Source organism: Streptomyces sp. NPDC052773 (assembly GCF_044547145.1).
Classification (GTDB): Bacteria; Actinomycetota; Actinomycetes; order Streptomycetales; family Streptomycetaceae; genus Streptomyces.
On the sequence record NZ_JBITZX010000015.1, the window covers coordinates 115,343 to 200,725 of the forward strand.

Annotated in this window: 78 protein-coding genes, 3 pseudogenes and 1 riboswitch (1 of these 82 running past the window's edge); of the genes and pseudogenes, 59 read left to right on the plus strand and 22 right to left on the minus strand. The window is 71.4% G+C overall.

The annotated features are described in order from the left end of the window. A protein-coding gene (locus ACIG0D_RS28320) for a DNA topoisomerase (ATP-hydrolyzing) subunit A (protein ID WP_399806259.1) crosses the window boundary here: on the minus strand, positions 1-295 show its beginning. The gene continues 2,162 nt to the left of window position 1, outside the view; only the first 295 of its 2,457 coding nucleotides appear in the window; it begins with the start codon at positions 293-295; its stop codon lies off the left edge, out of view. A 379-nt stretch (positions 296-674) separates the two neighbouring features. On the opposite strand from ACIG0D_RS28320, the gene ACIG0D_RS28325 reads away from it, so the two are divergent. The 4 genes from ACIG0D_RS28325 (at position 675) to ACIG0D_RS28340 (ending at position 5,545) form a co-directional block, all read left to right on the plus strand. Continuing rightward, on the plus strand, positions 675-2,069 hold the full coding sequence (locus tag ACIG0D_RS28325) for a M16 family metallopeptidase (protein WP_399806261.1): 1,395 nt from the start codon (positions 675-677) through the stop codon (positions 2,067-2,069). After that, complete coding sequence (locus tag ACIG0D_RS28330; RefSeq protein ID WP_399806263.1) at positions 2,066-3,454, plus strand: M16 family metallopeptidase; 1,389 nt, start codon at positions 2,066-2,068, stop codon at positions 3,452-3,454. Before ACIG0D_RS28325 ends, ACIG0D_RS28330 begins: the two co-directional genes overlap by 4 nt. Positions 3,455-3,679: 225 nt before the next feature. Beyond that, positions 3,680-3,847, plus strand: a riboswitch (cyclic di-AMP (ydaO/yuaA leader). Positions 3,848-3,859: 12 nt separating this feature from the next. Beyond that, entirely contained in the window at positions 3,860-4,624 is a 765-nt protein-coding gene (locus ACIG0D_RS28335; RefSeq protein ID WP_399806265.1) for a M23 family metallopeptidase, read from the plus strand. Between the two features lie 225 nt (positions 4,625-4,849). Next, the gene (locus ACIG0D_RS28340) at positions 4,850-5,545 is read left to right on the plus strand and encodes a GntR family transcriptional regulator (RefSeq protein WP_399806267.1); all 696 of its coding nucleotides are present in this window, start codon (positions 4,850-4,852) and stop codon (positions 5,543-5,545) included. A 208-nt stretch (positions 5,546-5,753) separates the two neighbouring features. Here the strand turns inward: ACIG0D_RS28340 and ACIG0D_RS28345 are convergent, their stop codons facing one another. After that, positions 5,754-6,035, minus strand: a complete 282-nt coding sequence (locus ACIG0D_RS28345) for an HPr family phosphocarrier protein (protein WP_365763238.1) — start codon at positions 6,033-6,035, stop codon at positions 5,754-5,756. 178 nt (positions 6,036-6,213) lie between these two features. Here ACIG0D_RS28345 and ACIG0D_RS28350 point away from each other — a divergent pair, with 178 nt between their 5' ends. From ACIG0D_RS28350 to ACIG0D_RS28365, 4 genes are all read left to right on the plus strand, one after another. Then, the gene (locus ACIG0D_RS28350) at positions 6,214-9,024 is read left to right on the plus strand and encodes a GNAT family N-acetyltransferase (protein ID WP_399806270.1); all 2,811 of its coding nucleotides are present in this window, start codon (positions 6,214-6,216) and stop codon (positions 9,022-9,024) included. Positions 9,025-9,168: 144 nt separating this feature from the next. Further along, the gene (locus ACIG0D_RS28355; protein ID WP_365763280.1) at positions 9,169-9,765 is read left to right on the plus strand and encodes a DUF5998 family protein; all 597 of its coding nucleotides are present in this window, start codon (positions 9,169-9,171) and stop codon (positions 9,763-9,765) included. Continuing rightward, positions 9,765-10,961 (plus strand): alkaline phosphatase family protein, encoded by a 1,197-nt coding sequence (locus ACIG0D_RS28360; protein ID WP_399806272.1) that lies wholly within the window; start codon positions 9,765-9,767, stop codon positions 10,959-10,961. The genes ACIG0D_RS28355 and ACIG0D_RS28360 overlap by 1 nt, the downstream gene beginning before the upstream one ends. A 50-nt stretch (positions 10,962-11,011) precedes the next feature. After that, complete coding sequence (locus ACIG0D_RS28365; RefSeq protein ID WP_399806274.1) at positions 11,012-11,659, plus strand: thymidine kinase; 648 nt, start codon at positions 11,012-11,014, stop codon at positions 11,657-11,659. 20 nt (positions 11,660-11,679) lie between these two features. Here ACIG0D_RS28365 and ACIG0D_RS28370 read toward each other — a convergent pair whose 3' ends face one another. Further along, positions 11,680-12,480, minus strand: coding sequence for a VOC family protein (locus ACIG0D_RS28370; protein ID WP_399806276.1), 801 nt, complete (start codon positions 12,478-12,480; stop codon positions 11,680-11,682). Positions 12,481-12,788: 308 nt separating this feature from the next. Here ACIG0D_RS28370 and ACIG0D_RS28375 point away from each other — a divergent pair, with 308 nt between their 5' ends. Beyond that, positions 12,789-13,637: a sulfurtransferase gene (locus ACIG0D_RS28375; protein ID WP_399806278.1), complete on the plus strand. Its 849-nt coding sequence runs from the start codon at positions 12,789-12,791 to the stop codon at positions 13,635-13,637. A gap of 300 nt (positions 13,638-13,937) precedes the next feature. Here ACIG0D_RS28375 and sepH read toward each other — a convergent pair whose 3' ends face one another. The 3 genes from sepH to ACIG0D_RS28390 all read right to left on the minus strand — a co-directional run bounded on the left by sepH (position 13,938) and on the right by ACIG0D_RS28390 (position 18,128). Continuing rightward, a complete protein-coding gene (gene sepH, locus ACIG0D_RS28380; protein WP_399806280.1) occupies positions 13,938-14,981 on the minus strand; it encodes a septation protein SepH in 1,044 nt (347 codons plus the stop codon). A gap of 626 nt (positions 14,982-15,607) precedes the next feature. Then, positions 15,608-16,927, minus strand: a complete 1,320-nt coding sequence (locus ACIG0D_RS28385; protein WP_399806282.1) for a D-arabinono-1,4-lactone oxidase — start codon at positions 16,925-16,927, stop codon at positions 15,608-15,610. Further along, positions 16,887-18,128, minus strand: a complete 1,242-nt coding sequence (locus ACIG0D_RS28390; protein WP_399806284.1) for an MFS transporter — start codon at positions 18,126-18,128, stop codon at positions 16,887-16,889. Before ACIG0D_RS28390 ends, ACIG0D_RS28385 begins: the two co-directional genes overlap by 41 nt. Positions 18,129-18,352: 224 nt before the next feature. On the opposite strand from ACIG0D_RS28390, the gene ACIG0D_RS28395 reads away from it, so the two are divergent. Then, complete coding sequence (locus ACIG0D_RS28395) at positions 18,353-19,480, plus strand: ferrochelatase (RefSeq protein WP_399806286.1); 1,128 nt, start codon at positions 18,353-18,355, stop codon at positions 19,478-19,480. A gap of 8 nt (positions 19,481-19,488) precedes the next feature. Further along, entirely contained in the window at positions 19,489-20,304 is an 816-nt protein-coding gene (locus ACIG0D_RS28400; protein WP_399806288.1) for an inositol monophosphatase family protein, read from the plus strand. Positions 20,305-20,375: 71 nt separating this feature from the next. Here ACIG0D_RS28400 and ACIG0D_RS28405 read toward each other — a convergent pair whose 3' ends face one another. Further along, entirely contained in the window at positions 20,376-20,549 is a 174-nt protein-coding gene (locus tag ACIG0D_RS28405; protein ID WP_015657365.1) for a hypothetical protein, read from the minus strand. Positions 20,550-21,021: 472 nt separating this feature from the next. Here ACIG0D_RS28405 and ACIG0D_RS28410 point away from each other — a divergent pair, with 472 nt between their 5' ends. From ACIG0D_RS28410 to ACIG0D_RS28425, 4 genes are all read left to right on the plus strand, one after another. Continuing rightward, on the plus strand, positions 21,022-21,675 hold the full coding sequence (locus tag ACIG0D_RS28410; RefSeq protein WP_365763260.1) for a response regulator transcription factor: 654 nt from the start codon (positions 21,022-21,024) through the stop codon (positions 21,673-21,675). Positions 21,676-21,681: 6 nt separating this feature from the next. Next, complete coding sequence (locus tag ACIG0D_RS28415; RefSeq protein ID WP_399806290.1) at positions 21,682-22,929, plus strand: sensor histidine kinase; 1,248 nt, start codon at positions 21,682-21,684, stop codon at positions 22,927-22,929. A 396-nt stretch (positions 22,930-23,325) separates the two neighbouring features. Further along, the gene (locus ACIG0D_RS28420; protein ID WP_043504706.1) at positions 23,326-23,622 is read left to right on the plus strand and encodes a DUF4193 domain-containing protein; all 297 of its coding nucleotides are present in this window, start codon (positions 23,326-23,328) and stop codon (positions 23,620-23,622) included. A gap of 13 nt (positions 23,623-23,635) precedes the next feature. Then, entirely contained in the window at positions 23,636-24,628 is a 993-nt protein-coding gene (locus ACIG0D_RS28425; protein ID WP_399806293.1) for a hypothetical protein, read from the plus strand. A gap of 34 nt (positions 24,629-24,662) precedes the next feature. Here ACIG0D_RS28425 and ACIG0D_RS28430 read toward each other — a convergent pair whose 3' ends face one another. Further along, positions 24,663-25,130 carry a DUF3093 domain-containing protein gene (locus ACIG0D_RS28430; protein ID WP_365763266.1) on the minus strand — a complete coding sequence of 156 codons (468 nt, stop codon included), beginning with the start codon at positions 25,128-25,130 and terminating at the stop codon, positions 24,663-24,665. A 58-nt stretch (positions 25,131-25,188) separates the two neighbouring features. Here ACIG0D_RS28430 and ACIG0D_RS28435 point away from each other — a divergent pair, with 58 nt between their 5' ends. From ACIG0D_RS28435 to ACIG0D_RS28465, 7 genes are all read left to right on the plus strand, one after another. Then, positions 25,189-25,773 (plus strand): PaaI family thioesterase, encoded by a 585-nt coding sequence (locus ACIG0D_RS28435; RefSeq protein ID WP_399806295.1) that lies wholly within the window; start codon positions 25,189-25,191, stop codon positions 25,771-25,773. Then, the gene (dut, locus tag ACIG0D_RS28440) at positions 25,770-26,321 is read left to right on the plus strand and encodes a dUTP diphosphatase (RefSeq protein WP_399806297.1); all 552 of its coding nucleotides are present in this window, start codon (positions 25,770-25,772) and stop codon (positions 26,319-26,321) included. Before ACIG0D_RS28435 ends, dut begins: the two co-directional genes overlap by 4 nt. Before the next feature lies 1 nt (position 26,322). Continuing rightward, positions 26,323-27,084 (plus strand): DUF3710 domain-containing protein, encoded by a 762-nt coding sequence (locus ACIG0D_RS28445; protein WP_399806299.1) that lies wholly within the window; start codon positions 26,323-26,325, stop codon positions 27,082-27,084. Positions 27,085-27,284: 200 nt separating this feature from the next. Beyond that, positions 27,285-29,825, plus strand: coding sequence for an ATP-binding protein (locus tag ACIG0D_RS28450; RefSeq protein ID WP_399806301.1), 2,541 nt, complete (start codon positions 27,285-27,287; stop codon positions 29,823-29,825). Beyond that, on the plus strand, positions 29,819-30,535 hold the full coding sequence (locus tag ACIG0D_RS28455) for a response regulator (RefSeq protein WP_399806303.1): 717 nt from the start codon (positions 29,819-29,821) through the stop codon (positions 30,533-30,535). The genes ACIG0D_RS28450 and ACIG0D_RS28455 overlap by 7 nt, the downstream gene beginning before the upstream one ends. A 44-nt stretch (positions 30,536-30,579) precedes the next feature. Further along, on the plus strand, positions 30,580-30,978 hold the full coding sequence (locus ACIG0D_RS28460) for an OB-fold nucleic acid binding domain-containing protein (protein WP_086741644.1): 399 nt from the start codon (positions 30,580-30,582) through the stop codon (positions 30,976-30,978). A 3-nt stretch (positions 30,979-30,981) separates the two neighbouring features. Next, positions 30,982-31,716, plus strand: a complete 735-nt coding sequence (locus ACIG0D_RS28465; RefSeq protein ID WP_399806306.1) for a DUF3159 domain-containing protein — start codon at positions 30,982-30,984, stop codon at positions 31,714-31,716. A 220-nt stretch (positions 31,717-31,936) separates the two neighbouring features. Here the strand turns inward: ACIG0D_RS28465 and ACIG0D_RS28470 are convergent, their stop codons facing one another. Together ACIG0D_RS28470 and ACIG0D_RS28475 are read right to left on the minus strand one after the other, a co-directional pair. Continuing rightward, a complete protein-coding gene (locus ACIG0D_RS28470; RefSeq protein ID WP_365765280.1) occupies positions 31,937-32,614 on the minus strand; it encodes a TrkA family potassium uptake protein in 678 nt (225 codons plus the stop codon). After that, on the minus strand, positions 32,614-33,285 hold the full coding sequence (locus tag ACIG0D_RS28475; RefSeq protein WP_399806309.1) for an NAD-binding protein: 672 nt from the start codon (positions 33,283-33,285) through the stop codon (positions 32,614-32,616). The genes ACIG0D_RS28470 and ACIG0D_RS28475 overlap by 1 nt, the downstream gene beginning before the upstream one ends. A gap of 414 nt (positions 33,286-33,699) precedes the next feature. Here ACIG0D_RS28475 and ACIG0D_RS28480 point away from each other — a divergent pair, with 414 nt between their 5' ends. The 29 genes and pseudogenes from ACIG0D_RS28480 to ACIG0D_RS28620 all read left to right on the plus strand — a co-directional run bounded on the left by ACIG0D_RS28480 (position 33,700) and on the right by ACIG0D_RS28620 (position 67,356). Next, positions 33,700-35,751, plus strand: a complete 2,052-nt coding sequence (locus tag ACIG0D_RS28480) for an APC family permease (RefSeq protein ID WP_399806311.1) — start codon at positions 33,700-33,702, stop codon at positions 35,749-35,751. A gap of 296 nt (positions 35,752-36,047) precedes the next feature. After that, on the plus strand, positions 36,048-37,388 hold the full coding sequence (locus tag ACIG0D_RS28485) for a class I SAM-dependent RNA methyltransferase (RefSeq protein WP_399806313.1): 1,341 nt from the start codon (positions 36,048-36,050) through the stop codon (positions 37,386-37,388). Positions 37,389-38,300: 912 nt separating this feature from the next. Next, positions 38,301-38,963 (plus strand): hydrolase, encoded by a 663-nt coding sequence (locus tag ACIG0D_RS28490; RefSeq protein WP_399806315.1) that lies wholly within the window; start codon positions 38,301-38,303, stop codon positions 38,961-38,963. 5 nt (positions 38,964-38,968) lie between these two features. After that, complete coding sequence (locus tag ACIG0D_RS28495) at positions 38,969-39,475, plus strand: DoxX family membrane protein (RefSeq protein WP_399806318.1); 507 nt, start codon at positions 38,969-38,971, stop codon at positions 39,473-39,475. A 97-nt stretch (positions 39,476-39,572) separates the two neighbouring features. Further along, positions 39,573-40,151, plus strand: a complete 579-nt coding sequence (locus tag ACIG0D_RS28500; protein WP_399806320.1) for a Dps family protein — start codon at positions 39,573-39,575, stop codon at positions 40,149-40,151. Next, complete coding sequence (locus ACIG0D_RS28505; protein ID WP_399806322.1) at positions 40,151-41,578, plus strand: dihydrolipoyl dehydrogenase family protein; 1,428 nt, start codon at positions 40,151-40,153, stop codon at positions 41,576-41,578. Before ACIG0D_RS28500 ends, ACIG0D_RS28505 begins: the two co-directional genes overlap by 1 nt. A gap of 106 nt (positions 41,579-41,684) precedes the next feature. Beyond that, positions 41,685-42,512, plus strand: coding sequence for an alpha/beta fold hydrolase (locus ACIG0D_RS28510; RefSeq protein WP_399806324.1), 828 nt, complete (start codon positions 41,685-41,687; stop codon positions 42,510-42,512). A 44-nt stretch (positions 42,513-42,556) separates the two neighbouring features. Beyond that, the gene (locus tag ACIG0D_RS28515; RefSeq protein ID WP_399806326.1) at positions 42,557-43,510 is read left to right on the plus strand and encodes an alpha/beta hydrolase; all 954 of its coding nucleotides are present in this window, start codon (positions 42,557-42,559) and stop codon (positions 43,508-43,510) included. A gap of 23 nt (positions 43,511-43,533) precedes the next feature. Beyond that, entirely contained in the window at positions 43,534-45,408 is a 1,875-nt protein-coding gene (locus ACIG0D_RS28520; protein ID WP_399806404.1) for an amidohydrolase, read from the plus strand. Between the two features lie 14 nt (positions 45,409-45,422). After that, entirely contained in the window at positions 45,423-46,151 is a 729-nt protein-coding gene (locus tag ACIG0D_RS28525; protein ID WP_399806328.1) for a GPR1/FUN34/YaaH family transporter, read from the plus strand. Between the two features lie 45 nt (positions 46,152-46,196). Next, a complete protein-coding gene (locus tag ACIG0D_RS28530; RefSeq protein WP_399806330.1) occupies positions 46,197-46,517 on the plus strand; it encodes a GNAT family N-acetyltransferase in 321 nt (106 codons plus the stop codon). 47 nt (positions 46,518-46,564) lie between these two features. Continuing rightward, positions 46,565-47,290: an alpha/beta fold hydrolase gene (locus ACIG0D_RS28535; protein WP_399806332.1), complete on the plus strand. Its 726-nt coding sequence runs from the start codon at positions 46,565-46,567 to the stop codon at positions 47,288-47,290. Positions 47,291-47,394: 104 nt separating this feature from the next. After that, the gene (locus tag ACIG0D_RS28540; protein WP_399806334.1) at positions 47,395-48,726 is read left to right on the plus strand and encodes an ABC transporter substrate-binding protein; all 1,332 of its coding nucleotides are present in this window, start codon (positions 47,395-47,397) and stop codon (positions 48,724-48,726) included. After that, a complete protein-coding gene (locus tag ACIG0D_RS28545) occupies positions 48,726-49,691 on the plus strand; it encodes a carbohydrate ABC transporter permease (RefSeq protein WP_399806336.1) in 966 nt (321 codons plus the stop codon). The genes ACIG0D_RS28540 and ACIG0D_RS28545 overlap by 1 nt, the downstream gene beginning before the upstream one ends. Then, entirely contained in the window at positions 49,688-50,575 is an 888-nt protein-coding gene (locus ACIG0D_RS28550) for a carbohydrate ABC transporter permease (protein WP_399806338.1), read from the plus strand. Before ACIG0D_RS28545 ends, ACIG0D_RS28550 begins: the two co-directional genes overlap by 4 nt. Beyond that, positions 50,572-53,328: an ATP-binding protein gene (locus ACIG0D_RS28555; RefSeq protein ID WP_399806340.1), complete on the plus strand. Its 2,757-nt coding sequence runs from the start codon at positions 50,572-50,574 to the stop codon at positions 53,326-53,328. Before ACIG0D_RS28550 ends, ACIG0D_RS28555 begins: the two co-directional genes overlap by 4 nt. A gap of 135 nt (positions 53,329-53,463) precedes the next feature. Further along, entirely contained in the window at positions 53,464-54,300 is an 837-nt protein-coding gene (locus tag ACIG0D_RS28560) for an alpha/beta fold hydrolase (RefSeq protein ID WP_399806342.1), read from the plus strand. 103 nt (positions 54,301-54,403) lie between these two features. Next, on the plus strand, positions 54,404-55,489 hold the full coding sequence (locus tag ACIG0D_RS28565) for an LLM class flavin-dependent oxidoreductase (RefSeq protein ID WP_399806344.1): 1,086 nt from the start codon (positions 54,404-54,406) through the stop codon (positions 55,487-55,489). Next, on the plus strand, positions 55,486-56,100 hold the full coding sequence (locus ACIG0D_RS28570) for an FMN reductase (RefSeq protein WP_399806346.1): 615 nt from the start codon (positions 55,486-55,488) through the stop codon (positions 56,098-56,100). The genes ACIG0D_RS28565 and ACIG0D_RS28570 overlap by 4 nt, the downstream gene beginning before the upstream one ends. A gap of 60 nt (positions 56,101-56,160) precedes the next feature. Then, entirely contained in the window at positions 56,161-58,992 is a 2,832-nt protein-coding gene (locus ACIG0D_RS28575) for an ATP-binding protein (protein WP_399806348.1), read from the plus strand. A gap of 135 nt (positions 58,993-59,127) precedes the next feature. After that, positions 59,128-60,375, plus strand: coding sequence for a PucR family transcriptional regulator (locus tag ACIG0D_RS28580; protein WP_399806350.1), 1,248 nt, complete (start codon positions 59,128-59,130; stop codon positions 60,373-60,375). Between the two features lie 137 nt (positions 60,376-60,512). Next, positions 60,513-61,364 (plus strand): alpha/beta fold hydrolase, encoded by an 852-nt coding sequence (locus ACIG0D_RS28585; RefSeq protein ID WP_399806352.1) that lies wholly within the window; start codon positions 60,513-60,515, stop codon positions 61,362-61,364. A 43-nt stretch (positions 61,365-61,407) separates the two neighbouring features. Then, on the plus strand, positions 61,408-62,316 hold the full coding sequence (locus ACIG0D_RS28590; RefSeq protein WP_399806354.1) for a helix-turn-helix domain-containing protein: 909 nt from the start codon (positions 61,408-61,410) through the stop codon (positions 62,314-62,316). Positions 62,317-62,486: 170 nt separating this feature from the next. Continuing rightward, complete coding sequence (locus ACIG0D_RS28595) at positions 62,487-63,200, plus strand: alpha/beta fold hydrolase (protein ID WP_399806356.1); 714 nt, start codon at positions 62,487-62,489, stop codon at positions 63,198-63,200. An 838-nt stretch (positions 63,201-64,038) separates the two neighbouring features. Beyond that, positions 64,039-64,716, plus strand: coding sequence for a hypothetical protein (locus tag ACIG0D_RS28600; protein ID WP_399806357.1), 678 nt, complete (start codon positions 64,039-64,041; stop codon positions 64,714-64,716). Position 64,717: 1 nt separating this feature from the next. Beyond that, positions 64,718-65,125: a phage holin family protein gene (locus ACIG0D_RS28605; RefSeq protein WP_399806359.1), complete on the plus strand. Its 408-nt coding sequence runs from the start codon at positions 64,718-64,720 to the stop codon at positions 65,123-65,125. After that, positions 65,101-65,781, plus strand: a complete 681-nt coding sequence (locus ACIG0D_RS28610; RefSeq protein ID WP_399806361.1) for a DUF3618 domain-containing protein — start codon at positions 65,101-65,103, stop codon at positions 65,779-65,781. The genes ACIG0D_RS28605 and ACIG0D_RS28610 overlap by 25 nt, the downstream gene beginning before the upstream one ends. Positions 65,782-65,953: 172 nt before the next feature. Next, positions 65,954-66,310, plus strand: a pseudogene (locus ACIG0D_RS28615) (YhjD/YihY/BrkB family envelope integrity protein); the annotation flags it as partial. Then, positions 66,307-67,356, plus strand: a complete 1,050-nt coding sequence (locus tag ACIG0D_RS28620; RefSeq protein ID WP_399806363.1) for a fatty acid desaturase family protein — start codon at positions 66,307-66,309, stop codon at positions 67,354-67,356. The pseudogene ACIG0D_RS28615 and the gene ACIG0D_RS28620, both read left to right, overlap by 4 nt. A 301-nt stretch (positions 67,357-67,657) precedes the next feature. Here ACIG0D_RS28620 and ACIG0D_RS28625 read toward each other — a convergent pair whose 3' ends face one another. The 6 genes and pseudogenes from ACIG0D_RS28625 to ACIG0D_RS28650 form a co-directional block, all read right to left on the minus strand. Next, positions 67,658-67,927, minus strand: a complete 270-nt coding sequence (locus ACIG0D_RS28625; RefSeq protein ID WP_399806406.1) for a DUF4235 domain-containing protein — start codon at positions 67,925-67,927, stop codon at positions 67,658-67,660. A gap of 1 nt (position 67,928) precedes the next feature. After that, the gene (locus tag ACIG0D_RS28630) at positions 67,929-68,396 is read right to left on the minus strand and encodes a DUF3618 domain-containing protein (RefSeq protein WP_399806365.1); all 468 of its coding nucleotides are present in this window, start codon (positions 68,394-68,396) and stop codon (positions 67,929-67,931) included. Then, on the minus strand, positions 68,393-68,830 hold the full coding sequence (locus tag ACIG0D_RS28635; RefSeq protein ID WP_399806367.1) for a phage holin family protein: 438 nt from the start codon (positions 68,828-68,830) through the stop codon (positions 68,393-68,395). Before ACIG0D_RS28635 ends, ACIG0D_RS28630 begins: the two co-directional genes overlap by 4 nt. A 24-nt stretch (positions 68,831-68,854) precedes the next feature. Next, positions 68,855-69,043: a YegP family protein gene (locus ACIG0D_RS28640; RefSeq protein WP_399806369.1), complete on the minus strand. Its 189-nt coding sequence runs from the start codon at positions 69,041-69,043 to the stop codon at positions 68,855-68,857. Positions 69,044-69,191: 148 nt separating this feature from the next. Then, positions 69,192-69,713, minus strand: a pseudogene (locus ACIG0D_RS28645) (ribonuclease BN); the annotation flags it as partial. Then, on the minus strand, positions 69,710-69,880 hold the full coding sequence (locus ACIG0D_RS28650) for a hypothetical protein (protein ID WP_399806371.1): 171 nt from the start codon (positions 69,878-69,880) through the stop codon (positions 69,710-69,712). The pseudogene ACIG0D_RS28645 and the gene ACIG0D_RS28650, both read right to left, overlap by 4 nt. A 908-nt stretch (positions 69,881-70,788) precedes the next feature. Here ACIG0D_RS28650 and ACIG0D_RS28655 point away from each other — a divergent pair. Next, positions 70,789-71,220, plus strand: coding sequence for an NfeD family protein (locus ACIG0D_RS28655; RefSeq protein ID WP_399806373.1), 432 nt, complete (start codon positions 70,789-70,791; stop codon positions 71,218-71,220). A 3-nt stretch (positions 71,221-71,223) separates the two neighbouring features. Then, on the plus strand, positions 71,224-72,270 hold the full coding sequence (locus tag ACIG0D_RS28660) for an SPFH domain-containing protein (RefSeq protein WP_399806375.1): 1,047 nt from the start codon (positions 71,224-71,226) through the stop codon (positions 72,268-72,270). A 321-nt stretch (positions 72,271-72,591) separates the two neighbouring features. Here ACIG0D_RS28660 and ACIG0D_RS28665 read toward each other — a convergent pair whose 3' ends face one another. Beyond that, entirely contained in the window at positions 72,592-73,488 is an 897-nt protein-coding gene (locus ACIG0D_RS28665; protein WP_399806408.1) for a UbiA family prenyltransferase, read from the minus strand. A 7-nt stretch (positions 73,489-73,495) separates the two neighbouring features. Here ACIG0D_RS28665 and ACIG0D_RS28670 point away from each other — a divergent pair, with 7 nt between their 5' ends. From ACIG0D_RS28670 to ACIG0D_RS28685, 4 genes and pseudogenes are all read left to right on the plus strand, one after another. Beyond that, positions 73,496-74,668: a type III polyketide synthase gene (locus ACIG0D_RS28670; RefSeq protein ID WP_399806377.1), complete on the plus strand. Its 1,173-nt coding sequence runs from the start codon at positions 73,496-73,498 to the stop codon at positions 74,666-74,668. 13 nt (positions 74,669-74,681) lie between these two features. Next, the gene (locus ACIG0D_RS28675) at positions 74,682-75,197 is read left to right on the plus strand and encodes an isoprenylcysteine carboxyl methyltransferase family protein (RefSeq protein WP_399806379.1); all 516 of its coding nucleotides are present in this window, start codon (positions 74,682-74,684) and stop codon (positions 75,195-75,197) included. Then, positions 75,194-76,231 carry an NAD(P)/FAD-dependent oxidoreductase gene (locus tag ACIG0D_RS28680; protein ID WP_399806381.1) on the plus strand — a complete coding sequence of 346 codons (1,038 nt, stop codon included), beginning with the start codon at positions 75,194-75,196 and terminating at the stop codon, positions 76,229-76,231. Before ACIG0D_RS28675 ends, ACIG0D_RS28680 begins: the two co-directional genes overlap by 4 nt. A 316-nt stretch (positions 76,232-76,547) precedes the next feature. Next, positions 76,548-76,673: pseudogene (locus ACIG0D_RS28685) on the plus strand (IS5/IS1182 family transposase); the annotation flags it as partial. A gap of 37 nt (positions 76,674-76,710) precedes the next feature. Here ACIG0D_RS28685 and ACIG0D_RS28690 read toward each other — a convergent pair. From ACIG0D_RS28690 to ACIG0D_RS28700, 3 genes are all read right to left on the minus strand, one after another. Further along, positions 76,711-76,938 (minus strand): DUF5133 domain-containing protein, encoded by a 228-nt coding sequence (locus ACIG0D_RS28690; RefSeq protein WP_399806383.1) that lies wholly within the window; start codon positions 76,936-76,938, stop codon positions 76,711-76,713. A gap of 654 nt (positions 76,939-77,592) precedes the next feature. Continuing rightward, positions 77,593-78,891 (minus strand): RICIN domain-containing protein, encoded by a 1,299-nt coding sequence (locus ACIG0D_RS28695; RefSeq protein WP_399806410.1) that lies wholly within the window; start codon positions 78,889-78,891, stop codon positions 77,593-77,595. 100 nt (positions 78,892-78,991) lie between these two features. Next, positions 78,992-80,422 carry an endo-1,4-beta-xylanase gene (locus ACIG0D_RS28700; RefSeq protein WP_399806385.1) on the minus strand — a complete coding sequence of 477 codons (1,431 nt, stop codon included), beginning with the start codon at positions 80,420-80,422 and terminating at the stop codon, positions 78,992-78,994. A gap of 534 nt (positions 80,423-80,956) precedes the next feature. Between ACIG0D_RS28700 and ACIG0D_RS28705 the strand changes: the two genes are divergently transcribed. Together ACIG0D_RS28705 and ACIG0D_RS28710 are read left to right on the plus strand one after the other, a co-directional pair. Further along, positions 80,957-82,384, plus strand: coding sequence for a non-reducing end alpha-L-arabinofuranosidase family hydrolase (locus ACIG0D_RS28705; protein WP_399806387.1), 1,428 nt, complete (start codon positions 80,957-80,959; stop codon positions 82,382-82,384). A 159-nt stretch (positions 82,385-82,543) separates the two neighbouring features. After that, positions 82,544-83,377 (plus strand): SDR family NAD(P)-dependent oxidoreductase, encoded by an 834-nt coding sequence (locus ACIG0D_RS28710; protein WP_399806412.1) that lies wholly within the window; start codon positions 82,544-82,546, stop codon positions 83,375-83,377. 18 nt (positions 83,378-83,395) lie between these two features. On the opposite strand, the gene ACIG0D_RS28715 is transcribed toward ACIG0D_RS28710, so the two are convergent. Next, complete coding sequence (locus tag ACIG0D_RS28715) at positions 83,396-84,550, minus strand: MAB_1171c family putative transporter (RefSeq protein WP_399806389.1); 1,155 nt, start codon at positions 84,548-84,550, stop codon at positions 83,396-83,398. Then, complete coding sequence (locus tag ACIG0D_RS28720; protein ID WP_399806391.1) at positions 84,537-85,079, minus strand: regulator component; 543 nt, start codon at positions 85,077-85,079, stop codon at positions 84,537-84,539. Before ACIG0D_RS28720 ends, ACIG0D_RS28715 begins: the two co-directional genes overlap by 14 nt. Positions 85,080-85,383 lie beyond the last annotated feature (304 nt).

Here is an 85,383-nt window from a genome sequence, read left to right on the forward strand (position 1 = left end):
CGTCGTAGATCGACGCGTCGCCGTGCGGGTGCAGCTTGCCCATGACCTCGCCGACCACGCGGGCGCACTTCACATAGCCGCGCTCCGGGCGCAGGCCCATCTCGTTCATCTGGTAGACGATCCGGCGGTGCACCGGCTTCAGGCCGTCGCGGGCGTCCGGCAGGGCTCGGGAGTAGATGACCGAGTACGCGTACTCGAGGAAGGAGCCCTGCATCTCGTCGACGACGTCGATGTCGAGGATCCGCTCCTCGTACGAGTCGTCGGGCGGCGGGGTCTTCGTGCTGCGGCGGGCCATCGCTGCCTGGCTCCTTGCTGAAGCGTGGTGAACGGGATCTGACGCGGACCATTGTGGACCGCGGCACTGACAACGCGGAGCGGGACCCGGCGTCGGCCGCCCGGCCCCCCGCTGCGCGCAGGTTACGCCCCGCCTGCCGCCCGGCCTGCTGGGCGCAGGTTACGCCCGTCCCCCGCCTGACCCGCTGCGCGCAGGCTACGCCCGTCGGCCGCCCGGCCCGCTGCCCGCAGGCTACGCCCTCGCGCCGGGTAACCCCGTTCTCGCTCTCGGCGTACGGCGTCCGGGAACTTCGCGGACCGTCCGCACGCTTGCATACAGTGGCAGGACCGGCACGAACAGAGCGGTCTCAGCCACCGCATCCGCGATCGAAGGGACGTACATGCCCATGGGTCACACGGCCACAGCCGAGGCAGGCTCCGGCGGCCTGAAAGCGACCGAGCACCGCCTGGCCAACGGCCTGCGCGTGGTGCTCTCCGAGGACCACCTGACCCCGGTCGCGGCGGTGTGCCTCTGGTACGACGTCGGCTCCCGCCACGAGGTCAAGGGACGTACGGGCCTGGCTCACCTTTTCGAGCACCTGATGTTCCAGGGTTCCGCCCAGGTGAAGGGCAATGGCCACTTCGAGCTGGTGCAGGGCGCCGGCGGTTCGCTCAACGGCACCACCAGCTTCGAGCGCACCAACTACTTCGAGACCATGCCCGCCCACCAGCTGGAGCTCGCCCTCTGGCTGGAAGCCGACCGCATGGGCTCCCTGCTGGCCGCCCTGGACGAGGAGTCCATGGAGAACCAGCGGGACGTCGTCAAGAACGAGCGCCGCCAGCGCTACGACAACGTCCCCTACGGCACCGCCTTCGAGAAGCTGACCGCCCTCGCCTACCCGGAGGGCCACCCCTACCACCACACGCCGATCGGCTCGATGGCCGACCTGGACGCGGCGACCCTGGAGGACGCGCGGGAGTTCTTCCGCACCTACTACGCGCCGAACAACGCGGTCCTCTCGGTGGTCGGCGACATCGACCCCGAGCAGACCCTCGCGTGGATCGAGAAGTACTTCGGCTCCATCCCGTCCCACGACGGCAAGCCCGCCCCGCGCGACGGAACGCTGCCCGACATCATCGGCGAGCAGCTGCGCGAGGTCGTCGAGGAGGAGGTCCCCGCGCGCGCCCTGATGGCCGCCTACCGCCTCCCGCACGACGGCACGCGCGCGTGCGACGCGGCCGACCTGGCGCTGACCATTCTCGGCGGCGGCGAGTCCTCCCGCCTGTACAACCGGCTGGTCCGCCGGGACCGTACGGCCGTCGCGGCCGGCTTCGGGCTGCTGCGGCTGGCCGGGGCGCCCTCCCTGGGCTGGTTGGACGTGAAGACCTCCGGCGACGTGGAGGTGCCGGTCATCGAGACCGCCATCGACGAGGAGCTGGCCCGGTTCGCCGAGGAGGGCCCCACGGCCGAGGAGATGGAGCGCGCCCAGGCCCAGTTGGAGCGCGAGTGGCTGGACCGGCTCGGCACGGTAGCGGGCCGCGCCGACGAACTGTGCCGGTACGCCGTGCTGTTCGGCGACCCGCAGCTCGCCCTCACCGCCGTGCAGCGTGTGCTGGAGGTGACGCCCGAGGAGGTCCAGGAGATCGCCAAGGCCCGCCTGCGGCCCGACAACCGCGCGGTGCTCGTCTACGAGCCGATCACCCCCGAGCAGCCCGAGCAAGTCGAGGGCACCGAGGACCCGGAATCCGCGGCGACCGTGGAAGCCGCCGACGCCCACGAGGAGGCGGCGAAGTGACCGAGCTGACCACCATGGAGTTCCACCCCCAGCCGCAGCCGGGCGAGGCCAGGCCGTGGGCGTTCCCGGCCCCCACGCGCGGGACCCTCGACAACGGCCTGACGGTGCTGCGCTGCCACCGCCCCGGCCAGAAGGTCGTCGCCGTCGAGGTCCTGCTCGACGCGCCGCTGGATGCCGAGCCCGCCGGCCTGGACGGCGTCGCCACGATCATGGCGCGTGCCTTCTCCGAGGGCACCGACAAGCACTCCGCGGAGGAGTTCGCCGCCGAGCTGGAGCGCTGCGGCGCCACCCTCGACGCGCACGCCGACCACCCGGGCGTACGGCTCAGCCTCGAGGTCCCGGCCTCCCGCCTGGAGAAGGGCCTCGGGCTGGTCGCCGACGCCCTGCGGGCTCCCGCCTTCGCGGACAGCGAGGTCGAGCGGCTGGTGCGCAACCGCCTGGACGAGATCCCGCACGAGCTGGCCAACCCGTCCCGGCGGGCCGCCAAGGAGCTGTCCCGGCAGCTGTTCCCGGCGACCTCGCGCATGTCGCGTCCGCGCCAGGGCACCGAGGAGACGGTCGCGAAGATCGACTCGGCGGCCGTGCGCTCCTTCTACGAGCGGCACGTCCGTCCGGGCACGGCCACCGCCGTGGTGGTCGGCGACCTCACCGGCATCGACCTGGACGCCCTCCTCGGCGACACCCTCGGCTCCTGGACCGGTTCCCCGGCCCAGCCCCGCCCCGTGCCGCCGGTCACCGCCGACGACACCGGGCGCGTGGTCATCGTCGACCGCCCCGGCGCCGTCCAGACGCAGCTGCTCATCGGCCGTATCGGTCCCGACCGGCACGACCGCGTGTGGCCCGCCCAGGTGCTCGGCACCTACTGCCTCGGCGGCACCCTCACCTCCCGCCTGGACCGCGTCCTGCGCGAGGAGAAGGGCTACACGTACGGCGTGCGGGCGTTCGGCCAGGTCCTGCGGTCCGCCCCGGACGGCACGGGCGCCTCGATGCTCGCCATCAGCGGCTCGGTGGACACCCCGAACACCGGCCCCGCCCTGAAGGACCTGTGGACGGTGCTGCGCACGCTCGCCGCGGAGGGCCTGACCGACGCCGAGCGGGACGTCGCCGTGCAGAACCTGGTCGGCGTGGCACCGCTGAAGTACGAGACGGCGGCGGCCGTCGCGAGCACGCTGGCCGACCAGGTCGAGCAGCACCTGCCCGACGACTACCAGGCGACGCTGTACCGGCAGCTGGCCGCGACCGGCACGGTCGAGGCCACCGCCGCGGTGGTCAACGCCTTCCCGGTGGACCGTCTCGTGACCGTCCTCGTCGGTGACGCGGCGCAGATCAAGGAGCCCGTGGAGGCTCTGGGCATCGGCGAAGTCACCGTCGTGGCCGCCGAGTAGACGCCCGGGCGGCACACCCACGCCGAGCGCTGCGGCACATCCGCGCGGAGGGGCCCTGGTGACCGATGCGTCGCCAGGGCCCCTTCATGTCCGAATTGGGGCGGAGGTTGCCTGTCTGACCTGTGGGATGCGCTACAAAAACCCGCATCCGTTTGGGCTTTGAAAGCCGGTCGTCTTAGCGTCGTCCGGGCTGTTCGTCAGGCAGTGCGCCGCACCCGCGGCACCGGACAGCCATCGCCGAGTCCCCGTACGGCGCGAGCCAGGGGAGCCGGGGACCCAACCATCAAGTCCCTGGGGTGAATCGGACGCCCGCGCAGCCCGCGAGGGGGTCCGTAGGAGACCTTCCTGCTCCGAACCCGTCAGCTAACCCGGTAGGCGAGAGGGAAGGAAAGGACCAGCCACTTCATGGCGTTCACGCGCGCCACCGGGAAGCATCGTCGTCCCAGCCGGATGCAGCGCTCCACCGCCCGCGCGGCGGGTGTCGCGGCACTCACCACCACCGGCGTCATCGGCACCCTGGCGAGCCCCGCGCTCGCCGCGGAGGCCGCCGCCGAGCAGACCGGCCTGCTGCCGGTCCTCACCATCGGCGACGAGGTCGCCGACCAGATCGACGCCCAGGCCGCCGCACAGCAGCAGGCCGCCGAGCGGGCCGCCGCCGAGGAGAAGGCCGTGGCCGCCGCGAAGAAGCGCGCCGAGGAGGAGGCCCGCAAGGCCCGCGAGGAGCAGGAGCGCGCCGCCCGCGAGGCCGAGCGCAAGCGCCTGAACACCTTCGTGATGCCGATCACCGGCTCCTACGTCTCCACCGGCTACCAGGCCGGCAGCTCCCTGTGGTCCTCCGGCAGCCACACCGGTGTCGACTTCCACGCCGCGACCGGCACCTCCGTCCACGCGGTCGGCGCCGGCACGGTCGTCGAGGCCGGCTGGGGCGGGGCGTACGGCAACCAGGTGGTCATCCGGATGCACGACGGCACGTACACCCAGTACGGCCACCTGTCCTCCATCGGTGTCTCCGTCGGCCAGACGGTGACCCCGGGCCAGCAGATCGGCCTGTCCGGCGCCACCGGCAACGTCACCGGCCCGCACCTGCACTTCGAGGCCCGCACGAGCCAGGAGTACGGCTCCGACATCGACCCGGTCGCATACCTGCGCGCGCACGGCGTGAACATCTGACCCAGCCCCCGCGGGACGTCTCCGAGCCCCGCAGGACGTCTCCCAGCCCCTCAGGAGTCTCCGAGCCCCGGCCCGCGCCGGGGCTTTCGGCGTTTCGGCCGCCCCCTTGTCCAAAAAATATCCATGGATTCCGGCCCGCCATCGGAAATTCCGCCCCATTGCAATAGAGTCGCTGAACACACGTCAATCGTCGACGTTTCACGGGGATTAAGGCGGAGGTCGGTCATGCGTATTCCGGCGCACTCGGTGTGTACGGCGATCCGGGACGACATCGTCGCGGGTGTCTACGAGCGCGGCAGCCGGCTCACCGAGGAACTGCTCGCCCGCCGCTACGGCGTCTCGCGCGTCCCCGTCCGGGAGGCCCTGCGCACGCTGGAGGCCGAGGGCTTCGTCGTGACCCGGCGCCACGCGGGCGCGTGCGTCGCCGAACCGACCGAGCAGGAGGCCGCCGACCTGCTGGAGATGCGGCTGTTGCTGGAGCCGCTGGGCGCCTCCCGTGCGGCGCAGCGGCGCACCGAGGCCCACCTGAAGGTGCTGCGCGGCCTGGTAAGGCTGGGCCAGGAGCGCGCCCGCCGCGGCCACAGCGACGACCTGCGCTCCCTGGGCGGCTGGTTCCACGAGACGCTGGCGCAGGCCTCCGGCAGCCCCGCGCTCACCTCGACGCTGACCCAGCTGCGGCACAAGATCGCCTGGATGTACACGGTCGAGGCGCCGGCCGGCCCGGTGGAGGCCTGGGCGGAGCACGGGGCGATCGTCGACGCCGTCGCGCGCGGCGACAGCGAACGCGCGCGGGCGATCACCGCGCTGCACACCGAGCGCGCGAGCGCGGCGCACCGGCTGCGGTTCGGCCCGGGCGGGGAGCGCCCGGAGCGTGTGAGGAATTCGCAACACGCCGTAAACATCTCGGGCCTGCGGCATTAACACGGGCACCGTATACAAAGAACGGTTATTCGATGGGCGGCGGATTTTCCCTGCCCTTTTTCGGCGTGCCGGTAATTGACCGTGCGCGCGCCGGACGCCTGCCCGGAATTCACCAGAGGGCCCTCGCATTCATCCCGGGAAAAGCGAAACCGCGCCGCCCCGAAAGGGCGACGCGGTGACGCGTTTCCACGTGACTGCCGCGCGAGCGTCAGACGGTCTCGGGGAGCTCCTCGAGACCCTCGGCGACCAGCTTGGCCAGGCGGTCGAGAGCGGCGTCCGCGCCCTCGGCGTCGGAGGCGAGGACGATCTCCTCGCCGCCCTGGGCGCCCAGGCCGAGAACGGCCAGCATGGAGGCCGCGTTGACCGGGTTGCCACCGGCCTTGGAGATCGTCACCGGGACGCCTGCGGCCGTGGCGGCTCGGACGAAGATGGAGGCGGGGCGGGCGTGAAGGCCCTCGGCCCAGCCGACGTTGACGCGGCGCTCAGCCATGTGTTGCTGCCCTTCGGTGTTCAGGGTTGTCTAGACCAGTTTCCCATATCGCGAAGCATGCTCCCGGAGCGGACGTGTCCCCTCCACCGGGTGACGCCGGACCGCGGCCTCGGTCCGTGCTTCCGTCCTCACAGACTGCCCCGCGCCGTTGTCGGACGCGAGCCGTACTCTGGGGCCCATGCAGACCTCGTCGGACCGGCACGAGTACCCCGCCCACTGGGAAGCCGACGTGGTGCTGCGCGACGGCGGCACCGCGCGCATCCGCCCCATCACCGTTGACGACGCCGAGCGCCTGGTCAGCTTCTACGAGCAGGTCTCGGACGAGTCGAAGTACTACCGCTTCTTCGCGCCCTACCCGCGCCTGTCCACGAAGGACGTCCACCGCTTCACGCACCACGACTTTGTGGACCGGGTGGGACTCGCGGCCACGATCGGCGGCGAGTTCATCGCCACCGTACGCTACGACCGCATCGGCGCCAACGGACTGCCCGCCTCCGCACCCGCCGACGAGGCCGAGGTCGCCTTCCTGGTGCAGGACGCCCACCAGGGCCGCGGTGTCGCCTCCGCCCTCCTCGAACACATCGCCGCCGTCGCCCGCGAGCGCGGCATCCGCCGCTTCGCCGCCGAGGTGCTCCCCGCCAACACCAAGATGATCAAGGTGTTCACGGACGCCGGGTACACCCAGAAGCGCAGCTTCGAGGACGGCGTCGTCCGCTTGGAGCTGGACCTCGAACCCACCGATCGCTCCCTGGCCGTGCAGTACGCGCGCGAACAGCGCGCCGAGGCCCGGTCCGTGCAGCGGCTGCTCGCCCCCGGCTCGGTCGCCGTCGTCGGCGCGGGCCGCACCCCCGGCGGGGTGGGCCGCTCCGTGCTCGGCAACATCCGCGACGCGGGCTTCACCGGCCGCCTCTACGCGGTGAACCGCGCCCTGCCCGACGGGCAGAAGGAACTGGACGGGGTGCCGGCGTACCGCTCGGTGCGCGACATCGACGGGCCCGTCGACCTCGCGGTCGTCGCCGTCCCCGCCGAGCACGTCCCCGAGGTCGTCACCGAGTGCGGCGAGCACGGCGTCCAGGGGCTCGTCGTGATCTCCGCCGGATACGCCGAGAGCGGCCCCGAGGGACGCGAGCGCCAGCGCGCCCTCGTCCGGCACGCGCGCGCGTACGGCATGCGGATCATCGGGCCGAACGCCTTCGGCATCGTCAACAACTCCCAGGACGTCCGGCTCAACGCCTCCCTCGCCCCCGAACCGCCCCGGCCCGGACGCATCGGCCTGTTCGCCCAGTCCGGCGCCATCGGCATCGCCCTGCTCTCCCGCCTCCACCGGCGCGGCGGCGGGGTCACGGGGGTCACCGGCGTGTCCACCTTCGTCTCGTCCGGCAACCGCGCGGACGTCTCCGGCAACGACGTCCTCCAGTACTGGTACGACGACCCGGACACCGACGTCGTCCTCATGTACCTGGAGTCCATCGGCAACCCCCGCAAGTTCACCCGCCTGGCACGCCGCACGGCGGCGGCCAAGCCCCTCGTCGTGGTCCAGAGCGCCGGATCCGCCCCCCAAGGGCACGCGGTCCGCGCCACCCGGCTGCCGCACGCCACCGTGTCCGCGCTGCTGCGCCAGGCCGGCGTGATCCGCGTGAACACCATCACCGAGTTGGTCGACACCGGGCTCCTGCTCGCCCGCCAGCCGCTGCCGCGCGGCCCGCGCGTGGCGATCCTCGGCAACTCCGAGTCCCTGGGCGTGCTCACCTACGACGCGTGCCTCTCCGAGGGCCTGCGGCCCACACCGCCCCTGGACCTGACGACCGAGGCCGGCCCGGAGGACTTCCGCGCGGCGCTCTCCCGCGCGCTGGCCGACGACACCTGCGACGCCGTCGTGGTCACGGCGATACCGGCGATCGGCGAGGAGTCCGCCGGGGACGCCGCGCTGGCCGAGGCACTGCGCTCCGCCGCCGAGCGGGCGCCGTCCAAGCCGGTGCTGGTCGTGCACGTGGAACTCGGCGGCCTCGCGGAGGCCCTGTCGGCCGCCACCAGCACGGCCCCCCGCGCGCGTACCGCCACACCCGGCACCACCGCACCGGACGCCGCCCCGGAACCGGGGCCGGCCGCCCAGGCCCCCGGCGCCACCCGCCTCATCCCCGCGTACCCCGCCGCCGAACGCGCCGTCCGCGCCCTCGCCGAGGTGGTCAAGTACGCGCGGTGGCGCCGCGAGGCCGCCGACCCCGGCAAGGTGCCCGAGTACGAGGACATCGACGAGAAGGGCGCCGCCCGGCAGATCGACTCCCTCCTCACGCGCGGACAGGGCCTCACCCTCGGCACCGAGGAGACCTGCGAGCTGCTCGGCCGCTACGGCATCCAGGTCCGCCGCGCCCTGCCCGCCCCCACCCCCGAGGACGCCGTCGCCGCCGCCCGCGCCCTCGGCTACCCGGTCGCCCTCAAGGCCACCGCCCCGCACCTGCGGCACCGCGCGGACCTGGGCGGCGTACGCCTCGACCTCGCCGACGAGGAGCAACTGCGACGGGCGTACGCCGAGTTGACCGGGCTGTTCGGGACGCCCGAGGAGCTGCGCCCGGTGGTGCAGGGCATGGCACCGCGCGGGGTGGACACCGTCGTCCGGGCCGTGATCGACCCCGCCGCCGGAGCGGTGCTCTCCTTCGGCCTCGCCGGGGCGGCCTCGCAGCTGCTCGGCGACATGGCGCACCGGCTCATTCCGGTCACCGACCGCGAGGCGACCTCCCTGGTCCGCTCCATCCGGACGGCCCCGCTCCTGTTCGGCTGGCGCGGCTCGGCGCCGGTCGACACCCCGGCCCTGGAGGAGCTGCTGCTGCGGGTCTCCCGGCTGGTCGACGACCATCCCGAGGTGGTCGCCGTCACGCTGGAACCGGTCGTCGTCGCCACCGAGGGCCTGAGCGTGCTGGGCGCCTCCGTACGGTTGGCCCCGCCCCCCGCCCGCGACGACCTGGGCCCCCGGACCCTGCCCGCTTACTGAGACGCCGTACCGGGACCGGCACAGACGCCGCACCGGGACCTGCCGGGACGCCGCACCGGGACCTGCCGGGACGCTGAACCGAGACGTTTCCGACCGCCCCGGAGCCCGCCGAGCGGTGCCTCGCAGTCAGTGCGCCACCGTAGGATGGACGGCATGGCCAAGACCAGTACGACGACCCAGGGGCTGCGTGCGGCGATCGAGCGCAGCGGCTACTACCCGGCCCTCGTGGCCGAGGCGGTGGAGGCCGCCGTGGGCGGCGAGCCCATCCGGTCGTACCTGGTCCACCAGGAGACGACGTTCGACCAGAACGAGGTCCGCCGCCACGTCACCGTGCTCGTGCTCACCGATACCCGCTTCATCGTCAGCCACACCGACGAGCAGGCCGCCGACAACACCTCCCCGACGCCGTACGCCACCACCTCCACGGAGTCGGTGAAGCTCGGCCGGATCTCGTCCGTCGTGGTCAGCCGCGTGGTGTCCAACCCGGAGGCGTACACGCCGGGCACCCTCCCGCGCGAGGTGGTGCTCACCATCGGCTGGGGCGCCGTCTCCCGGATCGACCTGGAGCCCGCCGCCTGCGGCGACCCGAACTGCGACGCCGACCACGGCTACACCGGCAGCTCGACGGCGGACGACCTCAGCCTGCGCGTCAGCGAGGCCGGGGACGGCCCGGAGACCGTGCGCCAGGCGCTCGCCTTCGCGCAGGCCATCTCCGAGGCGACCGCGGACCCGACGCGCTGATGGTGCAGCCGCCCGCCGCCTGGGACCCTCATCCGGAACCCCTCGCCGTCGACTCCGCCCCCCTGCCCGAGTACGGCAAGGGCTCCCTCGCCGACCTGCTGCCCACGCTGGCCGCGGGCATGGGCGTGCCCGGGACGACCGCCGCCATCCCCGAGCTGACCCCCGCCGACCGGAACTGCGTCTTCCTGATCGACGGGCTCGGCTGGGAGCAGCTGAAGGCCCACCCGGACGAGGCGCCGTTCCTCACCTCTCTCCTCGCCACGTCCCGCGGCGGCACCGGCCGCCCGCTGACCACCGGCTACCCGGCGACCACGGCCACCTCGCTGGCCTCCGTCGGCACCGGGCTGCCGCCGGGCGCCCACGGCCTGCCCGGCTACACCGTCCGCGACCCGGCCACCGGCGCGCTGATGAACCAGCTGCGCTGGCAGCCGTGGACCGAGCCGGGCGCCTGGCAGCCGTACCCCACCGTCTTCGACCTCGCCGACCGCGCGGGGGTGCACGCCGCGCAGGTCTCCTCCCCGGCCTTCGCGAACACCCCGCTGACCCGGGTCGCGCTCAGCGGCGGCACCTTCCACGGCCGGCTCTCCGGCGAGGAGCGCATGGACCTCGCCGCCGAGCAGCTGGCCGCCGGGGACCGCAGCCTGGTCTACACGTACTACTCCGAGGTCGACGGCGCCGGCCACCGCTTCGGCGTCGACTCCGACACCTGGCGCGGCCAGCTCATGTACGTCGACCGCCTGGTCCAGCGCCTGGCCGAGCAGCTTCCGCCGCGCAGCGCGCTGTACGTCACGGCCGACCACGGCATGGTCGACGTGCCCTTCGACGAGCAGCACCGCATCGACTTCGACGAGGACTGGGAGCTGCGCGCCGGCGTCGCCCTGCTGGGCGGCGAGGGCCGCGCCCGGCACGTCTACGCGGTCCCTGGCGCCGAGAACGACGTCCTGACCTGCTGGCGGGAAGTGCTCGGCGAGCAGTTCTGGGTGGCCTCGCGCGACGAGGCGATCGCCGCCGGCTGGTTCGGGCCGCGGGTCGACGAACGGGTGTACGCACGTATCGGCGACGTCGTCGCCGCCGCGCGGGACGACGTTCTGATCATCGCCTCCGAGCGGGAACCCAACGAGTCGGCGATGGTCGGCAATCACGGCTCGCTGACCCCGGCCGAGCAGCTGGTCCCGCTGCTCGAAGTACGTTCCTGACGCGCTGAGGCCCCACCATGACGATTTCGCCGAAAGGTGCTCACCCTCCCATGCCCGAGCTGGTCTTCTTCTCCGGAACGATGGACTGCGGGAAGTCGACCCTGGCTCTCCAGATCGAGCACAACCGCTCCGCGCGCGGCCTCCAGGGCATGATCTTCACGCGCAACGACCGCGCGGGCGAGGGCAAGCTGTCCTCCCGGCTCGGCCTGGTCACCGACGCGGTCGAGGTCGAGGACGGCATGGACCTCTACGCCTACCTCGTCGACCACCTCTCGCACGGCCGCCGCGCGGACTACGTGATCGCCGACGAGGCGCAGTTCCTCACGCCGGAGCAGGTCGACCAACTCGCGCGCGTGGTCGACGATCTGGGGCTCGACGTCTACGCCTTCGGCATCACCACCGACTTCCGCACCAAGCTCTTCCCGGGCTCGCAGCGCCTGGTCGAGCTGGCGGACCGCGTGGAGGTGCTCCAGGTGGAGGCCCTGTGCTGGTGCGGCGCCCGCGCGACCCACAACGCCCGCACGATAGGCGGCGAGATGGTCGTCGAGGGCGCCCAGGTCGTCGTCGGCGACGTGAACCAGTCGGAGGCCGTCGGCTACGAGGTGCTGTGCCGCCGCCACCACCGCCGCCGCATGACGGCGGCGACGGCCCGCGCTGCGGCGCTGTCCCCGGACGTCCTGCCGGTGCCGAACGCCTAGCGTCCGGGCGGGCCGGGGTGTCAGCGAGGCCGCTGGAGCAGGCAGAAGCGGGCGCCCTCCGGGTCGGTCACCGTGGCGACGCGGCCCCGTTCGCCGTCCTCGGCCGCTCTGAGGACGTGCCCGCCCAGCTCGGCCACATGCTGCACGGCCTCGTCGGCGTCCGCGACCTCGAAGTACGTCAGCCAGTGCGGGCCCCGGTCGCGGGGCAGTGCGTGGCCCATGCCCTGGATGCCGGCGACCGCCCGGCCACGGATGGAGAGCGTCACGTAGTCGAAGTCGGCGGAGACCACCGGCTCCTCCTCGTAGCCGAAGACACTCTCGTAGAACTTGGCGACGGTCGCCGACTCGTACGTCAGCAGCTCGTTCCAGGCGGGGGTGCCCGGCACCCCGGACAGGGCCGTGCCCAGGTGCGCCGCCGCCTGCCAGATCCCGAACACGGCGCCCGAGGGATCGGAGCCGATCGCCAGCCGTCCGGCCTCCCCGGCGTCGAGCGGACCCACGCCGATCGTGCCGCCGCACAGCCGCGCGGTCTCCGCGGTCCGGCCCGCGTCGTCGGAGGCGAGATACGGCGTCCAGGCGATCGGGAGGTGCCGGTCCGGCGGCAACTGCCCGATGCCCGCCACCTCACGGCCGTCGAGCAGGGCCCGCACATAGGGGCCGAGCTGCCCGGGTCCGGGGCGGAACTCCCAGCCGAACAGGGCTCCGTAGAACTCCTGGGTCGCCGCCATCCCGTGCACCATCAGGCTCACCCAGCAGGGTGTGCCGGGCGCGTACCGGGCGTGATCGCCGGCCCGGCCGGCCGGCCCCCGTGCCTCGGTCATCGTCACTCTCTCCTCGGCCCCTCGCGGCGCCGCGTCGCTTCCGCTCTCCGGACCCACGTGCCGATGCTCGCACCACCCTCGGTGCCACGCGCTCCGGGCGCGCCGCCGCATCTCGTCCGGTCACCGGAGAATGCCCGATCTGCGGTTTCCTGCCCGTTTCGGGAGGGTGGCCCACGGATGTCGATCGGTGGTATCCGGGGCGGCACTGCACGTGCCCGATCCCGTACTCCTCGTGATCGGGGCTGCTTGGCGGAGCAGAGTAGCCGGACATGGACGCCGCGGCCACCCCGTAGGCCAGGATGGTCGCCATGAACGCCATCATTTCCGCATCCGCCCTGGCCGGTGAACTGGCGGGGGAGCGCCCGCCCGTCCTGCTCGACGTCCGCTGGCAGCTCAGTCTGGCCAAGGCGGCCGGCGAGCCGCCCTTCGACGGCCGGGCCGCCTACGAGGCCGGGCACATCCCCGGCGCCGTGTTCGTCGATCTGGACCGGGAGTTGGCCGGGGAGCCGGGGGAGCGGGGTCGTCATCCGCTGCCCGGCCTCGCGGATTTCGGCGCGGTGATGCGCCGTGCGGGTGTCTCGTCCGGGCGGCCGGTCGTCGTCTACGACGGCGGACAGGGCTGGGCCGCGGCCCGCGCCTGGTGGATGCTGCGCTGGACGGGTCACCCGGACGTGCGGGTCCTGGACGGCGGGTTGCCGTCCTGGCAGGGCCCGTTGTCCCAGGAGGTTCCTCACCCCGAGGAGGGCGATTTCCGGCCGGTTCCGGGCCCCGGCCTGCTGGACGCCGACGGCGCCGCCGCGCTCGCCCGCTCCGGAGTGCTGTTCGACGCCCGCGCGGCGGAGCGGTACCGCGGTGACGTCGAGCCCATCGACCGGGTCGGCGGCCACATCCCGGGCGCGGTGTCGGCGCCCACGACGGAGAACGTGACTGCCGACGGACACTTCCTGCCCGCCGAGGAGCTGCGGGCGCGGTTCGAGGCGCTGGGCGCCTCCGAGGACACCGAGGTCGGCGTGTACTGCGGCTCCGGCGTCTCCGGCGCCCACGAGGTCCTGGCCCTCGCCGTGGCGGGCATCCCGGCCGCCCTGTACGTGGGTTCGTGGTCGGAGTGGTCGTCGGATCCGGAGCGGCCGGTGGCGGTGGGGCCGGACCCGCAGTAGCGCGGCGGCGCGCGGGGCGGGTGCGAGGCAGCGCGAGGGGGGCGCGTGGTTCTCCCTGCGCGCCTCGGGCGGCGCCCTGTGCGCCGAGCCGTGCTTCGCGCGCCAGGCGGTGCGTCAGGCTCCGCCGCTCCGGGCAGCGCGTCAGGTTCGGGGCGGCGGGCTCCACGCGCGCGTGCGGCGGATGATTCCGCACGACTCCCGGCCCCTACGGGCCTCTTGAGGCCCGCGCCGCCGTGGGCCCCCCGCAACGCGGCCAGGCCCGCGCCGTTCCCGGCGCGGGCCTGAATCCTCGTACGGCGGCTACTCCTGCTTCTTGCGCCGCGTGCCGAAGACGATCTCGTCCCAGCTCGGGACGGCCGCCCGGCGGCCCGGGCGGACGCCGTCGGCCTCGGCCTGGCGGTCGGTGGCGCCGATGAGCCGGTCCCGGTGGCTGCCCACGGAGCGGGGCATGAGGACGTCGGCGTAGGCGGAACCGGCCGAGGCGGCGGGCGCCGGCGGCTCCTCCGCCGCGGGCTCGTCGTCGGGCTCCTCGGTGGACTCGGCGGACCGCTCGGGCACCACCAGGTCGCCTCTGAAGCTCGGCACCGCCTCCAGCAGGCTCGTCAGCGAATCCCGCTCGCTCGCGGTCTCCTCCGCCGGTTCGGGCACCGGCGCGGGCAGACTCGGCCGCTCCCGGTCACGGTCCCGGTCGAGGGACCCGGCCAGCGTGCGGTCGCGCGGCAGCCGGGCGATCCGCGGCACGAACGGCAGGCTCGGCTCGGGCGCCCCGAGGTCGTCGGACTCCCCGATCAGCGAGCGCGCCTCGTCGTCGACGGCCTGCACGAGCCGCCGGGGCGGGTCGTACGTCCAGCTCGCCGAGTGCGGTTCGCCCGCGACGCGGTAGACCAGCAGCACTTCCCAGGTGCCGTCGTCGCGGCGCCAGGAGTCCCACTGGACGGTGTCCTTCTCGGCGCCGCGCAGCAGCAGCCGCTCCTGGACTGCCTCACCGAGCAACGGGCCGGAGTTCTCGCCGGGGCGGCGGACCGGGGTCTTGCGGGCCCGCTCGGCCATGAAGGCGCGCTCGGCCAGCACGGGACCCTCGAAGCGGCGCACGCGGTCGACCGGGATGCCGGCCATCTGGGCGACCTCTTCCGCGGTCGCACCCGCGCGTATACGCGCCTGGATGTCACGGGGGCGGAGATGGCTCTCCACCTCGATCTCGATCTGGCCGAGGCGGGGACGGTCGCCGCGCACGGCGGCGCGGAGCCGTTCGTCGATCGGAAGCGTGTACTCCGTGCTGTCCGCAGCCTTCAGCACCAGCCGTGTGCCGTCATTGGAGACGGCCACGACACGCAGTTCGGGCATGGGGACCTCCCGGGTGGTGCCTGCCGACGTCACGTGCGTCGCTGCTTCCGCTAGTCGAGTGTGGCCTGCCCGGGTGCAGCCTGCCACAACCTTGCCGAGTTGCCCGGCGTGTCGGGCACGGGCCCTGGATCGCCGTTATGGCACGGTAACCTATTCGCAACGCTAAGTGACCAACTCCGTCACCCTGTGCAACAAGCCCCCTCCCGGCGGTCCTTGACGGCCCCGGACACCCTGGCGGGAGACCGGACCCAGGGCTCGCAACAGTACTCCATTTGGGCCACGTGCGTGGATTGGCGCGCCGTCCAACTTCGCGTCGAAGGCGGGACTTGGCCATCCCTGGCCGATTTTCTTGATCGAAAACGTGGCGTACTTCACGGAATCGCCGGAAACGGAGCTAGCGGTTTCGACCGTACGTCCCCTTCTCGTGCAACATGCCGAGCTGGTACGGGAAAGGCAGGCAGGGCCCGGGAATGCGCGAAAGGCCCGATGTCGCCCGGGAGTCGGGCTCCCGGGAGCCGGGGCGCGACGGCCGTCGCAAAAACCGCGCGGGGTGAGGAAGCGGAGAGGGGCGCGCGAGCAAGCGCCGCCCGCCCCCGGCGAGTTCACCGAGGGAACCGTCCACCCCGCTACGCCCCCAGAACCCGGCGCAAGTAGTCGTTCTGAAAGCGCCGTTCCGGATCCAGCCGGTCCCGCAGCGCCGTGAACTCGGCGAAGCGGGGGTAGACACCGGAGAGGTAATCGGCGTCGCGCGTGTGCACCTTGCCCCAGTGGGGCCGCCCCTCGTGCGCGGTGAAGATCCGCTCGGCGGCGGTGAAGTACCGCTGGTAGGGCGTCCCCCGGAACATGTGGACGGCGACGTACGCGGTGTCCCGGCCGGACGCGGTGGACAGCGTGATGTCGTCGGCTGGGGCGGTGCGCACCTCCACGGGGAAGCTGATCCGCAGCGGGGAGCGGTCGACCATCGCCTTCAGCTCGCGCAGGACGTCGACCGCGGCGTCGCGCGGGACGGCGTACTCCATCTCCACGAAGCGCACCCGGCGCGGGGAGGTGAAGACCTTGTAGGGGATGTCGGTGTAGCTCCGCGCGGACAGTGCCTTGCTGGAGATCCGGGCGATGGCGGGGATGGTGGCCGGTGCCGCGCGGCCGACCCAGTTGGCCGCCTGGAAGACGCCGTTGGACAGGAACTCGTCCTCGAACCAGCCCTTGACCCGGCTCACCGGACGCTCGGGGCCGGCGCTGCGGTTGTTGCGCTTGATGTTGGTGTTGCCGGTGTGGGGGAACCAGTAGAACTCGAAGTGCTCGTTCTCGGCCCAGAGTTCGTCGAACTCGGCGAGGACCCGGGCCAGCGGCATCGGCTCCTCGCGCGCGTGGAGCAGGAAAACGGGTTCCACGGCGAAGGTGATCGCGGTGACGATGCCGAGGGCGCCCAGGCCGATGCGGGCCGCCGCGAAGACGTCCGGGTTCTCCTTCTCGGAGCAGGTGAGCACCGAGCCGTCGGCCGTGACCAGCTCGAGGGCCTTGATCTGGGCGGCGATCGAGCCGGAGTCGCGGCCGGTTCCGTGCGTGCCGGTGCTGGTGGCGCCGGAGACGGTCTGCTCCATGATGTCGCCCATGTTGGTCAGCGACAGCCCCTCGCGGGCCAGGGCCAGGTTGAGCCGCTTGAGCGGGGTGCCGGCCTCGACCGTGACGGTGCCGGCCGCGCGGTCGATCTCGCGTATCCCGGCCAGCAGCCGGGGCCGTATCAGCACGCCGTCGGTGGCGGCTATCGACGTGAAGGAGTGCCCGGTGCCGACGGCCTTCACCCGCAGGCCGTCCTCCGCCGCCGCGCGCACCGCCGCCGCCAGCTCGTCCACGGACGCCGGAGTGACCTCCCGCGCGGGGCGCGCGACGACGTTGCCGCCCCAGTTACGCCACGTGCCGTTCTTCCCGCTCGCTGTGCTGCTCAACGGTGCCTCCCCGACCCGGAGCCGGCCGCTTGAGCCGGCGGTAACCGAGGAAACCGACCGCGACCGCGACGGCCCCGGACACGGCCGGAACCCCGTACCCGGCGCGCGCGCCGGCCGTGTCGATCACCCAGCCGGCCACCGAGGAGCCGAGTGCGACCCCCACCGCGAGACCGGTGCTCACCCAGGTCATGCCCTCGGTCAACTGCGCGCGTGGTACGTGCTCTTCGATGAGGGACATCGTCGTGATCATCGTGGGAGCGATGGACAGGCCCGCGACGAAGAGCGCCACGGCCAGAAACGGCAGGTTTCCGACCAGTAGGAGGGGGATCATACTCACGGCCATCGCACAGACGCCCAGCAGCCAGCGAGGTTCGGGCGCTCCCTTGAAGCGCAGCAGCCCGAACACGGCACCCGCCGCACAGGAGCCCGCCGCGTACAGCGCGAGGACGACGCTCGCCGCGCCCTTGTGGCCCTGCTCGTCGGCGAACGCCACGGTGACCACGTCGACGGCCCCGAAGATCGCGCCGGTCGCGACGAAGGTCGTCACCAGGACCTGGAGCCCGGGGGAGCGCAGCGCGCTGCGACCGCCGCCGTGCTCCGCGCGCGGATGCGGCTCGGGCTCGGTGGCGCGCTGCGCGGTCAGCCAGAACACGCCCACCGCGAGGAAGCAGCCGGCCAGCAGCGGGCCGGCCTCCGGGAACCAGGCGGTGGACAGCCCGATGGAGATGATCGGGCCGAAGATGAAGCAGATCTCGTCCACCACGGACTCGAACGAGTACGCGGTGTGCAGCTGCGGGGTGCCCCGGTAGACGGCCGCCCACCGGGCCCGGATCATCGCGCCGACGCTCGGCACGCAGCCGATGCCCACACAGGCGACGAACAGCACCCAGTCCGGCCACCGGTAGTGCGCGGCGAACAGCAGCAGGGCGCCCGCGGCCAGCGACAGCAGCGTCGCCGGACGCAGCACCCGCCGCTGCCCGTACTGGTCCACCAGCCGTGAGACCTGCGGGCCCACCACGGCCGCGGCCAGCGCGATCGTGGCCGACAGCGCGCCGGCCAGGCCGTACCGCCCGGTGAGCTGGGAGATCATGGTCACCACGCCGATGCCCATCATCGACAGCGGCATCCGGCCGAGGAGACCGGCGGCGGAGAACGCCTTGGAGCCGGGTGCGGCGAACAGGGCGCGGTAGGGGCTGGGCACGGGCTCTCCGGCGGCTCGGTCGGTCGGGCGGGGCGGACGCGGACGTACGCCGGCGCACGTCGACGTATCACGGCGTACGGCACGGACGCGCCCGTAAGGCATGAAGATGGTCGATACAGCTTACGAGTTAGGTCACCCTAACGCACCCCTTCCGGGTGGCCCCCGCCCGCGTGCGCCACCCCGGCGTTGCCGCACTGTCAGTGGCGGGTGGCAGGATCGACCTCATGCCAGACGCGCTCGATGCCACCCCCTACGACGCCCTGCTCCTGCTCTCCTTCGGCGGCCCCGAAGGACCGGACGACGTGGTTCCGTTCCTGGAGAACGTGACGCGTGGGCGCGGCATCCCCAAGGAACGCCTGAAGGAAGTCGGTCAGCACTACTTCCTGTTCGGCGGGGTCAGCCCGATCAACGACCAGAACCGCGCCCTGCTGGACGCCCTGCGCGAGGACTTCGCCGACCACGGCCTGAACCTGCCGGTCTACTGGGGCAACCGCAACTGGGCGCCGTACCTCACGGACACCCTGCGCGAGATGGTCCGTGACGGCCGCCGCCGCATCCTCGTCCTCGCCACCAGCGCCTACGCCTCCTACTCCGGCTGCCGGCAGTACCGCGAGAACCTCGCCGACGCGCTCGCCACCCTCCAGGCCGAGGGCCTGGACCTGCCGAAGATCGACAAGCTGCGGCACTACTTCAACCACCCCGGCTTCGTGGAGCCCATGATCGACGGCGTCCTGCGCTCCCTCGCCGACCTCCCCGAGGACGTCCGCGACGGCGCCCACATCGCCTTCACCACCCACTCCATCCCGACCTCCGCGGCCGACACCTCCGGCCCGGCCGAGGAGCACGGCGACGGCGGCGCGTACGTCAGGCAGCATCTCGACGTCGCCCAGCTGATCGCCGACGCCGTCCGCGAGCGCACCGGCGTCGACCACCCCTGGCAGCTCGTCTACCAGTCCCGCTCCGGCGCCCCGCACATCCCGTGGCTGGAGCCCGACATCTGCGACCACCTGGAGGAGCGGCACGCCGCCGGCGCCCCGGCCGTCGTGATGGCCCCCATCGGCTTCGTCTCCGACCACATGGAGGTCCTGTACGACCTCGACACCGAGGCCACGGCCAAGGCCGAGGAGCTCGGCCTGCCGGTGCGCCGCTCCGCCACCGTCGGCGCAGACCCGCGGTTCGCCGCCGCGGTCCGCGACCTGATCGTGGAGCGGGCCGCCGTCGAGCGCGGACAGCAGGTGGCACCCTGCGCCCTCGGGGCGCTCGGCCCCAGCCACCACCTCTGCCCGGCCGGCTGCTGCCCCGCCCGCGCCCCCCGCCCCGCCGCCGCGGGCGCCGACAGCCCCTACGCCTGAGGAGCGCCGTGACCGACCCCCTGCACACGGACCTGCTCGCGCTCGCCCGGGAGGCCGCCCGCCGGGCCGGCGAGCTGCTGCGCGACGGCCGCCCGGCGGACCTCGGCGTGGCCGCCACCAAGTCGAGCCCCATCGACGTGGTGACGGAGATGGACATCGCCGCCGAGAAGCTGATCACCGGCTTCCTCGCCGAGCACCGACCCGACGACGGCTTCCTCGGCGAGGAGGGCGCCTCCACGGACGGCACCAGCGGCATCCGCTGGGTGATCGACCCCCTCGACGGCACCGTGAACTACCTCTACGGGCTGCCCACCTGGGCCGTCTCCATCGCCGCCGAGCAGGACGGCGAGACCGTCGTCGGCGTCGTCGCGGCGCCGATGCGCGGCGAGACCTACAGCGCGGTGCGCGGGCGCGGCGCCCACGCCACCGGGGCCTGGGACGGCGAGCGGGAGCTGCGCTGCCGCCCGGCGCCGCCGCTGGACCAGGCGCTGGTCTCCACCGGCTTCAACTACGTCGCCGACGTCCGCGCCCACCAGGCCGACATCGCCCAGCGGCTGATCCCGCGGCTGCGCGACATCCGGCGCAGCGGCTCCGCCGCGGTCGACCTGTGCGACGTGGCCGCGGGCCGCCTCGACGGGTACTACGAGCGCGGGCTGCACCCCTGGGACCTCGCCGCCGGTGACCTGATCGCCCGGGAGGCGGGCGCCCTGACCGGTGGCAGGCCCGGAGAGCGCCCGTCGAGGGAACTCACTGTCGCCGCCACCCCCGGCGTCTTCGAGCCCCTCCAGCGGCTCCTGGAGGACTTCGGCGCCTGGCACGACTGAGGCTCGCGTAAAAGCGCGAGGCGGGCCCCGGCGATGGGTTCGCCGGGGCCCGCCTCGTACGTGTGGCCCGTTCAGACGCTGTACGCGCCGACTTCCACGCCATGCTCGGCGGCGAGGCGGCGCAGGTCGTCGAGCTCGCCCTGCTCCACCTCGACGAGGAAGTCGTCGCCCTCGTCACGAGCCCGCGTCAGGTCGGACTCGGTCGCCCTTATGCGCTGCAGAAGTCCTGCCGTGAATGCGTCCATGCTGCGCCCCCTCGTCCAGGGTCGTGGGTCGGTGGCACGGGGGTGTGCCGTTCGGAAGGGGCGATCACGTCTCCCATGAGTGCCCAGCGCTGCCCTGCTGGGCGGCGACGGCGCCGGACACCCACGCCCACTCTGCGTGAAGCGGACCGCGGCGTACCGCATGGTGCTGCGGCACAAGCAGAGCGTGATCGCGGGGTGTAAACCGTCCTCCCCCCGCTCCCTTCCGCGGAAACCTCAACCACCGGAGAAATTCCGGCATTCCCGGGGCGGGCGGCGTGATCTCACCGGCCCGCCCACAGCCGTTCGCCAAGGTTTCGCCCCGGCGTTCCCCGGGCCCCCGCGCGGTCCCCGCCACACCGGCTTACCGCCGACTTATGGCGGAAAAGGGCAGGATGGAGGTCACACACCCACCCAGACCCTGCCCGCGCACGCCCATGGCGCTACGCGGGTGGACACAGGAAGGACAAGCGACGTGCGCGTACTCGTCGTCGAGGACGAGCAGCTGCTCGCCGATGCCGTGGCCACCGGACTGCGCCGGGAGGCCATGGCCGTCGACGTCGTGTACGACGGTGCGGCCGCCCTGGAACGCATCGGCGTCAACGACTACGACGTGGTCGTCCTCGACCGCGACCTCCCGCTCGTGCACGGCGACGACGTCTGCCGCAAGATCGTCGAACTCGGCATGCCCACGCGCGTGCTGATGCTCACGGCCTCCGGTGACGTCAGCGACCGTGTCGAGGGCCTGGAGCTCGGCGCCGACGACTATCTGCCCAAGCCCTTCGCGTTCAGCGAGCTGATCGCCCGCGTGCGCGCCCTCGGCCGGCGTACCAGCCTGCCGCTGCCGCCGGTCCTGGAACGCGCCGGCATCAAGCTCGACCCCAACCGCCGCGAGGTCTTCCGCGACGGCCGGGAGGTGCAGCTCGCGCCCAAGGAGTTCGCCGTCCTGGAGGTGCTGATGCGCAGCGAGGGCGCGGTCGTCTCCGCCGAGCAGCTGCTGGAGAAGGCCTGGGACGAGAACACCGACCCGTTCACCAACGTGGTCCGGGTGACCGTCATGACCCTGCGCCGCAAGCTGGGGGAGCCGCCCGTCATCGTGACCGTGCCCGGCTCCGGCTACCGGATCTGATCCGCCGTGGCAACGACCCCGGCGCCTCCCCAGGCGCCCCCGAAACCCACCTGGGACCCGCGCAGGCCGGAGCCGCCGTTCCCCTGGCTGCGCCCGACCATCCGGATAAGGCTCACGCTGCTGTACGGCGGGATGTTCCTGATCGCCGGCATCCTGCTGCTGTCGATCATCTACCTGCTGGCGGCACAGGCCCTCAACACCGGCAATGAGCCGCTCTTCAAGATCGTGGACGGCACCGAGATCAAGGTCGCAAGCGAGAACTGTCCACCGGTCAACTCCAGCAGCCTGACGCTCGCCGAGTTCAACGCCGCGATCAGCGAGTGCATCGACCACCAGCGCCGGGTCGCCCTGGACAACCTCCTCAGCCGCTCCCTCCTCGCCCTCCTCGGCCTCGCCGTGATCGCCTTCGCGTTCGGCTACGCCATGGCAGGGCGCGTGCTCTCGCCGCTCGGCCGGATCACCCGCACCGCGCGCGCGGTGGCCGGCTCGGACCTGTCCCGCCGGATCGAGCTGGACGGCCCGGACGACGAGCTGAAGGAGCTGGCGGACACCTTCGACGACATGCTGGAGCGCCTCCAGCGCGCGTTCACCGCCCAGCAGCGCTTCGTCGGCAACGCCTCGCACGAGCTGCGCACCCCGCTGGCGATCAACCGCACGCTGCTGGAGGTGCACCTGTCGGACCCGAACGCGCCGGTGGAGCTCCAGCAGCTCGGCAAGACCCTGCTGGCCACCAACGAACGCAGCGAACAGCTGGTGGAGGGCCTGCTGCTGCTCGCCCGCAGCGACAACCAGATCGTCGAGCGCAAGCCGGTGGACCTCGCCGAGGTGGCCTCGCAGGCCATCGACCAGGTGCACGCCGAGGCCGAGGCCAAGGGCGTGGAGATCCGCGGCAAGCGCGAGCCCGCGGTGGTCCAGGGCAACGGCGTCCTGCTGGAGCGGATCGCGCTGAACCTGGTGCAGAACGCGGTGAGGTACAACGTCCCGGAGGACGGCTGGGTCGAGGTCACCACCGAGATCCAGCACGGTCAGGCGGTCCTGGTGGTCTCCAACACCGGCCCGGTGGTACCGGCGTACGAGATCGACAACCTCTTCGAGCCGTTCCGGCGGCTGCGCACCGAGCGCACGGGCAGCGACAAGGGCGTCGGTCTCGGCCTGTCCATCGCGCGGTCCGTGGCGCGGGCGCACGGCGGGCACATCGCGGCCCAGCCGCGCGAGGGCGGAGGGCTCGTGATGCGGGTCACCCTGCCTCTCTGAGAGCATGTGCCGACACACCCGGGGAATGTTCGCTTTGCGCTGAATTTTCTGGGCACCCGTCCAGGTGCCCCGTGTGTGATCGATCACAAGGGCGATTTTCAGGCCATCTACTCTCCGTGATCCCTCGGACCGCCGGAAAGCCGGGAAAATCCGGGTTTTCTGGCGGCTTGATCACGGGAAGTACACGGTGAGACGCCTTTGAAGAGCAACATTCGGACCGTGTACGGTCCCGATCGCCGTCCAACCCGATCACTCGTGAGGGGTCCGGTTGGGTGTCGATTGAGTAACAGACCTTGATGTGAGGCAAAATCTCCGCCTCGGGTCGGGCACAAGTCCGGCCTCTCACGCGTTACGTGCGCTGGAGACACCGCAGACACCCGGAGGGGGAGAGCGACCATGGCAACCGATTACGACACTCCACGCAAGACCGACGACGACGTGGACTCGGACAGCCTCGAAGAACTGAAGGCCCGGCGGAACGACAAGTCCGCGTCGTCCGTCGACGTCGACGAGTTCGAGGCCGCCGAAGGCCTCGAGCTGCCCGGCGCAGACCTCTCGAACGAGGAGCTGGCCGTCCGTGTGCTGCCGAAGCAGCAGGACGAGTTCACCTGCATGAGCTGCTTCCTGGTACACCACCGCAGCCAGCTGGCCCGGGAGAAGAACGGTCAGCCGATCTGCCGCGACTGCGACTGAGGAGGGGTCGGCCGTGACTGGCTCGACCCCACCCTGGAAGCGCCGCTTCCCCGGCCGGGGAGCGGACACGGGGCCGTCCGACGGCCCCCAAGGCGCGCGTGACGACGAGCGAGGCTCATCCACGACGGGACCGGTCCCCACGGGGTCGGCCTCGCTCGAACCGGCCGGCGACCGGGACACCCGCCCGGTGCCGGCGCAGAGCCCCGCGCCCGTCGCCAGGCGCCGCGCCGCGGCGTTCCGGGCGAGGGCCGGGGAACTGGCCAGAGAGGGTGCTCGCAAGGGCGGAGAGCGCGCCCGCGCGGGTCTCGGCCATCTCGCCGACCGGATCATCGACCTGGCGCCGCGGATCCCCGTGCGGGACCTGACGACGCTGCGCGGACAGTTCCCGGGCCTCGGGCCCGAAGAACTCGCCGACAAGCTCGTGGCGGGCGCCGCCAAGGCCTCCGCGACCGTCGGGGCGGGCGTCGGTGCCGCCGCGATGCTGCCCGTACCGCCGGCGATGCCGGCGGAGATGGCCGCCGAGATCACCGGCGTCGCGGCGATCGAGCTGAAGCTGATCGCCGAGCTGCACGAGGTGTACGGCGTGCGCCCGCCCGGCACCCTCAAGGAGCGCAGCAGCGCCTATCTGAGGTCCTGGACCGACGAGCGCGGGATCGATCCGCGCAAGCCGGCCTCGCTCAACGCCGCGTTCGGCAGCCCGATGAAGAAGCAGCTGCGCCAGCAGATCATGAAGCGCATGGTCCGCAACCTGCCGAACCTGATGCCGTTCATGGTGGGCGCGGCGGTCGGCGCGGTCATGAACCGGCGCGACACCCGCAACCTCGCCGCGCGGATCCGGGCCGACCTGCGCAAGGTGCAGGTCCCGTGGGACGCGCTGACCGAGCTGCCGCCGCTGGAGCAGCCGGCCCACCCGCTGCCGGTGGGCGACGACCCCTACAAGCCGGACGATCCTCACGGGCCGGGCGACGACCACGGGCCGGACGGCCGCAAGGAGCTCGGCCGCTGACGACCGGGCGGCGGCTGAGGGCCGGGCCCGCCCGTCAGGAGGCCGCGGCCGTCCTGGCCGCCTCGATGGCCGCCGCCAGCCGCTCCGGCTCCCGCGTCGACAGGTACAGATACGGCGTCGGGTCCTCGGGGTCGGTGACCTCCACCCGCAGCGCAGTCGGGATGTAGGCCCGCAGCAGCAGGAAGGCGCGGGTGTCGGCCTTGTACGTACGCCAGGCCCGGGCCTCCTCCGGGTCCAGCACATGGGCCTCGCCCAGCGCGGTCACCGGGATCTTCGCCTCGCCCGCGATCAGCGAGCCGTTCACCACGCGGATGCGCAGCGAGCCGTAGCTGCTGGCCGCCACCGCCGCGACCGCCGTGCCGCCGACCAGGCCGCCCAGCATGGGCAGGGTGCCGAACGGCAGCAGGATGAGGGCCATCGAGAGCCCCACCAGGAAGCTGATCAGCCACCAGGAGCGGGGGGCGGTGAGGCGTTCGTCGTACGAGGTGGCGGAGAGCTGCATGAAACCAAGCTTGGCACGGTGTCGGCGGGGGGCCGACGCGCGGGTAAGGTCTGCGCCTGTGAGTGGTACATCCGCAGCTCTGCAGCCTCCCCTGGACGCCGTCAAGCCGGTGCGGCACCCCGACGCCCCCGCGCCCGGGGAGCTTCTCGGCGCGCACTACGGCCGGTGTTTCGGCTGTGGCGGCGAGCAGCCGCACGGCCTGCACCTCCAGGCGCGGGCCGGCGAGGGCGTGTCGATCACCGCCGAGTTCACGGTCCGCCCCGAGCACCAGGGCGCCCCGGGCCTCGCGCACGGCGGGATCCTCGCGACCGCGCTGGACGAGACGCTGGGCTCGCTGAACTGGCTGCTGCGGACCATCGCCGTCACCGGCCGGCTGGAGACCGACTTCGTACGGCCCGTGCCGGTCGGCACCACGCTCCATCTGGAGGCCGAGGTGACCGCGGTGGCCGGGCGGAAGATCTACTGCACCGCCACCGGACGCGTCGGCGGCCCCGACGGGCCGGTCGCCGTCCGCGCGGACGCGCTCTTCATCGAGGTCAAGGTCGACCACTTCGTCAACCACGGCCGGGAGGAAGAGATCCAGGCCGCCATGAACGACCCGGACCAGATCCGCCGGGCCCGCGCCTTCGAGGTGAACCCGTGAGCCGCGAACCGCTGAACGTGCTGATCCGTCGCGTCGACCCCGACGTACCGCTGCCGGCGTACGCGCACCCCGGGGACGCGGGCGCGGATCTGCGCACCACCGAGGCCTGCGAGCTGGCGCCCGGCGAGCGGGCCGTACTGCCCACGGGGGTGTCGATCGCGCTTCCCGAGGGGTACGCGGCCTTCGTGCACCCGCGTTCCGGGCTGGCCGCCCGGTGCGGTGTCGCCCTCGTGAATGCCCCGGGGACGGTTGATGCCGGGTACCGTGGGGAGATCAAGGTGATCGTGGTGAATCTCGACCCGCGCGAGTCCGTGCGGTTCGAGCGCTTCGACCGGATTGCCCAACTGGTCGTCCAGCAGGTCGAGAAGGTCCGCTTCCAGGAGGTGGCGGAGCTTCCCGACTCGGTGCGGGCCGAGGGGGGCTTCGGTTCCACCGGCGGCCATGCCGCGGTGGACGGCGGGAGCGGCACAAGCGGTCAGGCCGCCATGGGCGGCACGACGGGTGGGAATCGATACGCTTCGGTCGTATCCGACCGGGAAGGACAGTGACGTGTTCGGACGTCGCAAGAAGAAGGGTGCCGCCGAGGACGCGGCCGGCGAGGCCGAGCAGGTCGTCGACAGCGTCGACACTGAGGCGGACGAGGGCACGCGGGAGCGGGTGCGGCTGGAGCCGGGGCCCCGGCCCGACGGCCCCTGGGACAGCAGTGAGGTCCGCGACCCGGCCGAGGGCCGGGTGGACCTGGGTGGACTGTTCGTGCCGGGCGTCGACGGCATGGAGCTGCGGGTCGAGGTCGCGGGTGACGCGATCGTCGCGGCGACCGTCGTGCTGCGCGACAGCGCCATCCAGCTGCAGGCCTTCGCGGCTCCCAAGCGTGAGGGCATCTGGGGCGAGGTCCGCGAGGAGATCGCGGCCGGCATCACCCAGCAGGGTGGCATCGTCGACGAGGTCGAGGGTCCGCTGGGCTGGGAGCTGCGCGCCCAGGTGCCGGTGCAGCTGCCGGACGGCACCGGCGGCTATCAGGTGGTGCGGTTCGTCGGTGTGGACGGTCCCCGCTGGTTCCTGCGCGGTGTGATCTCCGGGCAGGGCGCGGTGCAGCCGCAGGCCGCCGGGCTGCTGGAGCAGATCTTCCGGGACACGGTCGTGGTCCGCGGCGAGGGCCCGATGGCACCCCGCGACCCGATCGTCCTGAAGCTGCCGAACGACGCGCAGATGGTCCCCGAGGGCGTCCAGCAGGACGAGCAGGGCGGCTCCCGCTTCTCCGGCGGCATGGGTCAGCTCCAGCGCGGCCCGGAGATCACCGAGGTCCGCTGACGCGCGTACCGCGACGAAGAGGCGAGTTCGAGGGCCGTATCCCGGGCGGATGCGGCCCTTCGCCGTGCCCGGGGCACGGCCGCCCGCGTCAGGGTTGCGTCCAAGACCGGCCGGATGCCCGCACCCCGGCCGCTCCGCCGGGACCGCCGGCCGTAAGGTCGACGCTGCGTAGGCGGAAATGACCGGAAGACAATGAGGCCATGGCACGCGGCAGGCTGCGGATCCATCTCGGTGCGGCACCGGGCGTCGGCAAGACGTACGCGATGCTGTCCGAGGCGCACCGCCGCGTGGAGCGGGGCACGGACTGCGTCGTGGCCTTCGCGGAGCATTACGACCGGCCGCGCACCAAGGCCCTGCTGCACGGCCTGGAGCAGGTACCGCGCCGGCCGCTGGAGTACCGCGGCACGGTGTTCGCCGAGATGGACGTGGACGCCGTGCTGGCCCGCCGCCCGCGCGTGGCCCTGGTGGACGAGCTGGCGCACACCAACGTGCCCGGCTCGCGCAACGCCAAGCGGTGGCAGGACGTCGAGGAACTGCTGGCGGCCGGGATCGACGTGATCTCCACCGTCAACATCCAGCACCTGGAGTCACTGGGCGACGTCGTCGAGTCGATCACCGGCGTACGGCAGCGGGAGACCGTGCCCGACGAGGTGGTGCGCCGGGCCGACCAGATCGAGCTGGTCGACATGTCGCCCGAGGCACTGCGCCGGCGGATGGCGCACGGGAACATCTACCAGCCGGACAAGGTCGACGCGGCGCTGTCGAACTACTTCCGCCCCGGCAACCTCACCGCCCTGCGCGAGCTGGCCCTGCTGTGGGTCGCGGACCGGGTGGACGAGCATCTGCAGCGGTACCGCAGCGAGCACCGGGTGTCGGCGATCTGGGGCTCGCGGGAGCGGATCGTGGTCGGGCTGACCGGCGGCCCGGAGGGGCGGACGCTGATCCGGCGGGCCGCCCGGCTCGCGGAGAAGGGCGCCGGCGGAGAGGTGCTGGCCGTCTACATAGCGCGCAGCGACGGGCTGACCTCGGCCTCGCCGAAGGAGCTGGCGCTCCAGCGGACCCTGGTCGAGGACCTGGGCGGAACGTTCCACCACGTGGTCGGCGACGACATACCGGCGGCGCTGCTCGACTTCGCGCGCGGCGTGAACGCCACCCAGATCGTGCTGGGCTCCTCGCGCCGCAAACGCTGGCAGTACGTCCTCGGACCCGGCGTCGGCGCCACGGTCGCCCGGGACTCCGGACCCGACCTCGACGTGCACATCGTCACCCACGAGGAGGTCGCCAGGGGGCGCGGGCTGCCGGTGGCGCGCGGGGCGCGGCTGGGGCGGGCCCGGATCGTCTGGGGCTGGCTGGTCGGGCTGCTCGGCCCGGCGCTGCTCGCCCTGCTGCTCAGGGGCTTCCAGCTCGGCCTCGCCAACGACATGCTGCTGTTCCTGGCGATGACGGTGGCGGCGGCGCTGCTCGGCGGGCTGTTCCCGGCGCTCGCGTCGGCGGCCTTCGGATCGTTCCTGCTGAACTACTTCTACGCGCCCCCGCTGCACCGGCTGACCATCGCGGACCCGAAGAACATCGTCGCCCTGGTGATCTTCGTGGGGGTCGCGGTGTCGGTGGCCTCCGTGGTGGACCTCGCGGCCCGCCGCACCCACCAGGCGGCCCGGCTGCGCGCCGAGTCCGAGATCCTGTCCTTCCTCGCGGGCAACGTGCTGCGCGGCGAGACCAGCCTGGAGGCGCTGCTGGAACGGGTCCGGGAGACCTTCGGCATGGACGCCGCCGCCCTCCTCGAACGGAAGAGCGACGTCGACCCGTGGACGTGCGTCGGCCGGGTCGGTTCCGGCGGGCCCGTGGACCGGCCCGAGGACGCCGATGTGGACATGCCGGTCGGCGACCACATGGCGCTCGCGCTGACCGGCCGGGTGCTGCCCGCAGAGGACCGCAGGGTGCTGGCCGCGTTCGCCGCCCAGGCCGCCGTCGTCCTGGACCGCCGACGGCTGCGGGAGGAGGCCGACCAGGCCCGCGCGCTCGCCGAGGGCAACCGCATCCGCACCGCGCTCCTCGCCGCCGTCAGCCACGATCTGCGCACGCCGCTCGCCGGCATCAAGGCGGCCGTGTCCTCGCTCCGGTCCGACGACGTCGAGTGGTCGGAGGAGGACCGCGCGGAGCTGCTGGAGGGCATCGAGGACGGCGCGGACCGACTCGACCACCTGGTCGGCAACCTGCTGGACATGTCCCGCCTCCAGACCGGCACGGTCACCCCGATCATCCGCGAGACCGACCTCGACGAGGTGGTCCCGATGGCGCTGGGCGGCGTCCCGGAGGGCAGCGTGCACCTGGACGTACCCGAGACGCTGCCGATCGTCGCCGTCGACGCGGGACTGTTGGAGCGGTCGGTGGCCAACCTGGTCGAGAACGCCGTGAAGTACAGCCCGGACGGAACGCCCGTGCTGGTCTCGGCCAGCGCCCTCGGCGACCGCGTCGAGCTGCGGGTCGTCGACCGCGGGCCCGGGGTGCCCGACGAGGCCAAGGAACGCATCTTCGCGCCGTTCCAGCGTTACGGCGACGCCCCGCGCGGTGCCGGGGTGGGGCTCGGTCTCGCTGTCGCCCGCGGTTTCGCCGAGGCCATGGGCGGCACCCTGCACGCCGAGGACACCCCCGGCGGCGGCCTCACCATGGTCCTCGGCCTGCGCGCGGCGGGCGCCCGGCCGGATTCCCCCGCAGAACCAGAAAGGCAGATCCCATGGTGAGCCCGGCAGGGACGGCACCCCGCACGACCCCCACGCGCGTCCTCGTGGTCGACGACGAACCGCAGATCGTCCGCGCGCTGGTGATCAACCTCAAGGCGCGCAAGTACGAGGTCGACGCGGCACAGGACGGTGCCACCGCCCTGGAGCTCGCCGCCGCCCGCCACCCGGACGTGGTCCTGCTCGACCTGGGACTGCCCGACATGGACGGCGTCGAGGTGATCAGGGGGCTGCGCGGCTGGACCCGCGTGCCGGTCATCGTGCTCTCCGCGCGGCATTCCTCCGACGAGAAGGTCGAGGCCCTGGACGCGGGCGCCGACGACTACGTCACCAAGCCGTTCGGCATGGACGAGCTGCTGGCCCGGCTGCGGGCCGCCGTCCGCCGCGCGGAGCCCGTCGGCGGGGACGGGGACGTGGTGGTGGAGACGAAGACGTTCACGGTCGACCTGGCCGCCAAGAAGGTCCACCGCGACGGCAAGGACGTACGGCTCACCCCCACCGAATGGCATCTGCTGGAGGTGCTGGTGCGCAACGGCGGGCGCCTGGTCGGCCAGAAGCAGCTGCTGCAGGAAGTGTGGGGGCCGTCCTACGGGACGGAGACGAACTACCTGCGCGTCTACATGGCGCAGCTGCGACGCAAGCTCGAGGCGGACCCCTCGCATCCGAGACACTTCGTCACCGAGCCCGGCATGGGCTACCGCTTCGAGAAGTGAGCAGGGGCTACGACCGTGTCGGTGGGCCCCGGTACGCTTCAAGCATGAGTGCTGTTCCTCGTTCCGAAAAGCCGGTGGGCCGGTTCCGGCGCATGCTCGACCGGCTCTCCTCGTCGCAGGAGGACCTGGAGTCCGAGGAGCTGCGGGAAGACGCCGCCACCGCCGGCTGCACGCGCATCGGCGACTGCCACGACCGGCAGATCGTCACCGTTACTGGTACCTTGCGCACGGTCACCCTGCGCCCGCGCGCGGGAGTCCCGGCCCTGGAGGCCGAACTGTTCGACGGCTCCGCCGCGCTGGACGTGGTATGGCTCGGCAGGCGGTCCATCACGGGCATAGAACCGGGGCGCAAGCTGATCGCGTCGGGCCGGGTCTCGATGAGCCGGGGCCGACGGGTGCTGTTCAATCCGAAATACGAACTGAGACCCCTCGGACGGGAGTAGCCGGTGACGTCGCTCGACAAGCCGACCCAGAACGCGCCAGACGCCCCCCAGGATGCGAAGGCGGTGACGGAGGCCGCGCTCTTCGAGGCGTTCGGCGGCGTGCGGGGCATGGTCGAGACGGTGCTGCCGGGGCTGCTCTTCGTCACGATCTACACCATCAACAAGGACCTCCACCTCTCGGCGATCGCCGCGCTGGGTGTGTCCCTGCTGCTGGTCGCGGTGCGCCTCGTCATGCGGGACACCGTCAAGCACGCCTTCAGCGGCGTCTTCGGGGTGGCCTTCGGCGTGGTCTTCGCGATGATGACCGGCAACGCGAAGGACTTCTATCTCCCCGGCATGCTCTACACCCTGGGCCTCGCCCTGGCGTACATCGTCACGGCGATGGCCGGTGTGCCGCTGATCGGACTGATCCTCGGGCCGGTGTTCAAGGAGAACCTCTCCTGGCGCACCCGCAACCCGGGGCGCAAGAAGGCGTACACCAAGGCCAGCTGGGCCTGGGGGCTCATCCTGCTCGCCAAGTGCGCGATCCTCTTCCCGCTGTACTGGTGGGCCGACACCACCCAGCTCGGCTGGGTCCTGGTCGCGCTGAAGATCCCGCCCTTCCTGCTGGCGGTGTGGCTGACCTGGGTCTTCCTGGCGAAGGCTCCGCCGCCGATCGACGTCTTCGCGGAGATGGAGGCGGAGGAGGCTGCCGCCAAGGAGCGGGAGGCGGCGCGGAAGTCGGCGTCGGCGGAGTAGGAGCGCGGCGCCCGCAAGGCGATACGGCGAGAGGGGGGGGGGGGGGGGGGGGTGGGGGGGCGCCCCCGGGGGGGGGGGGGCGCAAAAAACCCGCGTGGGGGGGCGGGGGGCGCGCATTCCGGCGAGGGCGTCTACGGTGGGGGGCGCCCGCACGGCGATACGGCGAGTGGGGGCGCCCGGAGATCTCCGGGCGCCCCCTCTCGCCGTATCGCCTGCCGAATCAGCCCCTGGTGTCGTCCCGGCGGACCGACAGCAGGTCCTCCAGCTGCTCCTCCCGCGCCTGCGCGGCGACGAAGAGCAGCTCGTCGCCCGCCTCCAGGGAGTCCTCCTGGGTGGGGGTGAGGACCCGGGTGCCGCGGATGATGGTGACCAGGGAGGTGTCCTCGGGCCACTCGACGTCGCCGACCTGGGTGCCGGCCAGGGCCGACTCCTCGGGGAGGGTCAGCTCGACGAGGTTGGCGTCGCCGTGGCTGAAGCGCAGCAGCCGGACCAGGTCACCGACGCTCACCGCCTCCTCGACCAGGGCCGACATCAGGCGCGGCGTGGAGACGGCGACGTCCACGCCCCAGGCCTCGTTGAACAGCCACTCGTTCTTCGGGTTGTTGACCCGGGCGACGACGCGCGGAACGCCGTACTCCGTCTTCGCCAGCAGCGAGACGACCAGGTTGACCTTGTCGTCGCCGGTCGCGGCGATGACGACGTTGCAGCGCTGGAGCGCCGCCTCGTCCAGGGACGTGATCTCGCAGGCGTCGGCGAGCAGCCACTCCGCCTGGGGCACGCGCTCGACCGAGATCGCGGTCGGCGCCTTGTCGATCAGCAGGACCTCGTGGCCGTTCTCCAGCAGCTCGCCCGCGATCGAGCGGCCCACCGCGCCGGCACCGGCAATGGCGACCCTCATCAGTGACCGCCCTCCATCTCGGGACCCTGGGCGAACGCCGCCTCGACCTTCTCGACCTCGTCCGTGCGCATCATCACATGCACCAGGTCGCCCTCCTGAAGGACCGTCTGCGACGTGGGCAGGATCGCCTCGCCGAGCCGGGTGAGGAACGCCACCCGGACGCCGGTCTCCTCCTGGAGCCTGCTGATCTTGTGCCCGACCCAGGAGGCGGAGGCGTGCACCTCGGCGAGCTGGACGCCGCCGGTGGGGTCGCGCCACAGCGGCTCGGAACCGGACGGCAGCAGCCGGCGCAGCATCTGGTCCGCGGTCCAGCGGACCGTGGCGACGGTGGGGATGCCCAGGCGCTGGTAGACCTCGGCGCGGCGGGGGTCGTAGATACGGGCCGCGACGTTCTCCACGCCGAACATCTCGCGGGCCACCCGCGCGGCGATGATGTTGGAGTTGTCGCCGCTGGAGACGGCGGCGAAGGCGCCGGCCTCCTCGATGCCCGCCTCGCGCAGGGTGTCCTGGTCGAAGCCGACCCCGGTGACCCGGCGGCCGCCGAACGAGGAGCCCAGTCGTCGGAAGGCGGTGGGGTCCTGGTCGATCACGGCGACCGTGTGCCCCTGTTGCTCCAGGGTCTGCGCGAGAGCGGAACCCACTCTGCCGCAGCCCATGATGACGATGTGCACGACCGTCCTTCCGATGTCAAGAGTTGCTGACCTGGCTTTAACAGGGTCTCAGACCGCCGACCAAGCTACACACGCACGGTCGGCGGAGGGCACCCCCGTGCACGGTTCGGCGCTGAGGTCAGCGGCGGCTGATACTCCAGACGCTCACGACCGTGAGGATGCCGAGGCCGATGAGTGCGGCGGTGGCTCCGATCAGTTCCGCGGTGCTGGACATGGGGTCCTCCGGTGACCGTCAAGAAATCGTTAGGGTTTGGCCAGGCGCTGACAGCGGCGAGGGCAGGCGTTTTGTCATATAGGCACGGAAGGTGCCCCGTCCGTCGCAGGTGAGCGCGTGCCTCTGGCCGATTTCACTCGGCGGGCAGATGGGGGTGGCAGGTGGGCGCCCCCCTGTTCGAAGGCTTACGATCCTCTGTTGTGTCCAAACTGACCGACGTGCCCAAACGGATCCTCATCGGGCGCGCTCTGCGCAGCGACCGGCTGGGTGAAACGCTCCTGCCGAAGCGCATCGCACTCCCCGTTTTCGCCTCCGACCCGCTGTCCTCCGTGGCGTACGCGCCGGGGGAGGTGCTGCTGGTCCTGTCCATCGCGGGCGTGTCGGCCTACCACTTCAGCCCCTGGATCGCGGCGGCCGTCGTCGTACTGATGTTCACGGTCGTCGCCTCCTACCGGCAGAACGTGCACGCGTACCCCAGCGGCGGCGGCGACTACGAGGTGGCGACCACCAACCTCGGCCCCAAGGCCGGCCTGACCGTCGCCAGCGCCCTGCTGGTCGACTACGTCCTCACCGTCGCCGTCTCCATCTCCTCCGGCATCGAGAACCTCGGCTCCGCGATCCCCTTCGTCGTCGAGCACAAGGTGTTCTGCGCGATGGCCGTGATCGTGCTGCTGACGCTGATGAACCTGCGCGGTGTGAAGGAGTCCGGCTCGCTCTTCGCGATCCCGACGTACGTCTTCGTCGCGGGCGTCTTCATCATGATCGCGTGGGGCGCGTTCCGCGGGCTGGTGCTGGACGAGACCATGCGGGCGCCGACCGCCGGCTACGAGATCAAACCGGAGCACGAGGGCCTGGCCGGATTCGCCCTGGTCTTCCTGCTGCTGCGCGCCTTCTCCTCCGGCTGCGCCGCGCTCACCGGCGTCGAGGCGATCTCCAACGGCGTCCCCGCCTTCCGTAAGCCCAAGTCGAAGAACGCGGCGACCACGCTCGCGCTGATGGGCCTGCTCGCCGTCACCATGTTCTGCGGGATCATCGGCCTCGCCATGGTCTCCAAGGTCCGCATGGCCGAGAACCCGGCCCACGACCTGTTCGACAACGGTGTCCCGGTCGGCCCGGACTACGTCCAGCACCCGGTCATCTCCCAGGTCGCCGAGGCGGTCTTCGGCGCCGGCAGCTTCCCGTTCATCGTGCTGGCCGCGGCCACCGCGCTGGTGCTCTTCCTCGCCGCCAACACCGCGTACAACGGCTTCCCCGTCCTCGGCTCGATCCTCGCCCAGGACCGCTACCTGCCGCGCCAGCTCCACACCCGCGGCGACCGCCTCGCCTTCTCCAACGGCATCGTGCTGCTGGCCGGCGCGGCCGCGCTGCTGGTGTGGATCTACGAAGCCGACTCCACGCGGCTGATCCAGCTCTACATCGTCGGCGTGTTCGTGTCCTTCACGCTCAGCCAGACCGGCATGGTCCGGCACTGGAACCGCCACCTGGCCACCGAGAAGGACCCGGCCAAGCGCCGCCACATGATCCGCTCCCGCGCGATCAACGCCTTCGGCGCCTTCTTCACCTTCACCGTCCTGGTCGTCGTCCTCGTCACCAAGTTCAGCCACGGCGCCTGGGTCGCGCTGCTCGGCATGGTGATCTTCTACGTCACGATGACCGCGATCCGCCGCCACTACGACCACGTCTCCAAGGAACTCGCCGCCCCCGAAGGGCCCAGCGACGACAGCGTGCGCCCCTCCCGGGTGCACTCGGTGGTCCTCGTGTCCAAGATCCACCGCCCCGCCCTGCGCGCCCTCGCCTACGCCAAGCTGCTGCGCTCGGACACCCTGGAGGCGCTCAGCGTCAACGTGGACCCGGCCGAGACCAAGGCGCTGCGCGAGGAGTGGGAGCGGCGCGGGATCGACGTACCGCTGAAGGTGCTGGACTCGCCGTACCGCGAGATCACCCGGCCGATCATCGAGTACGTCAAGAGCCTGCGCCGGGAGTCGCCGCGGGACGCCGTCTCCGTGATCATCCCCGAGTACGTCGTCGGCCACTGGTACGAGCACCTGCTGCACAACCAGAGCGCGCTGCGCCTGAAGGGCCGGCTGCTGTTCACGCCGGGCGTGATGGTGACCTCGGTGCCGTACCAGCTCGCCTCCTCGGAGGTGGCGAAGAAGCGCGCCCGCAAGCAGCAGGAGTGGAACGCACCGGGCTCGGTGCGGCGCGGTCCCGCGCAGGAGCGGGCGGCCAGGGAGACGGGCGCGCGGGACTGAGCGCGGGGTCACGCGGGACTGAGCGCGGGGCTGCGCGGGACTGAGCGCGGTGGGGACGGCGGCGGGCTGAGCCCGGTGGCGGTGATGGCGGGCTGAGCCCGGTGGCGGTGATGGCGGGCTGACCACTGCGCGGACGGCAGCGGGTGGACCGCTGGGCGGAGGACGCGGGGCTGACCGCTACGCGGAGGACGCGGGGCTGACCGCTGCGTGGACGACGTAGACTGGTGGGCTGTTGTCCGGCCATGGACCGGTCCCGTCGCGGGCCGTCCCCGTACCCGATCTGGAGTCACCCCGCCATGCAGGCAGAACCGAAGAAAACGCAGGCGGGGTCCCTGGTCGGCGAGGAGTACGAGGTCGAGGTCGGGCCCGTCGCGCACGGCGGGCACTGCATCGCCCGCACCGACGCCGGCCAGGTGCTCTTCGTCCGGCACACGCTGCCCGGCGAGCGGGTCGTGGCGCGGGTCACCGAGGGCGAGGAGGGCGCGCGGTTCCTGCGCGCGGACGCGGTGGAGATCCTCCAGGCCTCCAAGGACCGTATCGAGGCCCCCTGCCCCTTCGCCGGTCCCGGCCGCTGCGGCGGCTGCGACTGGCAGCACGCCAAGCCGGGCGCCCAGCGCCGGATGAAGGGCGAGGTCGTCGCGGAGCAGCTGAAGCGGCTCGCGGGCCTCACCCCGGAGGAGGCCGGCTGGGACGGCACGGTCATGCCGGCCGAGGGCGACAAGGTGCCCGCCGGGCAGGTGCCGCAGTGGCGTACGCGCGTGCAGTACGCCGTCGACGCCGAGGGCCACGCGGGTCTGCGCAAGCACCGCTCGCACGAGGTGCAGCGCATCGACCACTGCATGATCGCCGCGGCGGGCGTCAGCGAGCTGGGTGTCGAGCAGCGGGACTGGACCGGCATGGAGTCGGTGGAGGCGATCGCGGCGACCGGCTCCCAGGACCGCCAGGTGATCCTCACGCCGAAGCCCGGCGCGCGTCTGCCGATCGTCGAACTCGACCGCCCGGTCTCGGTGATGCGGGTAGGGGAGAAGGACGGCGGCGTCCACCGCGTCCACGGCCGCCCCTTCGTCCGCGAGCGCGCGGACGGCCGGACCTACCGGGTCGGCAGCGGCGGCTTCTGGCAGGTCCACCCGAAGGCGGCCGACACCCTGGTCACGGCCGTGATGCAGGGCCTGCTGCCGCGCAAGGGCGAGATGGCGCTCGACCTCTACTGCGGCGTCGGCCTGTTCGCCGGCGCGCTCGCCGACCGGGTCGGCGAGACGGGCGCGGTCCTCGGCATCGAGTCCGGCAAGCGCGCCGTCGAGGACGCGCGGCACAACCTCGCCGACTTCCCCCGCGTCCGCATCGAACAGGGCAAGGTCGAGTCGGTCCTCCCGCGCACCGGGATCACCGAGGTCGACCTCATCGTCCTCGACCCGCCCCGAGCGGGCGCAGGCCGCAAGACGGTCGCCCACCTCGCGTCCCTCGGCGCGCGGCGAATCGCTTATGTGGCGTGCGATCCGGCCGCGTTGGCGCGGGACATCGCGTACTTCCGGGACGGGGGGTATCGGGTGCGGACGCTACGGGTGTTCGATCTGTTTCCTATGACCCAGCATGTCGAGTGCGTCGCGATCCTTGAGCCCGCTGAAAAGGGTCGCTGACCCGGCGTTTCTCCGAGTGTGCGTTATGGGTGTTACGTGCATTAGGTGCGATATCTTGACGCATATTCGACGCACGTGACGCACGTTTGACGCACGGACGGCGCGGTTTCTGATGGGGCGTCATGCATAGTCGGCGGCCGTCGGGCGGAGCTCCCAGCTGTATGCCGGTGGGCACCTTGAAATGGCTGGGGTAGTGGCTGCCGAGCTGGTGGTCGCCCTGCCCCATCCGCTTCTCGCTAGTGACGTTCTGTGACACCAGGTGGGTGTCCGGTGCGGGTTGTGTCATGGGCCGTACGGGCTCCAGTCCCCGAGAAAGGGCCTGGGATCGTCGGCTCGTGGTTCGGGGATATCGGGCAGCCGGGGCGGTGTGTTCAGAGCGCTCTACGCGGGCTGCTGGCCAGTCGATCCGAAGGGTGGCCTCCTGCGCGATCTAGGCGAGCTGGTCTTCGAGGGAAAGTCCGGGGATGTCGGCCCATTTACTCGCCCGGTGCGGCTGGCCGCCGCTGAGGACCAAGCGGAGGCGTTCGGACGGGGTGTAGCCGAAGCGGGGAATCCTGACCCAGGAGTCTTTCTTGGCCTCGGCGAGTTCGTTCTTGGTGGCGACGTGCTCGGTTCGGTCCTGTTCCTGGAGGCCGAGGAACCCTACTGCCTGGCCCTGTGCGGTGATGGTGAGGTGGGGGTCCGCCCTGCGGCGGCGATGAGACGGGGGGCGCGGAGCCGGTCTGTCCTGCCGAACCGGAGTGTCCTTCGTTCTCGGTGGCGGTGATCAGCGCCTGGGGACCGGTTGTGCGCTGTCGTGCCAACCCCTGGGCGCAGGAGGTCAATTCGGCCGGTCGGGTCGCTCGTAGCTTGAGGAAGTGCCGAGCCGCGGAGGCGGTGGGCACGTTACCGACAGCTCCGAAAGGACCCCTCATGTTCGACATCGCCAAGGTGCAGGCCGCCCCGAGCAAGGACCTACTGACGCCTGACAACTCCGTCATGCTCTTCGTGGACCACCAGCCGCAGATGTTCTTCGGTACCGGCAGCGGTGACCGTGCCGCGATCATCAACAGCACTGTGGGTCTCGCCAAGGCGGCGAAGGCGTTCGACGTGCCGGCCGTCCTGACCACGGTCGCCGCCGAGTCCTTCTCCGGTCCCCTGCTGCCGCAGCTCGCCGAGGTGTTCCCCAAGAACGAAATCATCGACCGCACCACCATGAACGCCTGGGAGGACGAGGCGCTCGTGGCGGCGGTCAAGGCGACCGGGCGCAAGAAGATCATCCTGTCGGGCCTGTGGACCGAGGTCTGCCTGGTGCTGCCCGCGCTCTCCGCGCTCGAGCAGGGCTACGAGGTGTACGTCGTCACCGACGCCTCCGGCGGCGTCAGCCCGGCCGCCCACGAGCACGCTCTGCAGCGGATGATCGCCGCCGGCGCCGTCCCGGTGACTTGGGTGCAGGTCCTCCTGGAGCTCCAGCGCGACTGGGCGCGCCAGGAGACGTACGGCGACGTCATGGAGATCGTCAAGGCGCACGCGGGCGCGTACGGCCTGGGTGTCGTCTACGCGCAGAGCGTCATCGGCGCGCACGCCGCGGGCTGACCTCCGTGGACACCGGCATTCTGATCCTGCGTCTGCTGGTGGGACTGCTCGTAGCCGGGCACGGGGTGCAGAAGGTTAGTTCGCACCTCGGCGGCAAGGGACTTCAGGGCGGGACGGAGGAGTTCCGTGCCGACGGCTTCCGGGGTGGTGCCCTCACCGCCCTGGCGGCGGGCGGCGGCCAGATCGGCTCGGGTCTGCTGCTCGCCGCCGGCCTCCTGACCCCGCTGGCCGCGACCGGCACCATCGGGGTCATGACGGTCGCGCTCACCGTGAAATGGCACCACGGGCTCTGGGTGCAGAACGACGGATACGAGTACCCGCTCGTCCTCATCGGCACCGCCGCCGCCCTCGCCGCCACCGGACCCGGCGCCTGGTCCCTCGACGCGGCCCTCGGCCTCACGCCGTACCCGCTGTGGTGGGCCGCCCTCGCGCTCGCGGCCGGTCTCGGCAGCGGACTCCTCACCCGGCTCGTCCTGCACCGGCCTGCGGCCCCGGCCATCGCCGAGCGCTGAGCGCCGAGCGCGAGCCACGCGGACCGGGTCCGGCCGCTCGTGTACCCCCGACCGGGCGGCCGGGCCCCTCCCACCCCTTCCCCCTCAGGAGCACTCGATGGACACCCTCACGACCCCGCACGGCGGCGGCCAGCCGCTGCTGCACCAGAAGGGCTCCGAGACCCAGGCGTTCGGCACGCTCAAGCAGCTGCCGATCGGCCTCGGCCACGACACCCGCATGTATGCGTGCCAGCGGCTTAACCGCGTCCTCGCCGACACGCAGATCCTCTACTCCCTGTACAAGAAGCACCACTGGCTCATGCGCGGTGCGACCTTCTATTCGCTCCACCTCATGCTGGACAAGCACGCGGAGGCCCAACTGGCCATCGTGGATGCGCTGGCCGAGCGGGTCCAGAGCCTCGGCGGCGTCGCCGTAGGAGACCCGCGCCACGTCGCCGAGCTGACGGTGATCCCCCGGCCGCCGGACGGCGTCGAGCCGGTTCCCGTCATGCTGTCGCGGCTCCTCGACGCACACGAGCGGATCCTGATCGACGCCCGGGACGCCGCCGCCCGGATCTCGGCGGAGGGCGACGAGGGCAGCACCGACCTGCTCGTCTCCGAGGTCATCCGCACCGGCGAGGCGCAGGTGTGGTTCCTGGCCGAGCACCTCGTGGACACCCCGCTGGTGCGCGGCTGATGGACACGTACGACGTCGTCGTGGTCGGCGGCGGACCGGCCGGCGAGGTCGTCGCCGACCGGACCGTACGGTCGGGGCTGACCACCGTCGTCGTCGAGGCCGACGCGGTCGGTGGCGAGTGCTCCTACTGTGCCTGCGTGCCGAGCAAGGCCCTGCTGCGACCCGGGGCCGCCCGAGCGGAGGCCCGATCGGCCGACGGGGCCCGGCAGGCGGTTACGGCGCCACTCGACCCGGCACACGTCCTGGCCCGCCGCGACCGCTTCACCGGGCACGGTGACGACACCGGCCAGGCCGACTGGCTCGACGGCGCGGGCATCGCGCTCGTACGGGGGCAGGGGCGGCTCGCCGGTGAGCGCCGGGTGGAGGTGACGGGGGCCGACGGCGTGGTCCGTACCCTGCGGGCCCGGCGCGCGGTCGTGATCTGCACCGGCACGGACCCCGCCCTTCCGCCGGTCGAGGGGCTCGACCGGATCGGTGTCTGGACCAACCGGCAGGCCACCACGGCCGACGCGGTGCCCGGGCGGCTCGTCGTCATAGGCGGGGGAGTGGTGGCCTGCGAGATGGCCACCGCGTGGCGCTCGCTCGGCTCCGCCGTCACCCTGCTGGTCCGCGATCAGGCCCTGCTGACCGGCTGGGAGCCGTGTGCCGGCGAAGAGGTCACTCGGGGGATGAGTGATCTGGGTGTCACCATCCGCTTCGGGGTGTCGGCCGTCCGGGTCGCCCGTGACGAGACCACTCGGACCGTGACCGTGGAGACCGACGACGGCACCGCCCTCGTCTGCGACGAGGTCCTCGCCGCCGTCGGACGGCGCCCGCGCACTGCGGACCTCGGCCTGGAGACCGTCGGACTGCCTGTCGGCGACTGGCTTCCGGTCGACGACACGTGTCGGGTCACCGCAGTCGAGGGCGACTGGCTCTATGCCGTCGGCGACGTCAACCGCCGTGCGCTGCTGACCCACATGGCCAAGTACCAGGCCCGTGCCTGCGCGGCGGCGATCGCCGAGCGAGCCGCAGGGCGCCCCCCGGCCGTCACCGGCGGCCGGCAGCCGTGGAGCGCGGAAGCCGACCGTTTCGCCGTCCCGCAGGCCGTCTTCACCCGTCCCGAGGTCGCGAGCGTCGGTCTCACGGAACGCGCGGCACGCGAAGCGGGTCTCGAGGTACGCACGGTGGAGTACCGCATCGACGACGTCGCCGGCGCCGCGCTCCACGCGGACGACTACCGCGGCCTCGCCAAGCTCGTCGTCGACGAGCCCCGAGGAGTCGTCGTCGGCTGCACGCTCACCGGCCCGATGGCCACCGAGCTCATCCACACCGCCACCGTGGCCATCGTGGGCGAGGTCCCCCTGGAGCGCCTGTGGCACGCCGTGCCCGCCTTCCCGACGGTGAGCGAGGTCTGGCTCCGGCTCCTGGAGGCGTACGGCCTCTGACGCGAGCCCCCGCCGACCGCCGCACCCGCTCGGCCCGATCGGCGCACCCTCCCGCCCGACCGAGCACGCCCGAACGACTCACCACCCGACAAGGAGTCACCCACCCATGCATCCCACGAGGCGCACCCTCGCCCTCGGCCTCGCGCTGCCCGCGACGCTGGCCGTCCTGGTCGGCGCCGGACCGGCGAGCCGGCCGGCTGCCGTCGGCGCCGACCGGCACGATCCCAAGCCCACGATCGTCCTGGTCCACGGAGCATTCGCGGACGCCTCCAGCTGGAGCGGCACGATCCGGCGGCTGCAGCACGCCGGTTACCCCGTCCTTGCCCCCGCCAACCCGCTGCGCGGTCTTGCCGAGGACACCGCCTACCTGCGCAGCGTGCTGGCCGCCGTCGACGGACCCGTCGTCCTGGTCGGCCACTCCTACGGCGGCGCCGTCATCAGCGGCGCCGCGGTGGGCGACAGCCGGGTGAAGGCCCTCGTCTACATCGCCGCGTTCACCCCGGAGAGGGGCGAGAGCGCGGCCGAGCTCGCCGCCAAGTTCCCCGGCTCGACCCTGGGCGACACCGTGAACCCGCGGTCGTACCCGCTGCCCGGCGGTGGTACCGGCACCGAACTCGTCATCGAACGGACCAAGTTCCACCGGCAGTTCGCCGCCGACGTCCCCACCGACGATGCGGCCGTCATGGCCGCGACCCAGCGCCCGGTCGCCACCGCCGCGCTGGAGGAAAGGGCCGGCGAGGCGGCCTGGAAGGCGGTCCCGTCCTGGGCGCTGATCGCCACCGCCGACAAGAACATCCCTCCGGTTGCTCAGCAGTGGATGGCCCGGCGCGCCCGCTCTCACGTCACCGAGGTGGACGCGTCGCACGCCGTGGCCGTCTCCCGCCCGGCCGTGGTCACCCATGTGATCCTCGCTGCCGCGCGGGCGACCCGCTGAGCCCCCGGACTGCCCCTCCCGTACATCCCGAAGGAGAGCCCCTCGTGAACAACCGTCCCGTCCTCGAACCCGCCGCCCAGGCGTTCGCCGACGCCACCGCCCAGCCGCCGTACCTCAACCAGATCCCCGTCACCGAAGGCCGGAAGGCCGTGGACGACGTCCAGAGCGGCGAGGGTGTGCCCCTGCCCGAGGTCGACGAGAAGTGGGTCACCGTCCACGGCGGCCCGACCGGCGACGTCCGCGCCCGGATCGTCCGCCCGCGCGGTGCCACCGGCGCGCTTCCCGTCATCCTCTACATCCACGGCGCGGGATGGGTGTTCGGCAACGCCCACACCCACGACCGGCTCGTCCGCGAACTCGCCGTCGGCACGGGGGCGGCCGTGGTGTTCCCCGAGTACGACCTCTCGCCCGAGGCGCGCTACCCCGTCGCCATCGAGCAGAACTACAGCGTCGCCCAGTGGATCGCCCGCGAGGGCCACCACAAGGACCTCGACGGCACCCGTATCGCCGTCGCGGGCGACTCCGTCGGCGGCAACATGAGCGCCGCCCTCACCCTCATGGCCAAGCAGCGCGGCGATGTGACGCTCGTCCAGCAGGTCCTCTTCTACCCGGTCACCGACGCGAGCCTCGACACCGACTCGTACCACGAGTTCGCCGAGGGCTACTTCCTGCGCCGCGACGCCATGAAGTGGTTCTGGGACCAGTACACGACGGACGAGGCCGAGCGGGCCCAGATCACCGCCTCGCCGCTGCGCGCCTCCACCGCGCAGCTGACCGGCCTGCCGCCGACGCTGGTCATCACCGCCGAGGCCGACGTCCTGCGCGACGAGGGCGAGGCGTACGCGGCCAAGCTCCGTGCCGCCGGCGTCCCCGTCACCGCCCTGCGGGTCCAGGGCGTCATCCACGACTTCGTGATGCTGAACGCGCTCCGCGAGACGCACGGCGCCGAACTCGCCATCGGTCTCGCCACCGACATCCTCCGGAAGGCCCTCGCATGACCATGACCGGGCCTTCGACGAGCATGCCCGTGGCAGGCCTCGTGCCCGCCCCGCGGCGGGAACACGAGCACGCCGATCTCCTCGTCCGCAACGCCAAGGTGTTCACGGGGGACGCCGACCGCCCTGAGGCCCGCGCCGTCGCGATCCGCGACGGCCGGATCATCGCCCTCGGCGACGACCACGACCTCGCCCACCTCGTCGGGCCGGGCACCAAGGTCGTCGACGCTCTCGGCCGCCGGGTGATCCCCGGCCTGAACGACTCGCACCTGCACGTCATCCGGGGCGGCCTGAACTACGTCCTGGAGCTGCGCTGGGACGGCGTAGGAAGCCTCCGGCACGCCCTCGCGATGCTGCGCGAGCAGGCCGGCCGCACCCCGAAGGGGCAGTGGATCCGGGTCGTGGGCGGCTGGACGGCGGAGCAGTTCGCCGAGCGCAGGATGCCGACCGTCGCCGAGCTGAACGCCGCAGCCCCCGACACCCCGGTCTTCGTCCTGCACCTGTACCAGTCGGCCCTGATGAACCGGGCCGCGGTGAAGGCCGCCGGGTTCACCCGCGACACCCCCGATCCCCGCGGCGGGCAGATCGTCCGGGGCCGGGACGGCGAACCCAACGGCGTCCTCCTCGCGGCACCGAGCGCTCTCGTCCTGTACTCGACCCTGGCCAAGGCACCCGCCCTCGACGAGGCCGACAAGCGGACCTCGACGCGGCACTTCCTGCGCGAGCTGAACCGCTTCGGACTGACGTCCGCCGTCGACGCCGCCGGCGGGTTCCAGAACTTCCCCGACAACTACGCGACCGTCGTCGACCTCGCCAGGTCGGGGGAGTTGACCCTCCGGATCGCCTACCACCTCTTCCCGCAGACGGCCGGGCAGGAGCTCGCCGACCTGAAGCGCTGGACCGAGATGGTCAAGCCCGGGGACGGGGACGAGTGGCTCCGGCTGAACGGCGCGGGCGAGAACCTGACCTGGGCTGCCGCCGACTTCGAGAACTTCTCCGAGCCGCGGCCCGAACTCGCCGCCGGGTACGAGACCGAATTGGAGCAGGCCGTACGGCTCCTGCTCGAGAACGGCTGGGGCTTCCGGCTCCACGCGACCTACGACGAGACGATCCGCCGCGACCTGACCGTCTTCGAGAAGCTCGCCGCGGAGGGACTCTTCCCCGGCGGCAACCGCTGGCTCTTCGACCACGCGGAGACCGTCTCGGCCGGCAGCCTCGACCGGATCGCCGCCCTCGGCGGAGCCGTCTCGGTCCAGAACCGGATGTCCTTCCAGGGCGCCGCGTTCCTCGACCGCTACGGTGCCGAGGCCGCCGCCCACACCCCGCCGGTCCGGGCCATGCTCGACCGGGGCCTGACCGTCGCGGCCGGAACCGACGCCACCCGCGTCTCCTCGTACAACCCGTGGGTCGCACTGCACTGGCTGGTGACCGGGCGCACCGTCGGCGGCACCGCGCTGTACCCGGCCGCGAACCTGCTCGACCGGGAGACCGCCCTCGGCCTCTACACCCGGGGAGGAGCGCGGCTCACCGGCGAGGAGGACGTCAAGGGAACCCTGCGAGAAGGGTCGTACGGCGACCTCGCGATCCTGTCCGACGACTACCTCACCGTGCCCGAGGACGTCGTTCCCGACATCGAGTCCGTCCTCACCGTCGTCGGCGGCCGGATCGTCTACGCGACCGCAGAGTACGAGGGACTCGACGAGGCCGTCCCGCCAGTGCGCCCCGAATGGAGCCCCGTCGCCCACTTCGGCGGCTACCAGTCGGGCCAGGGGGGCGCCTACCAGGCCTCGCTGGTGGCCGAGGCCGTCGCCGAGTCCGAGCAGCACCGCCGGTGGCGCGTCGCGCGCGGCTCCGTCCCAGAGACGACGCCGTCCTTCGTCGACCCCTGCTTCGATCACTGAAAGAGAGACATCCGATGACTGCCGCCTCCTCGGCCGCCGACGGCGACGAACAGGACCCGGCCGCCCCGCCCGGGCGCCGTTTCGAGCCGGACCTCCGGTCGATGACACGGATCACCCTGCGCCCCATCGCCTCACCCATGCCGCTGGGCTTCTTCACGATCGCCATCGCGTCCGTGATGACGGGATGTCTTCAGCTCGGGATCCTCGGGGAGGAGGCCCGTGCCGCCGTCGCGTTCACGGTGCTGCCGGCCTTCGTTCTCCAACTCCTGGTCAGTTTCCTGGCCTTCGGTGCCCGTGACGTGATCGCGGCGACCCTGATGGCGGTGTTCGCGGGCAGCTGGCTGCCCTACTCGCTCATCATGCTCAGCGGCGCGGCCGACGGCCTGAAGGTCCTCGGCGTCTTCAACCTGGCGCTCCTCTGCTTCGGCGCGCTGATGACCGCCGTGACCGGGCCCAAGCGGGCGCTGTGGCTCGTCCTCGCGGTCTCCCTGCCCCGCTGGGCGGCCACCGGCCTCGCGGGCGTCACCGGGGCCGAATGGCTGACGCGCACGTCCGGGGCGCTCGGCCTCGTGGTGGCGCTCGTCGCGATGTACACGGCGTTCGCCCTGATGCTCGAGGACATGCGCAGCGAGCAGGTCCTGCCCATCGGCCGCAGCGGCCCCGCCCACCTCGCCGTGGAAGGCGACCTCGCCGTCCAGCTCCGCAACCTGGAACGCCAGGCGGGCGTGCGCCGCACCCTCTGATCGCAGCCACCGACCCCGTCACACCCCGACCCCGCAGGAGCACCCATGGACCCCCACGTCATCGACCGGCCCGAGAAGTCCCGGTACGAGGTCCTCGCCACTGACGACGGCGACGGCACCGAGACCGCGGGCTTCGCCGAGTACCACCTCTCGGAGGGCGAGATCGCCTTCATCCACACCGAGATCGATCCCCGCTTCGGGGGCCAAGGCCTGGGCGGGCTGCTCGCCCGCAGCGCCCTCGACGACGCCCGGGACCGTGGGCTGCGCGTCCTGCCGTACTGCCCCTTCATCCGCGGCTGGATCGGCAAGAACCCCGAGTACGCCGACCTGGTGCCCGAGGCGCGTCGCGCCCGCTTCGGCCTGTGAACCAACCCACAGCCTCCTACCCCAGCCACTCACCGAGGAGTTCCCCCATGCCCCGACACGCCCGCCCCACCGTCGTCCTGGTCCACGGCGCCTTCGCCGATGCCTCCAGCTTCACCCGCGTCATCCCCGAACTGACCGCCGCCGGCATGGAGGTGATCGCCCCGGCGGTGCCCAACCGCAGCCTCGTCGACGACGCCGCGTACATCGCCTCGGTGGTCCGTGCCGTCGAAGGCCCGGTGATCCTGGTGGGGCACTCCTACGGCGGCGCCGTCATCACCCTCGCCGGTACGGAGGACAACGTCCGCGCCCTGGTGTACCTCGCGGGATACGCGCTGGAGGAGGGCGAGAGCCTGGGCGAGCTGCAGGGCCGCTTCCCCGACTCCGGTCTCGCCGACGCGCTCGTCTACACCCCGTTCCCGGTGCCCGGCTCCACCGACACCGGCACCGACGTCTCGGTGGCGGTCGACCGGTTCCCCGCTCTGTTCGCGGCGGACGTCGACCCCAACCTCGCCGCGGTGCTCGCCGTCTCCCAGCGGCCCCTGGCCGCACGGGCGTTCTCGGAGGCGGCCCCGGTCGCCGCGTGGAGGACCAAGCCCTCGTGGGGCCTGGTCGCCTCCTCCGACCGCACGATCAACCCCGATGTGGAGCGGTACGGGTACGAGCGGGCCGGCATGACCACCGTCGAGGTCGGCTCCTCGCACCTGGTCATGCTTTCCCAGCCCAAGGCCGTGGCGGAGCTGATCATCGACGCGGCCCGGTCCACGGGGAACTGATCCGACGCTTGAACATCGAACGATTGGTCTATGTCGTTCGAACGCGGTAGCTTTCCGAAACGCCCGCCGAGAACATGCGGCGGGCGATCGGAGGAAGCACACCCATGAGGTTCGGCGCGAGGCTCGCGCTCGCCGTCATCACCCTCGCCGTCACCGCCACGGCCTGCGGCACCCCGCAGGACGGCGGTTCGCGGTCACACACCACCGCGGACTGCGCACCGTACGCCCGGTACGGCAAGCACCCCGGCACCAAGGTCACCGTCTACGCGGAGAACAGGGACCGTGAAGCCGACCTGTTCGAAGAGACATGGGCGGACTTCGCCGGCTGCACGGGAATCGACGTCCAGTACGAGGGGGACGGGGAGTTCGAGGCCCAGATCCAGGTCCGGGTCGACGGCGGGAGCGCGCCCGACGTGGCGTTCTTCCCCCAGCCCGGGCTCCTGGAACGCTTCGCGCGGGCAGGGAAGCTCAAGCCCGTGAGCCCCGGGGTCGCGACCCTGGCGAAGCAGGGCTGGCCGGCGGACTGGAACAGCTACGCGACCGTGAACGGCACCCTCTACGGCACGCCGCTGGTCGCGAACGTGAAGTCGTTCGTCTGGTACTCCCCGAAGTTCTTCCGGGACGGGGGACTGAGCGTTCCCCGCACGTGGTCCGAGCTGATGGCCGTGACGGAGAAGATCGCGGCGTCGGGCGTCAAGCCGTGGTGCGCGGGCGTCGAGTCCGCCGAGGCGACCGGCTGGCCCGTGACGGACTGGATCGAGGACGTCCTCCTGCGCCAGCAGGGCACGAAGGTCTACGACCAGTGGGTCGCCCACGAGATCCCGTTCAACGACCCGCGCGTGATCAAGGCCATGGACACCGTGGGGTCCATCCTCAAGAACGACCGATATGCCAATGGCGGTTTCGGTCCGGCCCGGTCGATGGCGTCAATCTCCTTCCAGGAAGCCGGCACCCCGGTCCTCTCCGGCGACTGCGCGATGCACCGCCAGGCCTCGTTCTACGCCGACTTGTGGCCGAAGGGCACCGAGATCGGACCGGACAAGGACGTCTACGCCTTCCTCCTGCCGGGTGCCGACCCGGCGAGCCGCCCCGTCCTGGGCGGTGGAGTGTTCACCTCGGCGTTCGCCGACCGCCCCGAAGTGCGGGCGTTCCAGGAGTACCTGGCCTCCGCCGACTTCGCGAACGCGCGGATGAGGAAGGGCCCGTTCGTCTCGGCGAACAAGGGCGTGGATCCGGCGAACGCCGCGACCCCCGTCGACAGGCTCTCGATCCAGCTGCTCCAGGACCCAGGGACTCAATTCAGGTTCGACGGTTCGGACCTGATGCCGGCGTCGGTCGGTGCCGGGACGTTCTGGAAGGGAGCCGTCGACTGGATCGGCGGCGCGAGCACCCGGCAGGTCGCCGACTCCATCGAACGGTCCTGGCCGAGAAAGTGATGTCGTTCGACGTCGTCGCCCAGCAGCCCAAGCTGCTGTACCTGCTCCAGGGCGTCGCCGCCTTCACGGCGGTCGTCTCCCTGATCCTCCTCACGCTGCACCGGGGACCGGTACGGAGGAGGGCCGCGGCCCTGATCCTGCTGGCCCCCGCGCTGCTGCTGCTCACGATCGGTCTTCTCCTGCCCGGTCTGCGCACGCTGGCGCTGTCGTTCACCGACAGCGGGGGAGACACGTGGGCCGGCTTCGACAACTACGTGTGGATGTTCACCGACCGCCGGGCGCTGGTGGCGCTGCGCAACACCCTGGCGTGGGTGGTCCTCGTGCCGCTGATGTCCACCGCGGTCGGTCTGCTCTACGCGGCGGCCGTCGCACGGTCGCGGTTCAGAACGTTCGCGCTGTCCCTGGTCCTGATGCCGATGGCGATCTCCCTCGTCGGCGCGGGTGTCGTCTGGAAGTTCGTCTACGCCTACCGTCCCACGGAAGCCGGGCAGGTCGGACTGCTGAACCAGCTCGTCGTCGCGTTCGGCGGCGAACCGAGGCAATGGCTCGTGGACTCTCCCTGGAACGTCCTGTTCCTCATCGTGGCGATGGTGTGGACGCAGGCGGGCTTCGCGGCTGTCCTACTGGCCGGCGCGATCAGAGCCGTACCCGCAGAGCTGACCGAGGCCGCCCGGCTCGACGGTGCGTCCCCCGGGCAGATCTTCCGGCGGATCACCATGCCGTCGATCCGGCCCATGCTCCTCGTCGTGCTCCTCGCCCAGGCGATCGGCACCTTCAAGGCCTTCGACATCGTCAAGACCATGACCGGCGGACAGCTCGACACGGGCGTCATCGCCCACGAGATGTACGACCAGGCCTTCCGCTACGGCGAGACGGGCCGCGGCGCGGCGCTCGCCGTACTCCTCTTCCTCCTCGTCACCCCCTTCGTCGCCCACCAGGTCCGGGCGCAGCGGAGGACGGGGTGAACGGCGTCCGGGAGCGACTGGCCTCCCGCGCCGTCACGTCGATCGCCGTGGTGATCGCGGTCCTCTGGACGACACCGACCATCGGTCTCCTGCTCTCCTCGTTCCGCCCCGAGAAGGAGATCAAGACGACGGGCTGGTGGACCGTGTTCGGCACGCCGCACCTCACGGTCGACAACTACGGCGAGGTGCTGTCCGGCGGCGGGAACGGGTCGGGGCGGCTCGCGGAGTACTTCGTCAACTCCGTCGTCATCACCGTTCCCTCGGTGCTGTTCCCGCTCGTCCTGGCCTTCTTCGCGGCGTACGCCCTGGCCTGGATCGACTTCAAGGGGCGCGACGCGCTCGTCGTCGGCATCTTCGCGCTCCAGGTCGTGCCGCTCCAGATGGCGCTCGTCCCTCTCCTGAAGCTCTTTTCCCAGGGCTGGCTGTTCCTGCCCGCGTGGCACCTCACCGGTCCCGCGCGGTTCGGCCAGGTCTGGTTCGCCCACACGGTCTTCGCGCTGCCCTTCGCGGTGTTCCTCCTGCACAACTTCCTGGCGGCGCTGCCCCGGGACCTGATCGAGGCCGCCCGCGTCGACGGCGCGTCGCACGGGACCGTGCTGCTCCGGATCGTCCTGCCCCTGGCCCGCCCGGCCCTGGTCAGCTTCGCCGTCATCCAGTTCATCTGGGTGTGGAACGACCTCCTCGTGGCACTGACTCTGTCGGGCGGAACGGCCGAGACCGCGCCGATGACGGTCCGACTGGCGAGCATGGCCGGGACCTACGGCAACGAATGGCAGCGACTCACCGCCGGAGCCTTCGTGGCGGCGCTGGTCCCGCTGCTCGTCTTCTTCTCCCTGCGGCGGCACTTCGCACGGGGACTGCTCGCCGGATCGGTCAAGGGATGAGCCCCGACCTGCCCGGGGAGCGAGTCGCGGCGACGGGGCTGAGCCGGCCCGGACTGCGGGGCCGCGAAGCCGAGCTGAAGCAGCTGCGCGCCCTGGTCGAAGGGGTGCGCGACGGCGAGGGGGGCGCGGTCGCGCTGCTCCTCGGCGAGCCTGGGATCGGGAAGACCGCGCTGCTCCAGGAGGCCGTCTCGCTCGCGCGGGCCCAGGGATTCCTCGTCAGCCATGGACGGGCCGAGGAGCTGCACGAGCTGGCACCGCTCGCCTCACTGGCCTCGGGCCTCCTGCACGGTGACCCGCCGCTGCTCTCCGGCACGGACTTCGCGGACCTCGCCGGCCACCACGACCAGCGCATCTGGCTCGTCGAACGACTGGCCCAGCTGATCGAGGAACGCTCGGCGGGCAGACCCGTACTGATCGCGGTCGACGACGTCCAATGGGCCGACCCGCTGAGCCGTTTCGCCCTGAGCGTCATGCCGGCACGGCTGCTCAGCTCCCCGGTCCTCTGGCTGCTCACGAGCAGGGAGGACCCGGAGCTGTACGGGCAGGGGCCGCTGACGACGACCCTCCTTCTGCGGCCGCTGTCCGAGGCGGCCCTGGCCGAGCTGGCACGCGACGTGCTCGGCGGGGACCTGCCGGCGCAGGTCGAGGAGCTCCTCGATGGTGCGGGCGGCAACCCCTTCCTCGCGGCCGAGATGCTCTCGGGCATCGCGGCGACGGGCGCGGACGGGCAGGAACCGCCCGAGCGGCTGGTCCTCGGCGTACGCGGCCGACTGGCCGGCCTCCGGCCGGACACGCTGCACTTCCTGCGGATCGGCTCGGTCCTCGGTCGCGCCTTCTCGCTCGCCGCCGCCGCCGCCCTGTGCGGCCGGCCCGCCTCCGGACTGAGCGCCGAAGTGGACGAGGCGATTGCCGCCGCTGTCCTCCACGACGACGGCGAACGCCTCCTGTTCCGCCACGACCTGCTCCGCCAGGCCGTGTACGCCGACCTCGCCCCCTCCGTTCGCCGGGCACTGCACCGGGAGGCCGCGAGCCGGCTCGTCGCGGCGGGCCGGGGCTCCGGCGACGCGGTCCCGCATCTGCTGAAGAGCGCCGAACCCGGCGACATGGAGGCGATCGCGCTGCTCGGCACAGCCGCCGAGGACGTGATCGCCATGATGCCCGACCTTGCCGCCGACCTGGCCTTACGGGCCCTGGAACTCGTACCGACCCGTGCGCCCATGGCGTACGACGTGGGGGAGCGGGCCATCGTCGCGCTGACCCGCGCGGGCCGGTACACGCAGGCACGGGACACCGGCGACGTGCTGCTCGCCCGGCAGCCGCCCCTGGACGTCTTCGCCCGTCTGCAGTCCGTGCTCGGCGACGCGCTCTGGCACCTCGACGACGTTCACGAGTTGACCCGCCGCACGGCGACGGCGCTGGCAGCGGTCACCGACCCGGCCATCCGCGCCCGGCTCACCGCCCGGCAGGCCCTCGCCCGGTCCCGCGGGCGCGACCTCGTTGCCGCTCGCGAGACCGGCGAACGGGCGCTCGCCGAGGCGGAGCGAGCAGGCGACCGGGAGGCCCGTGTCCTCGCACTGTGGGGTCTCGGCGAGATCGCCCTCAACGCGGGCGACTGCGCCGCCGCCGTCGAACACCACACCGCGCTGAGCGTGTTCGACTCGGCCTTCCTTCCCGAGGAGGTTGTCGCCCTGATCCACATGGACGACTTCGACGCCGTACGGCGACTGCTCCGGACGGCGGGCGACGCTCCCCTGCGCCCCGCCATGCTCATCTGGGCCCAGGGAACCCTGAACATGGGGCTCGGGCGGCTCGACGACGCGGACGCCGACTTCGTCACCGCCGAGCGTCTCGAAGCGGACCTCCACGTGCCCGGCAACCTGGTCAACATCCGCGTCAACCGCGGCCTCCTCGCGATGCTGCGCGGCGACCGGGAGGCCGCGCGGGAACACCTGGACGTCGTGCGGGCGGCCGTGGCCGACCGGCCGAACACGGGCAACCACGCCACGCACCGGTACTTCGAGGCCGTCGTCGCCGACGCCGACGGCGACCACACGGAAGCGGCCGAACTCGTCCGGTCGGTGCAGCGCGACCACCCCTTCATCCGGTGGCGGCTCCTGCGCCCTCATGTCGTCCAGGCCGTGCGGATCGCCCTGCGCGGCGGGGACCGGAAGCTGGCCGAGGACCTCGCGGCCCAGGCCGCCGCACACGCCGCCCGCAACCCCAACGTGCCGACCGCGCAGGGGACGGCCGCCCACGCGTCCGCCCTGGTGAACGCCGACCACGGACTCCTGGAGCGGGCGGTGGACATCCTCCTGAACGGCCCCCGGCCACTGTCCCTGGCCGCCGCGTCCGCCGACCTCGGGCGCGCGCTTCTGGCCTCTGGCGACCCCGCCGCGACACCCGCCCTGACCAGGGCGCACGACATCTACGCCCGGGCCGGGGCCGACGCCGAGGCCGACCGGGTCCGGGCCGAACTGGAACGGGCCACAAGCCGCCCCGGCCGGCGCACCGGACGTCTCCGGCCGCGCACCGACCAGGGTTGGGACGCGCTCACGGCCTCGGAACGGAAGGTGGCCCGGCTGATCGCGGCGGGCCACACCAACCGGTCGGCCGCGGAGGCCCTCGTCGTCTCCCCGCACACGGTCAACACCCATCTGGCGTCGATCTTCCGCAAGCTCGCGGTGCGTTCCAGGGTCCACCTGGCCCGGATCGTCCTCGCGGAGGACGACGACGGAACGGCCGGCGACGACTGAGCGCGAGCTCTGCGCCCCCGTGCAAGGTGTGGTGCGCGGTGCGGCAACAGGAGGCGCGGGGCCAGCCCTAGCGTGACGGGCACACCGCGTTGCTTCGACGCGCGAACCAGCCACCCCGGATCGAGGAAGATTTCCATGCCGTACATCACCGTGGGCCAGGAGAACACCAACCCCGTCGAGCTGTACTTCGAGGACCAGGGGGCCGGGCAGCCGGTCGTCCTCATCCACGGCTTCCCGCTCGACGGCCACTCCTGGGAGCGGCAGACCGCCGCGCTGCTCGACGCCGGGCACCGTGTGATCACGTACGACCGCCGCGGGTTCGGGCGCTCCTCGCAGCCGACCACCGGCTACGACTACGACACCTTCGCGGCCGACCTGAACACCGTGATGGAGACCCTCGACCTGAACGACGCCGTCCTTGTCGGCTTCTCCATGGGCACCGGCGAGGTCGCCCGCTACGTGTCCACGTACGGCTCCGCCCGCGTCGCCAAGGTCGCCTTCCTGGCCTCGCTGGAGCCCTGTCTGCTCAAGACCGACGACAACCCGGGCGGCGTGGCCCCCAAGGAGTTCTTCGACGGAGTCGTCGCCGCGGTCAAGGCCGACCGATACGCCTACTACACCGCCTTCTTCAACGACTTCTACAACCTCGACGAGAACCTGGGCACCCGCATCAGCGAGGAAGCCGTCCGCAACAGCTGGAACACCGCGGCCCGCGGCGGTTCCTTCGCCGCGTCCGCCGCGCCGGCGACCTGGTACACCGACTTCCGCGCCGACATCCCCGCCGTCGACGTGCCGGCCCTGATCCTCCACGGCACCGCCGACCGCATCCTCCCGGCCGAGGGCACCGCGCGCCCCTTCCACAAGGCGCTCCCGTCGGCCGACTACGTCGAGATCGAGGGCGCCCCGCACGGTCTGCTGTGGACCCACGCCGAGGAGGTCAACACCGCTCTCCTCGCCTTCCTGGCGAAGTGACGCCGCACCGTTGACCCGCCGGGTGACGCCGGAGTTCCCGGTGTCACCCCGGCTCCCGGTCCCCTCGCGCGGGAACGGGTCCACTTGAGAGAGCAGACACCCCATGCAGTTCGGCATCTTCACCGTCGGGGACGTGACCCCAAACCCCACTGATGGTCGCACGCCGACCGAACGCGAGCGCATCAAGGCGATGGTCGCCATCGCGCTCAAGGCCGAGGAGGTCGGCCTTGACGTCTTCGCGACCGGCGAGCACCACAACCCGCCGTTCGTACCGTCGTCGCCGACCACCATGCTCGGCTACATCGCCGCCCGCACCGAGAAGTTGATCCTGTCCACCGCCACGACGCTGATCACCACCAACGACCCGGTGAAGATCGCGGAGGACTACGCGACGCTCCAGCACCTGGCCGACGGCCGGGTCGATCTCATGCTGGGCCGCGGCAACACCGGCCCGGTGTACCCGTGGTTCGGACAGGACATCCGTCAGGGCATCAGCCTCGCCAAGGAGAACTACGCGCTGCTGCGCCGGCTGTGGCGCGAGGACGTCGTGGACTGGGAGGGCACGTTCCGTACGCCGCTCCAGGCCTTCACCTCGACACCTCGGCCCCTGGACGACGTCCCGCCTTTCGTCTGGCACGGCTCCATCAGGTCCCCCGAGATCGCGGAGCAGGCCGCCTTCTACGGCGACGGCTTCTTCCACAACAACATCTTCTGGCCCGCCGACCACACCAGGCGCATGGTGCAGCTCTACCGGCGCCGGTTCGCGCACCACGGCCACGGCACCCCCGAGCAGGCGATCGTCGGCCTGGGCGGCCAGGTCTTCATGCGGAAGAACTCTCAGGACGCCGTACGGGAGTTCCGTCCCTACTTCGACAACGCGCCGGTGTACGGCCATGGGCCGTCGCTGGAGGACTTCACCGAGCAGACCCCGCTGACGGTCGGCTCTCCCCAGCAGGTCATCGACCGGACCCTGTCGTTCCGGGAGATCGTCGGCGACTACCAGCGCCAACTGTTCCTGATGGACCACGCGGGCCTGCCCCTGAAGACCGTCCTCGAACAACTCGACATCCTCGGCGAGGATGTCGTGCCCGTGCTGCGGAGTGAATTCGCCAAGGGACGTCCGGCCGACGTGCCGGAGGCCCCCACGCACGCGTCGCTCCGAGCCGTGGGGGAGGTGCCCGTCGCATGAAGCTGATCGTGGTCTCCGCCGGGCTGAGCACCCCCTCCTCCACCCGCCTGCTTGCGGACCGGCTGACCGAATCGACCCGCGACGAACTCGCCGCCCGGGGGCACGAGGCTTCGACGGAGGTCGTTGAGCTGCGCGAACTGGCCGGCGACATCGCCAACCACCTCGTGACCGGCTTTCCGCCCCCGCGACTGAGCGCCGCGATCGACGTGGTGACGGCGGCCGACGGCCTGATCGTCGTGACCCCCGTGTTCGCGGCCTCCTACAGCGGACTCTTCAAGTCCTTCTTCGACGTGATCGACCCGGACGCCCTCACCGGGAAGCCGGTCCTGACCGCGGCGACGGGCGGAACCGCCCGACACTCCCTGGTCCTGGAGCACGCCGTCCGCCCGCTCTTCGCCTATCTCCGCGCCGTCGTCGTCCCCACCGCCGTGTTCGCGGCCTCCGAGGACTGGGGCTCGGGCGGAGACGAGTACACCGACGGCCTGCCCGGCCGGGTCCGCCGCGCGGGCGTCGAGCTAGCCACGCTCATGGCGGCGCGCCCGGTCAGGGAAGAGCCCGGGGACGACGTCACCGTCCTCGAACGGCAACTCGCCGACCTGCGCTTCGACTGAGACGGGCCCCCGGGCCGGGCGACACCGGGGTGGTTCACATGGTTCATACTGTTCCGCCGTATGAGCGTGAACCGAGTGACGACAAGGACCGTGCCGGAGGAGCTCGACGGCGTACGGACACCCCTCCGAGGTAGGGACGCCGAACTGGCGTTCATCGAGGAGCGGCTCGACGCGCTCGGCCGGGGTGAAGGCGGGATCGTCCGCGTAGAGGGCCCCGCCGGAATCGGCAGGTCCAGGATCCTCGCCGAGGCCGCGGCGGCCGCGAGGCGGCGCGGGACGCGGGTGTTCGAGGGGGCGGCCGACCCCGACGAACAGTTCGTCCCGCTCGGGCCGCTCCTGGAAGGTGTACTCTCCGGCGAGGACGCGCTGTCGGGCGCCCAACGTCTCCGGGACCTCGCCACGACACCCGGCCAGCGGTTCTGGCTGCTTCAGGAGCTGGGGGACCGCCTGCGGGAGGCGGCTCGGAACGGCCCCCTGCTCGTCGTCCTCGACGACCTCCAGTGGTGCGACGACCTGACCCTTCTCACCTTCCACACCCTCGCGGCGGGACTCTCGTCGTACCCGATCCTGTGGCTGGTCGCCGTGCGCGGCGGCAGCGTGCCGTCGGGGGTGCGCACCACCCTGGACCGGATCCGTCAGGCGGGCGCACGCGAGCTGGTCATCGATGCGTTGGAGGACCGTGCGATCGCCCGGATCACCGAGGACGTTCTCGGCGCCCCTCCCGACCCGGACGTCCTCCGCCTCGCCCACCGCGCCGAGGGGGTGCCCCAGCTGCTGGTCGAGCTGCTCGGCTCGCTGCGCGAGGAGGCGGTGACGATCGAGAACGGCATGGCCAGGCTGTCGGCCGGACCTACCGCCCCACGCCAACTTCCCTCTGTCGCACGCCGCCTCGACCAGCTGTCCGACGAGGCACGGGAGCTGGTGCAGACGGCGGCCGCCGTGGGCGGCACGGTCACCGTCGCGCTGCTTGCCGAACTGCTCGGCGAGTCCTTGGCGGCGCTCATCACCGCCGTACGGGAATCCCTCGACGCGGATCTGCTCGCCGAGAGCGGCGATCGCCTTGCCTTCCGCCACGACCTGATCCGCGAGGCGGTGGAAGCCGGCCTGCCCCTGCCCCTGCGTCAGGCCCTGCGCCAACAGGCCGCCGGGCTGCCGCCGGGGAGAGCACCGGCTGATGCTGCGGAGGCCGAGAGGCCGGCGCCGAGGGACGCCGCGGAGGCCGACCGGCTGCGCACCGAAGCGGCGGAACTCGCGGCCACCGCACCCGGACCTGCCGCGGAGCGCAGCCTCAAGGCCCTGGAACTCATCGCGGCGGACGCTCCGGAGCGGCCGCGGTTCATCGCCGAGACGATCCCGCTGCTCTGGCAGACGGGCCGGGCCGAACAGGCGCGTGAGCTGGGAGCCTCCGCCCTGGCGGCCGGCGGTCTCGGACCCGAGGACGAGGCGCTCGTACGCCTCGCCCTGGCACGCCTCGCCGTACCGTTCGACTTCTCCGAGGCGGTCCGGCAGGCCCGCGCCGGCGCGGCACTGCCCGGGATCTCCGCGACCGCGAGGGGGCGACTGCTCGCCGCGCTCGCCGTCGGCCTGTCGATGTCGGGCGAGCACGCGGCGGCCGAACAGGTCGCCACGGAGGCGTGGGAGACCTCGGCCGCAGCGGGGGATCGCAGCGCCGAGGCAACTCTGACGACGGTCCGCTCGGCTGTGAGTTTCCACCACATGGACCTGACCGAGGCGTTCCGGCAGGCCGAGCGGTCCGCCGCGCTGGCCGACGCCCTGGGCGTCAGCACCTCGCTGTGGGTGCCGGAGGCCTTGTGGCACGCCCTCCTGTCGCACACCACCGGACGCACCGCGGAGGCGTTCGCCGTCGCGGAGGAGGGCATCCGGATCACCAGGGAGCAGGGCCGTACGGCCGCCACCCGCATGTGGCTCATGACGCGCTCCCGCATCCTGCTGGAAGCCGGACGGCTGGCGGAAGCCCGGGCCGACTGCGAAGCCGCGTCCGCGACCGACGATCCCGGCCCGGGCAACCTCGCCGACGTCACACTCCGGTACGTGATGCTGCGCGTCGCCCTCCACACCGACGACCGGAAGACCGCACAGGCGTACGCGGCGGAGGCGAGGCGCATGCGGAGCGACGGCGCACCCGTCGTCCGGCACTTCGGCTCCTGGATGCTGGCACTCATGGCCGACTCCGAAGGTCGGCCCGACCGTGCCATGGCCGAACTCGACGCGGTGATGACGTCGCCCGCCGAGGACCGGCCCGCGTACGCCGGCCTGATCGACCCCGCCGACGCCCCCGTGCTCGTCCGTCTGGCGCTGCGGGCGGGCGCGCTCGAACGGGCCGCGCAGGCGGTCGCCCAGGCCGAGCGGCGAGCCACACTCAATCCCGGCCTCACCTTCCTCGCCGCCACTGCCGCGCACGCCCGGGGGCTCCTCGACAACGACCTCGCCCCCCTCGTACGCGCCGTCCGGCTCTACGAGGACTGCCCCCGGGTGCTGGTCCGGGCGTCGGCACTGGAAGACGCCGGACGCAAGCTGGCAGCCACCCGAAGGTCCGAAGCGGTGCCGTACTTCGAGACGGCGCTCGCGCTCTACGCGCGCGCGGGCGCCGAACGGGACGTCGCACGGGTGCGCCGCCGCCTGCGGGCCGCCGCTGTCCGCAAGCGGCCCTCGCCGGTCGGACTCGACAGCGAATGGCCGGAGCTGACGGCCGCGGAGACACGCGTGGTACGGCTCGTGGCCCGAGGGTTGACCAACCAGCAGGCGGCCGAGCAGCTCTCCCTCTCCCAGCACACGGTGAGTTCGCACCTGCGCCGGGCCTTCACCAAGCTGGACGTCACCTCGCGCACGGAGCTGGCCCGGCTGGTCAAGCATCGCGACAGCGGAGAGTAGTCGCTTCGTATCCCACGTGGGCGTCATGGCAATGGACGATTCATGCGATGTGCCGACGTCGTCGTTTCCTCAGACTGATCAAGAACCGCGGAATGGAGAAGCCCGCGGGACAGTTGATCGAGAGAGGAACAGCGCATGACCGTAAGGCTCCAGCGAGCCCGCCCCGGCAGCCCCGAGCTCCAGGCACTCGTCGACGAGCTCGCGGAGCGGCTCGGCCGGTCCGTAGCCGTCGACGACCCGCTGGTCCGCATGGTCTGCACGAGCCGCCACTTCGGGGACGAGGACCCGGTGCGCATCGGCACCCTGCTGCAGGGCCGCGCCGACAACGCCACCATCCGCTACGTCCTCGCCCAGGGCGTGACCCAGTGGTCCAGAGCCGGATTCATCGACGGCCGTGACGATCTCGGACTGCTGCCCCGTTACGTCGTGCCGCTGCGCGAGCGCGGGCATCTCCTCGGGCTGCTCATGGTGGTCGTGCCCGAGAAGGCGCTCGGAGAGCAGGAGACGCGTGCCATCGCCCGGGCGGCGGACGCCATGGCCGCCCAGATGTACGGAGAGCACATCGCCGCCGACACCCGGAAGGCCGACGAGCGGGACCTGGTCCTCGCACTCGTCGGCACCGACGTCGCCACCCGTACCACCGCACGCCGGCGAGGCCGGGAACTCGGATTGCTCGGAGCGGCGGAGCACGTCCTGGTCACCGTCGTCCAACTGAGCGGCGCGACGGAGTTCGTGCGGCAGTCCGAGGCTGCCCTGTGCGCGGCGTTGGAAGGGTTCCGGCAGACGCGCTCCGCCCAGGGCCTCATCGCGATCGGCAAGGAGCGGGCGACGCTGCTCCAGCTCCGCGACCGCCCACCCGGCCCGGAGGAGGTCGCTGCCCAGTCCGCTCGCATCCTCGACGAACTCCACACCTTCCTGGGCCCGTCGGCGGACCCGGTGATCGGCGTCGGTGGTCGGCACCCCGGCCTGGACGACGCGTGGACGTCGTACGAGCAGGCGCTCGTGGCGGCCCGCGCGGCACGCCGACTGCCCTCCCTGAACAGCATCGGCGACTGGGAATTCCTCGGGGAGCTCGCCGTGCTGCTCCAGCTCCCCGAGCACGCTCTGAACGCGTCGCTAATCCCGAAGCCGCTCCGTACCCTGGCCGAGGCTCACGGCGGCGACCGCCTGCGGGACACCCTGCGCTGCTTCCTCGAACACGCGGGGTCGATCCCCAAGACCGCGGAGACGCTGGGCATCCACCGCACCTCGCTGTACTACCGCCTGCGCCAGATCCAGGAGATCACCGGACTCGACCTCGACGACGGCGCCCACCGGCTCACTCTGCACCTCGGCCTCAGGGTCGGCGAACTCCTCGACGCGGGCGCCGGCAGGGCCGGCTGACCCCGACTCGCTTCGACAAAGCGAGGAGGATCCACGGCCCGATTCCTACAGCTCGCGGTGGTGCCGGCGACGGGCCCCATTCGATGATGTACGGGACGGGCGGGGACGACGTACCGCCTCTGACCAGGGGAGAGGTCATGGAGCAACTGATCACGACGGACGGCGCACGGCTCGCGTACCAGGACACCGGCGGCGACGGCGTCCCGCTGGTGATGCTGCACGGCTGGGGGCAGACGCAGGCGATGTTCCGCCACCAGATCGAGGGGCTCGCACCAGCCCGTCGGGTCGTCACCGTCGACCTGCGCGGCCACGGTCAGTCGGACAAGCCGCACCACGGCTACCGCATCGCCCGGCTCTCCCGCGACGTGCTGGAACTCGTCGACCACCTCGGCCTTGACCGGTTCGACGCCCTGGGCTGGTCCATGGGCGTCTCCGTGTGGTGGAGCTTCATCGACCAGTACGGGACCGGACGGATCCGGCGCTTCGTCGCCGTCGACCAGCCCGCGGCGGTCGCCGCCGTGCCCTGGACGACCGAGCGGGAACAGCGGGACTCCGGCGCCATCTTCGACGTGTCGGGGCTGTTGTACCTGGGTGCGGCCCTCGCGGGGCCGGAGGGCGACACGGTCCGCGCCGACTTCGTGTGCGGCATGTTCTCCGGCGAGCCCGACCCCGAGGTGCTGGCCTTCGTCGGCGAGGAGATCCGGTCGACACCCGCCTATGCGGGCGTACCGCTGCTGTTCGACCACTGCGCGCAGGACTGGCGCGACGTGCTTCCCCGGATCGATGTGCCGACCCTGGTGATCGGCTGTGAGGGAAGCCATGTGCATCCCGATTCGCAGCGCTTCGTCGCCGAGCGGATTCCCGGCGCACGCCTGCACGTCTTCGCCTCCGACGTGGCGAGCTCGCACTTCCCCTTCCTGGAGAACCCGCCGGCCTTCAACGCCGTGGTGGAGAAGTTCCTGGCCGAGGAGCCGGCGAACGGGGCGTGAATCCGCCCTCCGCCCGCACACACCTACGGCTAGGAGAATCCCCATGACCCTCACACTTATGTCACGTGCGCACGAACGGGTGCCCCGGCAAGCGCCCGATCTGACCTCGCCCTCCTCCCGCTCGGGGGGGCTGGTCCAGATGCTCTCCGAGATGCCGGAGACGAACGACCGGACCCACGTCTACCTCGGCGTCCATGTCCGTGGGCCGGTCACCGTCGTCCACGAGCGCGCCGAGACCTTGTTGGAGCCGAGCGACCTGGTCTTCTGCGACCCGGCCCGACGGCACCTGCTGCGCTTCGGCGAGGACTGCCAGATGATCTTCTTCCGGGTGCCCCGTTGCTATCTGGGTCTCACGGAGTCGGAACTGAACAGGGTGCTCGGCGTACCCGTACGCGGCCGGGAGGGGATCGGGGCGCTGGCGTCCGAGTTCCTGACCGCGCTCGCCGACAAGGCGGAGTTCCGTCGGTCCACGATCGGGGACCGACGTGCTCGGACGGCCGTACAGCTCCTCTCCGTCCTGGTCATGGAGCTCCTCGAAGCGGAGACGGCGGACGCGGCCGACGACGCGCTCGGAGCCAGCAACGAGATGCTGTCCCGTATCCACGCCCACATCGAAGAACACCTGATGGACCCGGACCTCTCGCCGGAGTCGATCGCACGCGCCCACCACATCTCCGTCCGGTACCTGCAGAAGCTGTTCCAGAACGACGGCAGCACGGTGACCCAGTGGGTGCGGCAGCGCAGGCTCGAGTCCTGCCGGTTCGAGCTGGGCCGTTCCGACCGGAGAATCACCATGGCTGCGGTGGCACACCGCTGGGGCTTCAGCAGCCCCTCGCACTTCAGCCGCACGTTCCGTGGGGCCTACGGCATGAGCCCCAGCGAATGGCAGGCGCTGGCGACATCGGCCTTCGCGGCGACGACTGCCGGTGCCCCGGACGAGCGAAGGCGCTGAGACGTGGGTGCGCGCGTGTGACAGAACGGATGCGCGCACGTGCAAGAGGCGCCACATCCACGGTCCTACCGTGAGTAACGGTCGCACGGACCTCTTGCCGAATTCCGGGCCGCGACCTGACCGTCGTGACGACGCCCCACACGTGGCCGGACACCGAGAAGAGAACTCGCATGACCAACCCCACCGTCGTCCTCGTGCACGGTGCCTTCGCCGACGCGACAGGCTGGATAGGCGTCATCTCGGAACTGCGGAGCAGCGGTATCCCAGTGATCGCTCCGTCGAACCCGCTGCGGGGCCTGACGTCGGATGCCGCCTATCTCGCCTCCGTCCTGGTACAGGTCGACGGCCCGGTGATACTCGTCGGCCATTCCTACGGCGGTGCGCTGATCACCGTGGCCGGCGCCGCGGAGAACGTCGTGGCGCTCGTCTACGTGGCCGCCTACGTGCCCCACGAGGGGGAGAGCCTCGGCCAGCTTCAAGGGAGCTTCCCCGCGTCCCCGCTGACGGGCAGCCTGAAGGAGTGGGCGTACCCACTCCCCGACGGCGACTCCGGGGTCGAGGTCACCATTGAGGAGACGGCCTTTCCCTCCGTGTTCGCGGCGGACGTGCCAGAGGACGTCGCCGGCGTCCTGGCAGCGGCTCAACGCCCGCTCGCCGTGGCCGCCTTCACCGAGACCGCGTCCGCGGCGGCGTGGCGGACCAAACCGTCCTGGGCCCTGGTGGCCGGGGCGGACCGCACGATCAGCCCCGAGGTCCAGCGCTTCGGCGCCGCACGGGCCGGAGCCCTCGTCGTCGAACTTCCGGACGCCTCCCACGCCGTGGTCCTCTCCGAGCCCACCCGGGTCGCCGACCTGATCAGAGACGCGGTACGGGCGACGAGCTGACCGACCGGCCTCCGGGACGACAGGAGCGGGACCGGGCCAGTCGGGGTGCCACCCGCGCGCGGGGCCGAGCCCGGACTGAAACGGAGGACCTATCCACCTGGCCGTGGAGCGTCTGGAGTGAGGGTGTGGATCAGACCTTCTCGATGGCCACACGGCTGTGAGAGGCGGTAAGCATTCCGATGTCTTCCCATCGGACGTCGTGATCGCCGGCCGCTGTTTCGGCCGCTGCCCCTCCGCACATGTCATGTGCGACGGCATACCGTCCTCGTCACGCAAATTCGTATCGCGCGAACAGTATCGACACGGCCTGGGCTCTGAAGACCAGTGGTCGCTCGGCCGCCAGTCCAACAGTCATCCCCGTCACTGATCTCGACCTCCGCAGTGCGTTGGACGATCTCCATGTCCATGCGGACAGTGGCGGCGTTCTCGGCGAGGTGCCGGCGGTAGCCGCGTCGACCCAGACCTTGCGGAGGCTGGGGTGCGCGCCGTAGGCCCTGGTCGACCAGACGAGTGCCGGCAACGCGGGCAAGCTGCGTCAGCGACAAAAGCCGGTTGACCACCAGATGAGGAGAGCCAGCTCAGGCGGAGAGCCACGACGCGTCACTCTGCTTCTGGCCTGACCTCTGTCGACCAGGCAGCGAACGCGATCAGGATGCTGTTTCGCATGTCATGGCCCGGATACTCGCAAAATGCGTCAACGGTACATAAGCACACGGGCGTGGTAAGGCCCGCACCGAGTCGAGAGACGGCGACTGTAGCGAGCGGGTGCAGCGATTCCCCCCGCACGGTCTTTCACCGAAGCTGGAGGCTGTCCGCGCCCGGAGAGAGGGTGAGGGCCATGAGTGCTCAGTCCGCCGATGGCCGTGTACAGGCGGCCGGACAGACCGCGAAGGAGCAGGCATCGGCCACAGCGGGCCAGGCCAGGGAGGCCGCCGGCGACGTGGCGGGCACCGCGCTGGATCAGGCCAGGACGGTGGCCGGCGAGGCGCGACGCCAGGCCGGAAGCGCCGTGGGTGACCTTCGGGGCCGTGTGACCGAGGAGGTGGAGGGTCAGACGCGGCGGGCGGCCGGGACGGTGCGCCAGTGGGCGGACGATCTCGCGGAGTTGGCGCGCAACGCGCCCGACGACTCCTCGGTCCGCAGCATGGTGTCCCAGGTGGCGGATGGTGGTCACCGGGCGGCGGACTACCTGGACCGGCACGGTGTGGAAGGCATGACCGAGGACCTGAAGGGATTCGCGCGGCGCCGGCCGGGTGCGTTCCTGGCGGGGGCGGCGCTGGCGGGGCTCGCGGTCGGCAGGATGGCCAAGGCCGGCAGCAAGGCGCAGTCCGGACAGGGGTCGCAGCAGGATCGGACTCCGGTCCAGGGCGATGGCTCGCCGCGGGCACCCGAGGGGGCCGTCCGGCCGGAGTACCGCAGTTACCCGGAGGTGCCCGAGAGGACCGTACAGCCGGAGGCGCAGCCCTACCCGCAAGGGGCCGTACAGCCGGGACCGCGGGCCTATCCGGAGGTGTGACATGTCATCGATGGCACCGGAGCCGCGGGGCCAGGACTCTTCGGTCGGAGAGCTGTTGTCGGAGGTGACCTCGGACGTCCAGGCGCTCTTCCGGCAGGAGGTGGAGCTGGCCAAGGCCGAGATCCGGGAGGAGACCGCCAAGGTGGGCAAGGCCGCCGGCGTGTACGGCGGTGCCGGGTTCGGCGGGTACATGGTCGCGCTGTTCGCCTCGCTGGCGGCGATGTTCGGCCTGGCCAATGTGGTGGACACCGGATGGGCAGCCCTGATCGTCGCCGCGGTGTGGGCGGTGATTGCGGCAGTGCTGTTCGTGATGGGCCGCTCCCGGATGCGGGAGGTGTCCCCGAAGCCGGAGCAGACCGTGGAGACACTGAAGGAGGACGCGCAATGGGCACGTCACCCGACCAAGTGAGAAGCGAGATCGAGGCGACCCGCGAGCGCCTGTCGGAGAACGTCGACCGGCTGGCCGACCGCACCAGTCCGAAACGGATGGTGCGCCGCCGCACCCATCGAGTCCGTAGCGCGGTCTCCGGCGCGCGCGAGCGCGTCATGGGCACCGCTTCCGCGACCACGCACAACGCCAAGGGCCGCACTCAGCAGGCCGCAGCGTCCGTTCAGGACAGCGTCGGCCAGGCCGCGGACACGATGCGTCAGACGGCCGGCCAGGTCGGCGAAGCGGTCAGCGGCGCGCCGGAGCAGGCGGTCCGGCAGACGCAGGGCAACCCGCTGGCGGCCGGGCTGATCGCCTTCGGCGCCGGGCTGCTGGCTGCCTCGCTCCTGCCCACCTCGCAGGCCGAGGAGCAGGCAGCCTCCCAGCTCTCCGAGAAGGCCGGTGAGGCGATGGAGCCCGTCAAGCAGGCGGCGATGGAGTCCGCGCAGCACGTGAAGGAGGACGCCACCGAGAGGGCCAGGCAGGCCGCCCAGGAGGTCAAGGACACCGCCGCGGAAGCCGCCCGCACCACCAAGGAAGAGGCAAGCGGCCAGGCCGGGCAGGTCACGGAGCAGGCCCGGCAGTCCGGCCGGCAGGTAACCGACGAGGCCCGTCAGCAACCCCCCGGCTCTGCCTGAATCATCAGCTGCCGCTGCACCGCTGGGTTCCTCCGGGTGCAGCGGCAGCGATCGGAAGGGGTGGCCATGGCCCGCCACCGCACAGGTCGCGACGAGACCTCCCGCCTGGACGGGCACACGACCCCGCCGGCAAAGAAGCCGACCGACCTGCCCAAGGACTGACCGGGCTGCCGCCCTGACCTACTACGGCGTCCTGGCGATCTTCCCCACCCTGCTCGCCCTGGTCTCGATCCTCGGTCTGCTGGGCAGCTCGGCGATCAAACCGATGATCGACAACCTTGGCAGTCTGGCCCACGGCGCCGCCCGGACCATCCTCAACAACGTCCTGAAGCAGCTCCAGGGAAACCAGGGCGGGGCAAGCATCGCGCTGATCATCGGAATCGCGCTGGCACTGTGGTCGGCTTCCGGATACATCGCCGCGGCTGCCGTGCCGACGGCAGGGATGAGGGTACCCGGCTGCCGGCGCGCGTCGGCGCGCCACCCGGCCGGACGCGGCCGGTCAGCCGGGAAGGACGGATCGACAGCATGACCACGCATACCCCGCTCCGTCGCCCGCCCCCCGCGGGCGGCAGCGATTTCGCCCGCCTGTCCAGGAAAATCGCCGAGGCCGGCCTGATGAACAGGCGCCCCGGCTACTACACCGGCCGGTCCATCGCCGTGGCCGTCGCCTACGCCGGTGCCTGGGCCGCCTTCGTCCTCATCGGCGCCGGCTGGTGGACCCTGGCGGTTGCCGCGTTCCTCGCCGTGATCTTCGGGCAGGTCGCTCTGCTCGCCCATGACGTCGCGCACCGCCAAGTGTTCCGCCGACGCGGGCCCAGCGAGACCTCCGGCCGTATCGCCGGGGCCGCGATCGGGATGGGCTACGGATGGTGGCAGGACAAACACACCCGCCACCACGCCAACCCCAACCACGAGGGCCTCGATCCCGACATCGCCCCCGACCTGCTGGTGTGGTCCCAAGACCAGGCTCGCGCCGCAACCGGACTGCCCAGGCTCATCGGCCGCTGGCAGGCGTTCCTCTTCTTCCCGCTGCTCGCGCTGGAGGGGATCAACCTTCACGTCTCAAGCGCGCGGGCACTGGGCAACCGCGCCCTGAAGAACCGCACCCTGGACGGCATGCTGCTCTACGGGCACATCGCGGCCTACCTGACCGCGCTGTTCCTCGTCCTGCCCGCAGGTATGGCGATCGCGTTCCTGGCCGTCCACCAGTGCCTGTTCGGCCTCTACCTCGGCTGCCTGTTCGCACCCAACCACAAAGGCATGCCGATCCTGACCGGCAACGACCGCCCCGACTTCCTGCGCCGCCAGGTCCTGACCGCACGCAACGTACGCGGCAACTGGTTCACCGACCTCGCGCTGGGCGGACTGAACCACCAGATCGAACACCACCTGTTCCCCAGCATGCCCAGCCCCCACCTGCGCAGGGCCCGGCCCATCGTCCGCCGCTACTGCCAGGACCTGGGAGTGGACTACCTGGAAACCGGCCTGATCAGCTCCTACCGGCAGGCACTCGCCGGCCTCCACCGAGCAGGAGCGCCACTGCGGCGAGCCCGTATCAGCGCAGCCGGCGCGTAACGCTCGCCTGCCCACCGCAGGGCGGCTCCCGCCAAGAAGGGCCGCGGCCCATGGCCCGGCAAGCAACCGCACACTCAGTCGGCGGGCCAGATCCGGGTAAGAGGTCGCTTGCTCGGCTGCCACATCCGGCGCGCCGTCGGATGGCTTCGGGGGCGCAACGCGTGTCCTGCGGCGCAGGACAGTTCGTTGTGAGCGCAGACAATGGGGGCGAACGGACACACCCACGTGGCCTCCCCTGCGAAGCGTGCAGTGTGGTGCGGTGGTGGCGCATGGGCGCCCACACCGCACCAGCGACAGCGCGTCAGCCAGGCCAGGTGCCGGTGAAACGACGTGTCACGGTGGCGCCGGCGCGGTCGCCGGCGGCCTTGGCCCCGGGGAAGACCGCCCCCTGGAGGATGGCCGCGAGCAGGGCCTCCTGCCAGGTGCGGTCCTCGTCGGTGGCGTCGGGGGCGTCCTCGTCGTGACCCAGCATTTTCCACGCCTGTTTGAATGCGGCGCCGGCGATCACGCCGCTGAGGACACCGAGGGCGAGACCGACCGGCTCGTAGGCGATCTTCGCAGCCTTCGCCAGGTCACCCCTTTCCCCGGCGGCGGCGCAGCAACAGCAGTGCCGCGAGGAGTGCGCCTGCGGCCGTGAACAGGGCGGTCCGGTTCTCGCGGACGAGCGGCGCGATCTGCCCTGCCCTCTCCCGCAGCGGTTCGGGCGTCTTGTCCTGCAGGACCTGGCCGGCCTGGCCGGCCTTGGCCTTCACCTGCTCGGCTGCCTGGGCTGCCTTCTCCTTGACCGGGTCGGGCAGCTTGTCCTGTACCAGGTGAGCGGCGTCGGCCGCCTTGGCCTTGATCTGCCCGCTCAGCTCGGCGGCCTTCTGCCCCGCCTGTTCCTTGACGGCGACCGCTGTCTCCTGAGCGCGGGCCTTGACGTCCGTCTTGGCGGCCAGCTCCTGGACGGTCTGGCCCAGCTCCTGACGGGTGTGTTCGACCTGCTCGCGCAGGTCTTCGGGGCTTGAAGCGGCCTGTTCGTCGTGCGAGGGCTGGGTCATCGGTGTGCGCTCTCCTTGATCTGTGCCACGTCGGCCTTGACGTTGTCCATGGCATGCTCGGGAACGGGTGGGCTTGCCTCGGCGATCTGCTTCTTGCCCACCAGGGCCATCACCGCAGTGATCGAGCCGAGTACGACGGTGATGATCAGGGCCGCAGCCCACAGCGGCAGCGCCACGGCGATGGCGGCGATCACGGTGGCCACCAGGGCCTGCAAGGTCAGCATGCCGAAAACGCCCGCGCCGCCGAACAGCCCGCCGCCTTTGCCGTACCGCTTGCCCTTTTCCTTCATCTCGGCCTGTGCCAGCCGCATCTCCCCGCGCACCAGCTCGGTCAGCTGCTGCGAAGCACGCTGTACCAGCTCACCGACGGGTTCATGGCCCGCTGCGGGCTCGGGGGACGGGTGTCCAGCGCCGTACGGGTCGGTATGCGCCATGCTCGTCGACTCCTGTGTGCCCGTTCAGTGGTCCCGAGTGGTGTCGTCCTGGATGGGGGCGTCGGCGTTGCGCTTGACCGAGTCGATGCCGCCCAGGCAGGCCCGGTGGGTTTCGTAGTGCTCGCTGGTGGCGATCACCTGCCCGTTCGTGGCAATCAGAACGAAGTGATACCCCTTACCCGGGGTGTGCCGGACCTCATAGCGCGCAGCCATCGTCTCCTCCTCCTTACCTCTGGGCCGGAACACGTCAACTTCTCGGGTGTCCTGTGATCAGGCGGCCAATCCCGCCACGCACGGCGAATACCGGCGGGCGTTCACGGGCGAGCCCGACGCCCGGTCGGTGGGAGCGCTGCCTCAGGTGAGACGGCACCATCCACACCAGCAAGGAAGAAGACTGCCCGGCGTGACCCACCTGAAGCCGCGCCCCGTCACGTTGGGCGTCGCCCAGAAGCAGGACCGCGACCATGACCGTGACAACCAGGACCACCAGGACCGGCCATTTCGCGATCGACCACGCCGCCAGCGCCGCGTCCCCCAGGCCCAGCACGGCGCCCGCCTGACGTGCCGGCCCACCGGCAGCCCACCGGTGAGTACGGAGGAAGGCGGCGACCTAGCCCGACGCCGACCACACGGTCGGCGCCAGACCCACGATCGCCATGACGAAACCCACCCCGCCGTAGCCCCGCAGCTGCTTCACGGCGACCCTTGGTCGGGGCAGCACCCGGTCTGCGAGCTCGTCGTCCTTGAACTCCTTCAGCGTTCCCTTCAGCACCGCCCCAAGGATCGCTTCCCAAGCTCGGTCGGCGCCTCCGGAGCCCGCTCCTCCACCTCCGCGTCCAGGCACCCAACCCAGCCTCCGCCCCGCTACTGCCCGCCGGGTCACCGGCCCCGGTGTCGACGCTCCTGCAGCTTCTTCATCTGGCTCTCCAGAAGCCCGCCGCGATGAGTGCCGGCCTTGTGCCGTCCCTTGCTGCTCTGCTCAGCCGGGTGCTTCTGCCGCAGTTTGCCCACCATCTCCCTGGCCCGTTGCCTCATCCTCTCGGCGTCCATGACCGCTCCTCCTCACACCACCCGTTCAGTCCTTTTTGTCAGATTCGCACACCGAATGAAGCGCCGCACCCTGCTGATTTCACACCTTGCACGGAAGCAGCAGCGTCCCGGTCGGCCTGGCCGGTGATGTGCTGACGCCAGTCGGCTGGTGGTGCGATGCCGCCGCCAGGACCGCAGCTGTCCACGTGGCAACGGGTCCCTGCGCGTGTGCCACAGCAACTGCACCCATGCTCTCGTACCGTCCCGGCATGGATGACGTAGAACCACGTGGTGACAGCGGCGAGCCCACTGCGCGATCCGGTTATGGGCCGGTTTCCCTTCAGGACGTCCTGCGGGAGCTGAACAGCAATCTGCAGTCGCTCTCGGCGCAGGGCGCTGCCCAGAGGCATCCCCGCACCCCCGTTGCGCGGTCGACGACCACGGCCGCGGCGCGCCCGCGAGTAGTGCCCACGCCCCTTCGAACGGCAACACCTCGGCCGGCTTCGACGACGGAGGGAACGCTGCCATGGCGTGGGTCCGCTCGGCGGTGACGGTGTGGTCCGGCAAGTGCGCGGCGAGTTCCTGCAGCCGCTCGTGACGGCGGACTGCTCGTATACGGCGGCCCTGCCGCAGCCAATACCGCCGCACATCCGTCATCCGTCCTGTAACGAAGCATCACTCTGTGATGGCCTCAACGGGCCCGCAGGATTGGTTGAAACCCCGGTTTCCAGTACGCACTCGCGGCTTGCTCACCTCTCCCGGCCTGCCGTACAGCTCCGGGCGGTCGCCCGGTCTGTTAAATCGCCCCTCTTCTGAGCGAAAGGAAGAATTGTTCTCGGTCCGGGTAAAATTGCGAGCGAAGTAGTTGCCTGGGGTGTATCGGTGGCCAATGGGTGATCGTCGGCGGCACCGGTCGGAAGAGGCGCGCGATGGATGTATGGCTGATCTGGTTGATCACCGGGGCTGTATTGGCTGTGGTGGAAATCTTCACCCTCACTACTGCGCTCGGGCTGCTGGGTGCATCCGCGTTGGTCACTGCGGGATTCGCCGCGATCGGGCTGCCGTTGCCCTTCCAATTCCTGGTGTTCACCATCGTCGCCACAGTCAGCTTGCTGTTCGTGCGCCCCATTGCGCTGCGCCACGTGCTCCAGCCCCAGGCAGCGCGATTCGGCATAGATGCACTCGTCGGCAGGGCTGCCTACGTAGTCTCGGAGGTGACGGGCCTGGGCGGCAGAGTCCGCATCGACGGGGAGGAATGGACGGCCCGCGCCTACGACGAGACGCTGGTGATTCCCCCAGGAACGACCGTCGATGTCATAGAGATCAGCGGCACCACCGCGCTCGTCTACCCCAGGGAATGAACCATGGAAGCCTCGGCGTTCCTCATCGCCGGCCTGATCGTCGCGCTCATCGCGGTTTTCACCGTCGTGCGGGCGGTACGCATCGTGCCCCAGGCGCGCGCTCGCAATGTCGAACGACTCGGCCGCTACCACCGCACACTGAAACCCGGCCTCAATCTCGTCATCCCCTACATCGACCGCGTCCATCCCATGATCGACCTGAGGGAACAGGTCGTCTCCTTCAAACCGCAACCGGTCATCACCGAGGACAACCTGGTCGTCGAGATCGACACCGTTCTGTACTTCCAGGTCACCGACCCACGAGCGGCTTTCTATGAGATCGCGAATTTCCTGCAGGCAGTCGAGCAGCTCACCGTCACCACCTTGCGCAACGTCGTGGGATCCATGGATCTGGAAAAGACTCTCACCTCGCGCGACACCATCAACAGCCAGCTCCGTGGCGTGCTGGACGAGGCAACCGGCAAGTGGGGGCTGAGAGTCAACCGAGTGGAGATCAAGGCCATCGACCCCCCTCAGTCCATCAAGGACGCGATGCAGAAGCAGATGCGAGCCGAGCGGGACAAGCGGGCCGCGATCCTCGGGGCCGAAGGACAACGCCAGTCGCAGATTCTCACCGCCGAGGGCGACAAGCAGGCTGCGGTCCTTCGCGCGGAGGGTAACCGTACAGCTGCGATCCTTCAGGCCGAGGGCCAGTCCCGGGCCATCGACGAGGTGTTCCAGGCCGTACATCGCAACGACCCGGACCCCAAGTTGCTCGCCTACCAGTACCTCCAGATGCTGCCCCAACTCGCGCAAGGCTCGGGCAGCACCTTCTGGGTGATCCCCAGCGAGATGACCTCCGCGCTCCAGGGTGTGTCCCGAGCCTTCAGCGAGGTGCTTCCCCAGTCGTCGGCCACCCGCGAGAAACTTTCGGACGACAGCGCTGCCCGGGCCGCCAACGACACAGCGCAGGCCGCAGAAGCCGCTGCCCAGGCCCTCGCCGACGCGGCCAAGGCCGATGGCGTCACCTCCGGCGCCCTCCCGGCTCACCCCCACGCTGACGGCGGATGACAACCACCGAGCATCCTTGAAGCCACCCAGGCCGACGTCTCCTCAGAGTCCCGCACAACCCGGGTGTGCCACCTCAACCTGCGCCTGCAGCAGCTCGCACCACACCTCCTGGTCGGCCACGAGGCGCCCCAGGCCCGCCGCGACGCCCACCTCGTCTGCCACAGGCAGGCAGGCCCGTGACCGGGTCAACCAGCAGATACGGCGTATCGCCGCCTGGCGGGGGCTCGGGGATCGGCCTGTGGCCGGCCGGAGCGCAGGACCCGCTCGAGGAACCTCCCGTTCGCCCGGACGGCGCCGTGCCGCCCAGGGGCAAGCCCAGGATCAGGACATGTCCGAGCCGCGTAGCAGGAGCTGTGCCACGGCCATGCCGGCCACCACGATCGCGGCCCGAAAGGGCCACCTGGTCCGGGCCCTCGACGGCACAGCCGCACCCGCGACCGCGATGATCCCGGCCGCCGCCAGTACCCAGTCCGAGATCTTCACCCCACGGGGCGGCCCTACGACGACCACGGCCATGGCCGCCAGCATCACGAGCGGGGCCAGCCACCGGCAGGCCGTAGGGCCCAGCCGCTGCGGCAGCCCCCGCACACCGGTCGCGAGATCGTTCTCGATGTCCGGAAGGACGTTCGCCAGGTGCGCTCCCACGCCCAGCAGCGCCCCCGCTGTCACCGCCCACCAGGCGGGCCAGGACGGCGACGGCAGACCGAGAGTGACGAAGGCCGGCAGCGCGCCGAAGGCCGTCGCATAGGGCAGTGGCGAGACCACCGTGTGTTTGAGCCGCAGATTGTAGGCCCAGCCGGCCGCTACGCCCGCCAGGTGTGCCGCTCCCGCGGCGGCGCCGCTCAGCAGTGACAGCGGCACGCACAGCGCCAGCGCCGTTCCGGCAGCGACGGCCGCTGCCCGGGGCGGGAGTTCCCCGGTGGCCACCGGCTTGTCGCGGCGCCCGCAGGCCGTGTCGCGCTGTGCGTCGGCCGCGTCGTTGCACCAGCCCACTGAGAGCTGACCGGTCAGCACGGCCGCGGCCACCGCCGCCGATCCCGCCACCCCGCGGCCCGCCGCCACGGCCAGGGCGGTCACGAATACCGTCACGGCGAGCGCCGGCTCCAGGTGGCAGGAGCGCAGCAACACCGGGACACGGTGTGTCGTGCGCGAGACAACCCCAGACGGGTGGAGAGACACGTGTGCACGGTAATCGGGTGTCCAGCGCGAGGAAGGCATTACCGACATGCGTGTCCCCCTGATCGCCGACCGTTCCTCGTCCCTGTCCCCATCGCCGTCCCCGCCCACCGCGCCGCGCCGCAGAGCCGTGCCCGCCGCGGCGACCACGATCGCCGCTGTCCACACCGTGCTGCCGCCGCACCGTTACTCCCAGGAAGACCTCACCGAGCCGATCGGCGACCTGTGCCTGCCCCCCGGGGCGGACCGCGCCGTGCTGCGCCGCCTGCACGCCTCCGCCGGTGTGCGCACGCGTCACCTCGCCCTGCCCATCGAGCGGTACGCCGGTCTCGGCGACTTCGGACAGAGCAATGACGCGTGGATGGCCGCGGGCCTGGAACTGGGCGAGGAAGCCCTCACCGGCGCGTTGAACAAGGCGGGACTCGGACCGGCCGATGTGGACCTGCTGGTGTGCGCCTCCATCACCGGCGTCGCCGCCCCGTCGCTCGACGCCCGGCTGGCCGGGCGAATGGGGCTGCGGTCCGACATCAAGAGACTTCCGGTGTTCGGCCTGGGCTGCGTGGCGGGCGCCGCGGGCCTCGCCCGGGTGCACGACTACCTGCGAGGGCACCCCCACGACACCGCTCTGCTGCTCACCGTCGAACTGTGCTCGCTGACGCTCCAGCGCCGCGACGACTCCCGCGCCAACCTCGTCGCCGGAGCCCTGTTCGGTGACGGTGCGGCAGCGCTCGTCGCCCGCGGAAGCGGCGATGGCGGTGACGGCGGTTGCGCCGGGCCGGACTCGGCCGGGCCCTCGGTGGTGGCCACGCGCAGCCGTCTGTATCCCGACACCGAACGGCTCCTGGGGTGGGACATCGGCGCCGGCGGATTCCGTGTCGTGATCGATGCCGGTGTTCCCGGCATCGTGCGGGACCACTTCGGTCGGCACCTGCGTGCCTTCCTGGCGGAACACGGCCTCACCACCGACGACATCGGGACCTGGGTGTGCCATCCGGGAGGCCCCAGGGTCCTCTCCGCCGTGACCGACACCCTTGGCCTGCCCGACGATGCCCTGGACTCCGCGCGGCGCTCCCTCGCTGCGGTGGGGAACATGTCCTCGGTCTCCGTCCTGCACATCCTGCAGAGCATCCGGGAGTCCCGTCGGCCCGAGCCCGGTACGTGGGGGATGCTCATGGCGATGGGCCCGGGATTCTGTTCCGAACTCGTTCTGCTGCGCTGGTAAGTGAGTGGTCCTCGTGCCCTGGTACACGCTTCTCGTCCTCGCCGTCGCCGCCGAACGCGTCGCCGAACTCACCGTCGCCCGGCGCAACGCGGCCTGGACCCTCGCCCGCGCCGGTGTGGAGCACGGCCGTGGCCACTACCCGGTCATGGTCGTCCTGCACACGGGCCTGCTCGCGTGCTGCCTGGTCGAACCCGTGCTCGCCGATCGGCCGTTCCTGCCCGCTCTGGGGTGGCCCATGCTGGCGCTCGCCGTACTGGCCCAGGCGCTGCGCTGGTGGTGCATCACCACACTCGGGCCCTACTGGAACACACGGGTCATCGTCGTTCCCGGAGCGCGCATGGTCCGCGCCGGACCCTACCGTTTCCTGCGCCACCCCAACTACGTCGCGGTCGTCGTGGAGGTCGCCGCCCTGCCCCTGGTGCACTCGGCCTGGCTGACCGCGACGGTGTTCAGCGTCGCCAACGCGGTGCTGCTCGCGGTCCGTGTCCGCTGCGAGAACGCGGCCCTCAACCGAGCGGTGGCCGCGTGAGCGGCAGCCACGACCTGCTGATCGTCGGAGGCGGACCCGCCGGCCTCGCCACCGCCCTGCATGCCGCGCGCGCCGGTCTCGACACCGTCATCGCCGAGCCACGCCGGGCGCCGGTCGACAAGGCGTGCGGCGAGGGCCTGATGCCCGGCGCCGTCCGCGCCCTCGCCGCGCTCGGCCTGGAGGTCCCCGGCCACGCCATCACCGGCATCCGCTACATCCAGGGTCCCCGCCAGGTCCAGGCCGCGTTCCGGTGCGGCCCCGGCCTCGGCGCGCGCCGCACCGACCTGCACAGCGCCCTGCACCGGGCTGTCCTGGACGCCGGGGTGCCGGTACTGCCCCTGCGGGTGGAGGAAGTACGGCAGGACACCGCGGGCGTGAGCGTCCCCGGCACGGGGCTGCGCGCCCGGTGGCTGGTCGCTGCGGACGGCCTGCATTCACCCGTGCGCCGTTCTCTCGGCCTGGAGGTCAGGACCCGGGCGGCGGGGGCACCCCGATACGGGCTGCGCCGGCACTACGCGGTGCCCCCCTGGTCGTCCTACGTCGAGGTGCACTGGGGGGCGCACGCGGAGGCGTACGTCACCCCGCTCGGCCCCTCACTTGTCGGCGTCGCTCTGCTGACGGCCCGGCGAGCCCCCTTCAGCACCCAACTGGACGGCTTCCCCGAACTGGCGGCCCGCCTCCCCCCGGAAGCGGCCGTCACCGCGGTGCGAGGCGCGGGACCGCTGCGCCAGAGAGCCCGAACCCGCGTTCACGGCCGGGTACTGCTCGTGGGCGACGCCGCTGGATACGTCGACGCGCTGACCGGCGAGGGCGTCTCCCTCGCCCTCAGCGGCGCCGAAGCCGTGGTCGCCAACGTGTGCCGCGGCACACCCAGCCGCTACGAAACCGACTGGAGCCGCGCGACCCGTCACCACCGCCTCCTGACGGACCTGCTGGTGAGGGCCCGCCAGCAGCCCGTGCTCGCCTCACGCATCATGCCCACCGCCGCACGCCTGCCACGCCTTTTCGCAGCAGCGGTGAACGCACTGGCATGAGCCCCTGCCGCTGCCGGAAGGACCGAATGGCGCCGCCACTGCTCGTCCGTCCCCACCCCGTGTGCCAGGAAGAAGGCCGAACCGGCCACCTGAGGCTCTGGCAGGCCGGTGACCGCGTCGACCAGCAGATGCTTCTCTTCCACACCGATCGTCGTCATCGATCGCCCTCTGTTCCGCCCGGCTGCCGGGGTCCGGGTAGAGCCGGTGGTCTCCGCCGCGGTCCGCACAGTCCACCAGATGCTGTGCGCCTCGGCCTCCCGGTCGTCGCACCCCGGTGCGGGCGCCTCCTCTCCGGCGCTCACGCCGAAGCGCCGCTGCCGGCAACCGCAACGACTGCCGGGCCTGGGAGGACACCGGTGCCAAGGCCGCCATCGGCGTAACCCCCACGCTGATCGCCGACGGTAGCCGGCCGCGAAGGGCGTGTGACCTGCCAGGCCCCAGGGTGCCGGAGCCGCCCGGACGTTTCCTTCGGCGGAAGGTCAGGCGGTGACGAGCGAGTCGTCCGCCGGACGGACCCCGTTCAGCCGCCGGCGCGCGGCGGTGAGCGCGGAGTCGATGTCGCGGGTGCCGGTGGACACGCACAGGGTGTAGGTGACGTCGTCCAGGCGCTGACGCGCTTCCAGGCTGCCGTTCTCGGCGTGCAGGGCGCGCAGCGTCTCGTACTGCTCGACCAGGTTCCGCAGCACGGCCGGGTGTGCCATGAGCATGGGGGTTCTCCCTTTCGCAGCCACTCACAAGGGTCGTACGCGCATGCGTATGCCCCGAGTTGCGGCCACGATTCCCCATGATCGCGGGGCGTCGCGGAACTTGGGCGGCGGGAGCGCTGGGCATCCGGGAGCGTGCAAGGTCGTCGTGCGCCGGGCCTCCCGCACGTCGGCGTCGGCGCCGATGCGGACGTCGGGCGGCCTGCCCGCGTGCCGAGGACGCTTGCCCGCCGTGCCGTCGGCGCGGGCCTCACACGGCCGTCAGCGCGCGGTCGCTCGGCACGCGCACGTCCCGTACGGCGAAGCCGCTGCGCACCCGCGCCGGGATGCGCCGCAGGCAGATCCTCAAGGCCTGGTCGGGGACGGTGTACTCGAGGCAGGCAAGACGATGGGCGAGGGCTTCGAGCAGCCCGATGGTGAGGCCCTCGCCAGGGCAGCGGTGACCGGTGCGCGGCTCACCACCGCCCTGGGGGATCAGTTCGTCCCGCTCGACCGCGTGCTCGAGGAACCGCTCGGGGCGGAAGACGTACGGGTCAGATACGCTGGACCAACACCGTGATCAAGATCCTGGCCCCACAGATTCTGAGCAGTCTGTGAGACCACAACGTCGACGGAGTGGAGCCAGGAGTCCTGGCTCCACTCCACGGTGCGGGCCTGTCACTGGAACTGTGCGAAGAACCTCCAGATCTCGGCTTTGGTCCAGGTGGCGACGCCGCTTTCGGCGGGGGAGCCGTCGACCGGACCGGGTATGTGGCCTCCGTCGAACGCGGCCCATTGGACCGGGTATCCGGCACGGCAGCCCGAGTAGGCGGTGGTGATGTGCGTTCGGCTGCCCGGCGCGGGCTCGCGCGGGCTTTGGGGGGTGCAGCCGTTGTTGCCGACGAATCTGTCGCGCAGGGACCGCCCTTGAGCGATGCCGAGGACGTTGTCGCTGATGCCGTGGATTCCGAAGTAGGCGATGGGCTGGGTGCCGCCGCTGCACCCGCTGATCTGCGCGCCGGAGATGACCGCGACGGCCCGGAAGACGTTCGCCCGGCTGCATGCGAGTGCGTAGCTCATGCCGCCGCCCCAGCTGAAGCCCGTGGCGAAACGCTGTGCCGGGTCGACGCAGAGGCCGGCCTCGATACGCCGGATCATGTCGTCGACGAAGGTGATGTCCTCACCACCGGAATTGGCCCAGCCGTTGCCGAGGCCCTGGGGGGCGACGAGGATCGCGGTGTTGTTCGACTGTTCCTGCTGGCCGTAGTAGGACCAGGCGCTCCCGCTCGTTCCGCCCGAGGCGACGTCGGTGGCGGTTCCGCCCCGCCAGTGGAACGCGAAGATCAGCCGGTAGCGGTGGTTGCTGTCGTAGCCGGCGGGAACCCGGAGGATGAAGCTGCGGGTCTTGCCGCCGCTCTGGATCGTGTGCGTACCGCTCGTCAGAGTCGGGGCGCTGCCGCATCCGCCGCCACCGGACGTCAGCTTCACCAGCTGCCATTGCTGGTTGGCGCCGCCCCAGTCGGTGTACTGGACGACGCTGCCGCCGTCGGCGGTGGAGGCGCCCTGCACCTCCACCGCCTTGCCGCTGGTGCGGTTGATCAGCCGGACGTGGCCCGCGTCGGAGTCGGCCAGGCGGAACTGCTGGTTGGCCCCGTTGTGGTCGGCCCACTGCTGGATCGCGGCACCGTCCGCGGTCGAGGCGCCGGCCACGTCGAGAACCTTGCCCGAATGCCGGGCCTTGAGGCGGTAGAAGCCGTCGCCGGAGTCCACGAACTGCCACTGCTGGTGGGCGCCGTCGTTGCGCGTCCACTGGCTGACCCGCGCGCCGTCGGCGGTGGACGCGCCGGAGACGTCCAGCGCCTTGCCGCTGTTGCGATTGACCAGGACGTACCAGGCATCGGTGTCCACCGTCGCCGCCTCGGCGGGCGCCGGATTCACCGCGGTGAGCATGCCGATCGCGAGGGTCGCCGCCACCACGGCGGCGAGCCGCGACCACCAGCGATGTCTTCCTGGAGGGGCGGCAGAAGCCGCACCGTAGGCCGTCATCGATCCGCCCTTTCGTTTGCGGCAGGTTCCGTCACGTGCGGGTCCAGCGTTGGTTGCTGCCGTTCGAGCAGGAGTAGAGCTGGATCAGGGTGCCGTTGGCGGTGCCGCCCGCGACGGCGTCGAGGCAGAGGCCGGACTGGACGCCGACGATGGATCCGTCGGAGTTGAGGCGCCATTTCTGGTTGTCGCCGCCCCAGCAGCTATAGATCTGGACCTTGGAGCCGTTGCCGGTGCCGGCGGCGTCCAGGCACTTGTTGCCGTAGACCCTGAGCTCGCCGGCGTCGGTGTACGTCCACTGCTGGTTGGTGCCGCTGTGGCAGTCCCACAGCTGCAGCTGGGTGCCGTCCGTGGTACTGGCGTTGGGCACGTCCAGGCAGCGGCCCGAGCCGACGCCCTTGATCTGTCCCGAGCCCGCGGGGGGCGTGGTGGAGCCGCCGTTGAGCGCGTTGAGGACGGCGGTGTAGGCGGGCTTCTTGCTGCCGTCGCCGTTGAAGAGCAGCGGCGTGTCGCTCGCTCGCCAGGAGTCGCTGTCGCGCACGCCCCAGACGGTGATGCCGAGGCAGCGCGCGACGGCCAGGCAGTCGTTGGTCACGGCGGCGTAGGTCGAGGCCGGGGCGCCCTGGATGTCCAGCTCGGTGATGGCCACGTCGACGCCGAGAGCGGCGAAGTTCTGCAGCGTGGTGCGGAAGTTGCTGTTGTAGGGGCTGCCGCTGTTGAAGTGCGCCTGGAAGCCGACGCAGTCGATCGGCACGCCGCGCTGCTTGAAGTCCCGGACCATGGCGTACATGGCCTGGGTCTTGGCCCAGGTCCAGTTCTCGACGTTGTAGTCGTTGTAGCAGAGCTTGGCGGCCGGGTCCGCGGCGCGCGCGGTGCGGAAGGCGACCTCGATCCAGTCGTTGCCGGTGCGCTGGAGGTTGGAGTCGCGCCGGGCTCCCGAACTGCCGTCGGCGAAAGCCTCGTTCACGACGTCCCACTGGGCGATCTTGCCCTTGTAATGGGCCATCACGCCCTTGATGTGGTCGATCATCGCCTGGCGCAGCGCGCTGCCGCTGAGGCTCTGCATCCAGCCGGGCTGCTGGGAGTGCCAGGCCAGGGTGTGACCGCGCACCTGCTTGCCGTTCTGCACCGCCCAGTTGTAGACGCGGTCGGCGGCGGTGAAGTTGAACTGGCCCCGCTGCGGTTCGGTGGCGTCGATCTTCATCTCGTTCTCCGCCGTCACGGAGTTGAACTCACGGTTCGCGATCGACGTGTACACCGAGTCGCCCAGCCTGCCCGAGGCGATGGCGGTGCCGAAGTAGCGTCCGCTCTGCGCCGCGGCGGCGCCGAGCGTGTTCTCGGCGGCGTGTGCGGTCGGCGGCGCGACCAGTGCGGCGGCCGCCCCGAGGACGCCGACGAGCAGCGCCAGCAGCAGGCCGAGCAGCCTCCGGCGGACAGCGGGTCTGGGAAGGGCGTACGAGCCCATGACTGTGCCTCCAAGGTAGAGATCACGGAAGGACTGAAACGCAGGGAGATCGAGTCGTCCGCTCCCATTCGGCATCGGGGCATCAGCCGGGGGACCGTCACCCGAACGAAACGGGGGCGCGGGCGCTTATCGAAATATCGAACTGTGGCCGGTGCTCAGACAGGGATGATTGAGGTGTTGACGACGGCTCGTCAACACTCCTCGCAGAAAAAGTTTCAGTTCCTCGACCGAATGTTTCGGAATCCCGGGTGAGGCGGGTGGCGTCAGCGTGGGGTCGTAGTCGGCGAATGTCGTAGGGCAGAGATCGGGTGTCGGGGGCGAGGTTGGGGTCGAAGCTCCCTTCGAACGTTGCGGCCTTTGTGGCGAGCGTGCGAGAGGTATTGACGCCGTTCGTCGGCTCCCTATCATTCAGGTTGCTCGACACTTCGACATGCGTTCGACATCTCGAACCCGATGAATGTCATGGACGCATCAATCCGGACAGCCTCTGACGAGGCCAACCGGGACCCCCTACTCAAGGTTGAGGAAAGCCCCATGTACAGAGGAAGTTTCAGCCGCAGGCATCCCTCTGCGGTGCTCGCCGCCGTGGTTGCGGCCCTGGCCGCGCTGGCGGCGATGCTCGTCGCCGCCCCGGCTCAGGCGGCTTCCAGCGGCACCCTGCGCGGTGTCGGATCCGGCCGGTGTCTCGATGTGCAGGGCGCCGCCCAGACCAACGGCACGTATCTCCAGCTCTACGACTGCTGGGGCGGAACCAACCAGCAGTGGACGCTGACGGACAGCAACCAGCTCACCGTGTACGGCGACAAGTGCCTGGATGTTCCCGGCCACGCCACCACGGCCGGCACCCGGGTGCAGATCTGGACCTGTTCCGGCGGTGCGAACCAGCAGTGGCGGGTCAACGCCGACGGCACGGTCGTCGGCGTTCAGTCCGGGCTGTGCCTGGAGGCCGCGGGCGCCGGTACGGCCAACGGCACAGCGGTGCAGCTCTGGACGTGCAACGGCGGCAGCAACCAGAAGTGGGCCGGCCTGTCCGGGACTCCGACCCCGCCGGACGGCACGTGCCCGCTGCCGTCGACGTACCGGTGGTCGTCGACGGGCGTACTGGCGCAGCCGGCGAACGGGTGGGACTCGGTGAAGGACTTCACCGCCGTGAAGCACAACGGCAAGTACCTGGTCTACGGGTCCAACTTCTCGGGTTCGTCGTACGGCTCGATGATGTTCAGCCCCTTCACGAACTGGTCGGACATGGCGTCGGCCCGCCAGACCGGGATGAACCAGGCCGCGGTGGCGCCCACGCTGTTCTACTTCGCGCCGAAGAACATCTGGGTGCTGGCCTACCAGTGGGGTCAGTGGCCCTTCATCTACCGCACGTCGAGCGACCCGACCAACCCCAACGGCTGGTCCGCGCCGCAGCCGCTGTTCACCGGGAGCATCTCCGGCTCCGACACCGGCCCGATCGACCAGACCCTGATCGCCGACGGCCAGAACATGTACCTGTTCTTCGCCGGTGACAACGGCAAGATCTACCGGGCGAGCATGCCGATCGGGAACTTCCCGGGCAACTTCGGGTCCTCGTACACGACGATCATGAGCGACACGAAGGCCAACCTCTTCGAGGGCGTACAGGTCTACAAGGTCAAGGGCCAGAACCAGTACCTCATGATCGTCGAGGCCATGGGTGCGAACGGGCGCTACTTCCGCTCCTTCACGGCCTCCAGCCTCAACGGCTCGTGGACCCCGCAGGCCGCCACCGAGAGCAACCCCTTCGCGGGCAAGGCCAACAGCGGCGCCACCTGGACCAATGACATCAGCCACGGCGATCTGGTCCGCGACAACCCCGACCAGACCATGACCATCGACCCCTGCAACCTGCAGTTCCTCTACCAGGGCAAGTCCCCCACCGCGGGCGGCGACTACAACCGGCTGCCGTGGCGGCCCGGTGTGCTCACCCTGCGGCGCTGACCTTCCGATCTCACTCACCGCCCCGAGGAACCCCGGCCGTGCGGCGGCCGGGGTTCCTCTCCTCTCGGGTGCCGGGCCGTTGGCTCAAAGCCGTCAGTAAAGGATCACTGGGTTCTAGGCTCGGTTGCGTCCCGTGGTGTGGAAGGAGCCGGAAAAGCTGTGGCTGACAAGCGAGTTGTGATCGTGACCGGTGGAGGTACGGGCATCGGGGAGGCCACCGCGCGGCTGCTCCGGGAAGGAGGGCACCACGTGGTGGTGTCCGGTCGTCGGAGGGAGCCGTTGAAGCGGCTCGAGGGGGAGATCGGGGCGCTTGCGTATCCGTCCGATGTGGGGGACCCCGAGGCCGCCGAGGGTCTGGTCCGGGCAGCACTGGACGCGTATGGACGCGTCGACGGCGTTGTGCTCAACGCGGGGATCGGGCGCGGGGGGACCGTGGGCGACTTGTCGTTGGAGGACTGGAACGAGGTGATGCGTACCAACGTCACCGGGCCGCTGCTGTTGCTGCGCGCGGCGATCCCGCACCTGGTGGAGGCGAGCGGGGCGGTGGTCGCCGTCGCCTCGGTCTCCGCGCTGCGCAACGGCACGAGCAACGTGCCGTACGCCACGTCCAAGGCGGCCTTGCTGCAGCTCTGCCGTTCCGTCGCCGTCGATTACGGGCGTCAGGGGGTGCGGGCCAACATCGTGTGTCCGAGCTGGGTGAGAAGCGAGATGGCCGACCGCCGTATGGCTCGCTTCGCCGCGGAAGCCGGCCTGGAGGGGGATGGCGTGCGGGCCGGGTACGAGGAGGTGACCAGGGTCCTTCCGGCGGGGCGGCCGGGTGAGCCGCGTGAGGTCGCGGAGGCTGTGGGGTGGCTGTTGTCCCCGGCGGCGTCGTATGTGAACGGCGCCGTGCTCACCGTCGACGGCGGGGTGACGGCCCTGGATCCCGGGACGCTCGCGTTCGACTTCCATGTCGCGCCACGCCGTGGCGAGGTGTCCGGCACTTCTGGATGAGCGTCGTCCGCCCCGCGGTCAGAGTGGGTGGGCGGGAGAGGGGCAGGGCAGTGCGTCCGTCATGGACGGCCACATCCGGGCGATCCCGAGCAGTGTCTCGGGGCTGCCGTGCACCACGCCGGGCAGGGGGCGGGGGATGGATGGTGGTGTGCCCGCGACTTTGGCGCGCCGGGCCTGGCCCAGCGCGCCGGCGAGGGCGGCTGCGGTCAGATGATCGGCTCGCACTCCTGCCTGCCGGGCGTGCCGGTGGGCTTCCTCGTAGGCGCCGGGCTGGACGTACTGCTGAAGGTCCAGGAGTGCGTCGTACGTCTCGATGGTCTGCCGGTGCGCCTGTAGTGCGAGTGGGAAACGCGGTCGCAGGACCTCCTGGAGCCTGGTCCGCTGTGGCGTCGCGAGTGCCACGTGGGGCACCGCCGCGACAAGATCGCGCCATAGCGGCCACAGGTGCCAGGTGATCCGCAGAGCGGTCCACGACCGGACGAGGGCGGTCGTGGTGGGGACCAGCAGTGATGCCGCCCGGATGAGGCCGTGGACGCCGATGATCAGGGACAGGTAAGGGAGCATGGCGGGGGTTCCGCCGCACAGGTGCCAGAGATAGCCGCACCAGAAGACGAACGCGAAGACGCTTCCCACCGCGAACAGCCGCAGGGACCAGACAAGATCGCGGTCCGCCGTCCGCAGGCTGTAGAGCCAGCAGACCACGAGGGCGACCGCGTCACCGACCAGGTGGGCGACGATGAGGAGCAACCAGTAGGCGGACGCGGGGTCGGCCGGCCCCTGGAGGGACGCGGGTCCCTCGCGCGGGTGATCGATCTGGAGCCGGTCCAGGATCAGCAGCGCCCCCATGGTCGCCGTCAGGCCCACCAGCACGGAGAGGCGCAGGCGACGAGCACGGGTGGAGCCGACCATGAAGAGCAGGACCAGGCCGGCGCTGAGGACGCCGATCAGGTTGCGGGTCAGGGCGATCGTGTGGACGTCCACGCCGGTGTTCGTGAGCGATCGGACGATCTTTGGCTGAAAGAGCGTGATGGCGACGGCCGCAGCCAGGACCGTGAGCCACAGTCCCCGTTGGTGGGGCTGACGCAGCGCGGGGCGGGCCCGGCAGACGAGGGCGAACCACATGGCGAAGACGCTGCAGACGCCCACCTGGGTCGCCAGCTCATGCGTCGACATCGACCGTCACTCCCAGGAACGCGCCGAGTCGTCCGAGCGGGCCGGCCACCGGGCCGGTCCTCCCCGCGCTCTGGATCAGGCTGGCGATCATCTCGGCTTCCTGTTCCTCGGCGGTGGTGTAACTGGTCCGTGCCATCAGCCGCTTGACGAGAGGGAGCCCCTGGCCGCTGAGGAGCCGATCCGTCAGCTCGTCGCCCTCGGCCGTGATGGTCCGGTGGTGGTCGCACAGCACGTGGCCGATCTCGTGCAGGATGATGTGCTCGCGGTGGAGGGGCGCCGTCTGGGCTTCGTAGAACACGTAATCGGCGTCGTCGGTGCCCAGCCAGAGACCACAGGCTCCCGCGATCGCCGCCTGCTCGGGCAGTTCCCGCACCACGAGCGGGCGGCCCCGGAGCTCTTCCACCCGCTCACGGATCGCGTCGAGGGACATCGGCCGGTCCATCCCGAGATCACGCAGGATCGCCGTGCATTTCCGCTGTAACTCCGCGTACTCGTCTTTTCTCCTCACCTGCCGTCGCAAGGTGGCCAAGTCTCCCGTTCCCGCGCGATGTTGCTCCTGCGCCCCGTGGGCAGGATCCGGCACTCAACTTAGGCTGCCGCGCGCCGCCTTGAACACACTTGCCCGGCCCGTGCGGTCCCCTTTGGCTCAAAGCTTCTCCTGGACGCCCGAGGTGTACGGGACGGTCAGCCGGCCAGGAAAGGGCGCAGGAGGGTGAGCAGCGCGTCCGGGCGGTGCTGGACACCCCCTAGGTGTATTGACCCGTAGCGTTGTTTACGCGGCTGATTGGCGGGTGTCCGTCGAGTGCGGTGTGGCAGCGGTGGTGGTTGTAGGT

Excerpts from the sequence above, each read along its gene's own strand:
- ACIG0D_RS28325 (WP_399806261.1), top strand. The coding sequence starts at position 675 with ATGCCCATGGGTCACACGGCCACAGCCGAGGCAGGCTCCGGCGGCCTG.
- ACIG0D_RS28335 (WP_399806265.1), top strand. The coding sequence starts at position 3,860 with ATGGCGTTCACGCGCGCCACCGGGAAGCATCGTCGTCCCAGCCGGATG.
- ACIG0D_RS28340 (WP_399806267.1), top strand. The coding sequence starts at position 4,850 with ATGCGTATTCCGGCGCACTCGGTGTGTACGGCGATCCGGGACGACATC.
- ACIG0D_RS28345 (WP_365763238.1), bottom strand. The coding sequence starts at position 6,035 with ATGGCTGAGCGCCGCGTCAACGTCGGCTGGGCCGAGGGCCTTCACGCC.
- ACIG0D_RS28350 (WP_399806270.1), top strand. The coding sequence starts at position 6,214 with ATGCAGACCTCGTCGGACCGGCACGAGTACCCCGCCCACTGGGAAGCC.
- ACIG0D_RS28355 (WP_365763280.1), top strand. The coding sequence starts at position 9,169 with ATGGACGGCATGGCCAAGACCAGTACGACGACCCAGGGGCTGCGTGCG.
- ACIG0D_RS28360 (WP_399806272.1), top strand. The coding sequence starts at position 9,765 with ATGGTGCAGCCGCCCGCCGCCTGGGACCCTCATCCGGAACCCCTCGCC.
- ACIG0D_RS28365 (WP_399806274.1), top strand. The coding sequence starts at position 11,012 with ATGCCCGAGCTGGTCTTCTTCTCCGGAACGATGGACTGCGGGAAGTCG.
- ACIG0D_RS28370 (WP_399806276.1), bottom strand. The coding sequence starts at position 12,480 with ATGACCGAGGCACGGGGGCCGGCCGGCCGGGCCGGCGATCACGCCCGG.
- ACIG0D_RS28375 (WP_399806278.1), top strand. The coding sequence starts at position 12,789 with ATGAACGCCATCATTTCCGCATCCGCCCTGGCCGGTGAACTGGCGGGG.
- sepH (WP_399806280.1), bottom strand. The coding sequence starts at position 14,981 with ATGCCCGAACTGCGTGTCGTGGCCGTCTCCAATGACGGCACACGGCTG.
- ACIG0D_RS28395 (WP_399806286.1), top strand. The coding sequence starts at position 18,353 with ATGCCAGACGCGCTCGATGCCACCCCCTACGACGCCCTGCTCCTGCTC.
- ACIG0D_RS28405 (WP_015657365.1), bottom strand. The coding sequence starts at position 20,549 with ATGGACGCATTCACGGCAGGACTTCTGCAGCGCATAAGGGCGACCGAG.
- ACIG0D_RS28420 (WP_043504706.1), top strand. The coding sequence starts at position 23,326 with ATGGCAACCGATTACGACACTCCACGCAAGACCGACGACGACGTGGAC.
- ACIG0D_RS28430 (WP_365763266.1), bottom strand. The coding sequence starts at position 25,130 with ATGCAGCTCTCCGCCACCTCGTACGACGAACGCCTCACCGCCCCCCGC.
- ACIG0D_RS28450 (WP_399806301.1), top strand. The coding sequence starts at position 27,285 with ATGGCACGCGGCAGGCTGCGGATCCATCTCGGTGCGGCACCGGGCGTC.
- ACIG0D_RS28455 (WP_399806303.1), top strand. The coding sequence starts at position 29,819 with ATGGTGAGCCCGGCAGGGACGGCACCCCGCACGACCCCCACGCGCGTC.
- ACIG0D_RS28460 (WP_086741644.1), top strand. The coding sequence starts at position 30,580 with ATGAGTGCTGTTCCTCGTTCCGAAAAGCCGGTGGGCCGGTTCCGGCGC.
- ACIG0D_RS28470 (WP_365765280.1), bottom strand. The coding sequence starts at position 32,614 with ATGAGGGTCGCCATTGCCGGTGCCGGCGCGGTGGGCCGCTCGATCGCG.
- ACIG0D_RS28485 (WP_399806313.1), top strand. The coding sequence starts at position 36,048 with ATGCAGGCAGAACCGAAGAAAACGCAGGCGGGGTCCCTGGTCGGCGAG.
- ACIG0D_RS28490 (WP_399806315.1), top strand. The coding sequence starts at position 38,301 with ATGTTCGACATCGCCAAGGTGCAGGCCGCCCCGAGCAAGGACCTACTG.
- ACIG0D_RS28500 (WP_399806320.1), top strand. The coding sequence starts at position 39,573 with ATGGACACCCTCACGACCCCGCACGGCGGCGGCCAGCCGCTGCTGCAC.
- ACIG0D_RS28505 (WP_399806322.1), top strand. The coding sequence starts at position 40,151 with ATGGACACGTACGACGTCGTCGTGGTCGGCGGCGGACCGGCCGGCGAG.
- ACIG0D_RS28510 (WP_399806324.1), top strand. The coding sequence starts at position 41,685 with ATGCATCCCACGAGGCGCACCCTCGCCCTCGGCCTCGCGCTGCCCGCG.
- ACIG0D_RS28520 (WP_399806404.1), top strand. The coding sequence starts at position 43,534 with ATGCCCGTGGCAGGCCTCGTGCCCGCCCCGCGGCGGGAACACGAGCAC.
- ACIG0D_RS28525 (WP_399806328.1), top strand. The coding sequence starts at position 45,423 with ATGACTGCCGCCTCCTCGGCCGCCGACGGCGACGAACAGGACCCGGCC.
- ACIG0D_RS28530 (WP_399806330.1), top strand. The coding sequence starts at position 46,197 with ATGGACCCCCACGTCATCGACCGGCCCGAGAAGTCCCGGTACGAGGTC.
- ACIG0D_RS28535 (WP_399806332.1), top strand. The coding sequence starts at position 46,565 with ATGCCCCGACACGCCCGCCCCACCGTCGTCCTGGTCCACGGCGCCTTC.
- ACIG0D_RS28540 (WP_399806334.1), top strand. The coding sequence starts at position 47,395 with ATGAGGTTCGGCGCGAGGCTCGCGCTCGCCGTCATCACCCTCGCCGTC.
- ACIG0D_RS28545 (WP_399806336.1), top strand. The coding sequence starts at position 48,726 with ATGTCGTTCGACGTCGTCGCCCAGCAGCCCAAGCTGCTGTACCTGCTC.
- ACIG0D_RS28555 (WP_399806340.1), top strand. The coding sequence starts at position 50,572 with ATGAGCCCCGACCTGCCCGGGGAGCGAGTCGCGGCGACGGGGCTGAGC.
- ACIG0D_RS28560 (WP_399806342.1), top strand. The coding sequence starts at position 53,464 with ATGCCGTACATCACCGTGGGCCAGGAGAACACCAACCCCGTCGAGCTG.
- ACIG0D_RS28565 (WP_399806344.1), top strand. The coding sequence starts at position 54,404 with ATGCAGTTCGGCATCTTCACCGTCGGGGACGTGACCCCAAACCCCACT.
- ACIG0D_RS28570 (WP_399806346.1), top strand. The coding sequence starts at position 55,486 with ATGAAGCTGATCGTGGTCTCCGCCGGGCTGAGCACCCCCTCCTCCACC.
- ACIG0D_RS28575 (WP_399806348.1), top strand. The coding sequence starts at position 56,161 with ATGAGCGTGAACCGAGTGACGACAAGGACCGTGCCGGAGGAGCTCGAC.
- ACIG0D_RS28580 (WP_399806350.1), top strand. The coding sequence starts at position 59,128 with ATGACCGTAAGGCTCCAGCGAGCCCGCCCCGGCAGCCCCGAGCTCCAG.
- ACIG0D_RS28585 (WP_399806352.1), top strand. The coding sequence starts at position 60,513 with ATGGAGCAACTGATCACGACGGACGGCGCACGGCTCGCGTACCAGGAC.
- ACIG0D_RS28590 (WP_399806354.1), top strand. The coding sequence starts at position 61,408 with ATGACCCTCACACTTATGTCACGTGCGCACGAACGGGTGCCCCGGCAA.
- ACIG0D_RS28595 (WP_399806356.1), top strand. The coding sequence starts at position 62,487 with ATGACCAACCCCACCGTCGTCCTCGTGCACGGTGCCTTCGCCGACGCG.
- ACIG0D_RS28600 (WP_399806357.1), top strand. The coding sequence starts at position 64,039 with ATGAGTGCTCAGTCCGCCGATGGCCGTGTACAGGCGGCCGGACAGACC.
- ACIG0D_RS28605 (WP_399806359.1), top strand. The coding sequence starts at position 64,718 with ATGTCATCGATGGCACCGGAGCCGCGGGGCCAGGACTCTTCGGTCGGA.
- ACIG0D_RS28610 (WP_399806361.1), top strand. The coding sequence starts at position 65,101 with ATGGGCACGTCACCCGACCAAGTGAGAAGCGAGATCGAGGCGACCCGC.
- ACIG0D_RS28620 (WP_399806363.1), top strand. The coding sequence starts at position 66,307 with ATGACCACGCATACCCCGCTCCGTCGCCCGCCCCCCGCGGGCGGCAGC.
- ACIG0D_RS28630 (WP_399806365.1), bottom strand. The coding sequence starts at position 68,396 with ATGACCCAGCCCTCGCACGACGAACAGGCCGCTTCAAGCCCCGAAGAC.
- ACIG0D_RS28635 (WP_399806367.1), bottom strand. The coding sequence starts at position 68,830 with ATGGCGCATACCGACCCGTACGGCGCTGGACACCCGTCCCCCGAGCCC.
- ACIG0D_RS28640 (WP_399806369.1), bottom strand. The coding sequence starts at position 69,043 with ATGGCTGCGCGCTATGAGGTCCGGCACACCCCGGGTAAGGGGTATCAC.
- ACIG0D_RS28650 (WP_399806371.1), bottom strand. The coding sequence starts at position 69,880 with ATGGACGCCGAGAGGATGAGGCAACGGGCCAGGGAGATGGTGGGCAAA.
- ACIG0D_RS28655 (WP_399806373.1), top strand. The coding sequence starts at position 70,789 with ATGGATGTATGGCTGATCTGGTTGATCACCGGGGCTGTATTGGCTGTG.
- ACIG0D_RS28660 (WP_399806375.1), top strand. The coding sequence starts at position 71,224 with ATGGAAGCCTCGGCGTTCCTCATCGCCGGCCTGATCGTCGCGCTCATC.
- ACIG0D_RS28665 (WP_399806408.1), bottom strand. The coding sequence starts at position 73,488 with ATGCCTTCCTCGCGCTGGACACCCGATTACCGTGCACACGTGTCTCTC.
- ACIG0D_RS28670 (WP_399806377.1), top strand. The coding sequence starts at position 73,496 with ATGCGTGTCCCCCTGATCGCCGACCGTTCCTCGTCCCTGTCCCCATCG.
- ACIG0D_RS28690 (WP_399806383.1), bottom strand. The coding sequence starts at position 76,938 with ATGCTCATGGCACACCCGGCCGTGCTGCGGAACCTGGTCGAGCAGTAC.
- ACIG0D_RS28700 (WP_399806385.1), bottom strand. The coding sequence starts at position 80,422 with ATGGGCTCGTACGCCCTTCCCAGACCCGCTGTCCGCCGGAGGCTGCTC.
- ACIG0D_RS28705 (WP_399806387.1), top strand. The coding sequence starts at position 80,957 with ATGTACAGAGGAAGTTTCAGCCGCAGGCATCCCTCTGCGGTGCTCGCC.
- ACIG0D_RS28715 (WP_399806389.1), bottom strand. The coding sequence starts at position 84,550 with ATGTCGACGCATGAGCTGGCGACCCAGGTGGGCGTCTGCAGCGTCTTC.